Here is a 115343-nt window from a genome sequence, read left to right on the forward strand (position 1 = left end):
CGAAGTCATCGCACGCACCGCCGCTATCATTTGCGGCGACGGGCACGCGAACTGCTGACCATGCCGAGTTAGCGGGTGCTCGTCTCTTTCTTTTTGGTTACAGCGAGTGGTTTCGCATTCGATCGATGAAGTTACGTTTGCCCGCTACTATCTCGCACGCGATAAGAGCGAATCGGCGATGGCGGCACACCCCAACGCCCAAGAACGCTTCTCGCATGCCCCACTACCCAGCCTCAACTCGGCCGAGGCATTCGTGGTATCCCCAATAAAGTGCTATGTCCCTGTTGTGGGATTATAAAGTGCTATGTCCCTGTTGTGGGATTGGTATCCGCTTTGCGACGCTGGCAAGGGTGAATGTCACATGGGCAATAAAAAACCCGCCTGTCGAGAGCAGAGTGCATCTCAACAGACGGGCATGTCTCGCAATACCATCGAAGATGATCGCGAGTGGGGTGGCTGCGCCGAAGCATCAGCCCGCCGACTCAAAACTACGGGTTACCACCCCGTTGGCAAGTACAGCAATAATCCACTTGATCACCTCCTTTCACAATCTTGTTTGACGATTTCAATCCGGGTGCCAACCAGAGAGGATTGAAGATCGTACGGAAAGTTTCGTTGCGACGCGTTATCGCAACACGGCAATCCCCATTATCACTACCTTCATAAGTGAAGGCAAGTAATTCGGAGGACATTTTTTCAGACGATCCGTACCGCAAAATGGTTCGCAAGATTTGGCCGATTTTTAAAAAATCCGAGCCCCCTGCGGACTGGCAGCTTGTCCCAACTCGTCCCAAAACGGGGCAAGCGGTTTTCTATGGTTCGCAGCCCCGCTGGATCAGACGAAAGTCTTGACGACGTTCGTTACAAATGCTTCACACTCGCGTAAGAGGCGATCGCTTCACTGGGACGACACGTGAGCAGAAGCTCGAGCAACTCTGCTGGCGCCTGTAGCGACTTCGAGTCGGCGGCCGCAGCTGCGATACTGCGATAAATCGCGTCACTCCCCATCCGATCAAAGCTCTCGCACCACCCGCCGCGCGGGCGATACCCAAGCCCACCCGCCATCGCAATCTCGACCTCCTCAAGCGTGTGAGCGACACCTTGCCGAAGCAACAGCGCCGACTCGATCCACATCGCCAAGCTCAGTCGGCTCTGCACCTCGTCGTCCAAGAACGCCTTCGTAGTGCGCGAGTATTTCTTTTGGATTTCAACCGCAGCGGGCGACAGCCTCTGGCTACGATGACCGTCCGGATAATCGTAAAACCCGCCGCCACTGTACCGTCCTCCACGCCCCCGTTTGATCATTGCCGGCAACATCGGCGAAGGATCGATCCGTGTCGGAAATGATTGCCAATAAACACGTCCGGCATCAAACATCGTGCGTGAACCGATCAAGTCGATCAATTCCAGCGGCGACATCGGCATCCCATATCGCAACGCCGCTTGCTCAATCTGCTCCGTCGTCGCCCCTTGACTAAGCAGCAACATCGCCTCGTTCAGGTAAGGTGAAAGCATACGATTGACGATAAACCCAGGTGCGTCGGCGACCACCAGCGGCGAACGATCGAGTCGACGAACATGTTCGGTGACCGCCGCTAAATTAGCCGTCACAGTATCAACCGTGGGGATCACCTCCACCGCATCCCGCGATTCCACCGGCATGAAAAAGTGCATGCCGATTAAACGCGAGGGATCCGTAAGCGAGGCAGCAATATCGCCGATACGAAGCGTCGAAGTATTGCTGCAAAAAATCCAATCTTCGCAAAGCTCGCGCTCAACGCGCCGGAAAAAGTCTTGCTTGATCTGCAGACGCTCGACAATGGATTCGATCAGGATCGGATGCGTCTGCACTGCGACGTCATCGCGACGCGTCAAATCAATCATCGCCATATCGGCAACATCAGATCGTGGCTCGGACACATCCCATTCGCTGGGATTCAAGTCCATTTCATCGATGCATCTTTCCAACGCCGCGATAGCCTGGTCAGCAATCGTCACCGACACACCGGCCGTCAAATGAGCACGGACAATCGCGCGTCCTACCACCCCCAATCCGACTAGCAGTGTTTGAGGTCGCGGCATCATCAAAATCCAAAAAGAGGACGAGCGTGTAGACGAGCAGAGAATCCTTCGCCAAACGCTCATTCTGCTGCAAATTCATCTGTTTTGGTAGATGCTGCATTCCTGGTCCAAATCGTTGCCGCCTACGCAAATCTCAAAATTCCGTTTAGATTTATACGTTCAATGAAAACAGTTGGCATCCAAGTTCCCTCCCGCTAAATTTGTGTTTGATGCGATTTACCAAAATGCACGGCGCTGGCAACGACTACGTTTACGTCGATTGCTTTGCCGAAAATCTTGATCACTGCGACATTACCGAATTGGCAAAATCCATTTCGCATCGCCATTTTGGCGTCGGCGGCGACGGGTTAATCCTGATTCGCCCCAGCGAGGTTGCGGACGCGCGAATGCAGATGCTGAATGCCGACGGCAGCGAAAGCGAGATGTGCGGCAACGGCATTCGCTGTGTCGCAAAATATGTGTACGACCATGCGATTGCCCAAAAAGAGAACCTGAAAATCGAATCGGGCGGAAACGTGCTCGATCTATCACTCGCCATCGGCGGTGATGGCAAAGTCGAGGCCGTGACGGTCGACATGGGCGAACCGATCCTCGAAGCGTCCGAAGTCCCCACGTCCATCCTCCAAAGCGGCAAGGTGGTGGAGCATGAAATCGAAATCGATGGCCACAAACTTGCCGTGACCTGTGTTTCAATGGGCAACCCCCACTGCGTGATCTTTGTCCCCGAAGCGACCGACGAACTGGTAGTCGGACTGGGCCCCAAGATCGAAACGGACCCGCGGTTTCCTAAGCGAATCAATGTCGAGTTCGTCGAGGTCGTCTCGAAAGACGAAGTGCGGCAGCGTACATGGGAACGCGGCAGCGGCGAAACCTGGGCTTGCGGGACCGGTGCGTCCGCCGTCTGTGTCGCTGGCGTGTTGACCGGAAAAACGAATCGCAAGGTTTTAAATCATCTGCTCGGCGGTGACCTCACGCTGCAGTGGTCCGAGTCAAGCGGACGCGTGATGATGACCGGCGGTGCCGTCGAAGTCTTTTCCGGAGAGTGGAACGCGTGAATGATGCTGCATTAGCCGGCGAGTCGGTACACGCGATTTCAGTTTCGGAATTAAACGGACACATCAAAGCGGTGATGGAAGGAACTTTTCCATCGCTGTGGGTCGCCGGTGAAATTTCAGACTTGGTTCGCGCACGCAGCGGTCATATCTACTTTACGCTCAAAGATGATGACGCACAGATCCGAGGCGTGCTTTGGCGAAATACCGCGATGCGGATCAAGCATGACCTCGAGGATGGCCAAGCCGTGCTCTGTTTTGGCAACATCGATGTCTATGCAGCACGAGGAACGTACCAGCTAGTCGTTCGCAAGGTCGAACCGCAAGGGTTGGGCTCGCTGCAATTGGCGTTTCAACAATTGCAGAGCAAACTCGAACGCGAAGGCTTGTTTGCTGCCGAGCGAAAACGGCCGCTGCCCTCGCTGCCGCGGCGGATTGGCATCGTGACCAGCCCTTCTGGTGCGGCGGTTCGCGATTTCTTGCAGGCGGCGTCGAACCGTTACCATGGCGCCGATGTGCTCGTGATCCCTGCTTTGGTACAAGGCGAAGGAGCAGCCAAATCAATCGTCGCGGCGATCCGATCCGCGCAACGCATCACGCCGAAACTGGATGTGTTGGTCGTCTCACGCGGCGGCGGTAGCCTCGAAGACCTATGGTGCTTTAACGAAGAACCGGTGGTCCGAGCGGTCGCAGAATCCAGCATCCCAACCGTCTCGGCCGTGGGCCACGAAATCGATGTGACGCTCTGCGATCTCGCTGCGGATCTACGAGCCCTGACGCCAACCGATGCCGCCACTCGGGTGCTGCCCGACGGCATTTCGCTAAAAACAACCGCAGGCAATCTGCGTCAACGTCTCGACCGTTCGATGCGGCAGGTAATTCACGAACGCAAAACAGAGGTTGCATCGCTGATGCAGCGGCCAATCCTACGAAAGCCGATGGAGATCATCCATTTGCGGTCGCGAATGCTTGATGAACTGGACGCACGAGCACGACGCGCGATTACCGCAAATTTGAAAGCGGGGCGCAGCCAGGTGAGTGAACTCGCAGCATCGCTATCGGCACTCTCACCGGTTGCCGTACTCTCACGCGGATACAGCGTTACGCTGGATGCCGACGGTAAAGCGATCACGGATGCGAATTCGCTCCGCCCCGGTGACACACTGCAAACACGGCTTCATAAAGGTCGCGTGGTTTCCAAAGTCGAGTCGGTCCAGGACGCTCAAGACGAGTAGCGAGCGATGCGGGATAGGCTGTCAGCCCAGTCAACGCGGCGAAGACAGACTGGAAGCCTATCCCACAACAGTTACGGCAACCGCTCGAGCACGTTGATCACTCGCATAATATCCGTGGGCAACGGCGCCTCGAACGTCATCGACTTGCCACTTTGCGGATGCTGGAAAGTCAACTTTCGAGCATGCAGCGCTTGGCGGTCCAACAGCACCGTATCTTTGGTGGCATCGTGCGTGCCGGTCAACATGCCCATCGTGACCTCAGCATGTCCGGCGTACAGACGGTCGCAAAGGATCGCAGCGCCGAGGTGGGATAAGTGCACTCGGATTTGATGCGTCCGACCGGTTTTTGGCTTCACACGCACTTGCGTAAATCGACCGTGGCGGCTGATCACTTCGTAGAACGTCGATGCGGGCTTACTCGTCTCGTGATGCTCGCGGATCGCCATTTTGTCCCGTTGATAGGGATGCCGACCAATCGGCATGTCGATGATGTCGCGATCACGATCAATCCGAGCCGCCGTGATCGCAAAATACTCTTTCTCGACTTCGCGATTGGCGAATTGCTCTGACAAGTGAATATGAACGGCATTGGTCTTGGCAACGACAATCACGCCGCTGGTGTCACGATCAAGCCGATGCACGATCCCCGGCCGCGTTGGACCACCGACATCCGACAGCGACTGAAAGCGAAACGCCAACGCGCTGGTCAGAGTGCCAGTCCAGTTTCCACGTGCAGGGTGAACGACCATCCCAGGCGGCTTGTTGACGACCACAAGCCCGTCATCTTCATAGAGCACGTCAAGCGGAATGTTCTCGGGAACCGTGTCGTCGGTTGGCGGCTCAGGCATGCGAAAACGAATTCGCTGGCTCGCTTGGATACGAACACTCGGCCGGACCGTCCGTCCGTCTAACGTCGCCCCTTCGGCCTGAATCGCTTGCGTAATCTGCGTGCGGCTATAACCGTCACAGGCCTGCGTCAAAAAATAGTCGATCCGTTGGCCGTTGGCCGATTCGGGAACGACAATGTCACGAAAGACCTCTTCGCCGATCCGGATCTCAGTTCCAGCGTCGTCGCCATCAAGGTCGTCGCTCGGCACATCCGATTCAGTATCATCAGTGCCGAGAACAATGTCGTCATCAGAAGAGTCTTTGCTCACGAGGCGTCTGACTCAGTCTTTGCTTCGTCCGCAGCAGGAACTTCGTCCGCTTCGCTCACCTCGGGTGCATCGGCAGCTTCCTTCACCTCAGTAACCGGTTCCGGCTTCGCTTCCTCAGCATCCTTGGCCGGAGGATTCAACTCGGTCTGGCCTTCCTCGACAGCCGGTTTCTCGTCAGCCTTTTCTTTCTCGTCAGCAGCCGGCTTTTCTTCGACTGCTGGCTTCTCTTCCGCTGGCGTTTCTTCGACTGCTGGTGTTTCCGTGCCAGCAGACTCGTCGGCAGTGTCCTCTTTAGCGGTGTCCTCTGTGGCTTCTTCCTTCATCTCGGAGTCCGCACTATCGACATCGGCGTCTTCAGGAAGATTCAGCCCGTCGCCGGGCTCTTTATCGCTGGCGCCACCGAGGTCGGGCAGATCCAGATCGGGCATTTCAGGCAACATCGCTCCGCTTGGCAGCGAAGGTGGAGCCGACGGATCGCTTGGCGAAAAATCTTGGTCTTTGAACCAAGTCAAAAAATCTTTGGTGCTTTCTTTCGAGAGAGCGGTAATTCGCTCCTCACACGCTTTGACCATTTCTTCGGATTCGCCGATACGGGCACATTCTTTGTAGGCCGCAATTGCTTTATCCAGATTGCCCAACGCTTCCTCGCTACGAGCAATCCCGAAATTAGCACGCGAGAGCAGCAATTCGTTTTTGCCTTCGGCAATCGCGTTGCGGAACGCCTTGCTCGCGCCTTTCAATTCATCTTCGGCATCCATACGGTTGACGTACAGCGTCCGCGTGCCTTGAGCCAACAGGGCACTACCTTGGTAAAGGTGGGCCCATGCGGCGGCTGGGGTGTTCGGGTACTTTACGCTCACCGAGGCAAGCCCCTCAGGATCTTGCGATCCCGTTTGCTGCATCAACAACTCAAATGTGGCTTGGCTGCGGTCTTCGCTGACTTTACTGCTGTAAATGGCATAGCCGATGCCGCCAATCAGCAACACCGCGACCGCGATTCCAATAGGACGCGAATAGGGTTCGATCGATTGGTTGATTCGCGCGAGATAGTTGGCGAGGATGTTTTCTTGCAATTCGTGTCGGCGTTCGCTTTTCATCACTTCGTCTTATTTGGATTAAATTGACACGTTGAAGGAGGTGTCATTGATTCACTCGGTGCGATGGGCAGAGAGACGCCGTGCGACCGAAGCGCTGAAGTATAGAAATCATAATGAGTTAGCGTCAATAGAGTCACTTCGGCGTAACACCGCCGCTGGATTGCCGATTTGTGGTGCCGCAATGCAATTTTCGGCGTGCCAAACTCGAGTTTGGCGGCATTTTGATGCCAGGTTTCCAAGTTTGCAGCAGAGACGTTCGAATAATGGCGTCTGGAGCCTTGCAGCGTCCACGCGTCAAAATGCACGCTGGTTTTGCCGAACGTTTTGGGTGAATTTCGCTACGAAAAACAAATCCAAGCGGACCAGGAAACAGTCAATCTAGGCCGCATCGGCTGACTGAAAATCGAGCACTTGATCAAGCGATCGGCAGATTCCTTCGATCGCTTGGTCACGCAAACCGACGCGGCGGCCTGCCCAAGCTCGGTTTAACAGCAGTTCCACACCAACATAATGCTCGGCACTAAAATGACTCCTCATTGCCGTGACCAAACTCTCGGTCGTACCGCGGCGAGGATAATTACGACGGACGCGAATCATCGGCGCCGATTCGTACATCTCGTCAATCCAGTCAAGACAAAACGCCATCTCGTCCTCACGCGATGGATCGTACAACAAACCGATGTCGGTGCGACGCTGCCGACCTTCACTCGACGAAGCAAACGAACGAACCGAGACATGGAGGGTGAATCCATGTCGCCGCGAATGTTGCTCAATCGCATTGCGAACTCGATTTCGATATCCTGCGTGCACTTCTTGGATCAGTCGATTGCGATCTTCTGTCGGCCACCGACGAACCTCCGGCGGCATCACACTGCGGTGGCGAGAGGACCGAGTGACGTCAATCAGCGCCGCAGCATATTTGTTCTCGATCAGCGGCGATTGCAACAGCGCCGCCATTCGCCGGGCAACGTAACGCGCCGACGCGTCACCCGGCAATCTGCCTGGTAGTTGCCCCGGTACGAACTTGCTGCTGCACAACTCGGGCCTGCTTTCACAATCCGATGCTCCCTCAATGAGCGGAATCTCGAGGACTGCCGAGCTGGCCACAGAAGCTTCGGCGACAACAGACGCCTCGGTGACAACGGGGGCCTCCGTGACAGCGGCGGCTTCGGTGGCGTCAGCGGTTTCGGCAATGCCGCTGTCTTCGGCGAACCCCGGACCCAATATTCGTTCGGTTGATATCGGTTGACGAACCAGCCAAGGGGGCACTCGATCGCCTCCCGTTTCACAGCTAATCAGTATCGTCATCACGAGAGCCCTAGCAAAAGCATTGGCAGATAAGCCACAACGGCCAGCATCGCTGCATGTTTTCTAAACGTGGGGTGCTTCCTTCCCACCAGCACAATCTTGACTACACAATTCTAGGGGGTGCTGCCAAGAGTGGTAAACGGCCAAGCGGAGCGAGTCGATAAAGTTTGCCCTTTTCCGTAATCCGATCCCTAGTGGCGTTGTCCGATTCAGAAACGCCGAAAAGCGAACCTCTGAAAAAGATTCCTCTTGTCCCCATCGCTGCGAAATCGCTAACAACGACTCAATTGATTCCTGAAATTTTGATTCGTGTACAGAGAAATCGTTCTCATGGGTTCGCCAATAAATGCTAGCTGGCTAAGCGTTGTCGCACTGAGTGCAGTGGCTTGCGTTGCGGATTGGACATCGCTGACGGCGGATGACGGAAGCTTGGCATCGGATCCGTATGTGGTCTTTGTTGCCCAGGACGAAGCGTACGCACGATGCGGCCCCTCGGACGAATTCTACCGAACCGATGCTCTACGTTACGGACAAGAACTGGAAGTCTACGTCGAAACGGCCGACGGTTGGCTCGGAGTCCGTCCCCCAGACGACAGCTTTTGTTGGGTCCCTGCCGATGCAGTCGAAATCGCCGGAGATGGCGATACCGCCGTGGTCACCGAAGACCGCACGGTCGCTTGGATCGGAACGCACCTGGGACGCGCTCGCCAATTCCGCTGGCAAGTCCAACTCGCCGTCGGCGAGCCCGTAACAGTCATCGGAAAAGGCGAACGCGAAGGAGCAGACGGACCGCGATTGTGGTACCGCATCGTTCCTCCCTCAGGCGAATTTCGCTGGGTGCACCAAAGCCAAATTGCCGAAAGCGCCGAACAATTGGTCCAGGCGATCCGAAAAGAAAAAAACACAAACATCGAATTTTTGCCGGGTGGACGATCCGCCCCTCAAGAAACCGTCGCCACCAATGACAACTCGCCCCGATATGCTGATGCCGACGACGAAGACTCGTTCGCGGGACGCGGCACCCTGAGTTCCGAGTCATCGAGCCGGCGTCGCGCACAGAGTGAGTCCGTTGCAATGCAAACGACATCCTCAGATACGCAACCGAGCGATCCCGACGCCTCGCAACCGGTGGCGTTATCGCCGGTTGCAGGCGACTCGCATCCCCAATTGCGCGAAGCCCCACTCGCACGCGACACCCACTTGCCGAGCGAAGCGATTGGCAGCGGCGTTAGCGAACAATGGCGATCGAATCCCGCAGAGCGTCCTTCACGTGAAGCGGCCAACACAGAAACGGTCAGCGAAGCGATGTCCAAACGTGGATTGTTAGCATCGGTCGAATTTATCGGCCGCCCGAGGCTGTCGGATATTGATGCCGGAATACGCCAAATCGGCGGCGGATTGCTCGAACGATCTTCCTCCGGCGGCGATGCACCGAACGCAGCCGCATCCTCCGTCGAAGCAAACTGGGTAGCCGGATCGACACGTGACCGCGCCGAATCGGTACAACAAGTCGCCGACATCCAACCGATGACGTCGACCACCGCCACCCAAACCCCGCGAATGGCTTCGCCGATCCCCGCCTCTCCCGCTCCGTCGACACGTTATGTGTCCGCGGCTGCGATCGCTGCGATCGAAACCGAAGTCCGCACCGCCGACACTGAGCGTTTAAGCCTAATCTTTTCACGACTGATGGCTGCCAGTGCGTCGGCGGCCGAAATGGGCCCCGTTGCCAAAGCGGCGAATCAGATTGCGATTTCGGATCCTGATCCTGTGGTCGCAGGCCGCGCTCGCTTGTTGGCAGAACGAATCCAGAAATATCAAAATGTCGCCCAACGTCGTGATGGCAACGCAGTGATTCAAACCTCGCACGCCCCATCGCTCCCCGCGGCTCCAGCGTCACTTTCGGTCGCATCGACCAGCACACTCCAACCGCAAACTGCGATGCAACCACAAACCGTGCCACCGTTACCCACGATGTCACCGTCGATACAAACACCACCCGGCATCGCAGCAGCCGAAAACGCCTCGCCTGAAACGGACGAATTGACGGCGACGGGCTTCTTGGTTCAAGTCTATTCGGCGCGAAAGGACAGCCCTCCGTTTGCGATCACCGACAGCACCGGTCGCACACTTGCGTATGCAACTCCTACGCCCGGCTTGAACCTGCGAATGCATCTTAATAGCGAAGTTCGCGTGCAAGGCACCCGCAGCTACTTGCAGGGATTGAACACGCCTCACATTCGCGTCGCTCAAGCCATCCGCACGTCAGAATACTAGACCAGTTACCTTACCGTGCGGCGAAACTCGCCAAGTCCTTCGGGCCTTGTGCCAAAGAAAATTGCGACGGTTTTCGGGCACCACGGTGGCGATTCAGAGCACGTCGATCCCGGCGCGCCTTTTAAAGGCTGACAGACAGTGCATCCTGGCGTTTGCCTGGACCGCTAAAACATAGGGTTTGTTGTCGGATATTGGGGTGAGTTTTTCTTCCGGCATATGACGCAGTCACCTCTCCACCGACGAAGTCGGGGGAGAGGTCGAGCACGCCCTTTAGGCGTTGCTCGGGTGAGGGGGCGACCGCGCTATCGGCGAGCAATTCCGGTGCAAACGGCGATCTCGTCGCCATCGACTTGCTCGGTCAGCCCCCCTCACCCGAACGTCGCTGAAGGCTCCGGTCGACCTCTCCCCCAACGAAGTTGGTGGAGAGGTGGCAGAAAGCCAGCGCAACCGAAAATCACGTCAATACCAGAGGTTTAGCAGCCTGGCGTTAGCCCAATGACATCGACTTTGGTGACGACACGGCGCGGGGCCTCACTCGAGGGCCGCGGGTGCTGGACATCCATCTGACGCGGCTAGCGACAACGTCCCGCAGCAACGGATGTTGACGGACGAAACGCTTGGCAAGTTTCGCTACCGACGTCATTCGCTACTGGCTGTTTTGCTGCCGATAGTTTTAATTCTTTTGCAGGCTGAAGCCTCCGCTCGTTTTGCGGCTTGACCGTCCGTGTGCGGATTGCGTATTCGAAGAGCCTGTGCAGCGGTCTGCCTCTTGGAACCTGTCACGAGCCTCTAAAACTATTTGTATGAATCGATCGAAGTGCATTTCGCGACTTATTGCAGCGTATCTGGTCATGGGAGCCCTGATCTTCAAGGCGACTCCATCCCATGCCGAACAAGGCTTTGCGCTTCCAGAAAACGTGCCATTGCCCACTGCAGTTCAAATCCATCTTGATGACGTGGTGGTTCCCGCTAGCTTTACGGAACCGAGTGCTGCACCAGAGGCGAAAGTTGCAACGATCATCAAAAAAGAGACGATCGCGACCGAATTGGCATCGATCGAAGCGGCGACCAATTTGTCGGACGAGGATCGCAAAACCTACACCGAGCGACTGCGCAAAGCGAACGAATGGCTCGACAATCAAGAAGTTGCCAAGAAACGCTTAGCCGAAATCGAAGCGTTTCTGCTGACGCTTCCCCAAGTTCTCGCTGATGCACAGGCCGGCGTGGCGGCCCCCACAGACCCCGAGCCTCCCGTGGTACCAGCCGGAGGCACGATTGCTCAGCTAGAACAACAATTGATCAGCCTGCGGACGCAGATCGAGGCCGAAGAGAAGGAACTGCAACAGAAAGAACGCCAAATCGAGAACCGTACGGTGCGGCTTGGCGAGCTCGCTAAAGAGACCGTGGACCTCGAGAAGCGAATGGGGGATGCGAAAAAGCAAGTCGCATCGCTTGGCACCGAAGAGCTTTCGACTCGCGTGCAATCAATCGAACAACAAGCTCGCGTGCTTTGTCTTGAGCAGCAATTGGTAACGATAAAGGCGGAACGCCGACGACTCGAAGAAGTTGCGCCGCTGTTGCCACTGCAACGAGACCTGATTAACCGCACGCTGAACACCCGAAAAAAGCAGCTCGTTAGCTGGCAGACCGCCGTTGACAAATGGCGAAAAGACGAATCGTTACGACAAGCCGCCGAAGCGCGTCGCGTTGCCGATGAATCGCACCCTGCGCTGAAATCCGCGGCCGAGGTGAATGCCGAGATCGCCGAGTCCCGCATCAAAACGGCGGCTGACATCGAGCGAATTGGCAAGATGATCGAGCAACTGCAAGCCAAAAGCAAACATTACGACGAAGCATTTGAAACGCTGCGGTCCAAGGTAGAACATGCCGGCGCCACCTCGTCGACCGGTTTATTGTTGCAGAAGCAACGAGGTGAATTGCCCAAGCCCGAAGAGTTTGCCAAACGCGTTGCGATCGTGGAAACCGAAATGCCAGCCACGCATTTGCAATTGACGGAATGGAAACAGATGCGGCGCGACGTGTCCGACCCCGATGAAGCCGCCAACTTGATGGTCGAGTCGCTAGCCGCCTCGGTCCGGCAATACGACCATGACAATGTTGTCAGCGTGGTCGCTCGGTTGCTGCGTGATCGCCGTGACTTGCTTGACAATGCCATCGCGGATGAGGAATCGTTGTTACGAAACCTCAACGAACTCGAATTGATCAACCAATCCGTCGAAACTCAAGTCGACGAGTTTCGCCAATTCCTCGACCAACGTGTCCTTTGGATACGCAGCTCCGATGCGATCGCCGCCAAAGATCTCCGGGAAGCCTACAAAGGATTCGCGTCATTGATGGCTCCGTCGAAGTGGATCGAAGTCGCTCAGGTGTTTGCAGGCGACATGCTTCGCCGCCCTGTCATTATGGTGTTCCTAGCGTCATCGTTTCTCTTGTTGTTACTCTTTCATGCTCAAATGCTGGCCGCGGTTCGACGTTTATCACAACCGCCAGAGCCAGGCACCGAAGCAAGTTTTTTGCGGTATGCCGCCGCCTTTGGAATCACCGTCTTTTTATCGGTCCGCTGGCCCCTTCTGCTGCTGGCCGCCGGATGTCGTTTGAGAATGGCGAGCGGGTCCACCGAATGGACCCAGGCCGTAGGTGATGCGTGCGTGACCACGGTGCTATTCCTGTGGGCCTGTTCTATGGTCCGTGAATTGTCACGCCGCGAAGGCGTGGGCGAACGCGTGTTCAAATGGTCGCCAACGGCACTGGCAAAAGTACGCAACGTGGTCGATTTGACCGTGTTTGTCGGCACCCCCGTATTCGCGCTGCTGCAACTAACGCAGTTCAGCGAAGTCGCGGAGATGCGTAGTCTACAGCGTTTACTTTTCATTTCGATCTTGGCCTTTGTAGGACTCCAGATCGGCTGGCTGGTCCGACCGTGGGGCCCGTTCATGCTGTGCCTGCAACGCGAAGATTCCACATCGATGACGTATCGACTGCGGCATCCGATTTGGTTGGCCGTGACGGGAGCCCCGATTGCGTTTGCGATCTTGTCGTTGGTCGGCTACCACTTTTCGGCCTACCATTTGTCAGGCCGATTGGCCGAGACCGGGATCGCCTTGGTTGCGATCATCGTAATGTATTCGCTTGCGATTTGTTGGCTAGAAGTCAATGGTTTCAACCGCGCATTGGCGAAGCAAATCGCCGCAGAAGAGGAACAGGCCAAATCGCTCGAGGTTTTAGCAACCTCCCCCAATTCCGACGACGACGATAGCGAATCCGACACGCTTGCTCCGATCGATTTGCAAGAAACCGTCAACTCCGAATTTTGTGATTTGCTGCGTTGGGGCAGCGTGATGCTGTTGATTTGTGGCGGATGGATCATTTGGTCCGATGTTCTGCCCGCCTTGCGTGTGCTCGACCGCGTCGTGCTGTGGACCAACATCGAAACGATCGCAGAAACCGTTGTCGATCGACAAGGATACCAGTCGGTCGTGATGACCGATCGATCGGTCCCCACCACGCTGACCGATGCGATCGCAGCGATCTTGGTGATCATGGCGACCATGATGATTGGACGCCGACTTCCTAGCGTCTTAGCACTGACCGTGCTGGATCGCTTGCCACTGGAATCGGGGACGCATCAAGCCGTTTCAATCTTAGTCCGTTATGCAGCCACCATTGCCGGCATCCTGTTTGCCTGCCAAGTGATCCGGCTGTCATGGAGCAGCGTTCAGTGGTTAGCCGCCGCGATGACGGTGGGTTTAGGATTCGGTTTACAAGAAATTTTTGCCAACCTAGTCAGCGGCTTGATCATCTTGTTCGAACGACCGATCCGCGTTGGCGATATGGTTACGGTCGGCGATCTGACGGGCAATGTCAGTCGAATGCAAATGCGTGCCACCACGATTACCGATTTCGATCGTCGCGAGATGATTGTGCCGAACAAGAAATTCATTACCGACAATGTGATTAACTGGACGTTGTCGGACCCCATCAGCCGCATCGTATTGCCCGTTGGCGTCGCATTTGGAACCGACGTCGCTCACGTGCAACGAATCCTACTGAAGATCGCCGAGCGGAACCCTTCGGTGATGAAAGAACCCGCACCGAGTACGCTATTTAAAGGGTTTGCCGAAAGCACACTCGATATTCGGCTTCACGTTTTCATTCCCAAACGGGACGTCTATACGGTCGTCCTCAATGAACTGAATTCGGCGATCGTGAGCGAACTACGACGCGCGGGGATCGAAATTGCATTTCCACAGCGTGATCTGCATATCAAATCGGTGCAATCGCTTGCGGCGTTGATGCCTCGCGAACATGAACGAGAGCGAGTGCGTGATCAAAACGCAGCCTAACAATCCAGAATTGACCTGCAGTCTGTTAAATCGGCGAGCAACGCCGAGCGAAAAGAGTTGACGTCGAGTTTTTTTGCTGGCGAATCGCACGGCAAGGAATCCGCATAGAAACGACTGATGGATAGGCAGGTAGGTAGCCTGCATCACGGATGGGAAACGCAGACTGGCAGCCTGCACTACGGATAGGACTTGCAGGCTGGCAGCCTGCGTTACGAGTGAGATTTACAACGTGGTTGGATCATGGATGAAATCGAAGTGGCGACGCACGTTGGCGTCTGTGCTCGCTGCTGCGTTCATCGTGGTGCTGTGCCGAAACCATATCGCTCGCGTCGCTGCGGTCAAAATCGGCAGCTACTGCTTGTCGACATCACTGGAAATTGATTCGATTCAAATCGACTGGGGCTCGCTCTGTGTCACAGGGATCGTGCTGCGTGAACCGCGAATCTCCGCCCCCCCTGAAACTGAAATCACGAACACGGATCCTCAGGTTACGGTCAGCCGCATCGTAGCGGATTGGTCCATTTTCAGCGGACTTCGCAGCGGCGTTTGGGCAAGCCGGGTGGTGGTCGAAGATCCCTGTCTGTATGTGCGGTTTGATCGCGACGGCACCCTGATATCGCAGTTTCCGCAAAGCCAAGGCTCGTCAAGCGAATCGAGCGGCAAAATCCCACTTGGACAACTTTCGGTTCGGGGGGCGAAATTGGTCGTCCACCAAATCGGACGTGAATCCCTCACCGTGGCCGATGTCCAGTTGCAAGCCGCGTTTGCTGATTCGATTCAACTGCGCACCCTAATCCCCGATCTGTTCGGGGGCAGCATTGATGTCCGAACTCGGATCCATTCCACGTCGTTTGCCGGATCAACAAGCATCGTGGTCGACGACGTTCAGTTTGACACTGCCAAACTGCTACACCTGCCCCTGGTTCCCGAAACGATTAATCAGCACCGAATCGCCTCCAGCGGATCGTTGCAGATCTCCTGCGATCATCCGGCTGGTCTCGGTCTTAACGCGTTTTCGTTGTCGATAAAAGGAACCCTATCCAACCTCCATTCGCAACCGCTTGGCAAGATCGCAGAACGGTTTGAATTGCAGGGTGCACTGCGTGATGGCAACCTCCGGATCAAAGCCAGCGGTGATCCGCTCGACGGACTGGCCCAAATCGAACTGCACGCCAAAATTCATCCGAATTTCGCGACGGCGACCCTTCGTAGCAACCTGATTGATTGCGATTGGAAACGTCTCTCCACCGTCTTTCCCCATCTCCCTCCCTTCATGTTGGCCTGCCAATCGACCAGTGACGTTTCGCTGCAGTGGCGAAGCGATCACTTCGCTTTCCAAGGCAAAATTTCCGGCACGGCGTCCGATTTAGAGCTCGATGGTATTCCAGTTGCGGATTTCCACGCGGATGCCGAAACCCGCGGCTCGATCGATCCCAACCATCTCGAATCGCTGGCCGGAACCGTCACCGCATCCATCTCGTGCGACGGAGTCGATCTGAATCAAATTGGCGAACGATTTGGGGTGCCGGAGATGAACGGAAACGTGCAACTCTCCGGTTCGTTGAATTCCGATCTACAACAACTTGCATCACGAAGTGGGTTCGCGGCTGATGTCATCGTCAACACACGCGGTGTAACCGCACACGGCGTCACCATGGATGACGCTGAATTCAGGTTAGACATCGCCGACGGAACCGCAATGTTACACACTTCCGACGTGGTCCTCCGCGATCAACCGGGACGTCCGTTGTTACACTCGGTCGCCTCCGTTAAGGTACCGCTAGACAGCCACGCTGAAATTCAGTCGCGTGTGACAGTTTCGGTCACTCCATCAGACTCGGTTCCCACGCTGTTGGGAATGCCGATGACGCCACTGCAAGGCAATCTGTTGTCCGAGATCAACGCAACGTGTCGCGTCCAGGACGCTGCCGAGCCCGCAGCTTGGACGGCGAGCGGACATTTGCGTGGACGAGATTTAATGATCGCGAGTGAATCGATCGACGATTTCGACATCAATCCAACATTGCGTGCAGGCGAGATTTCGGTTCCACAATTTGCATTACGCTGGCGAGACAACCTTTGCAAGTTATCGGCCCACGGCAGTGTTGGCGATTCGATCTCAGTGACCGGAGCGATCCAGTCGAACACGGTCCGTGTCGAGGATTTAGCCGAACTCGTTTCACGATTTTCGGGTAGTCCGTTGCGCGCATCGGGCAACGCAACGGTGGGAGGTCATTTTCAGCTCTGCAGCTCACCGCTACAGTTTGTCGCCAGCGGCGATGCGAACATTCAAAATGCCCGTTACGCCGGAAAAAGGGTGGGGACGGCTCAACTGCGATGGAACGCCGACCCCACCTCGTTTGTTTTAACCAGTTCGTCCAACGATCTTTTAGGCGGACAGTACCAAGTGACCGCGACGGCGCGTGATTTGGACTGGACGAACACCATCGTCGAAGGCCAATTCCAGAATATTCAGGCGTCACGATTGGTCGCGTGCAGCGGCATTTCTCTGCCCTCGAGCGGCACGCTCAGTGGTGGGCTGCGAGTCACCTCGATCGCCAACCTTGAATCGTTACGCGGCGATGCTTGGCTGCAAAGCAAGAATCTATCGCTGAAACGATTGCCGCTGGACATTCGCCAAGCCGCCATCAAGGTCGACGCTGGCGTTGTCTCGGTGCACAGTGAAGGGGTTTTAGCTTCCGGTCGCTATGCAGCCGTTGGCAATACCGAACTGGCTCGGCTTGTTCGCTTTTTTGAACCGGAAGCAGCTCGTCCGTTGGCACAGATCCCACTCACCTTCGAAGCCAAACTTTCGGAACTGGCGGTGCATCGTGTGATCGCCGCCTTGGACCTGCCTCGCGAAACACGTCGACTCCGAGCCACGATCTCGGGTGACTGCGTTCGCACGCCTGCGATGTTCGACGGCAGCCGATTTTGCAGCCTGAATGGCTCGCTAGAAAAGGTGCGATGGGACCGCAGTCTCGTGTCGGATCGCGTTGCGGTAACCATGGCGGTTCATCCAAGCCGAATCGAGCTTGAAAATCTCAGCGGTCACTTCGCCGATGGACGTTTGTCGGGCAAAGCGAGCGTTGATTTTTCCTCCACGCCGGTGGGACGGTTTGATTTGTCGGCCAACCGAGTCAATCTGCGACGCGCCACGGCGCCGTTTCTATCCGCTGACATGTCGGGCATCGCGAATGTGCAAGTCAGCGGTCGCATCGGTCCCGTCATTTCCGGACGCGCCGATGTATCGGTCGACCACGCGGTGATGTCAGGACTCGTCGTTCGCGAAGCCCGATTCCCGGTTGACTGGTCTTACTCTCAAGCATCGCAAATCGCGCGTTGGCAATGTCGTGCGGGCGTCGTGGGTGTCGGAGGTGGACGCGTCCACATTGCGTCGGAAGGCAATTTTGACCGCAGCCTTTCGATGGCGACATCGATGCGGATCGAACGTGTCGACACCTCGAAATTGTTACAGGGATCCTCGTCCGGCGCAGGCGTGATCGACGGAAATGTGACCCTGAACGCCAAACGGGCTCGCGATCCGAAAAACGTGGTGGGTCGGTTCGACTTGGAAATGTCGAACATCAATGCATTGGAATTGCCGGTGATGGACGAATTGTCGTCGCTGGTGCGATTGGCTCCCTCGCGTCCCGGAAACGGGCAAGACGGTGGCTATGTCTACGGCCGAATTGCCGGCGGATTGGTCCATGTCGAGGAACTTGCAATCTCGCAAAGCACGGTGCAGGTATTGATGTCCGGCAGCGCGACGATGGACGGGCGTTTGGATTTTGACGTGACCGCCAGCACGGAATCAAACGGCCCCGCCGACCAGCTTTTAGAGATGGCCGATTCGCCGATCATGATGGCCACCGCGGCTCCCATCGCAATGGTTGCCAAAGCCAATGAATTACTCAAAGACCGTGTGGTTCATGTGCATGTCGGAGGAACATCGGCGCGTCCCACGCTGCGTCTGCAACCGGGAAAACAATTGAGTCAAGACGCGGTGCGATTCTTTCTCTCTAGCAGTCTAGGGGCGAACGTTGCTCAAGCTGTCGGTCCGCAAAATCGTCCCTCACGAAGATAACACAACGTCCGCCGAACTCGCCGAGACGACATCACCGCACACGTTTTAACTGACAAGGATTAATCAATGAAAATAGAACACTTCTCGGTAAACGCCAGCAAAACACGCTCGTTCCCAGGCTCTCGCCTAGCAACGCACTGCGTTCCGGACTCGCGTTCTGTCTTTTCCCGCTCTGTCCTTTCTCGCTTGGCAGGCAGGGGGCTACATTTCCGTGGCTTCGCAGGCGGCAACCGAAGAACCAGTGGTGGCGATTACCGAGCAGTGTCGAAATCCAAACCGCTTGTTTTTCATTCGGTGGGAAGTGCTGCTGCGATCGTGTTGCTTGCGTTGCCGCTGCTGTGCTGTCAATCGGGTTGCCGTACGGCGGCATCGATGGGGTTGCCGGTGTCCGCGGGTTCGCACACGTTGATGTCCGACGTAGCGGAGATTCGCGAAGCGGTCGGCCACCAAGGCAACGTGGCAACCGAATTAGCCAAGTTAACACTGCCGGCTCACCGTGTCGAAGCAGGCGATGTGTTGGTGATCGAACCCAACGACTTTGATTCACCGGTCCGCTTATCGAGCGATCAAACGGTCCAGCAAGATGGTACGATCGAACTTGGCTCGTATGGACGAATGCAAGTCGCCGGCATGTCGGTCGAAGAGATCCAACGCCAAGTCCAAGGGTTGGTGGCACACCACGAAACACAAAAACGTCAAACTCGGATCGCTCTGGCATCGCATCGTGGCGACGCCGACGAGAATGAACTCGACACGATCGACTATGGCGTCACGGTGCGATTGGTCAACAAAGAGAGTGGGCTGTTTTATGTGATGGGTGAAGTCAATGCGCCTGGATCCTACCCGCTTGTTGGTCACGAAACGGTACTTGATGCGATCATCGCCGCTGGAGGACTTTCGGATCGCTGCAACGATCACAAAATCATCCTCACGCGGCCTCAACTGCCAGGTCAACCGCGGCTGATCTTGCCTGTCTGCTACCAACAAATCTTGCAGCTCGGCGATGTCGCAACCAATTACCAATTGATGCCCGGTGACCGCATTTACGTCCCCAGCATGACGCTTTGGGAAGACGTTAAACAGAGCGTCCGCTGGAACGGTGACAAAAGCTGTCCGCAGTGCCGTGAATATTCGCTGGAACAATAAAAGAAAGCACCAGCAATATCTTCCGTTGTGCGGACGACTTCGCGGAGCCCCAATACGCAATTCCCAAGGTGGATTGCGGTTTAGTTTTCATCCGTAATGACCGCCAACCGTTTTACGATTCGTCGACGGGCGGATCACTGGCTTCGGTGACTTGAATGTTCGTGGCGAGATGTTCGTGCGCGGTTCGCTGCACGTCATCGCCTGCGATCTGTTTTTCGTGCCGTCGGGCCGATTTTGGGTTGGCCAACCTGCCGATATGCACCACCGGTTCACCGGGCTGCACCGCGGGTAGCGTCGTCATCCCAATCACCACTCCCGAAAACGGAGCTTCCAAGCGGTTTTGATCTTCCGCTAATAAGTTGCTGTTGGTTGCAATTGCTTGCCCCTTGACCACGGTATCCCCGGGAGCGACATGCATCGACATGAAACCACCTCGTTCGGCCCGCAACCAGCGAGTCTCGCGAATGATCGCCTGAGTGTCCGGAATATCCGGTTTGCCCGGCATCATGTCGAGTTCTTTCAGACAATTAAAGATGCCGCGGGTCATACAATCGGCGACGGACGATTCCACCTTCCACACCTCGCCTCCTTCGATGATGATCGTGGGACATCCCGCCTTGGTCGCTTCGCGTCGCAGCGAGCCTTTGGGGCCTTTGCCTTGCAAAATAATTCCCGCGCCAAAAGCTTCTGCCAGTCGAAGACAATCAGGATTCGACAGATCGGCACGGACGTTGGGGAAATTCGTGCGACGCACCGCAGCGGTGTGCAAGTCGATACCGTAGTCACACTTCTTGATCAACGAATCGAAAATTACTTTCGCCAATCGTGACGCCATGCTCCCGCCACTGGTGCCTGGGAAACAGCGATTCAGATCACGACGATCGGGCAAATAACGCGAATGCCGCTCGAATCCAAGCACGTTCAAAACGGGAATCAACAGCAACGTGCCGGACTGTAGCACCCAAGTGGGATCGGCCAGCAACGTTCGAATCGCTCCGGTGCCGTTGAGTTCGTCTCCGTGCAGCGCCGCGGTCACGAACACCGTCGGCCCCGGCGAAATCCCACGCCGAATTTGAATCGGAATCACGACGCTGCGACTGCTGTAGCTTTCAGTCACCTCAAATTCAGTGTTGGCGGATTTGCCGGGCGCAATGTCGCAACCAAACCAGTGATGGTCAGAAGTAGTCATGAATGAAACGTCACTAAAGCCGGGTCGACTTGGGTGAAAGGTAGAAAATGAATATTCACATCGGCGGCAACGGCCCGCCGATGCGATTGGGCCCGATGCATAGCCTCAATGCGATTGGGCCCGATGCGATTACCGCACTCGAAAATCGGGTGCCCTTTATTTTACACCATGGTTAGTGCTGTGGTGAATGCGTCGACGCTTCATCAATCCTCGACTGTTCGAGCGTTTTGATCTTTGGCGCCCGTTTCTTGCGAGTCTTAGTCGGCACCATTTCTTTCATCGCTTCTTGTTTACCAAAGCACAGCAATCGGTCTCCCGCTTCCATCTTGCGAGAATATTTGGGGTTCGGGATCACGGTATTGCCGCGGTACAACGTCAACACGTTGATGTCGCGATCGGTAAAGGCGGCGTCGGTGATCGTCATCCCGACAAACTGCGAGCCTTCGGGAACCACCAATTCACACACGCCATAGCCCCGGCTAACCGTCAAACGTTGACGAATATCCATTTCGGGAAAATCGACGTGGGCGGCACAGTATTCGATGATCGCGCCGGCGATGTCCTTTTGCGTTGCCCGCTCGATGCCTTCGAGCCCCGGCGAACTGTTGACCTCCATGACCTGCGGGCCATGTTGGCCTTCGAGCATATCGACACCTGCGATCCGCAGTCCCATGATCTGTGCCGCACGGATCGCCGTTTCACGAAACTCGTCATCCAATTCGACGGTTTCGACCACACCGCCACGGTGCACATTACTACGAAATTCGTCACCTTGGGCGACGCGCCGCATTGCTCCGATGACACGATCCCCGACGACAAACGCACGCACGTCGCGTCCTTTGCTTTCGGAGACAAAACTTTGCACCAGCACGTTTTGCTTGGCGGTTTGCAGTGTTTCAATGATCGCTTCGGCAATCTTGATCGTGTCAGCCAAAATCACGCCGACGCCTTGGGTGCCTTCGAGTAATTTGATGATCACCGGCGCTCCGCCAATCCGCTCGATTGCCGGTATCACGTCGCCGCGATCGCGAACAAAAGTTGTCTTTGGCATCCCAATGTGATGCCGACTTAGAATCTGAAGACTTCGCAGTTTGTCGCGACTGTTTGCAATCCCGGCAGAGCTATTGGCAACAAAGACATTCATTTGTTCCAGCTGACGAACCACGGCGGTGCCGAAATAGGTGATGCTGGCACCGATACGCGGGATCATCGCGTCAAAGTCCGCCAGCGGTTTGCCTCGGTAATAGAGATCGGGTTTCCCGCGTTGCAGATCGATCGCACACTTTAATGTGTTGATGACCGAAACCTTATATCCCCGCTCCTTTGCCGCGGCGACCAATCGTCGAGTGCTGTAACATCGCGGCGCGCAAGAAATGATGCCAAGTTTCATAACGGCAAAGACCTTCAACAAGAAAAGAGGGAATCCAGCGTGAAACAATGTCGCGCTGTCGCAGTACTCTCTAAGTTACGCGACATTGGCGGCGAGAGCCAATGAAAGATCCAAGAAAACGCGTAATCGAAGCAATCGTTCAGGCCAAACGTTCAGGCGAAATGCAATTTCCTTATCTCTTCTCCTTCGCATGACGACTTTGCATTGTCCGTGCCAGGGGAGAATGCGATTGGCGGTTTCGCCGGATCACGGCTAGCTCCGCTAGTCGTTCTTTTCCACGTCGCTTCCCAGTCCGAGATGTTTCAATCGACTTCGCAACGTCGGACGACTCATTCCCAAACGACTGCTTGCGGCGCTGACGTTTCCTTGGGTCGCACGCAGAATCTCGGGCAAGATTTCACGATCAACGGCATCATGGATTTCGGCGGCAATGTTATGCGATCCGTCTTCGAGTAACGTCGTCGCCCAATTCCGAAGGTTTTCCTGCCACGTCCCCATGGTTGCCAATTTTGTCAAACCATCGTCACTTTGCGGAATAAATCCTTTGGGCAGAAACGCCGGAACAATTACCGGTCCACTGGCCTTAAGCAACGTTTGCTTGATGACGCCTTGTAACTCACGCACATTTCCAGGCCATGAATGAAGTTTAAGTGATGCCATCGTTTCCGGCGCAATCGAGACGAACTCTTTGCCAAGCGTTTTCGCGAACCTTGCGAAAAAGAATTCCGCCATAATCTTGACATCTTCGCCTCGTTCACGCAGCGGCGGTAACGAGATCGTGAATTCGTTCAGCCGGTAATACAAATCACTTCGAAAACTGTTGTCCACGATCGCAGCTTCGACATCGCGATTGGTGGCCGCGATGATGCGAACATCGGATTTGATTGTTTTGGTGCCCCCAACCCGCTCGAACTCTTTCTCTTGCAGCACCCGCAGCAGCTTGGTCTGCATCATCGGACTCATATCACCGATTTCGTCCAAGAACAGCGTGCCGCCGTTACACACTTCGAATTTGCCGACATGCCGTTGATCAGCGCCTGTGAACGCCCCTTTCTCGTGACCGAACAGTTCACTTTCCAGCAAATTCTCGGGAATCGCGGCACAGTTGATCGCATGAAACAATTGGTCACGCCGATTGCTGTGCTGATAGATCGCTCGGGCAACCACTTCTTTTCCCGTGCCGGTTTCGCCAAGAATCAATACGGCAACATCACGTGCAGCCACGCGTCCGATCGAACGAAACACTTCGACCATCGCTTGGCAATCGCCCAGCACGCGATCTGTGCTCGTGTCATCGGCGTCGCCTTGTGTTTCCGATGGCAAAACCGCTGGCTTTCTCGCCATCCGGCTGGTTTCTAACGCCGAATCGATCACTGGCAAAATATCGTCTGGCTCGAACGGTTTGGTCACATACTCAAACGCCCCCCCGCTCATCGCACCGATCGCGGTTTCGGCGGTTCCGTGACCTGTCATCATGATCACTGGCACTCGGCGATCGAGTTCGCGGAATTCATGAAGCGCCGCTAATCCCGATTGATCGGGCAACTGGATATCCAACAGCACCGCGTCGGGTTTGTGTTGTGCAAAAAGCTGCAACCCTTTGCTCGCCGAATCCGCGGTGATGACGTGATAATCAGGTGCTGGCAAGCACAGTTTCATGACCTGCAGGATCAACGAATCGTCATCCACCACCAACAAGGTGCTCGGATCATTTGAATTCATTGGGTGGCTCACTTTCATTTAACGAACAGGACAGAGCAGGCAAGATCACCGAGATTCGCGTTCCTTCGCCGACCGTCGAACGCACGTCCACCGCACCTTCGTGGCTTCGCACGATGCCGATCGATGTGCTCAACCCTAGCCCCGTCCCCTGGCCTCGTTCTTTGGTCGTGAAGAAGGGATCAAACATTCGTTCACGGATCTCTTTGGGAATTCCGGTTCCCGTATCGGACACGGTGATCGACAGATATTGGCCCGGCTGCAGCGTAGCGTACGAATACGATCGCTCGCTTGCCAGCGTCATCGGGGCGGCCGAAATCGTCAATGCGCCATGCTGGTTCATCGCATCGCGTGCATTGATGGCAAGATTCATAATCACTTGGCTGATCTCGGTTTCGTCACCGAGGATGTCGGGCAGTTGCTGAGCCACATCGGTCTTCAGTTCAATGCCTTTGGGCAGTGTGGCTTGCAAAATCGCCGCGATTTCGGGGATGATCGCTCCCACGTGGATCGGTTCATGTTCGCCATCACCACCTCGCGCGAACGTTAATAATTGAGCAATCAGATCGGCGCCGCGGCTGGCACCACTGCCGATCGTTTCGAGCAACGCATCGCGATCGATGTTGGCGTTCTTTCGCTGCAGCATGCGACAGCTCATCAAGATCGGCGTCAGCAAGTTGTTCAAGTCATGAGCGATACCACTGGCCAACGTCCCCAGGCTTTCCAGGCGTTGGCGTCGCCGCTCGACTTGTTGCAGTCGTTTGCGTTCGCCTAAGTCCAAATCCAAAACGACTTCGCCAATCGTCTCGTTGGCTTCGCGGATCCGCGTGCGTCGACGTTCAATGCGAATCGAGCGACAAGTCTTGGTGGTCGCGATCAGTTCGCCCGACCAACGCTCGGATTCAGCGTATTTCATCGCGTGAATGTTATTGTCACTGCCTTTGGGCGGGACAATTTTCAGCAGGTCGTTGGCGGTTTGCCCAATCACCTCGCCCGCTTCGAAACCAAACAATCGCTGGGCACCCCGGTTCCAATAAACCACGCGGCCGACCGCGTCCAAGATATGCAGTGGTTCGGGAATCTCGCTCAGCAATGCCTCGTGTTGCTTCAACCTTAATCGGGATGCTTCGCGTTCAGAAACGTCCCGCACCGAGATCGCTAAGAACTCTTGATCACGAATCGTTTGGGGCGTGACAGTCAATTCGGTATGCAGACGTGTTCCGTTAGGCCGAGTCGCTTTGACTCGTCGTGACAACGTGCTCTCGCGATCGTTTTCGACCAAACGATTGGCCAACCATTCGTCGATCACGGTGGTGGCGAACAACGATCCCACCGTCATCCCCTTGAGCGTCGCTTCGTCCGATTGGAACATTTCGTCCAGCGCCGGATTGGTCATCTGGATGCGACCGTTTTCATCGGTCAGCAAAATGCCGTCGGACGAACCACGTACGATTAGCGCAAACCGCTCGTCCGCTTCGAGCGTTCTCAGATCCGCAAGTCGTCGCAACTGTTGCTCGCTTCGTCGCGCCACGTACAGCAGCCCGACCAACCCCAGCATCATCGCATGACCTCCGATCAATACCCATGCAGCGCTGCGTCGCTCTCGCTCGGCCGCTCTTTTCATCTTCGTCAAATGCTGATGATTTTCCGCCAGACTGGATTCCAGCCGGGCACGCAAATTCGTGGCATCGCTTCGCAATCGCGTTCGCTGTGGGAGATCCAACGAAGTGGCGATGGGGGTGAGCGGCCGAATCTCATTTAGATAACGCCGGGAATCGAGCAACAAAGGATCAACCCCTTGCAGCATGACGGCCTCACTCGATAACGCAACTTTTTGCAGCTCTTCGACAAGTTGTTCGCAGCGGCCAATCGCCTCCACCAATTCGCGGCGATCTTGTTCATCGCCGCCCAGCGTCAATGCTCTCAGTCGTGACGCGGCGGTACCAAGGGTAAAGCGAAGGTTGGTCAGTCGTCCCAGCTGTTCTTCGGTGTTGACAATTCGTCGATGCGAGCGTGGCAATCCATCGAGCGCCTGATAGGTAACCAAACACGACGACGCGATCGCCAAAATGGCAATCGTTACGGCAATCGCAAACGCGTTATTTCGCAACCAACGCATTGACGGTCACTTTGGCGATACAGTGAGAGGTTTAACAAGCTTCACAGTAAAATTATCTCAGCCAATAGGCACATGGTTTGCGTCTGAGGGCGTGATTGACGTCTCGTGCACCGCATGAGTCGTCTCCACACCACCGCGCAATCAGCAAGAGTCTATGCTCGCCAACGGTTTTACATCAGCAGGCGAGTGATTGATTTTCAACAAAATTTATGAACGAACCACAAACTTTCCAAGATGCACTCCGCCAAGCAAAATCGATTTGGATCGGTTGCCAGTGGCCGACGCAATTTGGAAGTTCGCGATTAAATTTAGAGGGATTGCGGAGCCGCCAGGCCGGCATTGCGGAAAAGGCGACTCGCGGCGAAGAATCTCGTTGCTGGGGAGGTGCCGCGATCTGGTTGGCGGCGGTCGAGCACGATGCCGCCCTCGCCGGGGAATTGGCCGAACAAGCGGTACGGGCGGCCCAGGCGGGCGAAAACGGCGAAGCTCAACGGCTGCTAGGCGAGGCGGTGGCGCTGGAACAAAAGTATCGCGAGCCGATTGTGTACCAGCCGCTGCTAAAACGCTTTGAACAATCGATCGCTCTGCAAAGCTGCTGCTCTTAGCGGCAATTAATTTTCCATTGGAAATCTTCTTGCCACCTCATTGGCAAGCCGTGCTATCGGTTTTCGGCATTTTCCGTCAAGCTAATCGCTGGCCCGGCGTGGTGGCTTGAATGTCAGCGACGCGGCCGCTATCAAAACCTGTCCGTTGAAGAATCGACGCCCCATTTCGCCGAAACTTCGAAAACAACGCTTTCAAAGCTATCAAAACGTTTCTCCATCCACGAAAGAGTCGTCGATGACTAGCCCCCAGGATCCCTCATCCGGTGCAACCCAATTGGACGAACGTCCATGGGAAGAAATGCTGCGTTTGGCCCAAGAGGGGACTCACGTTCAGCTCGAAGAATACGTCTCGCACCTCTCGTCGGCCGACCAGGCACTTGCCCTCAGCCGTCTGGACGAAGACGAAGAGACACAGGTGCTCGAGGCGATGAATGCCGCCGATGCGGCGGAATTGATCAGCCATTTGCCGGAGATCGAAGCCGCTCGGATGTTGGCGCTGCTGGACACGTCCACCGCAGCGGCGATCGTCCAAGAATTACCGAGCGACGAGCAAGCCGACTTGCTCGGTGATTTGAGCGACGAGCAGGCTGAAGCCATTTTGGAGGAGTTGCCCCAGGAAGAGGCGGCGGCCGCGCGTGAATTATCATCGTATGAAGATGATGAAGCGGGCGGGATGATGGTTCGCGAGATGCTTCGCTTCAACGATTCAATGTCGGTTCGCGACGTGATCCAAGATCTCAGCGAGCATGGCGAAGATTACAGCGATATCGATGTTCGTTACGCCTACGTCTGTGATGCCCAAGACCGGCTTGTCGGTGTTTTGCCGATGCAAAATCTGTTGTTTGTCAAACGGGCCGAACGGCTATCGGATCTGATGATCCGAGATCCACTTTCTGTGCAAGCCACCGCATCGCTGGACGATTTAATCGAACTGTTTGACGCGCACAACTATCTTGCCGTGCCCGTGGTCGACGAACAGGGTAAACTACAAGGAATCGTTCATCGCGAGGCGGTGCAATACGAAGAAACGCGTGCTGCTGAAAGCGATTATTTAAAGAGTCAAGGGATCGTTGGCGGCGAAGAACTTCGCACGATGCCGCTATGGCTGAGAGCCCGACGACGATTGAGTTGGTTGAGCATTAATGTGTTCTTGAACATCGGTGCTGCTGCGGTCATTGCCTATTTCCAAGATACCCTTCAAGCCGTGATTGCACTGGCAGTGTTTTTACCGATCATCAGTGATATGAGTGGTTGTAGTGGCAACCAAGCCGTTGCGGTTAGCATGCGAGAGCTTTCACTCGGGTTGGTCCGGCCTACCGAAATGTTGCGTGTTTGGTGGCAAGAGGTCTCGGTGGGGCTGATCAATGGATCGGCACTCGGGGTGCTCGTTGCAATCGTGGCGGTGATGTTTAATGGGAATCCTTATTTAGGAATTGTGGTCGGGATCGCCCTTTTTGCGAATACAATTGTGGCAGTTTCGATCGGCGGCGTGGTGCCATTGCTGCTGAAGCGATTTGGCTTTGATCCTGCCGTCGCCAGCGGGCCGCTGCTGACCACGGTCACGGACATGTGTGGCTTTTTCTTTGTGCTCGGGCTCGCCACGATGATGCTTTCTAAACTGATCTAAACACTGCATTGCTCGGCAGCGTATTCCTCGGCACCCTGCCGGCGATACGCTGAAAAATCTACGGCCGACTGCTACATACAAGGGACGTCAAAAATGGAACCGCTTGATCTTGCTGAATTCGAATGGAAGATCGTAGTGCGTCAGCTGACAATCGACGACTACGATGCGTTGGTCGCCATTGCCCAACGTTGTTTTCCGGGGATGGAACCGTGGGGCCGCGACCAGATCGAAAGCCAGTTGGCAATCTTTCCCGAAGGACAAATCTGTGTAGAAATCGACGGCAAATTGGCCGCATCGTCCTCCAGTTTGATCCTTGAATACGATTCGTCGCTGGAATGGCATAATTGGAAAGCGATCGCCGACGGCGGCTATATTCGCAACCACAAACCTAAGGGCGACACGCTGTACGGGATCGAAATCATGGTCGATCCTGAATTCCGCGGCATGAAACTGTCGCGGCGACTTTACGATGCCCGCAAAGAATTGTGTCGCCAAAAGAATCTGTCTCAAATCATTATCGGAGGACGGATTCCCGGTTACCACAAACACGCCGATAAAATGACGGCACGCCAGTACATCGATTCGGTTGTCGAAAAAGAGAACTACGATCCGGTGTTGACCGCCCAGCTGTCCAACGGATTTATCGTTCGTGGGCTGACGCCAAACTACTTGCCGTCGGATACCGAATCGTGCGGCTACGCAACGCATGCGATCTGGAGCAACATCGAGTACGTGCCTGGCGCGAAACGACGTTTCCACCACGTGGTCGAACCGATTCGAGTCTGTGTCGTGCAGTACCAGCTGCGAACGATTAGCGGCTTCGACGAATTTGCCCAGCAGTGCGAGTTCTTTCTCGATACCGCGTCGGATTACAAGTGTGACTTCATCTTGTTCCCCGAGCTGTTTACGACCCAGTTGCTCTCGTGTGTCGAGTCGAGTCGACCTGGACAAGCGGCCCGCCAACTGGCTGACTTTACTCCGCAGTATCTCGATTTGTTCACCGCGTTATCGGTCAAATACGACATCAATGTGATTGGCGGTTCGCAGTTTGTGATTGAAAACGGCACGCTCTACAACATCGCCTACTTGTTCCGCCGTGACGGTTCGATCGGCAAACAGTACAAGATTCACATCACTCCGAGTGAACGCAAATGGTGGGGCGTAAATCCAGGCAAATCGGTTGAGGTGTTTGATACCGATTGTGGGCCGATCGCCATCCAAATCTGTTACGACATCGAGTTTCCCGAGTTGACGAGAATCGCGACACAGAAAGGTGCTCAAATCATCTTTGTGCCGTTCAACACCGACACCCGCCACGGCTATTTACGCGTGCGTTATTGTGCCCAGGCTCGTTGTATCGAAAACCATCTGTACGTCGCGATCTCGGGTTGCACCGGCAACCTGCCGTTCGTCGAAAACTCGGACATCCATTACGCCCAGTCGGGGATATACACCCCAGCCGATGTTGAGTTTGCTCGCGACGGAATTGCAGCGGAGTGCAATCCGAATGTGGAAACGGTGATCATTCACGATCTCGATTTTGAACAACTTCGTCGGCACCGCGAAACCGGTTCAGTGCAAAATTGGAACGACCGTCAACGCGGTCTCTACAAAGTGGTTTATGAACAAGACGGCAAGGCACACGAGGTGTGATGAAGCCGGCAATGGTTTTGCCGCGTTCCCTTTCTGTAGTGGATCTTCTGAAAGATCTCGACCGCAGGATCTCGAGCAAGATCCACTCTGCCCCAGCAATTCGCTTCGCAGCTGCGAGCGAAAATCGGGTTGGACGCGGCTCATGGCGACAGATTCAAAACCTGGGTTTCGGCATCCGCCAACTCGGCGGGCAATGCCACGATCTGTAGCGAAGTCGATTCCGCCGCAGCGGGCGGCAGCTCACCGCGACGAATCGCGACTTCTCGAGGCGCCACGATCCCAATTTGAACTCGGCCACCAGCGACGCGGTTGATTGTCAACAACACGTCCGATCCGATTTGAATTGTTTCACCCACTTTGCGGCTGAGCACTAGCATGATTCGATCCTTGAATAAGTTGATTTTCGAAGTCAGATTTCGACTTGATACGGCGAACAAAGCAAGCGCCGGACCAATCGCCCTGTGAAACTGAGAAAAACTTCTTATTTGGATACTTTGTCTCATCACCCCACTCCATTGCACCGCATCATCCTCACGAATGAGCAAAAAAATGGAGTTTTGATTGCTGCGGTTGACCAGATTCTTTCCAAACCCCAAAAGTGGGTGGAAAGAATGTTTCCACAAAATGACGACACAACCTTGCTAGCACGTCCATTGCCGCACGGCAATGATCCAGCGCATCATTGGTAACGGCTCTAAAACACCCGCATTCGCTAGCCGAGTAACTGCAGCGTATCGTCGAGCTCTGCCATCGCGGCATCAACTTGCGATGCCGTCGCTTGGACCATGTCCTGATCGGCCGTGTCGCTAGTCGTCGGCAACTGTGCGAACGTGGTCACCTTACTCGATCCGACATCCGCTGCCGATTGCGGTGACTCCGCAACCGGTTCGTTTGATGGTTCGGCGTCGTTAGGCTGGGACGTTAACGCAGTCGCCAACGATTCACCTGCACCACTGGTTGCGGCATTTCGTGACAACTCGTTGATCACTCGCAACGCATCCATTGCCGTGATTCGTCCGTCCGAATTGACGTCGTAATAGCGACCGGGAACCACAATTCTCTCTCCCTCGGCGTTCCCTTGCCGGCCAAGTTGGTTGACGACTAACAAGGCATCCAAGGTGGTGGTTTCGCCGCTGCCGTCAACATCGGTCGACTGAATCAGATTGGTGGGACTGACGCCGGTCAACGCATCATTGCCCGCCGATGAACGCACGATCAAGATTTGGTCTTCGTTAGACGCGTTGATGATCAACGCGTACAGATTTCCGGCGGTCAAAGACGCCGTCAACACGCCACCGGCGTCATCAGCCAGCGGGTTCAGATCTTCGTCATACAGGACCACTTGTGCAGTGACCGATGTCGAACCAACGTGACCAAGAGTCAACGTCGTATCCTTGACCGCTCCGAACAAGATCGCCGTCGATTGACCACTCGCGGGGATCACTTGCGGACGAGCCAGATTGCCGGGGATAACCAAACCGCCACCGCCACTGCGGTCGTTGTCTAAGATCGAACCGGTAAACACGGTGCTCTCGCCAAGATTCGCGCCGGTTGGTTGGTTCAGCGAAACAACCACTGTTTCCAAGCTTTCGACAATCGCATCATCGACCAAATTAATCGTGATGTTGCCCGAGGTTTGACCTGCCGCGATCGTGATCGGGTTCACCGCCACGGTAAAGTCGCTTCCCGAGGTCGCCGAACCCGAGACCGTGAAGGGGATCGTGATCGTGGAATCGCTCGGTTTCGAAAGCAGGACGGTGACATTGATCGCCGAGTCTCCTTCGCTCACCGTCTGGGTCACATTAGCGAGCGTAACGATCGGTAAGCTGGGGCTTGACGGGTCGGAATTCTGCAGCGTGATGGTGTGCGTCGTTGCCGTCCCCAACGTGGCGCCGGTCGGACTCTGCAAGGTGACCGCGATGGATTCATCCGCCTCGCTCTCGGTGTCACTAATCGCGTTGACCACAATGGTCCCCGAGGTCGCCCCGGCTGGGATCCGCAGTGGGCTGCTGCTAATGGTGTAATCAGTTCCCGCCGTTGCAGTCCCGCTCACCAAAAACGGGATGACAATTTCCGAATCCGACACCGATGACAACGTGACCGAGATCGAGACGGAGCCGCCATCTTCGCTGACCGTTTGCGCAATCGTCGAAAAATCAACCACGGGGTCGACCGGTGAGGCCCCGTCGTTATCCGTGATCGAAATCGTCAGCGTGGGGTTTGCCCCAAGATCAAATCCCGTAGGGGGCGTCAAGCTTAATGAGATCGTCTCGGTTGCTTCGACCAGATCATCGTCGATGATTTCAATCGGCAGATTCGCCGTGCTGGTTCCCGCTTCGAACCTCAGCGATTGCTGGCCAATCATATAATCGCTTCCATTGGTTGCGGTGCCAATAATTGTGACTGGCACCACGACGACTTCGGTCGCCAAAATACTCAGTCGTGCCGTAGCGGTCACCGCCGTCGACGACTCGGACACCACGATTTGGTCGGTGGTGAAGTCAATTTGCGGATTGCTGCCCTCGACGTCATTATCCGTGATGGTGATCGTCGTTGAGCTGACATTGCCCAACTCACCAAAACTAGGCACGCCAAGGGTAAAGATCATCGTTTCATCACCTTCGACCAAGCTGTCTTCGAAAACGTTGATTTTGATGGTCCGGGTTCTCTCGCCCGCCGCAAATCCAACGACGTTGGTCAAACTTGCGTAATCTTGACCATTGGTGGCGGTTCCGGTCAGAAAGTAGGGGACTTCGACAAACGTGTCGGTGACTTCGGACAAACTGACCGTCACAAAGACTGCGGTGTCCCCTTCGACCACACTAAGTGTGGATTGTTCGATATTGATTGTCGGCGGAGGCGACTGATCATCGTCGCTAATCGTAATTCGCTCGGTCGGCGTGTCGCCGAGTATTGCACCGATCGGCGTTCCCAAAGTAACGAACAGAACCTCGTCCCCTTCGACAATCGTGTCGTCATTCACATTCACCGTGATCGAGGCGGACGTTTGCCCGGCGGCGAAGACGAGCGGACTTGACGAAATTGAAAAATCCGTGTTCGGGCTGGCCGAACCATCGAATGTAAACGGAACGGTAATCGGCGCATCGCTGGGCTTCGACAAGATCACGTTCAGTGAGATCGTGCCCACGTTTTCACCGACCGTTAATGTGGACGCGCGAAAATTGACCGTGGGAGGAGCCGTTGCGTCATTGTCGATGATCGTCAACACTTGACGGTTCGGAGTACCAAGTTTTGCATTGGTCGGCGGGTCAAGTTTAACGATCACCGTTTCGTTGTTCTCTAACGCAAAATCATCCGTGACCGCGATGACAATCGTCCCACTTGTTTCCCCCGAAGGGATCAGGATCGAGTCGCCGCTGATCACAAAATCGGTATCACGCGTTGCACTTCCTGAAACGGTATAAGGAATAATCACATCAGATTCAGTCGCTCCGGAAAGCGTGACGGTCATCACAGCTGACCCCGCGTTTTCTTGAATCGTCGTTTGGGCCAATTCAAGCGTGGCGATCGGAGTGCTGTCATCGTTGTCGACAATGTTGACCGTGTGCGTCTTTTGAGATCCCAGCGTTGCGCCCGTCGGGTTGCCCAGGGTCACGATGATCGTCTCGGCGGATTCAGCCGACAAATCATCATTGATCGTGAACGTGATGTCCGCAGACATGTTGCCTGCCGGAATGGTCAACGGCGAAGCGTCCACAGTAAAGTCAACATCCTCGGTTGCCGTTCCTGACAACGTAAACGGAACAACCACGTCTTCGCTGGCAATTTGCGAGAGCGAGACATTGACCGTGACGGTGCCAACATCCTCGAGCTGCGACTGCGTGGTGAGCGTGGTGCTTACCACCGTTTCACTCGCATCACTGACTCGCAAAATGACGTCGCCATAGTCAGTGATCGGTAACGAATTGGATTCCGCGTCCACGACCAAAGTGCGCCGCGCGGCGTTGCCGCCGATGGCATTGAGAGTCAAGCGATAATCGCCGGCTACATCAGGAACGGTCACATCAAACGTCCCCAGGCTGCGAGTCGGGGGAACGCTGATCGCGGTCGATGCCGAGCTTGAGACCACCGAATCGCCAGCGTCCCGATTGATAATTGTGTCGATGAAGACAGGAAAATCTTCGGACTCGAAAAACTCGTCAATTTCCAGCGACAGATCACTATTAGCAAAGTTCAACTGGTAACCGCGAACCGCTTGCTCGGCCGCCGTCAACGTCGCTTCGAAGCGGATCGTCGAACCGCCACTGGCGCTCACCACCGTGGTTCCATTGGATTCGGTCGTGGTTCCCACCACGGGCAACAAGTCAATGACCGCGAGTAACCGACGGTCCTCGAGCATTTCGGGAAAAAGGCGTCGGCGTTTTACGTTTCTACGCGTGGTTCGACGGCTCATAGGGGCACATCCTCGTTGCAGCAAGAAAAATCGGGGAACGCAAGTCTGTGGACTACGCTGGATAGGCATGTTGTCGGGGCTAATCTTAATCCACCCGATGGGCTGTTGCCACTACGATCCCCAACGAAGCGAATTCTTCTTTCCACCGGCGATTTCCTAGAAATTCGCCAAATTTGAGCAACCAACCAGCACGCAGCACAAAAAAAGCCTCACCCTGCTGCAGTTTGTCGCAACCAGAGTGAGGCATCGATGTCCCCGTTTTTTTGAGCTCGATCGCTAGCGGCGTGTTACCGAAGCGAAATAGCATCTTGCAGCGGCTTCAGCACGCTTGCCACTAAATATTCGTCGATCAAATCTCGCCCCAGTGCAACCAGCCGATCGTATTCTTGCACATACGTTTCATCCGGTCCCAAGCTATCGTAACGGCGAACCGTCAAATAAACACTGATCGGATCCTCGCTGTAATCGCCCGTGCGAACTTGGTAGGCGTTGGTCCGCGATTCAAAACTGATCCGGCACTGCGTTCGACACTCTTCGTCCAACGCAAATTGGATTGCCGGTTCATGCGATAACACTTTCCCGAAGGGCAGATTCATGAACCCTTGCAATCCCGGCGCCACACCCACGACTTCCGATAAAATATCGTTGTGGTTGCCGCGGTAAGCGAAATCGAAACCGAACATCACACTCAGCGATTCGCAATCTAGCGGACTGGCCGATAATTCGTAGGGAATCAACTCCAGCACGCTGCGATGCAGATCGTCGATCGCCTCGGCGGATTCGGGATTCACGACTCCCGAATTCACTCGTTTTAACTCAGTCGAAACCCAGCGATAGGCTCCCGCCTCTTTCTCTTCCTCTAAGACAAACTCGTGTTTTTCGCGGCCGTAGAAGTTTTGCATCTTCGGGTAACGGCGGCGGATTTGTTCAAAGAAATGGAGGATTGATTCACGACCTTTGGGCAAATCCATCTCGGTCGTTAGAACCATGTTCAAGTAAAAGTCGTCGCTAAACGCACCATATCCGTTCATTCGTCACCTTTCGTGTCGCGTAGATGCTTTTTGGAGTGGTTGCCAGCACGGTGAATAGACGGGCAACCATGAAATGGGTTCACAAGCAAGGATGTAAGATCACAAGCGAACCACGACGACCTAGTGGCTAATTCAATAAGATGATGTGCTCCTCGCTCGCATACAGGGACGTTCTTAATAGAGAGACAGTCGACATCATGTAGTTTAAGCGCAAGCCGCCGAGGATTGAACCTCCGAAAGAACGGTTTTTCACGCTTCGACCTCGTCCGAATCATGGTAAAGACGCATTTTCCCAGCCGCAAAGCTGCAAAATTGGAATTCATTGGGCTAGAATGACGCGTCAAGTTCGCTTTCGAAACGCCCTACCCGACTGCTTTGGGGGGTCTGTTTCCACTTTAACAGGGCTCATGCCCTGATTTCTTTAGGTTCGAATAACATTCCCAAAATGAGACCTCACCCCATGTTGCCCCGTCCACTCGCAGGTTTCGTGCTTGCCCTCGCTGCTGCAACGGCCCTGACAGCAACGGCTTCGGCGGCAGAAAAACCCAATATTGTTTTTATCTTCGCGGACGACATGTGTTTTGACACGATCGCCGGATTAGGCAATTCCGAGATCCAAACTCCTAATCTCGACGCCTTGGCTCGACGCGGGACAACATTCACGCACGCCTACAACATGGGGTCGTGGAGTGGAGCGGTTTGTGTCGCCAGCCGCACGATGCTGAACTCGGGACGCTACGTTTGGAATGCAAACGCGATCTATAAAACGAGCGATAACGAACGCAAAGAGGGACGATGGTGGAGCGAGCTGATGAAGTCCGCTGGCTATCGCACCTACATGACCGGCAAATGGCACTGTACCGCGAGCGCTGAAAAGTCGTTTGACGTTGCGCGAGACATCCGCCCAGGCATGCCCAAAGATACACCGGCCGGCTACAACCGACCCGCCGCCGACGGCAGCGATCCATGGTCCCCGTCGGATCCGAAGTTTGGCGGATTTTGGCAAGGCGGCACCCACTGGAGCGAAGTGGTCGCTAACCATGCCGAAGATTTCCTCAGCGATGCAGCATCGCAAGACGATCCGTTCTTTATGTACCTCGCCTTCAACGCGCCGCACGACCCTCGACAATCGCCCCAAGAATACGTCGATCGTTACCCCAGTGATTCCGTGGCCGTGCCTAAAAACTTTCAACCGATCTATCCGTACGCGGAATCCATCGGTTGCGGCAAGGGATTGCGTGACGAGCGTTTGGGTCCGTTCCCTCGCACCGAGCACGCGGTGCAAGTCCATCGCGGCGAATACTTCGCGCTGATCACTCACATGGATGACCAAATTGGACGAATTCTGAAAGCGGTCGAGGCGTCCGGCAAAGCCGACAATACTTGGATCTTCTTTACCGCCGACCACGGACTCGCCGTTGGCCAACACGGATTGTTCGGCAAACAAAACATGTACGACCACAGCGTCCGCGTGCCCTTTATCGCCGTCGGCCCTGGAGTCAAACCGAACGCGAAAATCGAGCAGCCGATTTACTTGCAAGACGTCATGCCAACAACACTCGAATTGGCAGGCGCCTCGAAACCTGAGTATGTCGAGTTCCATTCGGTATTGCCGATGCTCGCAGGCGAGACGGGTTCGCTCGATGAGATCTACGGTTGCTACTTGAATCTGCAGCGGAGCATTCGCACCGACAAATACAAGTTGATCGTCTATCCCAAAGCCAAGACCGTGCGATTGTACGACATCGAAAAGGACCCGCTGGAAATGCATGATCTCGCTGGCGATGCGACAATGCAGCCAACCGTAAAGGAGCTATTTGCACGACTGCAAGCGTTACAAAAGTCGATGAACGACGAACTCGTTCTGGAACTCTAGGCTCCTCACTCCTCACTCCTCACTCCTCACTCCTCACTCCTCACTCCTCTGCACTTCCCTTGACTGTTGAATCAACAGATAGCTGGTCAGTGCGATCGCAGCGATAGCACTTTGCGGGGTCCAACTGAGGAAGATGCCCATCAGAACTTTGTCAAATTCCATGCTCAGTCCCCGCCCCACGGCGATGGCGACGGCGATTAACGAGAATGCCGCGGGTGTGATAATGACGACACGTTGCTGCCACGATAAACGCCGCGGCAACATCGCCAGAGCGACCAGGGTGATGGGACCAAGTGTATAGATGGCGATTAACGTTTCTGGCCGCACTGCCAACTTGCTCGCCACCGTGGCAAACACGGCCGCAATGGTGGTCGCGATCATCAGTCCAAACAGACTGAACTGGATCGGCTGAGTGGGGGCGGTGGCACTGTCGCCCTCGTCGAAATCGCCCACCAACTGATTTAGATAATCGCGATAACGCGCAGCGACCATTCCAATTAGCGAACCGACTGCCGCGGCCACCAATATGTTGACGCCCATGTTGGGATAGTCCGCAAACAGACCCGCGTACGTGTTCCCGGCCTCCCAAACCGTCAACGGAAAACCGATCGATTCATTCTGCGATTGGGGTTTACCGACCAGACTGCTCCAGTCGCTCGAACGCACGAAATACGACAACGCGTTGACGGCGGCCATCAAGAGCATGCCGATGGCGGTGCCGCGAAGAAACCAACGCGTCGAAGATCCGGCCAGCGATAGAGTGTTCATGCGAAGTGCCAGACGAGAAGTGCCAGACGAGAAGTGCCAGACGAGTGAAGTGCCAGACGAGTGAAGATGCCGATCGTGAGGAAGCCACTCTTACTATCATACCGTCCCACCCCGTCAGTGAAACGCATCCTCGTCGAAGCCGCCGTCGCCACCGTCCCCATCACCGACCTAGCCAGAGCGACACCCTAGCCAGAAGCTTTGGAGACTGCTGATTTAGTTATCCGTTTTGGCGGCAGCCACGGTTTCGTCACCACTGAACCGGGGCTAGCGTTGGACTGTTAAAACTCTGGTATTGACGTCGGATATTGGGGTGAGTTTTTCTTCCAGCATGTAACGCAGTCACCTCTCCACCGACGCAGTCGGGGGAGAGGTCGAGCACGCCCTTTAGGCGTTGCTCGGGTGAGGGGGCGACCGCGCTATCGGCGAGCAATTCCGGTGCAGACGTCGTTATCGCTGGCGAGTGGATTGCTCGGTCAGCCCCCTCACCCGAACGTCGCTGAAGGCTCCGTTCGACCTCTCCCCCAACGAAGTTGGTGGAGAGGTGGCAGAAAGCCAGCGCAACCAAAAAAGCACAACCAGCCCAATGTTTTAACGGTCCGGGGCTAGCGTCCAAGCGGCTAACAGTGATCTCGCACTAAATCAGCAGTCTGCTTTGCTGGACGGAGAGTTCGGACGCAGTCTTTAGCGATATCGGGGTGCGTTTTGTCTCGATCTCACCCCCACGTCGCCACTAGATCCGCAATTCACTCCTTGCCGCAGCGGAGAATTTCCCCAGACAATTTAGTTGCAAACCTGATTCCGTTCCTCAATAATCCGAGCACCCAATTGCGGCGGGATTCAGCGGAGTCCCAGTCCCAGTTCTTTCTTTCACAATGCTCTACTCAACTTTTTCAATCTCCCCACGCGTTTCTACAGCTGAACGATGCAAGCGGATCAGCGATGGTCATCGTTGTCGCTATCGAATTCCTCGCGCCGCCGTCGTCTCCCCCTGCGATTCACCATCGCCATTGGGACCGACAAAAAACGTTTGCTGCTACTCACAACCGGAGATCGATCAGGAAATCCCTCAATACAACTTGGAATTCAACGTCCCTCTCTGAAACGACAGCGAATCGCGACCTCTTAGCTCCCTCATACCTTCACAGGTTCTCAATATGCGTGCCATTTGCTTCTGCTCACTTGCTTGCTTGATACTCGCTTTCTCGGGCTGTACCGAAATGCGAATCGAAGGCGACGCCAAGGTCTTTCAAAGTTCGGCCGTTGGTTCAATGATCCGCACCGTCATCGGTCTCGGATTGATGGGATTGGCAGCGGTGGCTCTCGCGGGCAGCGTATTGCCTGACCGCAAGCCAAAAAATCGCGTCGCCATGCCAAACGAGAAACTTTCCTCGAGTCATCGCGCGGGGTTAGCACTTTTTGGCGCCGCGATGGGATTCGTTGGACTCATCCTTGCCTGCATTTCGTTAGTTTTCCCTAGCAAACTGCATGTCTCTGTTTACCCCGACCGGGTCGCGATGGCGTCCACCTATTCGCAAACCGGTGGCAAAGAAGTGGTGGTCCCCTTTGCTGGTTTGTCAGCAGTTGAATTACGCAACGAACGCAACGTCGTCGGGAAACGGAAAACGTACTTGGTCTTCACGCAAAAAAATGGCAGTGTCATCAAGCAAGACGCAGGTAACAACGAGAGGCAAGCGGTAGCCACAATCCAGCAGTCGCTTGCCGATTTCCAGTCGCACACGCCAATCGTCGCCGAGGCGGCAACAGCGTCAGTTAGTGCACCGCCAGTTAGTGCACCGCCAGTTAGTGCACCGCCAGCGAAGCCTGATAGCGGCCTCGTGCGTCGCAGCAACTCTCGACCAGTGCCAACCCCCAAACCCGCTGACGACAAGGCCGCCTCGTCCACGCAAAAGTATTCATTGAAACGATACAAAGTTACCATTCCCGTTCCCGACGGTCACGCCATCGTTGATGCTGCTACTGATGTAAAGGTCGGCATGAAGCTCGGAGCTTGTTACGCAGGGCGGTGGGAATCCGTTACGGTTGTCGCGGTCAACGACGATGGGACAATCACATGCAATTGGGATAAATGGACCGGCTTTACCTACCGAATGGTGCGAGAAGACCTGACAATCGCAGAAGAAGACGTGTGACCGACTCGATGCTCCGATCTGCGATCAACCGCCAATGGTCCAATGGCATTGCTGCACTCCCCATTCGCATTCATGCAGCTGTCGGCACTGGCGTACGCAGTGGGAATTGACGCGTTCATTGCTTTTTACATCATCGGCAAACCTCCGCCCGCCAAAATTTTACCGCTATTCATCCTGGGCTTTCACATGGTGCTCGATAACAAGATTTTTGGCGAATTTATCGACGCAGCGGTTCGTGACCAAACTGCCGCCTCCGGACTGCTGCGGCGACACCCTGAACTTCGGAGCGCGAACTTCCGATCGGAAACGGCACTCCACTTCCTCGTCACAGAGGGCTTCGTCGACGCCGCAGTGTTTTGTATCGAAAATGGCTTCGACGTGAACCGCTGCAACGACTATGGTGACACGCCGCTCATGATTGCCTGCCAACTTGGTAACTCCGCGATGGTTGTTGCATTGCTCGCCCGTGGTGCTGACCCGAACCTATCATCTGACGCGAACGATTGCCCGCTTCATTGCTGTTTACAGCATGGCCGGACTGATCTGATGGCCGAACTGCTCGACGCCGGAGCTGATCCGTACTACACCACTGCACTCGAAGAGACTATCTTCGACCTCGCAACCAACGACTACACCAAACGTCAACGCGTATCTGCGTTTCTCGCCGAACGAGGTATCGATATCACCAAAGCTTTTCCAGACGGCGAGTAGATAAGCGATTTTACTAGACGGCGGACGGGGTCGGGTCGACCTTTTACTTGAACGCGTCCCCGGCTTTCGCACTTCGTTGCTTGAATCCACCACTCGATGACGCAATGCTGGAAACCTGAATCGCAAGCTGAGAATCGGGTGTAGAGGAAGTGGCCCGAAGTTCGCGGCGACACCCTGAACTTCGTATTGTCCAGGCCCACGTCCTCGAAAAATGCAGTAGATGAAATTGCGGGGCGACAAGATCGTCCAACGATGCAACCCCCACGCGTTTTCGCATCGGACCCGGTGCAACCGCCACGGCAGCGACAAACAGATTCAATCGCTTGCATCCGACTCTTCGGCTCGGCTAGAATCGATTCCGACAATCCATCGACGTGCGATTAGAAACTTCGCGGCCCAACGCGGGCACGCTGGGCCGCGTGAGCTTTCGCCTGCAAGAAGCCAGATCGATGGCAATTCCTGATCCAACCGAATCCAACCGAAAGTCACACTGCACGACTTGCACTTTGAAAACGAAGAGTCGCATGAAACTCTCTCTCCGAACATTACTTGGAATTGTCGCCGGGACCGCCTTAGTAATGGCGTTCTGGACACGCTTCGGAGAATACATGCTCGCGTTAGCGATCCTCATTCTACTCGTGGTTGTCTCAGCCTCATTCCTTTGCCCCAAGCACAATTACCTAAGAACGTCTCGCCGAAGAGCGACATTCGCGATCGCCGCAATTGTCTTGTTTATCGCGTCGCTAGGACCTGCCGCTCTGGTTTACACCACATACGACCCCGATCTTTACGAAGCGCCTAAGGCGAAGCGTGCACTGCTGTTAGTTTACTCGCCTGTTGGCCGCTGCATGGCGTTCCCCGGCGGTCCGCTACGAGACGGCTATCTGATGTATCTGCGTTGGTGGATGCCTCAGCGAATCGCAGTCAAGGACATTGGCTGGGGAGTTAAGATCGAGACGAAACACCAACATGTGTACATCGGCATCAACTGAGGTTCAAAAACGACGTAATCGCCATACAACTGCTGTCGTCGTACGAGAACGAGTTCAAAAAACTGCAAGCGGCCGACATTCGCGTTTCCCAGTTGGCGGATGAAGGAACCGATGGACGATTTTTGCCATGCACCAGACGGACTCGAATTTGATCGTACTCGGTCCCGTGTTTCTCAGCGTGAATTACTTGACACACGCAGATGCAACTGAGACATTATGTCTTTGGCAATTCAATACTCCTGCACGGTGACTTAGTGTGAGAATCGCACGCTGTTTTTACATCGCTTCGATGTGCTTGTCTCTGGCAACCTCGATCTCGGTGGCAGAATCTCCGAACGAGAACGCAAGTGCGAGTCAACGAGATGCTTGGAGCGCGTACTACGCGGCTCAGTTACCGCAATACAAATTTTTCCTGGCCGATCATCCTGACCAGCCACTCGAGTTGCCCGACGCAACGCTCCGGTGGAGCAATCCACTTCGACCGGGAACCCACGGAGACATGTTTGTTTGGTCCCACCAAGGCCGTGGCGTGTTGGTCGGCTCGCTGTTCTCATATTATCACGCCAAAAACGTACGACGTGTTGCCCATCAGTTCCAATCGTTGACGACGGACACGATTGTGTGCCAACACACCGGCGGCAGCGACTTTCGCATCGAAGGTCCAGGACTCAAATTTACGCCGATTCAGGATGCCCCCGCGCCCGCGGATAACCGTGTGGTCCGGCTGACTCAGATGCGTATGCTATCGCGGTCCTTCAAGGCTTCGTGCATGAACAAAGGTGTTTATCAACCGCTTCGCGGTCTCCCCCAACCGGTCTATCGCTTCGAGGGCGAAGCGATCGAGGATGATGGCGCGATCTTTGCCTACGTGATGGGAACGGACCCCGAGTTGCTGCTGGTCATTTCGGTGCATCAAACGCCCGACGGTCCGCAATGGCAATACGCCGCTGCCCGGTTCGCATCCGAACCGCTACAGCTGACTCGCAATGGAGAAACCGTTTGGGACTTCGATGACACCTCCAAGCAACTCGGCTACCTCAGCAAACATGGAATCGATTTGCAGCCTGACATGCCCATGGTGAACATGCCCTCCGAATAGGTCTGCCGTAGTGTCGCTAGCGACATTTCCAGGCGTTCGCGGTATTTCCAGGCGTTCGCGGTATTTCCAGGCGTTCGCGGTGCCGCATTCGCGTGTTTCCGCTTGTCACGTTCGATTTTGAGATAAAAATCAAAAATTCAAACCAACTCGTCCGTTTCGTTGCTGCCCTGATCCTCGCGAGTGTCGTCGCGTCGGCATCTCTAATCGTCCGCAGCTACACGTACAGCGATCACTTGACCTACAGTGACGTGGAATTGTCTACCGACGAGGGACTCTTCTCGATCATGATTCCGTTAGCGCGTCTTGCTCCAGGCCACAAAGCTTACAATGACTGGCGGACTTACACGCGGCATCGAATCGATGAATGGACGACCGACAGATGGGTGACCGCTGCCGGCGGTACCAAGTTTAGAGCGCGAGAGTACTTCGCGATGCTCGGCCAAGCGGGCAACGACGATACGATCAGTACTGGCATCTTCATGGGGTTCGGGTACGTGTTTGTTGATTCCACCTTGACATCGGCCTCCCGACCCGGCCCTTTATTGTGGATCGTTGTACCAATATGGGCGGTCGCTGCGATCAGTACAGCAGCCATCGGTGCCTTACTATGCATGCGTGCACGATTTGGGATTCGCTCACTATTGCTCCTCACCGCGATCGCCGCCGTCATCCTGTTGTTGCCAACCTTGCAGGCATCGCCGTAACACAGAACATCCGAATCAGATCGGCGACTTTGAACGAAGACCAGGACACAGCACATTGCGTGGTAACGATCGGCAGCCAGAGTGGTGTTGCCGTTACCGTGACTTTGCCATTTCGAGCGGCCCAAGAAAAAATCGTTGCCTATCTTGGTCTGCGGGGAGGCCGAATTAACACTGTCAGCTTGCAGAGCTGAGCCACATTGCGGCAGCGGCCGCAGGAGAAAAAAAACAGGGTGAGTGAGGGGATTCGAACCCCCGACATTTGGAACCACAATCCAACGCTCTAACCAACTGAGCTACACCCACCGTCTGTCGTTGAACGGGAATTTACTTTCCCGTCGCTTTACCGTCAACGGCTGATACTAAAGGGAATCGTGTTTCCTAAAGATGGTTCGCTCCAAAAACCCAAAACAAGCGGTTTATGCGGATTAGGTGATCTTTCTGGCAGTGCGATTTGATTTGGCAATTGGCGGAAAACCAAATCATTCATCGCGATCGAAGTGACAAAAAACGGCTGACGAAAAAAAATCGCAATTCCCGTCACGCAATGATGAGGATCAAGTCATTTAAATGCTAACCCGACGCGTCAGTTTTGAAGTCGCGCTTTTGTATTTAGGGGCAAAGCCCCGGACGTTTACCTAACCCAGCCCAAAGGGCTGGGACTAAGAAAACCAATGAATGGAAGGGCCAACGGAACGGCCGTTGGCTGGGACTTAATGAGGGCGGCTAGCAAATGGCCGGGCCTTTGGCCCTTAGGTTTCTTTGCATCGAAAACCTGGCCCGTTGGGCCAGGCTAGGTAAATTGCTGGGCCTTTGGCCCGAAGAACGTCTAAAAGCGCAACTTCTAAACGAACGCGTCGGGCGACGGCTTCGTTGAACACGGCATGCGGGCACTGCTTATTTGATGCCTCCAAATTGGACGCCCTCGAAATCGGCTCGCAGGGTTGTGATTTTGCAAAGCCGGGTGGGAGCATGGGCATGCAGGGGCTGCCATTCTGGAACTGGCCTCTTCTTTGAACGCCGACGCTTTGCGTTTAAGTTGTTCGCCGCCAACGACTTGCGACAAAATTAACGCGATCGGCACGCGGGTTGCTCTCAAAGCGTTCCAAGTCGTGGCTCCCTGCCATTTGTGCATCGATTCGTTTTGACGCATGGCAAGGGTCTGCCTAAATAACAACTCAAATTTCTGTCCTGATAGACGAAAGGTGTCACGGAGATGGCGACTGCCACCAAGAAGAACTCGAAGATTCGCTTGCAACCCCTCGGCGAACGTATCGTGATCCAACGTGAAGAGAGCGAGCAGATGACGGCTGGCGGCATCGTGCTGCCTGATTCCGCTCAAGAAAAACCAGCTCGCGGCACCGTCGTGGCTGTCGGCAACGGCAAATTGCTCGACGATGGAACCCGCGCCGCTTGCCAACTGAAGCCCAACGAAAAGGTTCTGTTCAGCAGCTACGCTGGCGAGAACATCGAAGTCGACGGCGTCGAATATCTGCTGATGCGTGAAGACGACGTCTTGGCTGTTATCGAGTAATCTCCCGGTCGAAACCGAAACCGGCAAAACAAAACAATCCCTCGAAAAACTGGAACAACATCTCCCATGCCAAAGATTATTGCCTACGACCAGGAAGCTCGCGAAGCGATCCGCCGCGGTGTTTCCAAATTGGCTCGCACCGTCAAGGTCACTCTCGGTCCTAAGGGCCGCAACGTTATCTTGCAAAAGAGCTTCGGCAGCCCGACGGTCACCAAAGACGGTGTCACCGTAGCGAAGGAAATCGAACTCGAAGACGTCTATGAAAACATGGGCGCTCAAATGGTTCGCGAAGTCGCAAGCCGCACCAGCGACGTTGCTGGCGACGGTACCACCACGGCAACCGTGATGGCCGAAGCGATCTTCAACGAAGGCCTCAAAGCTGTCGTGGCGGGCGTGAACCCCGTGCAGTTGAAGTCGGGTATCGAGCGAGCGGTTTCGGATTTGACCGAAAAATTGCACTCGATGGCGACCAAGGTCAAAGACAAAGAAGCAATGGCAAACGTTGCCACGATCGCCAGCAACAACGACCGAGAAATCGGAAACTTGCTTGCCGACGCGATGAGCAAGGTGGGCAAAGACGGTGTGATCACCGTCGACGAAGGCAAGAGCCTGCACACCGAGCAAGAGTGGGTCGAAGGGATGCAGTTTGATCGCGGCTACTTGTCGCCTTACTTCGTCACCGATTCGGCAACAATGGAAGCCGTACTCGAAGACGCTTACATCTTGGTTTTCGAAAAGAAAATCAGCAACATCAAGGACATGGTTCCGATGTTGGAAAAGGTTGTTCAACAAGGCAAGCCTTTGTTGATCATCGCTGAAGACGTCGACGGCGAAGCATTGGCCACTTTGGTCATCAACCGTCTGCGTGGCACGTTCGCAGTGGCCGCCGTGAAGGCTCCTGGCTACGGCGATCGTCGCAAAGCGATGATGGAAGACATCGCGATCCTGACCGGGGGTCAAGCGATCTTCGAAGCGTTGGGCGTCAAGCTCGAAAGCGTTGACCTGCCACAACTTGGTCGCGCCAAGAAGGTCATCATCGACAAAGACAACACCACGATCATCGAAGGTGCTGGTAAGAGCTCGGACATCAAGGCTCGTATCGACCAGATCCGCCGCGAGATCGAATTGAGCACCAGCGACTACGACAAAGAAAAGCTCGAAGAGCGTTTGGCGAAGTTGGCTGGCGGTGTTGCAAAGGTCAACGTCGGTGCCGCAACCGAAAGCGAAATGAAAGAGAAGAAGGCTCGCGTCGAAGACGCCCTTCACGCTACCCGTGCTGCGGTTGAAGAAGGCATTCTGCCTGGCGGTGGCGTGGCTCTGCTTCGTGCATCGAGCAAGGTCAAACCTGGCGACGATCTGAACGAAGATCAAATCGTGGGCTACAACATCGTCCTTCGCGCTTGTCGTGCACCGATCACCATGATCTCGGAAAACGCCGGCCAAGACGGCGGGATCGTTTGCGAGAAGGTTGTCGGCATGAAGAACAACGAAGGCTACAACGCCCTCACCGACACCTACGAAGACCTCGTTAAAGCGGGCGTCATCGACCCAACCAAGGTAACGCGAACTGCACTTGGCAATGCCGCCAGTGTTGCAACGTTGCTTTTGACAAGCGACGCGTTGGTAGCCGAGAAGCCGACTGCGAAAAAAGCAGGCGGTCACGGCGGCGATCACGACATGTACTAGTGTCACCTGATCGCAAGATCAACGCTTCATCATAGAGCGACCGGCGGAGCAATCCGCCGGTCGTTTTTTTTGCGTCAACCCAAAAGGGGGGACACCATTACACTGCCCACGGTCGCGGATTCGCTGCCCTTGCCCCGGTTGCAGATAAATTTCTCTTGCTCTGGCCAGCTAACTATACTAGATGTTGAAACAGGCCGCGAAACCCTCGCGTCCCCTTCCGATGCTCTAAATATCGCGGAGGCTAAGATGAAGCCAGGTCCGAACGAGAATCCGTCCCCGGAACACTCGACTATCGAGCGTTTCTTTGCGGGTCTAAGTGAGTGCATCTTTTTGTCGAAGTTAGGCGTCGCCGACGTCCAACTGGTCGACTATCTCAGCGAGTTGCTGTTGCGATTCGTCCGTGTCGAATCGTTGCACCGTGTGCGACGTCCTAATGGAAAACCGGCAACCGAGGTTTTTCAGATGGTTGTCGAAGCCGATCGTCGCGTCGGAATTGCTCGCCGCGAGGTGCATCGCCACATCGGGGATTTCACGCTGTTCTGGTCGGGGATGTACCCGGAAAGTCTGCGAAAAATACAACCCGAAACCTCTCCTGATGGCTTTGTCGACTACTGCCGTCAAGGCAAACGTGCCTACGCAATCGCCGCGGAAATCGAAGGGGGCGAAGACCGTCCGTCCTGCGATTTGCTGTATCGATTGAGCGAGCAGTTTGAACTGTGCGCCTATGGGCTCCGCGAGGTTCGCCGCGAAATCGAAGAAGGGGATCAGGGCGGAAATCTCCTGATCACTTGATCTCTCGCGAGTGCGAAGCCAGATGAACCGGGGTTAATCGCCCGCTCGGCTTGCACAAACCGGCTGCACAAACCGGCCGGAAGCGGAATCGCGAGTGCGATTTCAATGTAATTCGGATTAAATCCACGCTGGTCGGGCGCCCCACCACTCTTTCAAACGGGGCATCGTCAAACCCCACACACTTCGAAGGTTGTTTATAATCGGGAACGATCGTTCCTCTTTTGAAACAACATCGTGTCAGACGACAATCCAACGGCCCCTGCCAACGATAACGCAAGCGGTGATCCCCTTGCCAATACGGCTTGGAATTTGCCAGCGGTACTACTGAAATGCGCTGCGATCGCTGTGGTGATCGGAGTGCCTTGGCTGTATCCCAACTGGTTTTTACTGGGCAGCCTGGGCTGGGTCGCGCTGATTATGTTCGCAGCACGCCGCCGGAGACTGACGGCGACAGCGGGTTCCTTTTTGATCGGAATGATCTCGCTGGGGATCGCATTCCATTGGGCCCCCAAGTCGATCTCGAGCACGACAAATCTATCCGAAACGATGTCACATGTCGTGTTCCTTGGACTGGTTGCCTGGGAATCGTTGGCCTTTGCAATGTTGGGGTATTCGGCGAGCGCGCTGTCGCAGCCACCGACGACCGCGGAAGCCGATTCATCACGTGGGCGAAGTTGGTTGTGGTTGTTGGTCCCTATCTGGGTTGCAATCGAGTTTTTTCATCCTCAGATTTTCGGTTGGTCACTCGCCCACACCGTATTGGCGTACTTACCCCTCATCCAGATCGCGGAGGTGACGGGAACATCGGGAGTCGCGTTTTTAGTGATGCTGGCGACCGTGTCACTCGCACGCCTGGGACTGCACCATGAGTGTCGGCGTGATTGGATCGAATTTGGTATGGGCGCATCGCTGATTGCGAGCGCCTGCATCGCAGGGCAATGGCGCGCGTCGCAGTGGCAAGACCTTGCAGGGCAAGCCGATTCGATTCGCGTGGCCGCAGTGCAAGTGGACCCCAGCAAGATGGGCAGCGTCAGCGAAATGCAACGGATGTCTCGCTCGGCACAAACGCCAATTGATTTGTACATTTGGCCTGAATCATCGCTGGGGCACTACCATATTTCACTTGAAAATTTTCGCGATGAAGTCCAAACCGCGATGAATTCCGAAGCCCCTAATCCGGCAATCGATCCTTTTCCAGGCGTTCCAAGCGAATTGTTAGCGGGCGGAAAAACCTACGATGACGGCGGACGCGACCAAGGACCTTATAAGAACACGGCGTTCCTGATTGACTCGACCAAATCCATTCGCTCGCGGTATGTCAAACGCAGTTTGCTGCCGATTGGCGAGTATGTGCCAGGGGAGACCTGGTTTCCCTTTTTGCGTGACTGGGCCGCACTGGACTCCACCTTGTTGCGGGGCGCCGACGATGCTCCGCTGACACTAGCTGGAAACCAGAAGGTGGGAGTGCTGGTCTGTTACGAAGACATGGTTGCCGAAAATTCTGCAGCGACAACTCGCGAGGGAGCCGAGTGCTTGATCGCCTTGATCAACGGATCTCGATTCACCGACGTCGATACGCTGCAACAACATTTGTGGCTGGCCCAGCTACGCGCGGTCGAGAACCGCAGGTCGCTGGTGCGTTGTGCGGCGACCGGCGTTTCGTGTTTGGTCCAACCCGACGGAGCGATCACCGATCGTTTAACGCCACAGCAGAGCGGTATGATCGTCGCTTCGGTTCCGCTGCTACGCACTCAAACCATCTACACACGCTATGGCGATTGGTTCGTATATCTTGCAACCGCGATCGCGATGATCGGTGTGATTGTGATGAAAGCTAATCGACGTCGTCGCGCAGACCGCCAACCTGCAAACTCAAACTAGCAGCCGCTGCATCACCGTGTTCATCCTAACGGACCATGGGCAAACGCTGCGGGCTGCGAGCCTCTGGTTTTGTCTCTGCGGGCACGTCGCTTGCGGCTTCGGCAAACCGATTGATTTGCACGTTGCTCGGCAACGGATCAGAAATCGCAATTCGCAGTTTCGAAGCAAGCGCTGGGCTTGAAGTGGTCGCTGGGCTCGAAGCAGGCGCTGGTTTCGAAGCAGTCGCTGGGCTCGCAACCGATGTTGGGCTCGAAGCGGTCGATGGGGCCGATCTCGGCTTGACCTTACCTTGAGCGATCCGGACGGGACGACGAACTTCGACCACCGGCTCGGGGCTGGGCTGGGGAGCGGCCAGCACCGAAACAGCCACTCGTTTCTCGGATTTGACCACGGGTGGGGCGAGCTCTTCGACAAGCAATTTGGGAGCCAAGTGCGGATGGGGCTGGTTCATCGCCGAGTCCGCGGGAATTTCGATGAAGGGAGAATCGGTGACAGGATGCGGCAGAGTGTGCTCAATCGAGCCGCCCGATCCGTCGTGGTTCACTGGAAACTCGCGGGTCGTTCCATCATTCACATCACATGCGGTATCGCAAACAGGTGGGCGGACAACCGGAGCATGAAACAGGTGGCGACGCGGAGGCAGATCGCAGGAAGAGTTACTGCATCGAGGCCCTCCCGCCGCTTTAATAGCGAGTCCAGTTTCGTTGACATTGCCTTTCAGTTTCAGCTTGCATCCAGGGGACTTGCAATGCAAATCATTGCACGGGACGTTACGACAGGCGGGTTGAGATCCCGCTTTGAGCGCCAATCCGGTCTCGTTCACATTACCCAAGATGCCGTGTCCGAAGAGTCCAGGCATCTTTAGCGATCCACGCCGCGAGTCGCACGGCACGGAATCGCACGGAATGATGTCACCGCATCCATTGCAACCGTTTTGTCCGCACTGCCCGTCGCAATTCCCCTGGCAATAGGGGCGAGGCGGAAAATCGGCACACAGACCACCCTCTGAACATTTGCAAGCGTGATAGCCGTCGCCCCAACCCGCACCCACGATGCGGCCAAGCTGTTGCAGTGTGCTGGGCATCTCTGCCAGTGCACTGCCGCCGCCAACCAGGATCGCGGAAACCCAAATCGCTGCAAGAATCGATTTCGGTTTTCTTCGCAGGCTGTTGGGGACATGGCTGTTGGGGACATTGCCCCACACGAAACCCACCGGTCGAAAGTCGGGATCAAGTTTGTTCATCGGATGGACGCTCGGTTCGGAGTGTTTGGCGGCAAAAAGTTCAGCGGGCACAAAGCTTCTGGCTCAATCAATCTTCACGTGTAGATTCGGTACTCTTGCCCGCCAAAGGTCGAGTCCCATCTGCGAAACACAGGGGCTTAGTTTGACAGGACGGGTAGGAGAGCCAAAGCTACGTTCGGATTGATTGCAAGATTGCGGACGATTGCTGCTACTGGGGTAATCGGTTCATTCGTCATCAGCGTTTGGCATTGCCCATCGGTGTGATCGCGATTCCCCACTTCTGGCGAGGGTCTTAACGATCAGGATGACCTTGCGGGATCCAACCGGCACCAAAAGGGGTTTGCCTGAGCGAAAGGAGGTAAATCGCCGGATGAGCCATGATTGCGTGCTAGATTGAAAAGGTTCCAAAAAACAGATGGGGGGAGTGTTTCGTCCTGCTGAGGGACCTGGGGAGGATTCCGACACCCATTCTCTCAAAATTCCATCCGTGTTCCCAATTAGCGACACCATTATGTCCAAGCGAACTCGATTCCTTGTTGATCCCAAGGTCCAATGGTCTATTGCCGCCCGCGTTGCTGGCCACTGGGCGATTTTCCTGATGTGTTTGGTCTCGATCAACGTCTGCGTCCGCGTTTTTGCCGCCGTGATTCACCAACCGCTCTGGGACGCGCTGCAATCTGCGCTGGTCGCCCAAGCTCCGATTGTGGTCGTGATGTTTGTGCTTTTGCCGGTATTTTTGCGTGACACACTTGTCATGAGCAACCGATTCGCCGGACCGATGTATCGGCTACGCACCGCTTTGGCAGCCTTGGCGGGTGGCGAGTCGATCAAGGCCATCAAATTCCGCACGGGCGATTTTTGGCTATCCGCGGCCGACGATTTCAACCTGGTTTTGGTGCAACTGAACTCGCTCAAAGACGAGAACGAGCAATTGAGAAACGAAATCGACGCACTTCGCAACGAACGCGTTGGGGTCTAAGCCAGAATCGGTCCCCGCCCCACGTAGTCCGCCTCATGGGAGCCGCCGCTGCTATTACAAAGCGGTGCGGAACCTTCCGACCGGCCGCAAACTGGCGAGGCGTCGAAGCTGCAATTCTAAAGATTTCTTTAGCTGCAGGCGGAGTCTGTCTTCGCGGGACGAGCAAATCACGTCATAATGGCCGCAGGTGAAGAGCTTTTCTTCACCATCGATCAGCCTCGGATAATGGATTTGCGATAGATGGTTTTTCAGCAACGAGTTGGGATTGCGATCCTTGTAGCTCTCGTCAGCTTGACGCTAACACTGGGGGATGCCAGCCAACCGGTGATGGCTCAAGAAGTGGCGGTGGTGGATGATATTACAGCCGCCCAGGGCAAAAGCGGCAGCGGCGGGAAATCCGAAGCGGCCAAAACCGAATCAGCCTTCGGAGCGGGCCAAGCGGAATTCGACGATGCAGTGATCAAACGTATCGATGCCGACACGCCTGAAGAGCTCGCTGCGGTAACGACATTGCTCGAATCCGCACTAGCGAAAGGGCTGAACGAAGAAAACAAATCGTTTGCCGAAAAAATGCTGGCCAGCGTACTGGTTCAGCGAAGCCAACACTTGGTGGCACTGATGCAGCGAGTACGGGGTCGCCGTATGCTGCAGATTCGCGACGAAGCACTCGAGTTTCTTCGCAAGGCAACCAAGAGCGATGAATCGATCGTCGAAGCGTATTTAATGATCGCTCAACTGAATTTGCTGCCCGAAGGCAACCGCGACGAAATGACCGAAGCGACGTCCAAGGCCATCGAACTGCTAACGGATGAACCGGTCCAACAGAGTCGAGCCTACGTTTTGCGTGCGGTCGCTCAAGAAGATGACGACAAAAAGATGGCGGATTTAAATTCGGCCATCGAAGCCGATTCCACCAATATCGAAGCGTTGCAAGCACGCGCCGGTTTGCGGATGCAAAACGATGATGTCGATGGTGCGATGGCCGATTTAGAGAAGATTTTGGCAATCGATCCAGGCAATCAGGTGGTCGCCCAAGCCGCAGTGCAACAATTGCTCGATGCCGAGCGTGTTGACGATGCAGTCGATCTGATCTCCAAAACTCTCGAAGCCAAACCAAGCGAAGGCATGTATCGCATGCGAGCGATCTTGTATCGCATGCAGGGCAAAGAAGACGAGGCGTTTGCTGATTTGAACAAGGCACTCGCGATGCAGCCGAAAGATCCGATTTCGCTGTTGCAACGAGCGGAAATTGCACTTTCGCGTGGCGACATTCGTGCCGCCAAACGCGATCTGAAATCGGCCATGGGAATCGCCCCGCAAATCGCGGATGCCGAACAAACCATTGTCGTACGTGTTTTGATTGCGGTCGAAGAAGATCGTATGGCCGATGCGATCAACGATATGAAAACGTTGGTCGACCGCGATCCCACCAGCACCGTGCGTCAATTGCAATTGGCGAATCTGTACCTACGAGACGACCGACCTCGACAAGCGATCGAAACGCTTTCGGCCGTCTTGGACCGAGATCCCAAAAATGCTTCCGTTCTGCGGTCCCGCGCCGATGCACTGCTCAGTGTCGGAGAACACGCCGACGCCGTGGCTGACTACGAGCGGGCAGCCAAAGTGGCCGACGAAGACAGCCTGGAATTGCCTGGCATCCTCAATAACCTAGCATGGGTTCTCGCCACCTCGCCCAACGACGAATTACGAGACGGTGAGCGGGCTGTCAAATACGGAAAACGCGCCGCCGAACTGACCGAGTTCAAAGAGGCCCATATCCTCAGTACGCTTGCTGCCGGGTACGCCGAAAAGGGTGAATTCGAAAAAGCAATCGAGTGGAGCAGCAAGGCTGTCGAACTCGGTGAAAAGGATGTTGAACTCGGTGAAGAAGCAGAGAGTGTTCAGATCCAACAGCTCAAAGAAGAACTCGAAAGCTATCGCAACAACAAGCCTTGGCGTGAAAAGCAAGAAGTCGAGGAAAACAAAGTGCCGATCTTGTCGCCCGAAGATTTGATCGATACTTGAGCCTCGATCGCCCGAGTCGATGCTCGGTTGGCGGTCGAAGTCATCAAAAGGCCGCCAGCTCCTTCTTATGATCACGAGCCGCAATCTTTAAATTGCGGCTTTTTTCGTTGGAGGGCCGGCCATACCGAGTGCGATTCGGTAAGGACGCTTTGATCTGCGGCGTCCCCCCATAATTTCCGTTTTGGTAGCGACTGCGGCGCAAGCCGCCCGGTTGCAGCGAGTAAAACGTTCGATTTTGACCGGGCGGCTTGCGCCGCACCGCTACAACAGCCACTCGTGTCGTGCCGAAACAGATGACACTGGGCGGTGCTCTGCGGTCAACTTGCCAACACAACGGTGCACCCCGCCTCGTCAAATTTGCAAGAAGTGTCTATTCTATGGCTATCGGAATTTTGTTCCCTTAACCAAAAACACTCAGCTTCTGATATGCCCAAACCAGCGAAACTTGCGCTCGAAGATGGTACCGTTTACGAAGGACACGCGTTTGGTGCCGAAGGGGAGGTGACTGGGGAAGTCGTCTTCAATACGGCGATGACGGGCTACCAAGAAATTTTGACCGATCCAAGTTATCGCGGTCAAATCGTCACGATGACGTATCCTGAGATCGGAAATTACGGTGTCAACTCGATCGACATCGAGCACGAATCGCCATCGCTGTCGGGTTTCATCGTTCGCTCGGACAGTCGAATCTTCAGTAACTATCGGGCCGAAGGCGATCTACAGTCGTATCTGCAAAAGAACAACATCCTTGGGTTGACCGGTATCGATACGCGAGCACTCGTTCGCCGCATTCGAACCACCGGGGCGATGCGAGGCATTTTGTCGACCAGCGATCTGAATGACGAAAGCTTGGTCAACAAGGCCAAAGCGTCGCAGGGATTGGTCGGCCGCGATATCGTTCGCGAAGTGATGCCCACCAAAGCAGTCGCGTGGGATCAAAAACTGGACGATTGGACCGAAACGGAAGTCGGCAAACACGAACGAACCAACAGCGGGGCGCATGTCGTTTGCATGGACTTCGGCATGAAGTGGAACATCCCACGTCACTTCGCATCGCGTGGAAACCAAGTCACGATTGTCCCTGGTGACACGTCGGCCGACGAGATCATGAAAAAAAATCCCGACGGCGTGTTCCTCTCCAACGGCCCCGGCGACCCGGAACCGCTTGAGTACGCACATCACACGATTCGAGAATTGTTGGGTCAAGTTCCCGTGTTCGGCATCTGTCTCGGCCATCAACTTCTGTCGTTGGCCTGCGGCGCGAAGACGTTCAAATTGAAATTTGGACACCGTGGTGTCAATCAGCCAGTGTTTGACATCCAAACCAACAAAGTCGAGATCACGACTCAGAATCACGGTTTTGCGGTCGACGAAAAATCGCTGCCCGATTGCTTGGAAGTCACCCATCGCAATTTGAACGACGACACCGTCGCTGGCGTGCGACACCGCGAACATGCCGCCTTCGGAGTGCAGTATCACCCCGAAGCTGCTTCGGGACCTCACGACAGCCACTATCTATTCGAGCGATTCGAAAAGCAAATCGCCAAATAAGCGATGTAGTGCCCTAACCCGTAGCGAAAGTCGCGAAAACTTTCGGCAGTTGCGAGTGTGATGGCCAATCCAGTTCGGCCTACCATTGTCGCTCGGCTTTCCAAGCCGTTGGCGGGCAGCACGTTTGAACCGTGATGCGAGATTGATGGCCAATTCATCACCACCTGCCGTGCTGATTCTTCACCTCCCCGAAACTTGTATTGGGGGAAGGTCAGAACGAGCGAAGCAAGTTCACCGGTGCGGCCTCGAAGTGTCAGAGCTTGACGGTGCAAGTTCCAAGTCACCATCCCTCCACGGCCGCTATCGCGGCCGAACCTCCCAGTGGGAGGGTGAATTCCGCTGTTCCGGAGTGTCACTCCGCTGCAGCCGGACGATTAGCGGATCTCGGTCATCCACTTTTCGATCTTTTCGTTGCGATGGTCTGATGCAACCGGCCGCTCCATTGCCACCACTGGTTCTCCGTTAGGCCCCGTAGCCCGCTCATAATCGACACTCCACAGGTACGCGACTTTACCACCCTTACCCACTTCGTATCCAAACGACTCTTGCGAGTTGACCATCCAGTCCGATTCCGTTAGCCCGACGTCGCTTAGTTCGCTAAGTTCATTCGGAAAACGCTCGTACCGCTTCTGAAATTGCTTAATCGCGATCGCCGTCAGCGTCCAGCGACGGTTCAATTCGAAGCGATAAAATCCCGCTGCCGCCGAGCTTGGATTGCCGAAAAATTTGTCAAGGAATATCCCGGCGTTGGAGACCGGAATTGCAAGAATGTTAAACATCCAAATGTCCTCGCCGTCTTCATGGCGGAACGCCCCTGCCTGCGGCGGCCAAGGTTCAAATGCCTTGATCGTCTCTGCATCTTCCCACCGCTGATAGCGTTCCATCAGCAACTCACCCGCCATGTCGGTCAATCCAAATGGGAAAAAGTCGATTTCCGATTCTTGCAGGAAATAGTTCGGTCCATCCGACGTAATACCAAACTCAGCTAGCAGGAACGCTCGTTCTGCAGCCGCAGCGGTGTCCCAGCGTTCATGCAGATCCTGCTCGCGATTGACCTGGTCACGCAGTTGCGACAACGATTCCTCTGTCTTCCAAAATCCAACCGCGAGCGAATCACGAATTTGAGCTCGATGTTCCTCGACCACGGCAAAATAGATGAGGTCCGATAAAATCCCGATTTGCCAATCGTACGCGTCCGCTACTTTGAGCATTAACTGCAACGCACGGATTGCACGAGCAGGATCCTGTTGATCGACCGCCACCCGGAATTCCCGCATCAGGAGCCGGTTAATCGATCTCATCCCATCCAGACCGGGGTACGTTGTCTGGAAACCTTCAAATACGACCGGTTGCCAAACCGGCTTAGGGTGTGTCGGCACACGTTCGATGGCTTCGATAATGGGACGTGCCTGCTCGGCATAACGCTGCATTATCTCCGCGTCCGCCCATGCTTGGTTTGGCTCGAGCCTCGGTTCCTCGCCGAGTGGCAGCACGTCACTGAACCGAATATGGAGTCCATCGGTAGCAACCAAAATATCGTCCCACGGCGAGGATGTTTGCTGCGTGGTGTGGCTGTCAAACCACTCCGTAAGCGAGTGATTGCCAACCGGGTGACCATCCTTTGTCAAAGTTGTCAGCGATGCGTTGACTGCCTCAGCAGCATCCCGCTCCCGTTTTACACCCAGTGCAAACACACACAAGAGTGCGACTAAGGGAGCCGCAAGCAACAAGTACAAACTCCACTCGCGGGAAGGTTTGATATTCATCATTCGATTCTCAATTAACATCATTCATCACCAATAAACGGTTGCCATCGAGTAGCAAGCCAACATCTCACTCCACTTCCCACGCCGCGTACCATTGGCTGGCTGGATAAATCTGCTGGTTGATGGGATGGTTGCGAATTCGATCCGAATACGGTCCATCTTCGAATCGCACGTTTTTACCAATCAGCAATCCGTGTAATTCTCGCCTCATCGGTTCGGTGGACTCACCGCCCTCTCCCGCCTCGAGCATTCGCAGCGTGACATCGGCGACTGCATCAACGAAATGTTTATAGACCGCCGCTCGTTTTACCGGCGGCATATCTTCGGCCCAAAACGAGACCGAGTAGCCGCCTAGTCCATTGAACGCCGACGCCGATTCCCTTGTCGCCCATGATCGCAACACCGCCCTGCGACGCGACTCGTAGCGAGCTTTGCGATCCGACAACAGACTGCGTGTTGTTTCGATAAAATCTCGCTCGCCGATTTGCTGGATCGAATCCGAATGAATCGCATCCCGTAGCCAGATCTCGATTCGGTCGGCAAAGTCTTGGTCCTGCAATCGTTCGCTGTTTCGCAAACGCTCGACGATCGTTGTTAATACGCGAAACCAGTCACCAATTTGTTCAATCGCCTCAGTGGATTTTTCGCTCGAATCGAACTCTAGTTTGGCGTAGGTTGCCAAAGCCAGCGTCTTATACAGCGTGTGTTGGTCAATGCTCGCTGCACCGTCGTGCCCCGGCAGCACTTCTGGGATCCTAAAAACGTCGCTTGGTGAGAACGATCGTTGTTCGAAAATCCGAAGCCGATCTGTCTCTTTCTGCGAAAAGTCACTCTGGAACGATTCGCCTGGGAACGGATGCAACACGATGGGATCCGAGTAACCATACACACGACCAACCGCTTTGGCTTGAGCCAGCAAATTCGCTCGACGTTCCGCCGACATTTTCGGAAAACGAGCAATTTCGATTTGCATGGGAACCATCGGTAGCCACACAAACAACACGACCGCCAACACGACAGTGGTCCACATCAATGGGCCGCGAATCTCGTCCATGAAACGTCGCATCTGTAGCCAACTCGCAAAATACGGAAACGATCCGCACAACAGAATCATCCACAACGGCGCGTCGTACAAAATGGCACAGTAGATCAACCAATAAGCAGCGGCGATCGATACGACCGGAGACAGAACGGCGGACACCGCTAACAGCCGAGTCAACTGGCTGATCCACTGCGAGACGCCGTAAATAACAAACGTCAAAAGGAAGATCATCGCGGTCGAGGGCAACGGCCCTACGTGCTGGTGCCAACGATTGATAACGCTATAAGATAAAACCGTATAAAACAGCAGGATGAGCGACACTATCCACACACCGATCGAGTGTCGGCCCAACCATGCCACGGTCGGCGACACCCCGCGGTCCGATAGAAATCGCATCCGCGCAGCACTGCCGTCACCCGTGAATGCAAATACCCCAAGCCAAGAAACGCCGACAAGCCCGGCGAAGGCAACAAGTCCTAGAAACGGTTGTATCCAAGAAATATCCGACCAAGCGACGATGGCAAACACTCCCGCAACCGTTCCTGCCATCATCAGCAAAACAATCGCAAGCAGCGCGATCCGGTTGTGATACACCGATTGCCACACCAGCGAACTGAACACAAGTCGATACGGAGTCCGAACCGCGTTGGTCTTCGCTTTGGGAGATGACGTCACACGCGAGATGGTCTTCGGAAACGATTCAACTAAGATCGGTTCTCGCGGTGACAGTGCCCGCTGAGCGGCTCGATACGCCATCCAGGTTATGATCAAGATCGCAACCGAGGTTGTCCCAATCGTTACCGCATTGGCACTTTGCGGATCGATCATCCGTTGGCCAACCCATTTGCTTCGAAAGCCATAACCGAGCGATTGCAACACAAAAGGGACACTAGCCAGCGGCACGATCGCAAGCAAACTTGCAAACGTGCTTTTCATACGCCATGCGGTATAAAAGCCGCATGCCAACAAGAACAACGAATGCAGATGCAAGAAAACGTAATCTGCGACTGTGGGAAAGGTCAGATACGGAATCAGCGAGCGACTTGGGCCACCGTCGATAGATTGCACGATCCAAAACAAGATCCAGCAAATCACCCACATCACCGCCAACCCGATCAATCCTACCGTGAATTTGATCCCAATCAGTTGTTTCGGCACGACGGGCATCGAGACCAACCACCACAACGTGCGTTGCTCTTTCTCTTGTCCCACCAACAATGCCCCCGCTCCTGCAGCGAACAAGGCGGGTAGAACTAGCGGTAGCGATCGCGCATAGTCGGCCATCGGATTTCGAGCGTCTTGCGTCGTTCCCCAAACCATCATCAAAAACACGCCCACTGCTACCAAGATAAATACAAGCGGCAACAGCTGCCGCGTTTCCTTCCAGTACAATCCTCGGATCATGTCGCGGTTCAAGTTCATCAAGTTCGCATTCATCATGGCTGGTAGAGATAAGGGGTGCATACCGCAGAAGCATTGATTGATTAAGAACTAGACCATCGACTTCGCCGGATGCTCTTGATTGCGACTCGGGCTCGAGCCGTCGGTGTAGGCAATGAAAATTTCTTCGAGCGATAAATCTCGTGCAGAGACGCCCGCTACCCCTGGGGCTGATGTGAGCACGGTGTGCATGTCGGATTGATAATTTCGCACCACAACACGACGCTGACGCCCGTACGTTTCTTCGCGTAAAACTTCGGCGGGATCGGGTAATGTTGGCACCGTAACCAATGGATCGTCCAGGCTGATTGTCAATTCGACAACCGAGTCCTTCAGTTCGCTCAGCGGGCAACAAATCCGTAGCCGGCCCTCATGCAAAATCGCGATTGTATCAGCGACACGTTCGACTTCGCTGATCTGATGACTCGACAAGAAAACCGTTCGCCCTGATGCAGCTCGATCAATCATGCTCTCTAAGAAATCACGACGAACCATCGGATCCAATCCCGAGGTGGGCTCGTCCAAAATCAGCAATTCAGGATCATGCGCGATCGCAAGTGAAAGCGAGACTTTCGCACGCTGGCCTTTACTGAGATGACGAATCTTGCGGTCCGCAGGCAGCTCGTATCGGCGAATCGAATCCAAATACGTTGAATGAAAGTCGCCTCCGTAAATCGACGCGGCGAACCAACCAATCTCCGCAACGCTCATCCAGTCGTACAGGGCGGGAGCATCGGAGACATAGCCAATTTTGCAGCGTACTTCCAGTGGCTGCGACGTGGGATCGATGTCACAAACGCGGCATGAACCCGAGGTCGGCTTCTGAAATCCAGTCAAGATGCGAATCAACGTTGTCTTGCCCGCGCCGTTTTCCCCGAGCAGCGCAAATACCGTCCCCGGTTTGATCGTCAAGTCAACGCCGCGGAGTGCATCGCAAGATCGAAAGTGCATCGTCAGTTGTTTGGTAGTGATGATGTCATTCATAATGGAGGGCGTTTCCAAGGATAGGCAGTTCGGCAAAGATATCTTTCAGCAGAGATCACGCTGGTTAATCGGGTGCCTCATTTGAAACAGTGTTCACGGTACGCTCGAGCGTGACCAGTTTCTTGTCGACAATCGCCCGAATCTCGTCGGCCGACAAGCCGCCGTGCAGCGCTTCGGTCAACACGCCGACGATACGATCGGCAATGATCGTTTTGCGTTGTTTCCGGCACTGATCGACGGCGCCGTTACAAACGATCACGCCACGCCCTCTCAGCGGCTCGATGATGCCTTCGGATTGAAGCTCGCCAAAGGCGCGCGAAACGGTATTGGGATTCACCGTCAATTGCTGGCTCAAGACGCGGACGCTTGGCAACAACTGGCCCGGCCGCAGCGTCTGCTCGGCGATGGCGAATTTGATTTGACGAACGATCTGCAGATAGATCGCCACGCCGCTGGACGGATCAACCGTGAAAAACATAGCGACTGCCACATAACTAGCGTTGTAGTGTACTAGCGTGATAGTAAGGCCGAAGCTGTCGTGAGTCAAGCAATTTTTTCAGACTTTTTTGGCCGGCCGGATCAAGCCGCGCTGTAGTGACACAGATCCGCGCGGCCGCGTGGCCGCCCGACCGCGCGGCCGTAGCGAAAGTCGCGAAGACTTTCGGCAGTTGTGAGCGTGATGGTGAGTTCATGCCAGCCGCCATGCCAGAACATCACCTCCCCGAAACTTGTTTCGGAAAGTTCAGAGCGAGCAGAGCAGGCTCACCGGTGGAGCCTCGGGGTGCTAGAGGTAGATGGCGAAATCTAGCTGCGACGACGCCCTCCCCGGAAAGCTCGCTGAAGGCTCGCTTTCCGACCCTCCCGGCGGCGCCGGGAGGGCAAATCCCTTGGGTGCCGGAACTTCGCTTCGCTGCGGACCGGCCTACGTGCCTACAAAACACTCGCTTTACGCCAGCAGGTCTTTGACGACGTGGGCGGGGTCGACGCCGGTGAGCCGGAAATCGAGGCCTTGGAATCGCACCGAAAGCCGCTGGTGGTCCAGACCGAGTTGGTGAAGCAGCGTGGCGTGCAAATCATGAACATGCACCGGATTTTCAATCGGGCCAAAACCAAATTCATCGGTTTGCCCATATACTTGCCCGGGCTTGAATCCGCCACCGGCAAACCACATCGTGAACGCATCGATATGATGATTGCGGCCGGTGTTCTCGCGAACTTCGCCCATCGGAGTACGGCCAAACTCGCCGCCCCAAATCACGATCGTATCTTCCAGCAAACCACGACGCTTCAAATCCATCACCAGAGCGGCAGAGGCTTGATCGACTTCCTGGCAAATTTCCGGCAAGTGCTTTTGCAAATTCTCGGTGGGGCCGCCATGGTGGTCCCAGTTTGTATGGTACAGCTGGATGAACCGCACTCCACGTTCGACCAAACGACGAGCCAATAGACAGTTTCTCGCATAGCTCGATTCATTGGGATCCTTGATTCCGTACATCGCGAGCGTCTCGGCGCTTTCGCCCGCGGTATCCATCAATTCGGGGGCAGAACTTTGCATCCGATATGCCAGCTCATACGCATTGATCCGAGTGGCAATCTCTTGGTCGCCGGTCTCGACTAACCGCTTTAGATTTAGCTCTCGCACCGCATCCACCAACTCTCGCTGCTTCGCTTGACGCACCGATGGCGGTGTGGACAGATTCAAAATCGGATCACCTTGGCTGCGCAGCGGCACTCCTTGATAGGTGGTCGGCAACACGCCGCTGCCCCACAGCACGGCGCCACCACGTGGTCCTCGCGGGCCACTTTGCAAGACCATGAATCCGGGCAGATCATCACATTCGCTGCCCAGCCCGTACGTCACCCAGGATCCCATACTCGGTCGACCGAATTGGCCACTTCCCGTGTTCATGAAAAACTTGGCCGGAGCATGGTTAAACAGATCTGTTTTGCAAGTTTTTACGATGCTCAGCTCATCGACAATCTTTGCCGTATGCGGAAGCAGATCGCTCACCCAAGCCCCGCTTTTTCCATAACGTTTAAACGTCCGAGTCGTGCCCAGCAGATTGCTGCGGTGGCTGCTGTCCATAAACGCGAATCGTTTCCCTTCGACAAAGCTTTGAGGGATCGGTTTTCCATTCCACTCGGTCAGTTTGGGTTTGTATTCAAACGTCTCTAATTGCGAAGGACCTCCTGCCATAAACAAAAAGATGACGTTCTTCGCTTTGGCTGGAAAATGGGGCGGCTTGGGCTGCATCGGATTGGATGCAGGGGCCGGCACCGCTGACGCTCGTTCGGCCATCAACGACGCCAATGCCATCGAGCCGACGCCCATTGTGCAGCGGCTAAAGAAATGGCGGCGAGTTGTCTCGTTGAGGGCCGCGGCGTTCATGCCTCGGGGATCCATCGTCTTGCCTCTATTCACGGGTGATTGATTCGTCGAGGTTCAACAGCGCTCGCGCCGCAGTGAATGAATCGAGTTTGTCTAGGATCGCCATTTCGTCCTCCGTTGGCATCCGCGAGGTGCAGAGGCGAAAGGCGGTTTCGAGTCCGTCACGAACAATGATTTTTTCTAACGCCACTGCAAACTCAACATGTGCCGGGTCATTCAACAACGTCAACGCTTGCAGCGGTGTATTGCTGCGAAGCCGACGAGTACAGCTGCTCAAACCTTCGGGTGCATCAAACACGTTTAGCGATGGCGGCGGAGTGGCGCGAAAACGAAACGTGTAGATTCCTCTTCGATAACGATCTCCGCCGCTGCTGGTGTTCCACGATCGCCGCACTTGGCCTTGGTTCATCACGCCGTCGGGGATCGGAGGATGCACGGGCGGACCGCCGAGCTTTGGTGACAACAGTCCGCTGGCCCTCAGCGATACATCGCGGATGATCTCGGCATCCAATCTTAAACGTCGTTGCCGCCCTAACAGGTAGTTCTCAGGGTCTTTCGCTTGCAAATCCGGATTTATTCGCGACGTCTGTTGATAGGCATGGGAGTTGACGATTTGGCGATGCATTTCTTTCAAACTCCATCCTTGCTCGACAAATTCAACCGCCAACCAATCCAACAACTCAGGATGCGAAGGCAGCGATCCTTGCAGTCCAAAGTCATTTTCGATCTCACATAAACCTCGACCAAAGTAGTGTTGCCAAACGCGGTTGATGATCACGCGAGCTGTCAGCGGATTTTGAGGACTCGTGATCCAACGTGCCAAATCAAGCCGATTCGGTCGTTCCGATGCACTTTCGAGCGGATGCAGGATCGCGGGAGTTCCCGGCGTCACCTCGGCGGCAGGCCGCGTAAAATCCCCTTTCACAAAAACGTGAGTCGTGCGTGGAGTCCGCCGTTCCTGCATCACCAACGTCGTGGGGACTCGCTTCATCGCTTCGTCGGCCGATGTGTATTTCGCTGTCAATTGTTCAAAACGATCGTCGCTAGTTTCGGTACCCCGTGCCTTTCGTGCCGCAGCCAACAAGATCCGATTTTGGTCGAGATTTCGCTTGCCCGGTTTCGTATCCAATGCCTTTCGAACTTCAGCGGCGAGGTCCTTTTTCGACGCTTCGGAAACACTGGCCGTCCAGCGGTCGATTTCCTCAGCATGATCGGCCACGTAGTCGGACAAGTCTTTTTTCGCGGCATCCCACTGGGCGGTGAGGTTTGCAGCGTCGCTGCCGTAGACCTTCATCGACGGTTCGTCCTGATCATTCAGGAACGCGAACATGCGATAGTATTCGACTTGGGTGATCGGGTCGAACTTATGATCGTGGCACTGCGCACAGCCAATCGTCAGCCCTAACCACACTGTGCCCGTGGTTGCCACGCGGTCGAACACGCTGTCGATGCGGAATTGCTCTTTGTCGATTCCGCCTTCCTGGTTGATTTGAGTATTGCGGTGAAAACCCGTTGCTACTTTCTGACTTTCGGTTGCCTCGGGTAAAAGGTCGCCCGCCAATTGTTCGATCGTGAAAGTGTCAAAGGGCATATCGTCGTTCATCGCATCGACGACCCAATCACGATACTTCCAAATCGACCTTGGTCCATCGATCGAGTAACCGTTGCTGTCGGCGTAACGGGCTTGGTCGAGCCACCACAGTCCCCATCGTTCGCCATAGTGCGGACTGGCCAGCAGTCGCTCGACCAAATCACGATACGCTGCCGCTGCATCCGCCGCTGCGGCGGACTGGAATGCATCGATTTCCTCGGGCATAGGAGGCAAACCAATCAGATCCAAACTAAGTCGCCGGATCAGGGTGGCGTTGTCGGCACGTGGCGAAGGCAGCAACCCATCGCGTGCCAACCGTGCTTGGATAAACCGATCGATGGGATGAGTCGCCCCGTTCACATCAGCCCCGGTCACATCAGCCCCGGTCACATCAGGGGGACTCGTGCGCTGCGGCGGTACAAACGCCCAGTGGGCATCATACTTTGCACCTTGCTCGACCCACCGCCGTAGTGTTTCTTTTTGAGCAGACGTGAGTTGCTTCCCCGAATCCTCGGGCGGCATGATGTCGGCTGCATCGTCAGAGAGAACGCGAGGAACGAGCTCGCTTTCATCCGGTTGTCCTGGCACGATTGCCGAGATGCCACCATCGTCTCCGATCGCACCCGCAAACGTATCGAGTCGCAAGTCCGCCTCACGCGCGGCCTCATCAAAACCATGGCAAGCGTAGCAGTTCTCCGCCAGGATCGGTCTGACATCTCGATTGAAATCGACTGCTTCGGGCGTCACGTCAGCGGCCCATGTCGACGGGCAGGTCAACATGCAGACAACGGCGAGCAACAAACAGGCGAAATCACATCGACTTTTGAGGTCGATCATACGAGTTTCTCGGCGGGGGAGCTAAGGTGGGGAATCGTTCAGCATGAACGCTGTATCGCACCTCATTATAAAGCAATTGGCCAACGCAAGGTGAAATGATAGGCAGCCAAGTTCAAACGGACGATTTTTGGCTGCCACCGTCAACGCTTCGCTTCGGCCACCTATTGTCGCACGGCTTTCCAAGCCGTTGGCGGGTATCACGTTTAAACGTGGACAAGAGATTGATGTAGGCCCGGTCAAGTCGCGGTAGCGACGCAGACCCGGCAGGATGCGAGAGTGATGGTGAATTCACTCCAGTCGCCATGTTGATTCTTCACCTCCCCGAAACTTGTTTTGGGGAGGTCAGAGCGAGCGGAGCAAGCTCTCGGGGGGGCCTCGGGGTGTTAGAGGTAGGACGTGCAATATAGCTGCAACAAAGCCCTCCCCGGAAAACGCTCTGAAAGCTTGTTTTCCGACCCTCCCCGCTTCGCCGGGAGGGTGAATTCCTTGGTGCCGAAACTCCGCTATCGCTGCGTTCCGAACTACCTTCGTCCCAAACTTAACTATCCATTTCGGGGCGTTGGGGTCGTTTGGGGCGATTGTCTTCGCGTTGGCCGCGACCGAAACCACCACCACCGCCGGGACGTCGGTCGCCGCCTCCGAAACCGCCAGGTCGATCACCACCTCCGCCACGGAATCCGCCAGGCCGACCACCTTCGCCGCCACCAGGACGTCCGCCACCAAATCGGCCGCGTCCACCGGCATCGTCATCCGCTTCCGACTTGGCAACCATATTGTCTGCAGGATTAACGCTCTCCCCTTCGTCTATCACACAGTACAGATGTTTGTCACTGCGCAAAATCATGCGTCCGCCGCTAATCGCTGGAGTACCGCCAAACGATTCCGCATCCGCTGTAACGCGATTGACACCAATTTGCTTCGGTTCCTCACCGAGCTCGAACACAAACATTTGCCCCGAACCGTTGAGGTAATACATCGTGTCGCCTGAGATTACGGGCGAAGGATAGTCGAGCGAGCCAAACCCGCCCCCGCCACGAACCGCCCCTTCGAGTCGCACTTGATCAATCTTGTCACCCGACTTCGCGTCCATGATCGTGACGACTCCGTTGGAAATCAAATACAACCGCGACTTGTATTGAATGGGTGACGCAAATCGCGATGACTCACTACCGCTCCATAGAATCGCATCATCGGTTGTCTCGCCTGATCCGCCGACTTTCACTGCCACGCTGCCGCCTCCGCGGCCGGTGAATGCGAACGCCACTTGACCATCGGTGATGATACTGGATTGAGCCTGATCGGCTCCCGTCGCGGCACTGTACCAACGTAATTTCCCGTTGTTTGGATCGAGGCCCCAAACCTCTTTTGCCACGCTCATGACAAGGTCCGTTCGTGAATCGTCTAGCTTCACCAACGCGGGGGTTCCCCACATGCCATCGAGCCCCGATGCTTCTTGGCGCCACACTTCTTTGCCCGTCGACTTGTCCAGCCCCACAATCGCTTGGCTTTCCGCCGACGCGGTCACGATCAAAGTTTCTTCGTAAACGATCGGACTCGACGCCGAACCCCAAGCCCACGGATCGGACTCTTTGCCGACGTTCACATTCCACAGCTCGTTGCCATCAAGGTCGTAGGCGTGCACCCCGCTCTTACCAAAGTAGGCAAACACACTTTTGCCATCCGACACGGGAGTGTGCGAGGCATAACCATGCGCGGGCACGCCGACGCCGGTGTAAGGGTCCTCGGGCAGTGTGGCGGCGACATCTTTTTTCCAACGCTGGGCACCGGTTTTTAAGTCATAGCAAACCAGATGCCGCACCAAGTCTTTGATTTCCCCTGGATTCTCGCGGCTCAATCCGTACCCCGAGTAGCATGTCACAAAAACTCGGTCGCCAACGATGATTGGGCTCGAAACCCCCGCGCCGGGAAGCTCGGCCTTCCACGCCACATTGGCTTTGGGGGACCACTGGGTCGGCAGCGGCTCGGTGTCCCGGCTGACGCCCGAGCCGTCGGGGCCGCGAAAACGAAGCCAATCATCAGCCGATAACGTCGAACTGCAGGCAAGAAGAACAAGAGACGCGAGAAGTTTTCGTTTCATAACTGAACTTGATTAGGTGTAGAACGGCACTGCGTGACCCTGGTGGCTAGGGTTTTAAACCTCAGCCGACCTGCAGGGTTTCGCCGCGATTTCAAGTTCAAGCGATAAAAAACCGCGGATACAGATGCGATGGGTACCGGTTGGGACGGCGCCGCCATTCAAATGGATACCGAGGCCGCGCCGCAAACGAATTGCTCGGTCGCCCTCACCCGAGCATCGCTAACGGCTTGCTCGACCTCTCCCAAACTTCGTTTGGGACAGGTGCCAGAAAAGCCTCTGCAAACCTAGAAATAAAAGGCACTGCGTTTGCTGACCTACTCGGCGTCCCACCATGCGTTGATCGCATCGGTCATCGATTTGACCTTTTGGGGATGCTCGGCGGCAAGATCGTTGTTCTCGTGCGGATCTTGTTTCAGATTATACAGCTCTGGCTTTTCGCCCTGCATTCGACTCGAAGGCAAAATCAGCTTCCAATCACCTTGGATCATCCAGCGGTAACGCAAACTTGCGGCCGGATCGTCCATCGATTGAATGTCGTGCTCAAAGATTTCACCAAAGAGTGCATCGCGTGACTCGCGTTTGCTCTTGTCCAACAAGTTGATGCCCGGCAAATTCCGGTCGGTTTCAACGCCGACTGCCGCTAACACGGTGGGCACGAGGTCGATCGACGACGCCAATGTTTCTTTGTCCATTTGTGACGTGACGTGGCCTGGCCATTTGATCATGATCGGAGTTCGCGTGCCGCCTTCGTTAGGACTTCGTTTGCTGCGAGGTGCATAGCGGCTCGCACTCAGTTCGTTGATCCATCCGTTGTCGGTCACGTAGATCACGATGGTATTTTCAGCGAGTCCTCGCTCGTCGAGCGATGTCAGCAATTGACCACATGTTTCGTCGAACCATTCACACATCGCCCAATACTTGGCCATCGGCAACGAGTCGGTTTTGGAGGTGTACTTGTCCAAAATCCGCTGCGGTGGGTTGTGGGGTGTATGCGGCAAGAACGGAGCGTACCAAACAAAGAACGGGTCGTCGTTTTCTTTGCAGCTGTCAAGAAACGAATCGATTGGTTCCATGCCGGTGCGTCCGATTTGCAATCCCTTGTCGCCATGTCGTCCATCTTTGTTGAAATCGCCCTGCGTCATCCCTTCGCTGAATCCACCACGCTTGTAGTTGCCTTCCCACCATTTGCCGGTCTGCAGCGATCGATACCCCAGCGGTGCCAAGTAATCGGGAAGCGTTTTCATGTTGTCGATATGCGACAGATAGGCTTCGCGGTTCTTAACGTATTCAGGTTGCGTATGGTTAGGACGTTTTTTGCCCTCTTTCATTCCTTCCCACGGTGGGTCATTGCCAACGACGCCATGTTGATGCGGATACAACCCCGTGATGATCGTCGAAAGCGACGGACGACACAGACTGTTGGGCACATAGCCACGAGTGAACGTCAAACTTTCGCGAGCGAGTTGATCCAGATGAGGCGTCTCAATAGCGTCGTGCCCCATAAACGAATAGTCGCCCCATGCTTGGTCGTCCGACAGAATCATCACGACATTAGGCCGAGTCTGCTGGGCAAATGACAGCGTGCATACGAGCGAGAAGAAAAGCAAAGATGCAAAACGAGAGAGCATGAACGATCCTAGTTATTGGAGAGTGGAAAGTGGGAGAGGGGGGAGAGGATAAGGCCAGACGTGGCCGGTATTTTACGGTAAAACTTCGACGATGATCGGGTGGGTGGTCACGCCGCCATTGGCATTGGCGTTCAAGAAGAACGTGCGGCGTCCGGGCACCGAGGTGGGATCGGCGGTCAGAAAGAACTCTCGTTCGTTACTGCCCGCCAAAATCAGCAAACCATTCAGCCCGATGTTGTCAACGTAAACGCCCTGAGTCGCGTTTCGTCCCGAGTCTTCTTTGCCAAAAGAGACTTCGTTATCAAAACCGGCTTTGCGTCTCAGTCGCACGCGAGCTGAAACGGTTTCGCCACGGCGAACCTGCAAAACCCAAGTTTCATCTTCCGCCACATCATGATCCAGAGGATGCAAACTGGGAATCACACTGGGGCCGTCGGAAAGCTTGATTTTGCTCAATTGTCCCGCCGAGCGTTCGACATGTCGCCCCAATACTTCTGCGGTCGCGACCACATTGACGTTAATCTCGCCTTGCCACGGGGCCAAATCTTCGTCAGACATCGTTTCGGGAACCCACAAGGTTCCCACTGCTGATCGTTGCCCGGATTCAATCACGATGGGTGAGTTCGAAACCACGGATTTTGGTAAACCATCGAGGGTAAACGTAACAGGGCCATCAAAGCCGTCGATGCGGTCGACGCGAACGATAAATTCGCGCCCCGTGCCTTTAAAAATGGGGCCTTTCAGTTGAGTGATCGAGGGGCGGAAACTCGGCGTCGCGGCACGCACACCAAGCCGATATTGAAATGCTTCGCCCCCCTCGCCTCGAGTGTCGGTGATGCGAACCTTGAACGTCCCATCACGAGGCGCGGTGAACAACAATCGACTGGCGTTGCCCGCGATTCGCATTGGGTCGTCGTCGTTTTCATAATACACATCGAAAACCGGCAACCCATTCGCAATTGGAGATTCGTCTCCGGCAAGCGGACGGACGACGTAGCCCGGTTCTCCTAATGCGTGCGTGGTTCCGCTCGTTCCAAAATAAGTCCAACGCTGGCCTTCGCCCGGATACGTGTCAAAGCCAGAGTCGGGACCACGAGGATGTTTCCATAACCGCGAGACTTCGCCGGAGGAATAGAAGTAATCGCCCAAATTCATATCCTGCCAATTGAAGACACGAAAATCGTTCGACTGCATACTGTCTTTACCGCGAAAGGTGAAATACGAATCGCGGACGGCTTGTAACCGCGTTCGCAAGACTGGATGGTCGTCGGAATCCAAGATCGAGACAATCGGATCAATCGGACTGTTTCCAATCTTGTCCGCGTCAATCGCCCAGACTTCGCCTGCATTGGCATGCCAAGCGTAAACGTCAACTTCGCCCGCCGCAGAGATAACACCGCTAACTTGGGCACCACGTGGAAGCGTATTGCCATCGGATTCACTGCGTACCGAAAGTGCATCAAGGTCCATGTAGATCGGCGTGACCGGTTTCGCCGCAAGGACTTGTTTGTCGGACGACCGGGGCAACGTCCGGCTGACCACTTGTCCGTTCATCAGCGAGATCAACACGGAATCGGATGCTGCATCGAACGCGATATCGGTCCCGGTATCTGGCACCGACTCGAGTGACGCGACTTGTTTCCATGACACGGTGTCAAGCAGTTTTACGTTTCCCGATTGGCTAAGCACTGCCAAATGATTCGAATCGGCTGCGAACGCGAAACCGACCAACGGCGACTCGTCGACAAATCGCGTGACGGCGAGCGGATTGATTGCGGGCGCGTTGACACTCTTGAGTCGCCAAACACGCAATCGATTATCCGCACCGCAGCCCACGATGAATTTGCCGTCGGCGGTAAAGTCGATTGCCAACATCTCGCCCTCGCCCTGGCTGAGTGTATCGAGGCGTTTACCCGTTTCGACATTCCAAACCTTGATCGTGGCATCAGCACTAGCACTGGCCAAGACCTTTGAATCGTGCGAGAACGCCAAGTCATATACCGCGCCGTTGTGCCCGGTCAATTCATGCACGACCTTCGCTGTATCACGGTCCCACAACTTGATCACGCGGTCGTAGCCTGCAGTTGCCACCCACTTTCCATCGGCAGAGAAGACAGCCGAATACAACACGTCGCGATGACCGAGCATCTCGGATTCCACGCCCGCATCGTCGACACGATAGATGGCGGCGCGGCCATAGGCTCCGGTTAACCCCGATGCAACCAGAATGTGTTTTGCATCGTGACTAAACGCGAGCGAATTGACTTTGCCTGGCAACCCTTGAACCTCGGAGATTGTCGTGCCGTCCGCACGCATGATCTGCACCGCTGAAAAGCGAGCGATCGCACGCACACTGCCGTCCGCAGAAACCGCGATCGAGGTGACGGGACGTGGTGAGTCTTTATCGGGTTCAACCCTTGGCGTTCGCAGCGACGTTTTGATCGGCATGTCGCCATCGGGACCGACAGCCCCCTGATCAATCCAAGCTGCAATCGTCTCGATTTCATCGACACTCGGCCCCGGCTCGTCATTGGGCGGCATTTTGGGTTCGATTTTGCCCATCGTCATCAATAACATTCGGCTGCTACCCGCCGCACCGGCGGTGACCGCCAAACCGGTATCGCCCCCTGCCAACAGCGACGCGTGATCATCAAGTCGCAAACCGCCTTCGTTGTCGTCCGCGTTGTGACAACCGACGCAGTATTTGTTCAGAATGGGTGACACATCGGTCACAAAGTCCACCGCATCGGCGGCATTGACCGCGATGTTGGTGGCGACTAGCAACAATGGGATTAACAGGAAACGCATAATGAATATTTAAGATGCGAGAAGTTTTTCAGGTGGGGATGCGGCGTCTAGCAGCGATCAATGATTGAAGGTGAATTCGGTGCTCGTCAACATGCTCCAGGCGACGTCCTGCATTGCCGTGCTGAGATCGTCGCCGTATTCGCCAACGACCTTCAGCAACCGTTCGCTTTCCTCGAGTGATGGAGGCCGCGAAAGTGCAGCGAGGAACAGTGTTTCAATCATTTCGGACGGAGTTTTGCCCTCGGCGATCAGCTTTGCAATCCGATTGTTCGCTTGTTGCAATTTTGGGTTCAGCGTTTCACCGTTGGATAGATGCAGGACTTGAACCATGCTCTGTTCGGAACTGCGTTCGCATTCGCAAGTGATCTCGCGGGGATTGCGACCAAACGTGTCGAGGAAATACGACGCGACTGCAGAGTCATAGAGCTCAATCGCCTTGGTCCCCGCGGGATAAAAGTCGGTCTTTTGCTTGTCCGCACCAGGAAACGCGACTTGGTCAAACTTAGACGAGGTTTCCAAAGTTTGATCAATCGCGTCCAGCATCACTTCGGCCATCAGGCGACGGGGGTAATAGCGACTCAGATATTTCTGTTCCAGTTCATTTTCGGCCAATGGGACGCTGCTGCGTTGATAGCTTTCACTTTGCAAAATCACCCGCATCAACTTCTTTAAATCAAATTCGGCGTCCACCACGTGTTGGGCCGTCGCGGCTAATAGTGGTTCGTTGCTGGCGGGATTGCTCAATCGCAGATCATCCACTTGTTCGACCAACCCGCGACCGAAAAAGTTTGCCCACACGCGGTTGGTGATCGAGCGAGCGAAGTAGGGATTCGACGGATCGGTCAACCAATCGGCGAGCACGGCACGGCGATCCGATGGGTCGTCAAAATCAAGCGGCGGAGCATCCAGCGGTGCGGGCGGTTGAGGTTTGCCGCGATTGGGCTGGATCAGATCCCCGGACGTCGCAACGTACAACGTGCGGATACCATCCCCATTGCGACTGTCACCGCCCCAGCCCTTGGCACGCACACGAGCGAACAGATTCGCCATGCCGTAGTACTGGTCGTTACTCCATTTTTCAAGCGGATGGTTATGACACTTCGCACATCCGATTGATAACCCCAAAAAGGCTTGGCAGGCGTTTTCCGTCATCTCCTCGGGCGTTTGATGCAACGCGTAAAAGTTAGTCGCACCATTTTCGTTGCTCAATCCGGATGCCGTCAGTATCTCGCGTACGATTTGATCCCACGGCTTGTTTTGTTGGACTTGGTTACGGATCCACTGGTAATAGGTCTTCACCGCGACCGGACGCAACCGCGTTCCGTTGACGAGCAAAATGTCGCACCAGCGATAGGTCCAATAGTCAACATAGTCGTCGCTGGAAAGCAAACGTTCGATCAAGCGATCACGACGATCGATGGCAGAGTCTGCTAGATAGATTTGCCGTTCGTTTAGACTCGGCAAACGTCCGATCGTGTCGAGTGTAGCGCGACGAAGAAACGTCTCGTCATCACATCGAGGTGAAGGCCGAAGGTTCAACGTTTTCAGCTGGGCAAGGGTCAGTTCGTCAATGAAATTGCGACGTGGCGCAGCGACATAAACTTCGCTAGCGATTTCATGCGGATAGGGAACGGTCATCCTCGCCAGTGCGACTTTGCTGCCAAACCAAACCAACACGGCTCCTTCACCACTGCCGACGACATCGACGATGCCGTCTTCGTCGACCATGACGATCGCTTCATCGGTCGCCGAGAAGACCGCCCAATGAGTCACGTCGACCACACGACCATCGTTGTAATGTGCATTGACGAGCACCCGCGTTCGATCACCAGGCCGAAGCATGCTCGCAGCGGGCGTCACCGTGATCCGTTCAAGCCGTACATCGTCGTCGCTGGGCCCGCGAGCCCCCGCAGCAATCCAAGTCGACAGCACTCGATAATCACGCGACTCGGTGTCGAGCCTTAGCCCCCCTTTGTGTGGCAACGCCCCACTTGGTTTGGCGACCAACAAACTGCGTCCCGGATCGGACAACTCAACGCGTCTTCCCTTGGCTTCTCGTGTGATGCTGAGGAAGTCGGATTGGCTGTCATAACCTCGAAGCGAAAGCCGGAATCCGCCCTTGCCTGCTAACGCGCCGTGGCAAGCACCGGTATTGCAGCCCAGACGCGATAGGACCGATTGCACGTCGTTGCGAAAACTCCATTGGTGAGGTTCATCGACCCCGTTGACCGTGACTTCGGTTGTCGATACCGCATTGCCAACGCGTGCGGTGATCGTTGTCGTACCGTTACCAGTCGCGATCGCCACGCTGTCGTCAATCGTAACGACAGCGGGATCGCTAGATGTCCATCGAACATTGTCGTCGATGATCGCCGCTGGCACGTTTTCAACATTTGACACATGGACGACCATCAATTGTTGGCGTCCTTCGCGTCCAGAGAGCGAGAACGATTTCGGGAGCACTGCGATGTCATTGGCCGCGACCGCACTCTGCGAGATCACGGCAGCGAGCAACAAGAGGTGCAAGCGATTCGGGATGATCATGGTTGTGATAGGTCTTTTCGTGAACTTGGCTGGTTGCCCGTCGGGCCTGCTTGGAACCGGAGTGTGGGGATTATCTGCGGCTAAATCGTTGCGTTTATGCAAACAGTTCTTTGATTTCGCGAACGCCAAAATCGACCAGCGGGAATGGACGTCCGGCGGGCCCCGGTAGCTCGGCATGCAGTTCGAGTCCCAAGCTTTTGAAGATCGTTGCGATGATTTCGCCCGGGTTCGCTGGACGATCCGCCGGCACCGCTCCCATCGGGTCGCTCGCCCCGATCGCGCGGCCTCCCTTTACGCCACCGCCGGCGAACGTGCATGAAAAACACTGGGGCCAATGATCACGTCCGCCCGCGGGATTCACTTTTGGGGTCCGGCCGAACTCAGCCAACCCGCATACCATCGTGTCCTCGAGCATTCCACGCTGGGCCAAATCAGCGATCAATGCCGAGTAGGCTTGGTCGTACATCGGAGCGACGATGTTCTTCATTCCCTCGATCGTCGTGAACGGCTTACTGCCGTGAATGTCCCAAGTGACTTCGTTAAAAACGGTTAAGAAGGTGTTGATCGTCACGAAACGAACTCCGGCTTCGATCAACCGTCGCGACAGCAAGCAGCATTGTCCAAAGCGATTCATTCCATAGCGTTCACGGACGGCCGTCGTTTCTTGAGTCAAATCGAATGCCTCACGAGCTTGCGGGCTGCTCATCAGCCGATAAGCCGACTCAAAGTTCTTGTCCATCATCTTGGCCGACTCGGACGCTTCGAGCTGCTTCATGCGTCCTTCGATGGCATCTCGCATTCTGCGGCGTCGATCAATTCGCACATCACCCAGAGTCGAAGGGGGCAACAAATCGGGGACTTTGAAATTCGCTTGACTGGGGTCGGCCATCAGTGCAAACGGATCAAACGACTTCCCCAGAAATCCACCGGCTTGTCCGTTGGGCAAATTGCCGCCGCCCCGCCCCATCGTTTCGGGCAGCACGACATGTGCGGGCAAATCCGTACGGCGGCCTTGCATGTACTGGACCACCGCCCCGGCGTGCGGATAGTTCACTCCGCCGCTGAATTGACGCCCGGTTTGCATCATCTGCCAACCTGCGTCATGCACCGCAGCGGAGGTGTGGTAACACGACCGTACGATCGAGAACTTGTCCGCGACCTCGGCGTGCATGGGCAGAATCTCGGAAAGTTGAAAGTCACCCCTGGTGGAAATCGGTTTGAACGGACCTCGCACTTCGGCGGGGGCCTCCGGTTTCATGTCGAAGGTGTCAAGTTGGCTAGGAGCACCAAGATTGAAAATCATGATGCAGCTGCGTTTGTCTTTGCCGGGGTCTACCGCCCCCATTTCTTCGGCAGCCAATAGTTGGGGCAAACCTAATCCGATCGCCCCAAGCGTGCCGACTTGCAGAAAATCGCGGCGCGAAGTGCCGTCACAGGTATGAGCGATACCACGCGAGGTTAGGTTTAACATGAGGCCGGGATGTGGGGAGGGGATGTCGGGGTAGGGAATGCTCGTTGCCGCACCGCCCTAAAATCCCTGATTAGGTCCACGATGAGTAGCATTAGGGATGGGGGAGCGGACGTGTAGCGTCCCTTATTGTAGCTTCAATGGTCGCGTGACTGCAAAGTGCTTTTAGGAGCATCGGCAGAATAACTGGCGGCGTCTTCCGTGGTGGACGAGGCAACGAGTGTTTTTTGGCTCAGTGAAGCGGCAGGACCTCGTAGCTTCGCCCACTACCGCCCGCCATTTATTGTTCCGAACGCCCTTAACGCCAGCGGTGCCAAAGAGTGCAAATCGCCAGCTTCTTCACCTTCGTTTTTAAACGATGTCCCAAAAAAAAACGTCACCCGGGGGGTGACGTTCATGGAATCAGCTCCATACGGGCTGATTCGACAATTTGGTTGAGGTCGGAGTCGCAGGGAAACTACGCGACTTCCCAGCCCTTGCGATACTCTTTCTTGATGTACTGGTCCGCTTCGGGGCAATTGGTGGCCTTGAGTGCTTTGGCGTCCCAATCGAGTTGCTTGCCAGTGCGATAGGCAACGTTGCCCAGCAGAACCGATTCGGTCAGCGCGCCTGAGTAGTCAAAGTTACAGAGCGTTGGCGAACCGTCTTTACAGGCCTTGATCCACTCGGCATGGTGGCCGATCGAGTCAGGAATCGTTTTCGGTGGCGGAGTGAAGTCCGAGAACTTGTCTTGTGGGAACAACTTGTAGTTCGAGTAGTTAGCGTACATGTGGCCATTACTGCCCACGAACATCACGCCACTGCCAGGAACGCGTTCGCCCGCAACTTCCTTCGGAGTCAGGTTGCCGTCGTACCAAGTCAAGTCGACGCCGGGCATATTGCCTCGGGCAGGGAACTTGTACTTGACCTTCAAACCGAGTGGGCAGGTTTCCGGATGAACCTCAGGCCCTTCGGCTTCACACGAAGTTGGGTGACGCAGATTGAGTGCCCAGAATGGCAAATCCATGTAGTGACATCCCATGTCACCGAGAGTGCCTTGCCCAAAATCCCACCAACGACGCCACTGGGCGGGGTGGTAACGACCGGCTGCGTAAGGACGCTCGGGAGCTCCCCCAAGCCAAAGATCCCAGTCTAGATTTTCAGGAGGCGTCTGTCCGGCTTCGGGACGTTCACCGCCGCCCCATCCTTTTCCAACCCAAACGTGGACTTCTTTGATGTCGCCCAGCACGCCGGCTTGAACGATTTCTACGACGCGGCGGTAGTTGGGTTCCGCATGGATTTGAGTTCCCATCTGAGTGGCCACGCCTTTAGCCTTGGCCGCTTCGGCGATCACACGAGCTTCGTGAATGGTGTGCGTCAAAGGTTTTTCGCAATAGCAATGAAGCCCAGCGTTGATTGCACGTAGTGACGCTGGTGCGTGATGATGGTCGGTCGTTCCGATCACGATCCCGTCTGCCTTGTCCGCTTCGTTTGCGATCATCTCGCGATAATCGGCATACAGTTTGGCATCTTTAAAACTCGATGCGGCACGGTCCAGATAGTTCTTGTCGACATCACACAAACCGACAATGTCTTGACTTTTAACGCCATCAATGTCCGCAGCAGCGCGGTTCGCGGTTCCAACGCACAACAGTTTCAGTTTGCTGTTGGCCGAGGTTGATTCCGCAGCAGGCAATTCGCTGAAGACGCCCGCTGCCAGGATGCCAGCACTGGTCGTCTGCAGAAAGCGACGCCGGTTTGCGGATGCGGTAGGCGACGATTTTCGAGGCGCAGGGGGGTTAGCCGGTTTCTTCATTTCAAAAAATCCTAAGTGGTGGTGGGCTGAAATGGTGGGATGATGAAGCTGGACATTCAAGCAAGATACTTGATGCGGATCTCCAATTCCACACTATTGTATCGCCAATCTCGATCGCAATGTTGGTTCACAAAAGAAGGGAAATTCGTCGGAAAGTGCCAATTCGATTCAGCACGTCTTCTCCACACACCCCCGATCTCGATGATCCGACAGTCAACAAGTCAATAGACTTACCGATGCCGTCCCCTTTCGAGAAAGGTTAAGGGAGTGAAACTTGCTTTCCGCTGACGAGCGAGGGCGGACGATCGCATCTTAGCAGCAGCAAGCCCCAAATCACTTCTGCACGTGTGCTTCGGTGACTAGAACCGAACGCCCCACTGGCAGATTCATCTGCTTGGAATCGGGCCCGATTCCGCTTGTTCTACCGTCGATAACCGCTGCCCCCCTCGGTTTGTAGATTGGCGGTCCTCATTCGGGTACGATTTGGAGGTAAGACCTCAATTCTCTGCTCTCAGAAATGGTGTGATCATTGGCTATGAAACATCCACTACCTCGTCTTCGAATCGCATTCGCCGTCATCGCCGCAGTTTCCTTCTCGCTGTCTGGATTCGCCCAAGACAGCCCTGGGAAAGCGGCGACAGAAGTCTCGTCGGATTCTCAGGAAAAGGAGACGCCGCTTGAATACACCGCATCGGAATCGCCGCTGTTCTACAAAATCCATATCAAAGCAGATTATGGTGCCCAGTCGGCGAAGACAAACTTGGAAGGATTATTGGTCTACGAACTTAAAGAGGGCGATGGCGGGGCGGTGTCCATCAGCTGCGAATGCCAATGGAAACGCAATTCCGCCTACCGTGGGTCACACAGTGAACGCGTCTTCCGACTCTCATCGGTGTTGCCTGCCGGCCGAATTGCCGCCTGCGAAATCGACAACCGGGGAAAGCCGATCAAAGTCTCGCGGCCTGCATGGATCCTCGGGTTGCCGATTGATCTCGGACGAATTGCATTTCCGCAACTAAGCGAAAACGAAGCGTGGGAGGTGACCGAACCTGTCTCGCTGGTCCAAAGCGCCCACATCTACAACCATCTTCAGTTGATAGCGGTGTCTCCGGAGATTAAGGATCCATTTCGAAGCAATCGTAATCGACCGCAACGGGAGGAATCGCCCGAGAAGGTTGCACTCGCCCAAATGAAACGGCAATGGGTCGACAAGGACGCTCTGCTACCGAGGTTCCGAGAATCTTATTCGATCGACGGCAGTGGGCTGAGTCCTGAAATCCAAGTCACGGGAGACCGCGAAGTTGTGTTCGCGCGTGAGCGTGGATCGGTCGACGAGGCCAAGTTTTCACTTCGGATTGTTTGGAAGGAACCCAACCACGAGATTACTGTGCCCTGTTCGCTCGAGTTGCAACGATTGCCCGAAGACGAAATCACCGCGTACAAGGAAGCGAAAGAGAAAGCGGCGTTGGAACAGCAGAAACGACTCGCGGAACACGCCGCGATGCAGAAGACGGTGCCCGACGTCACCGAACGAGACCGCGTGATCGCAACACTAAAAACGGCGAAGAAAGAGGTCTTTGATCTGATGGTCAGCAAATTGTATGGCGAGAAGGTTGCAGACGATCCCGAGATGGCCCGTGTGTTGTACGACCAGTTCTTTGAGCGAGAACGCTTGCCATACCACACGGTCAGCGTCATCACGAACCTCGACCCCACGTTGGAAAAGGCGGCGACGATCGCGGCGAAATATGCGACCTCGTACAGTTCGTTTGATATCAGTTTGACGGGCGATTTGATCGACGAAGAGACGCCACTACAGAAAAAGCAGATCGTTTGTTTTCCCGACAACAGCCGCTTCAAACCAGCGCACTTTTACGGCGCCGTCGAAGATGTGTTGGTGCTGGAAACACGTGATCGCGAACCCAAACTGATCGCGGTCAAACGGGCGGTGTGTCGACTGCCCGCTCCAACAATGATCGACCCCAACGCGGCGTCAAACGAGTGAACATGAGACTGGTTTAGCCTGGGAACATTTTTTTTGCTGGCGATTGGCGACAAGTGTCCAATGGTTCTTTATTTCAGCACTGCAATCTCATCTACATTTCTCTAGGACGACGGTTATGCTTGCTCTTCTCCGACTGAGTGTGTTCGTCACAGTAGCCTGGTGCTTGTCCATGTCTGCACTTGTTGCTGCAGATGCCGCGTGGCCAAACATTCTGATCGTGACGGTGGATGATATGAGCGCCGATTCGCTCGGCGTGTTCGGCTGCAAACTTCCTGACACGTCGCCCAGCATTGATGCGTTCGCCAAAACGGCGCTGCGGTTCGAACATGCTCATGTGTTGGTAGGCAATTGCATGCCCGGCCGAAACATCATGTGGTCGGGTCTGTATTCACACGTCAATGGCGTCGAAGGATTCCGGCAAAACAAGTCGCCGAGTTATCCAGTATTGTGCGATTTGGCCAAGGCAGCCGGTTACTTTGCCGGCATTCGGGGCAAAGTTAATCACTCGACTCCGTACACCCCTTACGCCTGGGACGCGGTGCTGGACACCGACTCCAACGGTCAAAAATATCACATCAAAGATGTGGCAAGCTACGGCCAATCGACTGCCGATGGAATCCGCATGGCAGAACAAGCGAATAAACCGTTTTGCTTGATGGTCAACATTTCGGATCCGCACAAACCTTTTTACTCGGGTCCACGTGATTCACATCAACCCTCGCGAACGTTCTCTGCGGACGAGGTTCCGATCCCTGGATTTCTGTTTGAGGATCCGGCGGTGCGAGAAGAACTCGCCAGCTATTACGCGTCCGTCCGTCGTGCCGATGATTGTTTTCGCGAGATCATGTCGGCGCTAGACGACTCAGGCAAAGCCGAGACAACGGTAGTGATGTTCTTGTCGGACCACGGCATGCCGCTGCCGTTTGCAAAAACGCAGCTCTATCACCACAGCACGCACACGCCGCTGATGGTTCGCTGGCCCAATGTCACTTCTGCCAATTCGATCGATGCGAATCACATGGTTTCGGCGATCGATTTCCTGCCGACGCTTTTGGAGGTGATGCAGCACGAACATCCCACGCCTGACATTTTGCATGGCCGTTCGTTTGCGCCGCTGCTGCGTGGCGAGACACAAAAGGATCGCGACTTTGTCATTTTGCAGTACAACGAAAACGCGGGCGGCAACCGTCACCCGATGCGAGGAATCCAGACTCGCGAGCACCTGTACTTGTTCAATCCTTGGAGCGACGGCAAGCGAAAATTTGCCACTGCGACCACGGGCACGGCGACCTATCGCCAAATGGCCAAACGAGCTGAAAAGGAATCTGTCATCTCTGCCCGCCTGGACTTGTTTGACCATCGAGTGCTCGAAGAGCTTTACGACGTGCAAAATGATCCTGATTGCTTGGTCAATTTGATCGACAGTCCCGCAATGCAAGAAACCGTGCAGTCATTGCGAAACCAATTGACTTCGGCGCTCCAGCAGATGGATGATCCGGTTGCGGTGGTGTTGCAATCTCATGCCGACGTTTCGATCCGCGATGCTTTTATGGCGAAGGAAGACAAGCTGACAAATCAATCGCGAAACAAGCGAAAAACGCCAAGAGCCAAACCTGCGAAACAGAAATAAGTGAACCGAATTTTGTTGCAATGATTCACTTTCGGCTCAAGTCCTTCATGGATGATCGGTTGGCTCCAGTGCCGCTCCGCAGTGAGGACAAAACGCACCTGGAGCTTGGATGGCGAGATCGCAACTCGGACAATTCAGCGACGGTTGTGAATACGTCGGTAGCGCATTTTCGTTAATCTTTTTGATGTAGAACACGATCCCAATGACAAGCACGAGCGGCAGCACCAGCACGCCAAAGATCAGCATAATGATGACGATTTCTGCAACACCGGGCATTCCAAACGAAAACATAAAAAAGTTCCTCGCAGCACAAGTGGGGCCAGTTTGATGACGTCGGTTTTACCATGGTTGATCGGAACTTGCGCGGTAAAACAATCGCTGCATCGACCTGACTTGGTAGGCAGGAATCATTGGGTGACCCCCCGTTAACCGTTTGGGCGCTAGCCCCAGTTCAGCGACGGAACCGGGGCTAGCGTCGAAACGGCCAATTTACTGAAAGACTCCTGCCGAACTGCGTTTCGGCAATTCAGCGAATGGCCGCCTGTGCAAGGCGAACGCTATTCCGCAGTCTCATATTCGAGGTTCCTTGGCAAAGCGATTGAGTTGAACCAATCAAACTGCACAGCGGATGCCCCTTGGTGATCGGCGCGCCGTGGTCAGGAAGATCATAACAGGTAATGCCGTTCGTTTCCGCTTGCGAGAGTGCATCCCGATCCAACGTTCCAGTTTCCCGTGCGAAGACAACTTTCTTTACAAATGGGTTTATGACCTGGTTGTTATGCGAAAGCCGCCTTTTGAGCTCGGCAAGCGAAGGTGATCTCCATTCGCCACAGATCTTAGGGACTTGGCATTTGCATGCCGATCCAATCAGCGATTCATGCTGCTGAAGTATGCTGCGGCGGATCAAGTCTCGTTCGATCAGTTCGCTCGACGCGGTCCAGCGCGGGTTAATTTCGAGTAACCAAAGATTTTCTTGGGCGTCGACGATCACGTCGATGCCGAACAATCCCGTCAGTGCTGTCATCGCAACAAGCGTGTCACCAAGTCGGCCGAGCGTTTCGGTTTGCTGCCTCGTCAGCGATACAGGCCCCAAGGACCCGCCGTACACGAACGGAAACGGATGCTTTCTAGTATGCAGTGAACGGCAAACTCCGAGCATCACTGATTCGTTTCCGTCACTCAGGTAAGACGCACCGAACCGCTTGCCCGCGATCCATTGCTGATAACAAATCGAGTTGGAATGTTGTCGCAGCGGTGTGGACTGTTGATCAGAGACCCAGCGGACGTGGATGCCACCGCTGCTCGAAACGTCTTTGCACAGCCAGCGTTCGCCGGTGGACGTGATTCGCTCGCTAACATGCCGTCGAGACGCGTCGTCCGATGGCAGCGTGCGAGGAAATTTCATACCCACCGCCGAGGCCAAACGTTCCAAGAAGTGGGGATCCTGTTGCTTCGATCCTGCTGCCGATTGAGGGACAGTCGAATGAAGGACAGTCGATTGAAAGACAGGGGAGAGGGTTGAGGACAGTGAACAAACGTCTCTGGAAAAACCACCAACGAATAGCAGCAACGAATTCGCGACGGAGAGCACCGCATCATGACGAGGCAGCGGGTCACAAAAGCCGGGCTGTTCCTGCGGCGTAATCAGCACAAATTGATCACAGGCGGCTCGGCAATCGCTATCCCCGAACAAATCAAACCCGACGACTTTCAAATTGGCACGCTTTGCCGATTGTGCAGCCGCTCGCACGCTTGCCCCGACAAGCGTTACGGTCGGTCGCGAGCTGCAATTTTTCAAGGGTGTCGTTCCACGCGAATGAATGGGGGAGTGGCCCGAAATGAAGGAATCTGGTACCGTTCCCGTTGCTTCGGATGCCCGTGCCGAATTGACGCTGGTCCCCGAAACCATCAAATACAACACATTGTGTCCTTCCTCAACCCTACAACTTCCCAGCGGAGTCCCCATCCATGCAGTTTAACATTGGTGAAGCTTTAGTCGGCGATGGCAACGAAATCGCACACATCGACTTGATGATCGGCAGCAAAAACGGTCCTGTGGGAGCCGCGTTTGCCAACGCATTGTCCAACCAGAGCGAAGGTCACACGAACCTGCTTGCCGTTCTCGAGCCCAACGTCGCCGTCAAACCCTCGACCGTGATGATCACCAAAGTAACGATCAAGGGGATGAAACAAGCAGTACAAATGTTCGGTCCGGCTCAAGCCGCAGTCGCCAAAGCGGTTGCCGACTCGGTTAGCGAAGGCATTATTCCGAAGGATCAAGCCGAAGACCTCGTTTGCGTTTGTGGCGTATTCATTCACCCGCACGCCGAAGACGACGAAAAGATCTACAACTACAACTACGAAGCGACCAAGCAATCGCTCGTCGCCGCGATGGGTGGAAAACCGACCGTCGATGAAATGCTTGCGAAAAAAGACTCCGCAGCCCATCCTTTCAAGGGCTTCTAGTCGTTGCTCAAGAAAACAGGGACGCAACGAGGCCTTTCCTGCCTTTGAAAGCCCTTTCGCGAACACCAAGGCTCCTCGGTTCCCCATGAATCGAGGAGTTTTTTTTGGTTTGCTCCTTTTGTCGCAACCCGTTTTTGGCGCTTGGGAACGCCATTGCAGTTTGGTATGATCGTTTAAGGGCGTCGTAACCAAAGGCAGGATCACGCAGTCCCCCCTCAGCCCTCTTTTTCAACTTGTGCAGCGACAAGTCCAATATTCGAGAATAGTGTAATGCTTAAACAGCAAAAAAAATTGATCCTGGACGAGGCCCAGCGAGAATCAATGCGACGCGCCGGTCGAGTTAACGCCCGCCTGATGGACTTCATCCGTCCTCACGTCGTCGCAGGGGTAACAACGCAAAGCATCGATGATCTTGTTGCCCAGTGGACGCGAGATCATGGGCATGTTCCCGCGACGCTCGGGTATCAAAACTATCCCAAGAGTTGCTGTGTCAGTGTCAACGAGGTGATCTGCCACGGCATCCCGGGCCCCTACGAATTGCAACCCGGCGATATCGTGAATGTCGATATCACCACGATCGTCGACGGATGGCACGGCGACCAAAGCGAAACGTTCTTGATTGATGAAGTCAGTGAAGAACGTCGCGCCGTGACCCAGTGTGCGTTTGATTGCCTGTACCTAGCGATCGAAGCGCTGACCCCAGGTTGCCGTGTTAGCGAGATTGGCGAGACGATTGTGCCCGAGGCACATCAGCGTGGATTCACTGTCGTGCGAGAATATGTGGGGCACGGACTCGGTCGCCAATTCCACCTCGATCCCTCGATCCCTCATTACCCAAATCGCGAAAGCCGTAGCGACCGCCTGTTTCCGGGAATGTGCTTTACCGTCGAGCCGATGATCAACGCCGGAACTCGCTACACCCGCTGCGACAAACAAGACGGCTGGACCGTGCGAACCAAAGACGGACTGCCGTCCGCCCAGTTTGAACACACGCTGCTGATGACCGAAGAAGGTCCCGAGATCCTGACGTTGACCGAAAATGGCCCCCGTCGCGGTCATCAGTTCTAGTCAAGCACTTGCGGCGGCTACCGTGTCCGCCGCCATCATGCCTGGGTCTAGCCTGAACTGCTGAGACTTTGATGTTGCCGTGTTATTTGGTTGCACTCGTTTCCTGCCACCTCTGCACCAACTTCGTCGGCGGCTGATTTAGTAGCAAGCAAATAGGCCAGAGGCCGAAACATGACCTGCCGTTGGCGTGAGCCCACAGTTTAGGGGCGACCTGTCGCCGTAAGGCCGGAAGCCGACACACTGACGGCCCGACACACTGACGGCAGAGTGTGCCGCCCGCTGGGCTTTGTTTTCTCACCTCCACTAGCCGGTAGCTCACGCCACCGACAGAGGGTGTGTCGGCCTCCGGCCTGTGATCAAAGCTACGAAATCAGCAGTCTTTTTTTGCAGGTGCGGAAAGCATCTGGCAAAGCCCTCCAACTCCGCTGCATTCTAGCGCCGCCTGCCAACCATCGGCACAGAATCGCCACCCTATGCGAGGGACGCGAAACAGCGCCAAAGCACTGCACCGGCTCTTGCTTCGCTGCCATTTTTGACGCCCGGTGCTGCATAAAACGCCAGCGGTGCTGCCGTTTTTGTCGGCAACAATGACGTCTCTTTTCGAGTGCTTTTGACGCGTGCAACCTTAACTTGCCGCGAAGGCGACTTCTGACACCCAAACGAAAACAACATTCAGGTTGGTGTATCAGTTGCTACAAGTCTTGCACGGTCGCTCGAGTGTTATCCGTTTTCGTTTTCGATAACAACATTCGATTGCCGACATCATCATCGACACCTGCAAACACGATCCGTCGACGCCAACGACCTCGAACGAGTGTCGATGCACCTCGTCGGTTGATAAGCGAATTTAGACAAGGAAGACCAACATGGTCATGAATGCAACCCCAGGGAATGAATCCTCGTCTCAGATGGACGACGTCGAAGAACTCAGCTGGAAGATGCTCGACAATAACATCTCCGAAGCCGATCTTCGCCGGCTTGAGCTGCTACTGCAAAACGATGCCGAATGTCGACAACGGTATCTCGATTGTGCGAAGCTGCATTGCGAACTGAACGCTTTCTTCAACCCCGCTTCACAAGAGCGAGAACCAGGAATGCGTACCCCAATGGGAATGCTATCCCAAGGCTTGACGGCGTCGAACCCAAGTAGTCTCCAGCGATAACCATGGCTTGCGGCAGCATGGTCTTCTCTTCGCTCCTGGCATCGCAGGGAATCCGTCAATGAGGATTCGCTTGCCTTGATGAGCGCATGCCGACATTGCGGATCGACCTCGCCCACGATTCGGGCATTGCCTCTGTTCAGGAGCTTGCCGGAACGGCAGACGAAAGGATCCTCATCCACTCGGCTGGCAAATCCGCTCTACACAATTAACGGATCCCCAATTAATCGAGCCTCGATCAACAAAATTTTGCTACGACTTTTCGGTTCATCAGCGATGCATTGCGCATCGAGCGAGTTCGTTACTTATACTGCGATTGTTATAAAAATTTCTCGCCGGCCTCGTTGCCATTGCGTCCACGCCATCGCAAAAAAAATCTTATGAATCGATCATTTCGTCTGTGTTCTTCGTTTCGGTCGTCGCAACATCAATCCATCCACACCGCTGCGGCGGGGCGATCCCCCTCACCCCGATTTGCCAGCTCGTTGCTTCGGATCGTCTTTTCCATCGCGCTGCCGCTTGCGGCGTCCGGCGTCGTGTGGGCGGACTCGACCGATCAACCAAACATCGTCTTCATCCTGGCGGATGACTTGGGGTATGGGGAACTTGGCTGTTACGGCCAGGAAAAAATTAAAACTCCCAACATCGACCGGCTTGCCAGTCAAGGGATGCGTTTTACTCAGCACTACACGGGTGCCCCCGTATGTGCGCCGGCACGTTGCGTGCTGATGACGGGACAGAATTTGTCACATGCCCAAATCCGTGGAAATCGCGATTCCGGTAACGGACGCATCTACCCAGGCCAATGGCCGATCACGGATGACGCCGTCACCATTGCCGAAGTCCTAAAAGACGCAGGCTATGTCACCGGAGCATTTGGAAAGTGGGGGCTCGGGCCTTCGAACACCTCCGGCTCGCCGATCAAGCAAGGGTTTGATCGTTACTTTGGATACAATTGCCAACGCAACGCTCATAGCTATTACCCTCCGTTTCTTGACAGCGACGAACGCGAAGTCCAAATCAATCTCTACCCGATTCCTGGACACGACCGCAAACCCGAGGGCGAGGTCATTGCGGACGACTACCGGGCAAAGAATTATGCTCCGGATTTAATTCTTGCCGAGGCGACCAAGTTTATCGACAAGAACAAAAACAAACCGTTCTTTCTGTACTTGCCGTTTGTGGAACCTCACGTTTCGATGCAGCCTCCGCAGCAATGGCTGGACCAGTACCCGGAATCTTGGGACGAAGAGAACGGGCCCTATCGAGGCGAAAACGGATACTTGCCACACCCTCGGCCACGCGCGGCTTATGCATCGATGATTTCGGATCTCGATGAACACGTTGGCACGATCCTTGAGCGTTTAGAGAATCATGGCCTGAGTGAAAACACCCTGATCGTTTTCACCTCGGACAACGGACCGACGCACGGAGGCCGCGATCCTCGCTTTCATATTGGCGGTGCCGCTTGCACTTTCTTCAATTCGACTGGCGGGCTGCGGGGTTTCAAAGGCAGTTGCTACGAAGGCGGAATCCGCGTTCCCTGTATCGTGAAATGGCCAGGACACGTCAAAGAAAACAGCGTCTCGGAATTGCCGTCCTATTTCCCCGATTGGTTCGTAACACTTAGCGAGGTCGCTAAGATTGATTTGCAAAATACAGAATCGATGAAAAGCACATCGCTGGACGGGATCAGTCTACTGCCGGAATTAACATCCTCGTCAACGCCAACACGCGACAGTCCGATGATCTGGGATTTCCATAATTACGGCGGCATCGTGGCTATTCGCGATGGCAAATGGAAAGCGGTTCGACGAGATCTGCTGAAAAAGAATCCTGGCGACTGGGAACTCTACAACTTGGACACCGATCGCGACGAACAAAATGACGTCGCTGCGGATCATCCCGAGATCGTCAAGCGACTCGAAGCTACCTATCTGGATATACGATCCATCGAGCCCGATTTCGCGCTTCCGATCTATGACAAGCTAACTCGTCAAAATGCGAACTGATCTTAGATCACGAGATTTAATCCGCATTTCATTGTTCACTGCCCCTTACTCTTCCTACTGAATTCGCAAGACAAAGAGCACCATGACAACGCGTTTATCGAGATCGCTAGCGATCGTTGCCGTTTTTAATGTAGTCACCGCCGTGACGATCTATGCAAAAGAGACAAAGCATGCCGTCCCGGTATTTAAGGACGGTGAAGCCCAAATTGTCGAGGAGTTTAAGGATTCCGATTTTTGGATTCGACACGATCTGTGGGTGGAAACCGAATTTGATTCCGATGGCGATGGTAAACTCGATCGCATGCATGTGGATGTCACGCGGCCTCGACAAACCGATACAGAAGGCTTAAAATTGCCGGTGGTCTATGGATCAAGTCCTTACTACTGTGGCGTCGGGGATTCTGACGAAAAATATTTCTGGAACACGCGGCATGAACTGGGTGAGGTGCCGCCGCCACGGAAACATATGCCCGAGATCGAACTAAAGATCCAGAGACCGATCATCTCAAAGCGACATGTTGAAGATTGGGTACCTCGTGGCTACATCGTTGTCCATTCTTCGTCGCCGGGAACGGGACTCTCCGAAGGGTGTCCGACGATCGGAGGTGACAACGAGTCGCTCGCGCCCAAGGCAGTGATCGATTGGTTGTGTGGTCGCGGGAAGGGGTACACGTCGATTGATGGCGACGAACCCGTAACGGCGTATTGGAGCACAGGCAAAGTGGGAATGACGGGAACATCGTACAACGGCACAATCCCGTTAGCAGCGGCGACCACCGGCGTTGAAGGACTCGAAGCGATCATTCCGGTTGCCCCCAACACCTCGTACTATCACTACTACCGATCCAATGGCTTGGTGCGTCATCCGGGCGGTTACCTCGGCGAGGACGTCGACTATTTGTACGACTTTATTCACAGTGGGAATGCGGCACGACGCGAGTACTGCGACTGTGAGATTCGTGACAAAGAAATGGCAGAAGGCATGGATCGCGTCAGCGGTGATTACAACGACTTCTGGGCAAAACGTGACTACATCCATGACCTCGGTCCGATGAAAGCGGCGCTGTTGATGTCGCACGGATTCAATGACTGGAACGTCGTGCCGGAACACAGCAATCGAATCTACCAAGCTGTCAAAGCGAAAGGGGTTCCGGTTCAGACCTACTATCACCAAGACGGACACGGTGGGCCTCCGCCAATGAAATTGATGAATCGATGGTTCACTCGGTATCTCCACGGAGTCGAGAACGATGTCGAAAAGGATCCGCGAGCTTGGATCGTGCGAGAGGATGCCAAACAAGATAATCCAACTTCGTACGAGGACTATCCCAATCCCGCAGCGTCACCGGTAACGTTGCGGCTGACCGCGGGAGCCCCCGAGCGCGGTACGCTCGCCCTTGATTCAAAATCGGGTCAAGGAACCGAGACGCTGGTGGATAACTTTTCATTCAGCGGCGAATCACTTGCCCAAGCCGAGTGGACCGAGCATCGACTGATCTATGTCTCCGAAACGCTTACTGAGCCACTGCATATCTCAGGGACACCAAAGATCGAATTGAAATTGGCCAGCAGCAAGCCGTTTGCGAATCTGTCAGTTTGGCTTGTCTCGCTGCCATGGAACAATGACAAGAAGGCAAAGATCACTGACAACATCATCACCCGTGGCTGGGCGGATCCTCAAAATCAGCATTCGATTCGCGAGAGTGAGCCGCTTGAACCAGGCAAGTTTTACGATGTGAAATTTGACCTTCAGCCAGACGATCAAATCATTGCGAAGGGCCAGCAGATAGGGCTGATGATTTTTTCGAGTGATCGCAATGTGACACTATGGCCAACCCCCGGTACCGAATTGACGGTCGATCTCGATGCGACGCAGTTGAGTTTACCTGTGGTGGGCGGAGTCGACGCATTTAAGAAGTCGACTCAGAAGCCATCCGGGAGCAAACCGACCGAAGCGGTGACACCATCGGCGAAGTCATAGTCACGATCTTGATAACGTTTTCGGAAATGGTCGCTCGGCATGAATCCCACAGTAAAAGAAGTCATGGCAGAACTCGAGTCCCTCGGTTCTGCTCAAACGCGAAAAACTTATTTACGCCACGGAGCTTCCGAACCGCTGTATGGGGTTAAGTTCGGCGATTTACGTCCACTGCAGAAGCGGCATCGTGGAGATCAAGAGCTAGCCGAATTGTTGATGGACACGGGCAATAGCGACGCCATGACACTGGCGTTGCTAATCGCGGATCCGACGCAAGTTAGCTCACGGCAGATCGACGATTGGCTGAAGCGGATGACGTATTCGTTGCTTGTTGGCATGGTTGCGGATTTAGCCTCACGTACGTATTACGCAGCAGCGAAGTGGAAGAAATGGTCCAAGAGTCGTCAGGAGCGGAGTTTATCCGCCGCATACACACTGCTTGCGAGCTGGCTGGTTCACGACACCGCGAATGTGCCGGACGAAATTGCCGAGGCGGCGTTGGACCGAATTGAGTCGACGATTCACGACGCACCGAATCAAGCGAGACACGCGATGAACCAAGCTTTAATTTCGATCGGGATTTATTTGCCATCGTATCGTGACCGAGCGTTTGGTGTCGCAAAAGCAATTGGCAAAGTTAGCGTGGATCACGGCGATACGAGTTGCAAGACGCCGGATGCCGCAGCGTACATCGAGCGAGCACTGAAGCACGGGCGGCGAAAACGTCGCCCCAGCTGACACCCTCTTAATTGGGGCCACCCAACTATTAAATCAGAGGTCCCCGAATTTTTCGCCAAGGACTAAGACATTTATCAGTTCACAACAGTTTGCCATACGAAGCGAGCACGGCATTGACGCAAGCGGCGAGCAATAACGGCGTGAATCCACACCATTTAAGTCGCGATTCCCACTATCAGCGCAGCAGTTAACGCAAGTGATGTCTCGTTCTAAAAATCAAAGTTCTCGCGATCGGCATCAGCCGCTTGCAAGAGGGTTGCCCGGAGCACACATCCACTTGTTGCCGCGACGGGTGGCCTCTTCAGCCAAATGCTCTGGCGTGCCAGCAGCCCGATGGTAAAGGCGTCCGAAACGCTTGACGAGATCACACCATGCGGGTGGATCCAAGCCAATGCGACTGAGAATCGAAGCGAGATGAGTTGGAATCGAACCTGCTTTGCCAGCTCGAATTTCACGTCCGGTCCAATCGAGTAGCTGTAAGTAATCGAGCATTGAAATACTCAAATACCCCTTACGACTCGCTCGACGGCCGTTGGTTTCAGGATCGGGTCCGACCGCGTCGTGACGCTCATCAATTTCGATCGGGCTCATCCAACCACTCTTTCTGCGGCTGCGACTTCGTTCCCAATCATGCGTCGATGGACGACTGCGATCTCCACGACAACTTAAGTCATCAATGCGATCCTTTACGCCAGTGAAATCACTTTCTTCCGGAGTTTCTGCGATCGCAGCACGCACCGGGTTGAGGTCAACATAAGCAGAACACGCCAACAGCGACGCTTCATCCAACAACAATTGGCATTTGAAACGCCCTTCCCAGAATCGCCCCGTGCAGTCATCTTCGCGATTGGATCGGCGAGCGATGTTCTCTGAAACGCATCGCATCCACCAACTAACATCACTCAAGCGTTTTCTCCGCTCCGCCAATACTTCGGGCTGATTGACGATCATGTCGATTTCAGGTCTGGTCGGCTCTGCGGCGGTACCATCTTGATTCTTTCGCTTGGGGAATAGACGCAGCCAACGCCTTGCAACCTCATCGTCCGACCAGGTTTTGACAATGTCCGGGCGACTTCTCAAAACCATGTGTACATGATTGCTCAAGACGGTATACGTGAGACAATCAATTGCTAGCACAGACGCAAGAAACTCCAGGCGATTACGAATCCACTCGCGCCGGTGCTCGAACGATTTCCCCGTGAAGACGTCCTCGCCACATAAGTATGCCCGGCGTACACAACGCTGGACTGTATGGAGGACCTGTATTTCAGCCGGATCGATCACCTTACTGCGAGCTAAGCGGGACATCGCCAGTCCTCCTCGGGGTAGGAACGAAACTACCCCGATTCTATCGTGTCTGCCGGGTCGTAGCGAGAAAAAAGTGGGTGGCCCCAATTGAGGAATGCTTGCAATCGCGGACAGAATTCGACCGTTTGTGAGCTCCGGACTTTACGCGGACGTCCTGGGTCGCTTAAATCGTAGCTGTACCTTCAATATCGACTCAAATTACGCGAATAAGGATTGGAAACGAATGGTTTCTCGACTGGCTTTGATGATGGCGTTGCCCGCTTTGGTTCTTGGCACCTGCACGGCAGTTCGTGCCCAAGCTCCCGCCAAAGCGACCTACGTGAAGGTCGATACGACCGAAGGCGCCTTTGTCATTGAATTGGATGCGGCCAAAGCCCCCAAAACCGTGGATAACTTCTTAAAGTATGTCAAAGAAGACCACTACACCAACACAATCTTTCACCGGGTCATCGATGGCTTCATGATCCAAGGGGGTGGATTCACCGCGGATATGCAAGAAAAAGATGCACCGCGTCTGGTGCGAAACGAAGGCGGAAACGGTCTGAAAAACCTGACCTACACTGTCGCCATGGCACGCACGAGCGCCCCCCATAGCGCGTCGAGCCAATTCTTTGTAAACACCGCAAACAATGACTTCTTAAACCGCGAAAACTCGCAGGACGGCTTTGGATATGCCGTCTTCGGGCGTGTCGTCGAAGGAAAAGAGGTGGTTGACCGCATCGGAAAAGCACCAACGCAGTCGAAGCCCCACCCAAAGGTTCCCGGCGTGCTGATGCAAGATGTTCCGACTACCCCGATTGTTATCAAAAGCATCGAAGTGGTTGAAAAGAAATAACACCGGGTTTTCCACATCCCCAAAAAATCAAATGCACTCCTGCCTCCGGCCTTCTTCCAAAGTCCGGAGGCTCTTTTTTTGCGCCGCAAGTGCCCTGGCGCCCTGACGCCACGCGTCTTCCACAGTTTGAAAGTGTCACCGGCGCGACACGTCGCACCGATTCGCTGCGAAAATTCCGCAAGATCGTCAAAATTCGCTCGCGTGACCACGGCAAATGCAAATTCTGCGTTAACACATCGAGCGAGTTGCCGCGTTTAAGAACTAGGTTTCAGAGGACGGTGGACTCCGCGCCGAGATGGCTCTCCTGCACTGCTCTTCATCCCCACGAGCTTTATCCCGAATGAAATTGCCCCTCTTCATTCTTCGTGTCGCCTACACCCTTGCTCGTCGGTTCAAAATCGCCGATGCAACAAGATTGCTACATCTTGAAGCAGCCGATTTCCTCGCTCCGACTTTACCCGACGGCTACACATTGCGTTCGCCTGGCGCGGGAGAACTCTTCGAACTGATCCAAGCCGGCAAGGCTCCTGCAGAGATCGGCAGCCCGCGAAACGTTTCGAGCCAGCGTAGGGTGGTCGTGGTCACAACACCTGAAAATGATGTCGTCTCGTATCTGTGGATCGCGATCGAATCAGTCGACGCCAACGAGAATTTCTCACGTGCCCGCCACCTGGGCACCTCGGTTCATCTGCCGCCACGTGCCGGATTTCTGTTCAACGCGTGGACGCATCCCGATCAGCGCGGAAAGCGATTTATCGGCTGCATGATGTCCTACATTATCGAGAATCAATTGGTGGATACGGACACACTCGTCACCACAATGGATTGGACCAACGAGAAATCTTCCCGAGCATTCGCCCATGTGGGAATGAAACCGATCGGTACCGTGATCCGCCTCGGACGCGGCCCTCTGCAATTAAGTTTGCTACCCCGAGCAGCAAGCCAATTTGGCTTGAAACTAGCATGCCAAGCTCCGGGCTACAAGTTCGCCTTCTAACACCTAACGCCTGCGTTGCAGCCACGAGTTACGCCGCAGCTTGCTCTGGCATCCGCACAAACGTGTTTTCTTGAGCGATCACTTCGTCGGCAAGAGCCCGGTAGTCAACCGCACCATTGCTTTCGGCGGAATACTCAAAAATCGACTTACCAAAACTAGGAGCCTCGGCCAAACGAATGTTGCGGCGAATCCGAGTATCAAAGAACTTGGCACTGCGGTAAAACTCGCGAGCTCCCTTGCTTGCTTCAAAGAACTCGTCAATATCGGTGCTGACTTCGGCAGCCAGTCGAGTATTGGAGTCATACATGCAAAGCATCACGCCCGAGAGACGCAGGTCGCTGTTCAGTCGCCGCGAAACCACCTCGATCGTGCGAAGTAGTTTGCTCAACCCGTGCAGCGCCAAAAAGTGTGGTTGCAGAGGCAAAAAGACCTCATTCACCGCGACCAATGCATTCACGGTCAAAACGCCGAGGCTTGGAGGACAATCGAGGATAAAATAATCAAACGGCTCGTCATCGGCATCGAGCTTATCGCGAAGAATCATTTCGCGGCCCACCTCGCTGGCAAGTTCCAGTTCGGCAGCGGCAAGATCCAAGTTCGATGGAATCACGCACAGATTTTCATTGACCCAGCAACGTGCTTGCGCGATCGTCGCTTCGCCGCACAGCACCTCGTACATACTGGCTTCGCCATCAACGGCGGTAATACCAAGGTGCAGCGAAGCGTGAGCTTGGGGGTCGAGGTCGAGCAAGCAAACTCGACGACCTTGAGCCGCGAGTGCTGACGAAAGATTGACGGAGCTGGTCGTTTTGCCAACACCACCTTTTTGGTTAATCACAGCGATAGATCGCATGGTTCATCATCCTTGATGGGGCGAGTTAGCGTTTGTAGGTAGCGGTTACAGGTAATTCGCAGGCTGATTCTCGATCACGCTCGACCACGTCCTGCGACAACGCGATCGGATGTTTCCCATTTCCGCCTCAAAACCGACCGCCTCTTTACGACCTCAAACGGCCAATTCAGCGGGACAGCCCTTCGTTTGCCAGGCTAGGCGGCTTCGCTCTGACGGTACTGTTGGTATGCCAATAACACATCGTAAAGGTCCGCGTCGATACGAACTGTGTCGTCCGCAAAGTCAGAAAGCCAAGTTCGGTTCGATTTCTCGGCGTCAATCAAAAGTGGCACAATCTGCTTGAGCGAAACGTCCACCGTTTTGGGGGCGGCAACGCCGCTGATGCGGTCTAATTCGCGTTCTTTGCGTTCTTCGGAATGGTGAAGTGTCAACTTTCGTTTTGCGGGTCTTGCCATGGAAGAACCATTCTCAGAAACAACGCGAAATTTCGATTCAGGCATCAGCTACATCTCGGAACGTGGATCGAAAGGACCAGTTTTCCTCTCGTGGACAACCTCCGTTTCACGCACAGCGGCGCATCACCAGAGGCTCAACATTTTGGGGGCGGCGACAGCGTCAACCACGGGGCAAGCCGCCGTCGCCGTTTGTCTCCTAGTCGAATCATCGACTTTGATGGTTAGGGGACTTAAGTCAAATTTAACGATTTTTTCAGCTGACTCATTTATCCCGTGTTTCACTGACGCAGCCGCATTGCGGGGCGTCGATCAGGGGGTCCAAATTTGAAAAAGTACAACAACGCTTCGAACGGCAAAACTTCCTTCGCCGGACTTATGACATAACAGGCCGGAGGTCGCCACCACAACCTCGCAGCAATCTTCTCCGCTGCCGCCTCCCCACTGCTCACTCTCTCGCGATTGATATGGATCTGGCAAACGGAGCATTGCTATGCTTCGGCTCGCTGGCAGACTCTACAAAAAGCGAGGCATTTCCTCGCCAATCGCGTGACCGTATCGCAAGTTTCTCGCCCGCCCCTCTCACGTTTGTCCCGCCCCAGATCCCCCATAGATTGATGAAGATCGCACTCGCATTTTCAGGAGGTGGCGTCCGAGCGACGGTGTTTCACCTAGGTGTACTCGCTCGGCTGGCGCGGCACGATCTGCTCTGCAACGTAAAGATCATCTCCAGTGTTTCAGGCGGCTCGCTGGCGGCAGGACTTGTCTTTGCCTCGGCCGGATACCGCTGGCCCAATAGCGAAGAATATTTGCACGACATCGTGCCAAAATGCTTGTCAGTGCTGACAACGCGAAACGTTCAGCAGACGTACGTACTGAAATCGCTGCTTCGGCCTTGGCGACTCGCCTCGGGCCGAGCCTCGGTGCTAGGCGATGCTCTGGAGAACAAGTGGGGCATTACCGGATCGCTGGCCGATTTGCCAATCGCGCCGAACTGGATCATCAACGCGACCTGCTACCAGACCGGAAAGAACTGGCGATTTCAACGTGACTTGATGGGCGATTACCAAACCAAATACATCACCGATCCCGATTTCCGATTGTCACATGCACTGGCAGCATCCGCGGCAGTCCCCGGTTTGATCGGTCCGCTAATGATCCGATCACGACAACATCAATGGAGTGAATTTCGCGAAGACGATTGGCACACGATCGCTCCTAAATACAAACGTCTGCATCTTTGGGACGGTGGAGTGTATGACAATTTAGGGGTCGAATCACTGTTCAAGCCCGGCGACGGGCTACGCGAAGGGACCGATTTCTTAATCGTTTGCGATGCATCACGCCCACTTTCAACCGAAACAAGGCAATCCCGTTGGCGGCCCGGATATTTAAAGGCATCGATGCGGTTGGTGGATGTTGCGACCGACCAAGTGCGTAGTCTACGGGCGCGGATGCTGATGGAATACTTTAAGCAGAATCCTGGAACCGGAGCCTATCTGCGACTCGGACTGAGGACACAGAAGGTGTATTCGCGAAGCCCCGTTGGCGGCAAACCCGCATTAACCGATAGCGAAGTTCGTTTGGTCTCGCAGCTAGAAACCACGCTGCGACGGCTGACCGATCACGAGTTCAGTTTGCTATTTCGCCACGGCTTCGAAGTCGCCGATGCAACGCTTTCCACCTACGGCCATCAAACGATTGGCCGTGTGCCACGCAAACAAGTGCTCTTCAAAGCAGCCTGAGCAACCGTGATCTTCTCCGATTCGCTTGTAAATGCGAATGTTGTAAATGCTGCTCTCGTCATCACCGATGATGCTATTTTCAACAGCCCAGCAAACGTTAAAGCGACTGAACGCTTCGTGCTTGGACGATCAATCTTTCAGTACCGGTGCTAAATAGATGTTTTTGTATTTGACGGAGGTATGGTCACCCTGCAAATAGATTGGCCCCGGTGCGGCGGCGTTCGTGTAGATGGCTCCCGCGGTCGGGGCGTCGATGGGTTGGTTGTCGATAACTTTGACGCCATTCAGTACGACGGTAACGTGCCGATCGACGAGGGTCAGATCGTACGTTTGCCATTGGCCTCCCGGTTTTCCGGCGTTGCTCGAAGGCGCGATCGCACCGAAGATGGCGCCCACCCCCTGAATGCCTTGCATCCGACTGTCCCGATCGACCACCTGAGCCTCATACATTCCTCGCAGATAAATACCGCTGTTGCGTGCTTCTTCCACCAGGAATTCGATGTGCAACCAAAAGTCTTCAAATTCAGCTTCGGTTCGTAAATTTGCGTACGAACCGGTGGGACTGAAGTCGGTCTTGGTGGTGGTGTTCACCAGCATACCATCGATCACGCTCCAACCATTCGTCTTGTCAGATTCGTGAGTTCGCCAACCGCTCATGTCTTTTCCATTGAAGATCATGTGCGGATACCCAAACCGGACCTTCGATAAGTCGGGTGCCGATGCGGGCATCGGCGGGACTCTGGTTCCTGTAAACGCTTCTCGCTGAGAAGTCCCATCAGCGAGTTGACGCTCAAGGAAACCGTCAAGCTTGCCCTGCTTCAAACCAACGTCCACCTTGATGACCGAAGCTTGCCCATTCTTCTTTTTTGGATTTCTACGAATCTCAAACTTCAATCGCCCCTCTACCTGCTCGGCAGCATAGGGGCCGGTGGGACCAATATACAAACGCATATAGACTTGCGGCTGACCGTCCTGCGGAACCACACGCATCCAGGCCGGCATGCCCGACTCGAGGTCAAGAGACCAATCACCGGTGATCTCTTCAGCCTGCAACGTTGACACAACCAGGCTTGCGCCGACGATCAATGCGGCAAGCCTGCCAAGAATCCAAATGTTAATGCGTGAGAATCGATCAGGCTTCGTCATGATTCGTTGCTCGTGTCGTAAAGAAGATGAATATCGGTTGGACTGGCGGAAAGCGAATCTTGACCGCTAACGCCGGGTCTAAAAGCCGCCACGCTCGCCCACGCAACGAGTGCTAACGCCTTTGAAAGACAGAGTTGCCATTTGCGGTAGTCCACGCGTCCAAGTTTTTGGGATGAAATGAAACGACTTAAAACGCAAGTCTTGTTCGTTTCACTCGTATCAGTCCCGTTCAATTGTTTTGGCCCGTTCAATTGTTTTGGGACGACGCGGTACAGCTAGAGCCATCTTAACAGACCGCGATCTTGAACGTTCCTCTGAAATCCCGAATCGACTTTTTTGGCACTTGCCGCGTGTCACCTATATTTCTTGCACGCTCTCACTCACGGCTTGCTACCGCGATTTCTTTGCTGCCAACGGCGAAAGGCGTACGGTCAGCATGGGATCATCCATTACCCAATCTTTGATGATGAGACGCTGCGAATCAGCGTCCCATCGTAGTGCACTGGCTTGTTCACGAAGCGTCGCATCGGAGACGCTTGGCGTCAATAAATGCGATTCGCCTGGACGCATCTCCAACACCACCTCCGAACCGATTTCGACGCGGAATCCATCCTCATAGAAACGGTCCCGAGGAACAAAAATCACACTGCTGCCCAACGTCGCGTCCGGCTTGAGTCTTATTTCCAAAACGCGATTGGCAAAATCATATCGACAGTCTTTTAAATCGCCCGCAATCGCCAACGGGCGAGGGCGTGCGAGAACGTCTGTGATGAATTTTCGTTCGACGATCCCAACCGGGGTCTTGTCCGAGAAGATAGCCCATGTGAACAGCTCGCGCCGCAGCTTGGACCTCAGTTCCACTCGAGAGCCACAGAACCAAGCCTTGATCGCCCCGATACCGCGGCGGTCCAGTTCCCTAGCCGTCACCTGATAGACGTCCCTGTACCGAGACTGCAGCGTTTCGTCGGTATCCGCTGCGATGTCCGTCGCCGGCCCCCATTCGCCTAGCAGCAGCGGTGCCTGAGAAATTGCGGCTTCGCGTTCATAACGCCGCAGTGTCTTACGCATCCGTTCCAAATTCATTTGATACAGATGGGGTGCATAGATGACGCGGCTCCGTCCGAACGGAACGTTCATCGGCAGAAAAGGCCCCTCACCTGCTCCCGTCTCTCGATACAACGGTTGATAGAGAGCCCATTTATTGGGGCTGATCGCCTGCATCGCGTCAACCATTCGCCGCTGAGTCGGGAGCAACTGTTCGCGAAAGCAACGTTGCAAATTGGGATCCAAGCCGTGTTGAGGTTCATTCAGAATGTCGTAACCGAACACCGACGGGTCGTCTTTGTAGCGAGTCCAAATTTTGCTCCAAGCATGAATCAGTTGGTCCTGAGCGCCGTTCGTGTTTTCGTAGATGGCATCCCACTGCGGATGCCCAAAAGGCCGGATATCATAGACCACCAACTTGAAGATGGACTGCATTCCTGCGGCGCGAGCCAACCGGACCATCTCGTCGAGTTGCTGCAAGTAGGCAGGATCCTCGTCCTTACCTGGCCAGCCGCCCAAACGCCCAAGCGCCGTGCGGATGACTTGAAAGTTGGCCCCCATTTGCACCATCCGCCGATAATCGTCCGCGGTGTAACGAACCGTCCCCTGCAAGTCTTCGGTAATCGTGACAAAGCCCGTCGCAACAATTTGGCGGCCTTGATCATCGCGAATTGCCATCGGCATCGCGACGTCGTCTGCACTGGAGATGCCGAGCGATCGAGTGAACAAAACGAGCAGGATGAGTGTGATTCGAAGTTGCATTCTTATGATTTCGCGATTGCTTGGCCAAAATTTATCCGTAGCCAATGTCCAATGACAGGAGGAAGGGCCGGCGGGTGACCGCGTTTAGCTTATGCAGGTTTCCGATGTCCTGACCCGCTGGTTTTCCGAGACGATTCTTGAGGATTCGTCGGCGATCCGCCAGTGATGGGCTAATACCGTCTTGATTGACATTGTTATGATCGACGGTCAAAAACGCTGCATTTCCAATGAAAAAGCCGAGTTGCGATTTCTCACAACTCGGCTTTAGTGGAGGCGGCGGGAATTGAACCCGCGTCCCGCGATTCCTAACTGCCTTTGCGGTAAGGAACTTACGGAAACGCCAAATTCATTGGCAGGGTATTGGCAGGGATGCAGCGACAGGAATTGTCCACAATTCGCTGCGAATGACAGTGATCTAAACGCGGTGATGGAGGCGTGGCCAATGCTACCCACTGCGACCCGAGAGGGGATCGCTCAATTGTGTCGCTCATTGCTTCAATCCAATGTCCCCTCTGGACGAACGTAACGAGGCTCAGCAAAAGACATCGATTGGCAGAAGAGGACGATGACGTCCAGAGCTTTAGTCGCTTGATCACCACTGACCGACTCTCGCTGTTCATGTTGGTTCGACAATATTTCAAATTGCGAATGTGCTGTTGGCATTACCTATAGCTTAGCTGATCACCACAACCACACACCTAAGTGTCCTATCCAAACCTGAAAACCCCAAAAGCAAAAAATGGCTGCACAAGCAGAACTCAGCGACATCATCGAAAAGCTGACCGCTCACGAAGTGTCCCTCACTATGGAGCTTGACAATCTGTCTGCTCAATCGAAGCGAGTGGGGAAACAGTTGGATCAGATCCAGTCAGCCCTGTCCGCCCTGCGAGATGGGAAGACAAAGGTGAAGTCCTCCCGCGGTGTGGACGCCACAAAGAAGCGAACGGCGACGCCAATCGTTATTCAAGAGATCGCCACAATCGTCCTCGGCAAGCATGATTCCTTGCCCTTCGATCAACTGCTGGGCCATGCCAAATCGGAACTTCTCGCCCGCGGACTTTCACGAGTCGGTGCCAAATCGATGCTGAGCGATGCAATCAAGAATCCCGCCTTCAAAATCAATCCGGACGAGACTGTTTCTACCGCGTAGCCTCAAGGCTCAAGAAACTCCCATAGCAGTCACCTGAGCGTCTTCAACCATCGACGCGGCTACAGCACATTTTGGCGTCGTATGCACGGTCGAGCGAAATTTTTTGATCCAAAGGAAACGGTGCGTCCGACGTAGCGGCACAGGCTGTGGTCTCAACGCAAACCGGACCTTAGATTTATCAAGTTCGCTGGCATTAGCGGTGGAGCAACAGATGTAGTTATCCGGTTATTTTACCCATGTCACATTCAAGATTGACGCGGAAATCACCTACGATGTATGCTCTGCTTGTATTGGAGTCCCCTGCAGGAGAGGTAAATGAGCAAAGCTAGGAAGGAATCCCCGCCACCCCCCCCACAAACCGAGCTAGAGCGGAAGCAGCGTTTGCTGACAGAGAAACTGGCCCGTTGGTGGAATCACAACGGTGAGCAATCCGCACCATCCAAACCTTCAAGTGAAGCAGAACCAAAGCTCCCACCCAAAAGGGCCGCCTAGATCGCGTTCATCACAAATCCCGGCGGCTTTCATAGAGTTCAGCGATTCCGGCCTGGTTTACGATAAGCTGCATCAAGATCGCAAACCTACGAACGAGGGAGTTCATCACAGCGACTTGCTCGGAGTTAGGTTCCGACTGAAGCAAGAGAAAAACGGTAAACACTTCAATTAAGTTATTTCCGTCTGAACCCATGACAGGTGTAGCCAAGACGGCCCCCAACTCAGATTGTTGTGCCCACGCTTTTGCTTGATCATCGAAGTCGATTCTTGGAAACACGATCAACTTCTTGAAATCGCCCAACTGCTCCAACAGAATCCCAAACAAATTTGGTGGCGGATCATCAAACCCCTGGAAGAATTGCACCTCCTCCATTCCAAGGCCAGCAGCGCAAATTAGCGGCGCCTCGTAGGGATCCATTTGCAGGATGACTTCACGGAAACTCTGCACCAACTCCGTGGTCGTTTGACGTGCCCAATGGGCATCCCGCTTTGACGTATTGCATGCAGCAAGCAGTGTCTGTTCCAGTTCTGTGACCTGCTCGTGAAACAAGAGCGATTTTTCGGCAAGTGATGGTTCTGCATCTTTCTTCACAGAGCCAAACCAGCGATGGCAAAAGCCGTCAATGTAATCAGTCCACCTAGTGCGCTTTTTGTCGAACTCCCAGACTTGATCAGTGTGACCATCAACCTGAAATGTGCGTCGCTTGACGGATCCGTTGTCCCAGTAAACGTAGACCTCTGAAAACGCCTTGATCCAGTACTCGCCCGTCGTGTCCGTCTGACGAAGGTGCTTAATAAACTTAACAAGTCGTCCAGCCGTATTGAAAACGGCTTCGTAGTAGGTTGCGAGTCTCTTTGCGTCGCGAAGCGAAACCTCATCCTGTGGTACGACTGGGTGCTTGTAGCCAGCGAAGCTGCGGAAATACTTGGTTCGTGAGTGCTCTTGATCAATCATAGTTTTACTCGCTGAACACTCTTGGAGACAATTAGTTCGCAGTGCTGCAGTGCAGCACGTTGAAAGTTGTGGCAATTTTGTCCCCAGCCAATAAACCACTGCCACGAACCATGGTAGTTCAGGGCGAAGTACCGCAGGCAGTCTGCAATTTGCTTGTCTGTCCGGACATCGTCAACCTTCACCAACGGAAAGAACTCCTCGTCCGCAGACTCAGCGTGGTGCGGGTCCCGGTAGGGATTGTTTTTCGAACGTCCACCATTCAAACAACCTTCAACACCAAGAAAGACTTTAGGGTAAGACAGAACTTCGGCGGGCCACCAGCCGAAACTTTCCGACATCGGAGTTGTGGGATCTCCAATTTCAAACCACCAGTGCCCCGCCTTGTCATCGGTTCCAGGACGAATGTGAATCCGCTTGAATCGGATGCATTTGACTTCTCGAAAGCTCAATTGCTCAGTTCCTGGCCTTGAAAGCCCCAAAATTAGTATTTAGATGACAAATGATAGCGTGTCCTTAGAATGGAGGGGAACAGACGTATTTTTTCGATACACGGAAGCAGATAAGTCACGGATATGACCGCAAAACAGACCGAAAAAGATTTACATTTACCCGCTGTCTGGGCAAAAACAGTAAGCACATCTATTGGAGTCATCCTACATCTATTGCGTCCCGCATTATCAGCGGAAGTGACTGAAATCGATGAGGTTCAGGTCTCGCCCAAGAAGGCGGAACACCTAAGTGTCCTGTCCACAGGCGAACGAGTAGTTATCACTGACCGGCCAAACTGCCCGATTCCATTGAATGCCGAGGCCGTTCTGCTGCGAAAGCCTAATGGTTCCGAAAAATGGCTCTATCATACCGCGATAGATGATCACAATGACGCATTAAAAACGAGTGGACTCGGCGGCCTGAAGCGACAGTTCACCCGGCATTGGCGAGATTCGGTGCGTTTCCGCGCTGAGTGCACAGACTCGACTGGAAATCTGTCTGCGTCAGGTCTCCGTCCGCCCCAAATTGGTGCCCTACATGCCATCGGCTCTCATTGGAGCCTGCACCATCATGCTGCCACCATTGTCATGCCAACTGGAACCGGCAAGACTGAAACGATGCTCGCTGCATTAGCGGCATTCGTAGACGGAACCATGCTGGTGGTCGTTCCCAATGGTCCGCTCAAAGCCCAAACGATTCGGAAATTCACGACCTTCGGGTTGCTGCGTGAACTGGGGGTTTTGCCTGCGGATGCCCCCAATCCCATCGTTGGCGTCATCAACAAACGACCTCGTACGGTTGCCGATCTGGAGCCCTACAAAGGTTGCCATGTCATCGTGACAACCATGTCTGCGGTGGCTCAAGGCACAGCGACTGCCGTGATCGATGCGCTTGCTACGATCACCGACACACTCGTCGTCGACGAAGCTCATCACATTGCGGCTGGCTCATGGTCCGCATTTCGCGAGTCATTTCGCGACAAGAAGATTCTGCAGTTCACAGCAACTCCATTTAGACGTGACGGTGAACTGGTAGACGGGGAAGTCATCTACTCCTATCCCTTGCGACGGGCACAAACCGATGGTTACTTCAAGCCAATCACATTCAATGCCGTCCACGAGATCGATCCTGAAGAGGCGGATGAAGCCGTTGCGAAGCAGGCGATCTCGCAACTCAAGGATGACCTGACTGCAGGCTGGAACCACTTGTTGATGGCGCGGTGCAAGGAAATCGAACGCGCGATCGAGATTCACAATCTCTACTGCAAGCTTGCACCCGAATACAATCCGGTTCTGGTTCACTCCAAGGAACATGAATCCAATACCAACCTCGCGAGATTGCGGTCCGGCGAAAGTCGTATCGTAGTTTGCGTCGACATGTTAGGCGAGGGATTCGACCTGCCCGAACTGAAAATTGCAGCCGTTCACGACACCCACAAGAGCCTTGCCGTCTTGCTTCAATTCACCGGACGATTCACACGCTCCAATGGTGGATACATTGGTGATGCAACTGTCGTCGCGAATGTTGCGGATAATCGAGTCTCTGACGCATTGGAGCGGCTCTATATCGAAGACGCCGATTGGAACCAACTGCTCAGCGAGTTCAGCTCTCAGGCGGTCAAGGAACATTCGCTATTAATCGACTTTTTGAGCAAGTCGGTGCGATTGGACGATCGTGACAACGATAGCATTCAAATATCTCACCAGCTGTTGCGACCAAAGTTCAGTGCTGTTGTCTACAAATGCGCTTCCTTTAGGCCTATGAAATTTCACGAAGCGTTAATTAAGGACACGGCGGTTCACTCCGTTTGGCTTAACAACGACACAAACACACTCTACTTCGTCACCCGGCGCGAGCCACCGGTCGGTTGGACACGGTCCAAAGAAATCTTCGATCGACAGTGGGACTTGTTTGTCATTCACTACGACCCTAGCCGCAAACTGCTATTCGTCAATTCGACTGACAAGAGTTCAGTTCACGTCACCATTGCCGAAGCCATTGGCGGCGATTCTACACAGTTGATCAAAGGAGACGCCGTATTTAGGACGCTTGGAAACGTCAGCCGTTTGCGATTCCAGAATGTTGGTGTCCGAAAATTCGGTCGCCGCAACCTACGATACGCCAAGTACAACGGCGGCGATGTCAAAGAAGCATTGACGTTGGCACAGACGTCTGGTTCCCTGAAGTCTGACTTGTCAGGAACAGGATTCGAAAACGGTTGCCCCGTCACCATCGGATGCTCGATCAAAGGCCGAGTATGGTCAATGGCAAAGGGCAGTGTACGCGGACTGCTCGATTGGTGCGAAATCATCGGCGCGAAAATCTCGGACGAGACGATAGACACCACAAAGATCATCGAAAACGTCTTGATCCCAGACGAGGTTGACAAGTTTCCAAATGCTATCGTGCTATCCATCGATTGGCCACTCGAATTGCTCAAGCAATCCGAAGACAAAGTGATGCTTAATTGGGACAAGGACGAAGCTCCCATTACCTTGTTTGAACTGAAAGTAAATTGCCAAACCGCCAGCGGCAACAAATTGCCGTTCCAAGTCACGAGCGAGGACCAGACTTGCGAATTGGAGCTATCGTTGGGCGGGACCAGAGGCTTTGAAGTCAAGCAGATCGCTGGTCCGCAATTCACCATCAAAGCGGGTCGAATTGAAACGAGCCTTGCAATCTACTTGTCCGACTGTCCGCCGTTGATCAAATTTGCCGACATGTCTGAGCTAGACGGAAACTTGCTCGTCCATCCACAAGACATTCGCGACTTGGTGATCCCGCCAGAGCGGTTCGAGCCCTGGGACTGGACCGGAGTCGACATCACCGCCGAATCGATCTGGAAAGGAAAGCACAAACGCACCAACTCGATACAAAGTCACGTAGCCATACAATACGAACAAGCTGGTTTCTCAGTCATCTTCGATGACGACTGCAAGGGCGAGGCCGCTGATCTCGTTTGCCTGAAAGATGAAACCGATCACATTCGGCTATCTCTCGTTCACTGCAAGTTCACATCCAGCGATGAAGCCGGTAAGCGATTAAGCGACATTGTCGAAGTCTGCTCGCAGGCGGTCCGTTCAGCTAAGTGGAAGTGGCGATTCCGCGAACTCTGTCGTCATTTACTATCGCGTGAGAAACGACTGAAGAAACCGTATCGCCCAACGCGGTTTATCAAAGGAGACACAAAGGAATTAAATCGCTTCCTTCAGCTCAGCCGTTTCAAGGATTTGACGGTTGAGTTCGTGATCGCTCAGCCAGGGCTCTCGCAAGCAAATTGCTCAACTGAGCAGTCAGCCGTGCTTGCAGCCGCCGATAGTTTCCTGCTGGAGACCGTAGGGGCGAAAATTGAGATCATTTGTAGCCAATAACGGTTGGTGGCAGTTCTGGTGATGATGTCTTGTGGGATTCATCAAGGAAAAATATGAAGTAGATGCGTCGGGTTGACCATCATCTGATGCGTTTCAGTATCCAGCAAGCCAGACGCTTGCTACGTGCTTTGATTGGGAGAAGAAAAAGTACGCGGACAGTTTTCGGTTTCCAATATTGGGGGACTGAAACGCTCCGTTGTCATCGACGTCACCCAATTACCGGTTCGGCCAACACGCTCCGGTTTCATCGACCGGAGCAGCTAACGATGAAGTAAAATCCGCTGACGATGAACAATCCGTTATCCCCGAGACTTTCGATTTCGGCGCGGAGGTGTGTTACGCCCGCGCGAACAACATACATTGTGGAATTGCCGGTAGTTCTAACAATGGATGGGTCCCTCTGAGCATTCCGGAAAGGATCGGTTCAGGTCTCTTTTAGCAAGCCAATGCAGACTTTGACGATCGTCCCATGTGCAAGATCACTCTGAGCCCGTCAGGGAATCTTGCCTCGGCGGCAGGTGATCGTGCAGGTGAGGGGAGAGCATCGTAACGCGGCGGTTTCATTCGCCTTCGTCGGCTGTCATCCATCGTGGCCAAGGGCCTGCCGGCCTCCGCGGGGCGAGCCCCGATGGATGACAGCCGACGAAGGCAGGTGAATCAATTCTTATTTGCAACATCTTGCAATCAAGCAGACATAACGCTTTTAAACTGGGACTCACATGCGGTGAATCGCTGACGTTAGGACTCAACGTGAACCTCGACTGCTCTTTCTCTCTTTCTTTTGTGTAGACGTCTAACTTCCGATTCTCGTTGGCATGCGTTGCTTGCCCAGCTCACACGCAAGGCAACGAGGATTGGTGGTGCATCCTTAAAAGGTTTTCTTATGTTTTAACACTTTCGAAAGAGAATGAAAAAATGACGAATTTAAAGAGAGCATCCTATCAACTGTTCTCGCGACCCGAGGATGAGCGATTTCCAAACTTTGAGTCCCTATACGATCATTGCGCGTCCGCCCAAAAGGATTCGCAGGTCCACTGGAAATCACCTGCGCAGGTGATTCCGGTTGAAATGCAGGGCAACCTTGGGTTAAAGCTTACAGGCGACTACGGTTACACGCTCAATGATTGGTCGTTCGGTCAAGCCTGTTCCATCGCTTCCATTAACAAAGAAACGGTCAACCGGCTCAGCACCGAAACCGCTGTCCAAGTGTTGCTTGAAACGATGCCAGCAGGGGAAAAGCCCATGCAAGTCCTGACGAAGGATGGAAAAGTACGTTCGATTCACGGCGCTTCGTACACTCGACTTTATGATTGCGATGTCTTGGACATCGTGATGGACGAGGCTTCCGATTTCACGCCTCCACCGGTCGGCTTCAACGGTGCTACGGGCCTGTATGCGGGTGAACAAGACATGTTCGCCTTTATGGTCGACAATGGGTCGTGGGTTGACATCGACGGTGAACAGTTCGCTCCCGGATTCTTCATTTGGAATAGTGAAGTGGGCCGACGAACCGTTGGAATTGAAACGTTTTGGTTCCAACGAATCTGTGGAAACCACATCGTGTGGGAAGCAACGGAGGTCGTCTCCTATAAGCGGAAGCATACGGCGAACGTCGCCGACGCGCTCGGCGAAATGAGATTGATCTTGCGTCAGCTCGTTGACAAGCGAGATCAACGCAAAGATGCCTTCGCCCACGCGATTAAGCAATCGATGAACACGTCACTGGGATCGACACCCGAGGACGCGGCCAAAGCACTTACGGGTTTCGGAATCGGCGTCGGTCATATCAAGACCGCCATTGAAACGATGTCCACGCAAAGTGGGGGTTTCACCGTATTTGGAGCAGTCGATGCGCTCACTCGCATCTCTCGGCAAATCGCAAACGCCGGAGAGCGTGCAGCCTACGACTCGAAAATCGGCACAATTCTCTCGCTTGCTTCGTGATTAACCATGGATCCGCAAGCAACCTGGGAATCGATGATCGCTGCCATTGTGGACAACGATCTTGAAGCGGCAGCCGACTTAGCAAGCTGCCTAATGGAGTGGCTGGACCGTGGCGGATTTTCTCCCACGGCTTTGCCGCAATTCGGTCATGTCGAAAACGACAGAACCAAGGCGGTGTATTTGATTAACCGCAGCATCGTACTTCACGTATGTGCGGCCGTTCGCACATAACATCCCGTTTCTATCTCATTCGGAGAAAATGCAATCATGGCACAACAAACTGCCAAATCGCCCGTCAAAGGTCCCGTTCATGAAGTCCGCTTGGGACGCATCAAGGCGACAATCTGGGAAAACGAGACTCGCGAAGGCATTCGCCACAATGTCTCTCTAACTCGGATCTACAAAGACGGGGATACGTGGAAAGACTCGTCTAGCTTCGGCCGTGACGACCTCCCGCTCGTTGCCAAAGTCGCTGACCTCGCTCATACCTGGGTCTACGAGCACGGCAAAACAACGGCGTCTGTCACACCGAGCGAGAGTACTCAGTTCTAACGAACTCAGAAATTCGTTGAGAGACTGCCAACTGGGAAACAAGGCCGGCAACAGCCTGTTCCAACCGTAGGTTCGATGCACCACCGAACCTACACAAAATCGAATCAAGAACTTTTGGGCGTCACTAGTTGCTTTGAAGGTGCGATGTGTAGCGCGAGTGAATCTTCAACGCCGGGACTCTCGTTGTCGCTCGCCAAGACTCGACCGCGAGTTTCGCCTTCCAGCGTGAACAGACCTAGGGCAGTATCCAACAGGAAACCATAATTTAAGAGCTCAATCTCGTTCAGGGCTCGGCAGCCAGCCGATACATTTCACCCTCACTACCTTTCTATTTACGCTTCAATCAACCATTTCAGCTCATGATGCCTATAGATTGACTGCAAAACTCGATACTGAGCCTGTGGCTAGCAGTTACTCAGACGGGATTCACCCGCTAGTCTTCAATACCTTGTCAGTCCGCACATGCACGCATTTGGTCGCCGGAACTGCACTGGTGTCCTGGCTCGAATCAGAGTCTGTTGCAATTCCGTGCACCATTGATTGAACTAGTGTTTCAGATCTGCTTTCTTCGCTAGTGAGAGCAACGATTTCGCAGCCAAAACCTGATACTCAGAACTCAACAACCGCTTGAGACGAACCAGGTCGTCAGCTTCCGCGTGAGTAATCATTAGCAAAATGGCCAGTTCCTTGTCGGAATCTTCCGACATCTCCGTATCCGTGGCGTCGGTTAACCTTGTGAGTTTCGGAATGCCAAGAGCGTACAACCACAGGTCACCGTTGGCATCGGAAAACACGATCGTCTCACCATTCGGAGATACGTCGAAGGAAACGTTTCCATGCTCGATGGTGCTTGATGCCGGGCAACCGGCAAGCTGCACTGAGTATAGAGCTAAGGAGACCAGAATGAAGTGTCGCATTGGCAAATTTCGGATCCTGTATCCGAACAACAGAACGCCTGCCGTAACCGGGCACGAACGGAAGACATTGATTTAAGTTGCCGCGTGATTGAGTGCTCCGGTGCAGTACGCCCAGCATGGGCGTGATCTTGTGGGGTGCAAGTCCCCTGTACTTAGTTCCGGTTTCTTTTATGGAGTCAGTATACCAAATGAAATTCTAACGAAAGAACAGTACGAGGCGAGGGCAACCGCGGGGAGGTGACGATCCGTGGGAAGGCAGCCTGCGAATGTGACCGTAAATCTGGCTAGCCGCCGAGAACAGCTTCGATCGGGCAATAACCGAATCGGACGAGCTTCAAAGCTAAAACCGTCGTCAGACACATTCACGCCAAGACCCGCCAGGCTACGAACAGAAACCCGATAGGAGGCCGACGTCTATAGGTGAGCAGGCTGCTGACTGCGAAACCGAACCGGAAGAACTAGCGTAGGTAGATCGGGAGCTTGGGCGGGGACAGATCACGATCCCTTATCTGGGGAGAACTCCAGGCGTACCCGTGAGTAGGGCTTGCCCGAAAGGCGGGGCGGAATGCGGTAACGCATGACGTGCCTGGAGAATGCAGCAGAAGTTGTAGTACCGATCCGCCAAAATCCAATGGCGGCGGGAAGAACCGAACGTCAACAGTCAAGGAACGAACCACCGATGACCTCAGAGAATCCGAACGCAGAGCAACTCGTCTTCGACTTTGTCGAACCGGATCACGCTGCGCCAAACATCCAGACGGATGATTCGGATCTGGCGGTCATCGAGAAGTCAGCCTTGGGCGATGATGCTCACAATCTGATGGAAGCGATTGTCGATGAAGTCAACATGGAAATGGCTTGGGCAAGAGTGAAGGCCAACCGTGGAGCCCCTGGGCCCGACGGACTTACGGTCGACGACTTTCCCGAGTGGTTTGCACCGCGTTGGCAAAACATTCGTCGACAACTACTCGATGGAACCTATCGTCCGGAACCTGTCCGGCGGGTGGCCATCCTCAAGCCCGATGGCGGCACGAGAGAGCTCGGAATTCCAAACTTGCTCGAACGCGTCATCCAAACCGCCATTGTGTTAGTCCTCACGCCGATCTTCGATCCGGGATTCTCTGAATCAAGTTTCGGTTATCGACCTTATCGCTCGGCGCAAGATGCAGCCAAGCAGGTACAGAAGATCATTCGCAGCGGTCGACGTCGATGCGTCGATATGGATCTGTCAAAGTTCTTTGATCGAGTCCAGCATGACGTGTTAATGGCACGCGTGAGCCGCAAGGTTCACGACAAGCGACTGCTCAAACTGATCGGACGCTACCTGCGAGCCGGAGTGATGATCGATGGGTTATGTCAACCTAGCGAAGCAGGAACGATGCAAGGAGGTCCGTTGTCACCACTCCTTTCCAACATCTATTTGGATGATCTGGACAAGGAACTGGAGCGGCGTGGATTGCCTTTCGTGCGGTATGCGGACGACTTCGTGATCTTCACCAAGTCGGATGTTGCTGCGCATCGTGTTTACGCGAGCGTTGAGCGATTTCTGACGCTGACGTTGAAACTGCAAGTCAATCACGACAAGAGCAGCGTCTGTAAGACGCAAGAGCTTGAGTACGTGGGCTACGAATTCCGTGGCTTTGGCGGACAGTTTCGCGTGAGTCGAAAGAAGCTCGACGCATTCAAACGGCGCGTCTCGGAGATCTTTCGTAGAAACCGAGGTGTGTCGATGAAGAAGCGTTTCGCGGAGTTCCGTTCTTACGCAATTGGTTGGCTTGGGTATTTCCAGTTAGATCAAGTCAAGACAACATTCAGTACGCTCGACAAGTGGCTTCGGCGACGGGTTCGAGCTTGTTACTGGAAGCAGTGGAAGAAGTCGAAAACTCGGCTTCGCAACCTGATGTCCTTGGGCTTGTCGTACCGGGAAGCTCGTCCGTTCGCGTTTAGCGGCAAAGGCCCATGGCGTCTTTCCAAGACGTCGGGAGTCCAGCGTGCGTTATCGAACGAGTATCTCAAAAGTGAGGGCTTACTGAGTCTACTAGAGCGTTGGCAACAGCTTGCATCCTCGCGGCGAATCGCCTAGTGCGGACCCGCATGCTAGGTGATGTGGGAGGGGCCCCGGAGCAATCCGGGCCCCTATCCCGATCATCCTTGTTCTGTTGCGGTCACTGGTCGACGCTAAACAGCACCGAGCGATTGGCAGTCGCCGCCCGACTGAAGAGATCGCGAAGTGCAGTAAAGTACGACCAAGTATATTTGAAATCCTCGTCGGACAACGGCACGCCATAGTCTTGTTGGTCGATGGCGTTGTAGCGAGTTCGGAATTCTGATTCGCTGAGCGGTGCAATTGCCTCAGAGACTTGTTTGACGTTCGGAGCATCAACGAAGGAGACAATGTAGTCGTCGCCGACGTACACCCGCGATCCGTTGAGGACGCACCAGTGAAATGGCGTTGAATCATCATCTGAGAGCGTCCCGTCGGTGAGACAGCGATGAATTGTGTCCCATGCTTTGTCAGTTTCGCATAGCCATTCAGTGTCCCATTGCTCTTCGATGTCCTCTTGAATGAAGCTGATGACGTCGCCCTGCGATTCAACGATCGCAAGTAGTTGCTCCCGTTGTTCGTCGGTCAGTGCGAAATGGACACCACGGCAGGCCATCAGAATTCCTATAGCAACAGAACGAATTGCGATAACCGAGTCGCGGGAATTGATTGTCCAGTGCCAAGTCGCCCGGCTACCGCGACTTCGGTTGATCGCATGGTTCGCCATCGATGCTCGTAACGACACCGACGATACGTGACCTGAATGTGTTGAAGTCTAGTGCGTAAACGACGGGGAAAACTTTTGTTTCTCCGGACTCGCTGGGGATTGCAATAAAGCGTCCAGTTTCATACGCGGTCATCGTCCACTCCTCGCCATCTAGACTTTCAGGTTTGGATGGCATTGCGTTTGTTCGTATTGGGACCGCTGTGTGATCGCTTGTGGGCCACTTCAGAAACTCTGCTTCGATCTGGTCATGCCCAAACTCAACGCTCTCGGCGAGTTGTTTTCCGTCTACCTCAAAAACGACAAATCGAACAGGGGATCGCATGTAATTTGGCACACGCGACACTTCTTGCACTTTCCAGCGACCACGTAATTGAAGTTTCGTCGCGAGCGGTTTACCCAGCCGTCCTACGAGAGTGACTGATTTCCCAATTTTATTCCCTATGTCATCGACGCGTATCACAACGTGCGGAATCGGCGACGGTTGTGGCGAGACGACGGGCGTGACCGGAACAGGTCTCATTTTGCTCGCTTCCGGTGGGCTCGTCGAAGGCGGTTCCGCACCTGCGATATTGCTCACTACATTTGCAAGCGATGCTAGAAGCAAGCAAACCATAAGTTGTCTCATAAATTGCTCCGACCGGGCGAACGACAGTCATCACCGAGAACCGCCAATGTGTTTTCCATTAGTAAACGCGCCAAGCGGTCCTTCGGTGGATGACATGGTTATCCCTCGTTTTCTGCAGACCCATCGTCGGGATTGAAGGTGTATACGTTCTCGCCCAACTGCATCACGGTGGGAATTCCCATCTCGATCAATTGCATTGCGAAGTTCTCGATCGGAGGAGTTGTTGCTGGATTGTAGCCAACGTAAACATCGATACGACCGTAAAATTGAAGGTGCACCACGAACAGTCCGAACTGATCCGCATCAGTGAACTGATACGTGAATATATCGGGATTTGAGCCGTGCCTTGGCGTTCCTTCCAACTCTTGAGCGACTTTGTCGTGGATAAACCGTTGGAATTCGGCCGCGTTGTGATCGCGTATGCTCGTGTAGCCTAAAATGGTCCGAGTCGATCCGTCAAAGCGCTCTCCGAATTGATCGAAATACAGCTCGCGCGCGATGTGATCGAAGCAGTTGTGCAGCCTCTCGTAATCTGGAGTTGACCAGATCACATCGATGAACTGATTCGGGCCGAATTCGATCCACTCCAAACGTGGGTCAATCATTGTGCGCTCAAGCAACTTGAAAGAGGTGCGATATATCGCACGATTCACCTTGGTGAATTTATGTTTGTAACCAATGGAATTGTTTCCAATGATGCCAGCAAGGCTTACGAGCAAGAATTCGTCTTCAGACGACTTGGCGGTGTTGTGTTGGTCACAAGATGGGACGGTAATGAGTTGGGTCCGGTAGTCTCCATCGACGTCTTTTGACTCGGGGAACAGACATTTCGGTGGGACGTGTTCCTGGGACGTACTGACCTGCTCACACATGTAGCAAGTCTCTTGCGAAGACATCGTGGCACTCCGTTTGTTCAAGCCAGTTTGATATTCAACCAGTGGACGTTCGCACGAAGGAGAAGGTTCGCTGATTGGGGTAACGATGTAATTATTACCGGTTGGCGGGGTGATAATATGATTTCTGGGTTGTTATCGCCGGTTGCACCTTCGGTACGGTCGGTGACACTGCTGGTGTTATCGCCGGGTTGGGAGGACTTATCGCCGGTTGCTTCAGCCCCGATGATTATCGGCGAAGCCGCACCCAAGGTCAAACAATATTGACGTAAACATTCATGCGTTGAACGCTTTGACATCGCTGGAGTAGTGTTATGAAATCAATCCAGGAGAGTTGTGATCGCTCCGTTGGGGCGCGAGGGTATGGCTGGATTGCCGGTGACGAGTGCGGAGAGCGGTCTATTAACGAAATAGTGCACCAAAAAACCGTGAGGTAAGGAATGTCTACTGCTAGGACGATACCACTCGAATGCAACGCGAGCGGTTGGAATGTGTTTGCCTTGCCGTTTTCTTAACAACATTCGCGGATCGATAAAACGTCTCCCGTTCCGTCACCGTGGATAATGTGATCCAGTACTGTGATTCCGAGCAACTTTCCAGCTTCGGTCAGTCTGTTCGTGACTTCGTGATCTTCGCGACTCGGCGTCGTGTTTCCGGAAGGATGATTGTGTGACAACACAACCGCAGATGAACCTTCAATGAATGCGGGTTTGAATACTTCACGTGGATGAACGAGTGACGCGTCCAATGTACCAACGGTAACAATCACGACGCATTGAACTCGGTGTTTTGTATCGAGACACGCGACCACAAACTTCTCTTGATCGTTTGCGGGATTGTCGGCCCAATAGCCCTTGAAGAACGCCATGGCATCTTGTGTACTCGTCAAGCATGGCCTGCTTTGCAGTGATCCTTCGTATATGAGAGACACCCTTTTGACGGATGCATACTGATTACGTATTGCATTTGAAGATGCCACCTGGTTTGCTGGCGAACTCTCGATGACCCGTTGTTCCTTTGGAGCTTCAAAAAGCAACGACAACTGCACTGCTTTC

At 54.5% G+C, this 115343-nt stretch carries 81 protein-coding genes and 1 tRNA gene; 41 read left to right on the plus strand and 41 right to left on the minus strand.

Features of this window, described 5'->3' with window-relative positions:
- Positions 1 to 861: 861 nt before the first annotated feature.
- Positions 862 to 2082 (minus strand): 3-hydroxyacyl-CoA dehydrogenase family protein, encoded by a 1221-nt coding sequence (locus ABD971_RS30290; RefSeq protein ID WP_345327422.1) that lies wholly within the window; start codon positions 2080 to 2082, stop codon positions 862 to 864.
- Between the two features lie 209 nt (positions 2083 to 2291).
- Between ABD971_RS30290 and dapF the strand changes: the two genes are divergently transcribed.
- Positions 2292 to 3137, plus strand: coding sequence for a diaminopimelate epimerase (gene dapF, locus ABD971_RS30295; protein WP_345327423.1), 846 nt, complete (start codon positions 2292 to 2294; stop codon positions 3135 to 3137).
- Positions 3134 to 4369 carry an exodeoxyribonuclease VII large subunit gene (gene xseA, locus ABD971_RS30300; RefSeq protein WP_345327424.1) on the plus strand — a complete coding sequence of 412 codons (1236 nt, stop codon included), beginning with the start codon at positions 3134 to 3136 and terminating at the stop codon, positions 4367 to 4369. The genes dapF and xseA overlap by 4 nt, the downstream gene beginning before the upstream one ends.
- 71 nt (positions 4370 to 4440) lie before the next feature.
- On the opposite strand, the gene ABD971_RS30305 is transcribed toward xseA, so the two are convergent.
- The 3 genes from ABD971_RS30305 to ABD971_RS30315 form a co-directional block, all read right to left on the minus strand.
- Complete coding sequence (locus ABD971_RS30305; protein WP_425571395.1) at positions 4441 to 5526, minus strand: RluA family pseudouridine synthase; 1086 nt, start codon at positions 5524 to 5526, stop codon at positions 4441 to 4443.
- Complete coding sequence (locus tag ABD971_RS30310; RefSeq protein ID WP_345327425.1) at positions 5523 to 6623, minus strand: YfgM family protein; 1101 nt, start codon at positions 6621 to 6623, stop codon at positions 5523 to 5525. The genes ABD971_RS30305 and ABD971_RS30310 overlap by 4 nt, the downstream gene beginning before the upstream one ends.
- A 378-nt stretch (positions 6624 to 7001) precedes the next feature.
- Positions 7002 to 7931, minus strand: coding sequence for an N-formylglutamate amidohydrolase (locus ABD971_RS30315; protein ID WP_345327426.1), 930 nt, complete (start codon positions 7929 to 7931; stop codon positions 7002 to 7004).
- Positions 7932 to 8261: 330 nt separating this feature from the next.
- Here ABD971_RS30315 and ABD971_RS30320 point away from each other — a divergent pair, with 330 nt between their 5' ends.
- From ABD971_RS30320 to ABD971_RS30335, 4 genes are all read left to right on the plus strand, one after another.
- Positions 8262 to 10208, plus strand: coding sequence for an SH3 domain-containing protein (locus tag ABD971_RS30320; RefSeq protein ID WP_345327427.1), 1947 nt, complete (start codon positions 8262 to 8264; stop codon positions 10206 to 10208).
- Between the two features lie 803 nt (positions 10209 to 11011).
- Positions 11012 to 14572, plus strand: coding sequence for a mechanosensitive ion channel domain-containing protein (locus ABD971_RS30325; protein WP_345327428.1), 3561 nt, complete (start codon positions 11012 to 11014; stop codon positions 14570 to 14572).
- A 244-nt stretch (positions 14573 to 14816) separates the two neighbouring features.
- A complete protein-coding gene (locus ABD971_RS30330) occupies positions 14817 to 18659 on the plus strand; it encodes a hypothetical protein (protein ID WP_345327429.1) in 3843 nt (1280 codons plus the stop codon).
- A gap of 261 nt (positions 18660 to 18920) precedes the next feature.
- Entirely contained in the window at positions 18921 to 19805 is an 885-nt protein-coding gene (locus ABD971_RS30335) for a polysaccharide biosynthesis/export family protein (RefSeq protein WP_345327430.1), read from the plus strand.
- A 112-nt stretch (positions 19806 to 19917) separates the two neighbouring features.
- Here the strand turns inward: ABD971_RS30335 and ABD971_RS30340 are convergent, their stop codons facing one another.
- Positions 19918 to 20994 (minus strand): succinylglutamate desuccinylase/aspartoacylase family protein, encoded by a 1077-nt coding sequence (locus ABD971_RS30340; RefSeq protein WP_339945756.1) that lies wholly within the window; start codon positions 20992 to 20994, stop codon positions 19918 to 19920.
- Between the two features lie 47 nt (positions 20995 to 21041).
- Here ABD971_RS30340 and ABD971_RS30345 point away from each other — a divergent pair, with 47 nt between their 5' ends.
- Positions 21042 to 21170 (plus strand): hypothetical protein, encoded by a 129-nt coding sequence (locus tag ABD971_RS30345; RefSeq protein WP_345327431.1) that lies wholly within the window; start codon positions 21042 to 21044, stop codon positions 21168 to 21170.
- Here ABD971_RS30345 and ABD971_RS30350 read toward each other — a convergent pair.
- The 3 genes from ABD971_RS30350 to ABD971_RS30360 form a co-directional block, all read right to left on the minus strand.
- Positions 21167 to 22384 (minus strand): RimK family alpha-L-glutamate ligase, encoded by a 1218-nt coding sequence (locus ABD971_RS30350; RefSeq protein ID WP_345327432.1) that lies wholly within the window; start codon positions 22382 to 22384, stop codon positions 21167 to 21169. The two genes, ABD971_RS30345 and ABD971_RS30350, sit on opposite strands and share 4 nt — an antisense overlap.
- Before the next feature lie 261 nt (positions 22385 to 22645).
- Positions 22646 to 24106, minus strand: coding sequence for a sigma-54-dependent transcriptional regulator (locus ABD971_RS30355; RefSeq protein WP_339945752.1), 1461 nt, complete (start codon positions 24104 to 24106; stop codon positions 22646 to 22648).
- Positions 24093 to 26222, minus strand: a complete 2130-nt coding sequence (locus ABD971_RS30360) for a PAS domain-containing sensor histidine kinase (RefSeq protein WP_345327433.1) — start codon at positions 26220 to 26222, stop codon at positions 24093 to 24095. Before ABD971_RS30360 ends, ABD971_RS30355 begins: the two co-directional genes overlap by 14 nt.
- 209 nt (positions 26223 to 26431) lie before the next feature.
- On the opposite strand from ABD971_RS30360, the gene ABD971_RS30365 reads away from it, so the two are divergent.
- The 3 genes from ABD971_RS30365 to ABD971_RS30375 all read left to right on the plus strand — a co-directional run bounded on the left by ABD971_RS30365 (position 26432) and on the right by ABD971_RS30375 (position 30107).
- The gene (locus ABD971_RS30365) at positions 26432 to 26827 is read left to right on the plus strand and encodes a hypothetical protein (RefSeq protein WP_339945748.1); all 396 of its coding nucleotides are present in this window, start codon (positions 26432 to 26434) and stop codon (positions 26825 to 26827) included.
- Positions 26828 to 27062: 235 nt separating this feature from the next.
- Entirely contained in the window at positions 27063 to 28454 is a 1392-nt protein-coding gene (gene mgtE, locus ABD971_RS30370; protein ID WP_339945746.1) for a magnesium transporter, read from the plus strand.
- 93 nt (positions 28455 to 28547) lie between these two features.
- Positions 28548 to 30107, plus strand: coding sequence for a GNAT family N-acetyltransferase (locus ABD971_RS30375; protein WP_339945744.1), 1560 nt, complete (start codon positions 28548 to 28550; stop codon positions 30105 to 30107).
- 140 nt (positions 30108 to 30247) lie between these two features.
- On the opposite strand, the gene ABD971_RS30380 is transcribed toward ABD971_RS30375, so the two are convergent.
- The 3 genes from ABD971_RS30380 to ABD971_RS30390 form a co-directional block, all read right to left on the minus strand.
- On the minus strand, positions 30248 to 30484 hold the full coding sequence (locus ABD971_RS30380; protein ID WP_339945742.1) for a carbon storage regulator: 237 nt from the start codon (positions 30482 to 30484) through the stop codon (positions 30248 to 30250).
- A gap of 335 nt (positions 30485 to 30819) precedes the next feature.
- Complete coding sequence (locus ABD971_RS30385) at positions 30820 to 34521, minus strand: Calx-beta domain-containing protein (RefSeq protein WP_345327434.1); 3702 nt, start codon at positions 34519 to 34521, stop codon at positions 30820 to 30822.
- Between the two features lie 287 nt (positions 34522 to 34808).
- Positions 34809 to 35552, minus strand: a complete 744-nt coding sequence (locus ABD971_RS30390) for a hypothetical protein (protein ID WP_339945740.1) — start codon at positions 35550 to 35552, stop codon at positions 34809 to 34811.
- A gap of 445 nt (positions 35553 to 35997) precedes the next feature.
- On the opposite strand from ABD971_RS30390, the gene ABD971_RS30395 reads away from it, so the two are divergent.
- Entirely contained in the window at positions 35998 to 37428 is a 1431-nt protein-coding gene (locus ABD971_RS30395; protein ID WP_345327435.1) for a sulfatase family protein, read from the plus strand.
- 33 nt (positions 37429 to 37461) lie between these two features.
- Here the strand turns inward: ABD971_RS30395 and ABD971_RS30400 are convergent, their stop codons facing one another.
- On the minus strand, positions 37462 to 38196 hold the full coding sequence (locus ABD971_RS30400; RefSeq protein ID WP_345327436.1) for a hypothetical protein: 735 nt from the start codon (positions 38194 to 38196) through the stop codon (positions 37462 to 37464).
- 1154 nt (positions 38197 to 39350) lie between these two features.
- Here ABD971_RS30400 and ABD971_RS30405 point away from each other — a divergent pair.
- The 5 genes from ABD971_RS30405 (at position 39351) to ABD971_RS30425 (ending at position 43852) form a co-directional block, all read left to right on the plus strand.
- Positions 39351 to 40346, plus strand: a complete 996-nt coding sequence (locus ABD971_RS30405; RefSeq protein ID WP_345327437.1) for a hypothetical protein — start codon at positions 39351 to 39353, stop codon at positions 40344 to 40346.
- 99 nt (positions 40347 to 40445) lie between these two features.
- Entirely contained in the window at positions 40446 to 41057 is a 612-nt protein-coding gene (locus ABD971_RS30410; protein WP_345327438.1) for an ankyrin repeat domain-containing protein, read from the plus strand.
- 524 nt (positions 41058 to 41581) lie between these two features.
- Complete coding sequence (locus tag ABD971_RS30415) at positions 41582 to 42049, plus strand: hypothetical protein (protein ID WP_345327439.1); 468 nt, start codon at positions 41582 to 41584, stop codon at positions 42047 to 42049.
- Between the two features lie 289 nt (positions 42050 to 42338).
- Positions 42339 to 43148 (plus strand): hypothetical protein, encoded by an 810-nt coding sequence (locus ABD971_RS30420; protein ID WP_345327440.1) that lies wholly within the window; start codon positions 42339 to 42341, stop codon positions 43146 to 43148.
- Positions 43149 to 43240: 92 nt separating this feature from the next.
- Entirely contained in the window at positions 43241 to 43852 is a 612-nt protein-coding gene (locus tag ABD971_RS30425; protein ID WP_345327441.1) for a hypothetical protein, read from the plus strand.
- 229 nt (positions 43853 to 44081) lie between these two features.
- On the opposite strand, the gene ABD971_RS30430 is transcribed toward ABD971_RS30425, so the two are convergent.
- Positions 44082 to 44155: transfer RNA gene (locus tag ABD971_RS30430), tRNA-His, on the minus strand.
- 910 nt (positions 44156 to 45065) lie between these two features.
- Here ABD971_RS30430 and ABD971_RS30435 point away from each other — a divergent pair.
- The 4 genes from ABD971_RS30435 to lnt all read left to right on the plus strand — a co-directional run bounded on the left by ABD971_RS30435 (position 45066) and on the right by lnt (position 49742).
- Positions 45066 to 45383, plus strand: a complete 318-nt coding sequence (locus tag ABD971_RS30435) for a co-chaperone GroES (RefSeq protein WP_008699031.1) — start codon at positions 45066 to 45068, stop codon at positions 45381 to 45383.
- Positions 45384 to 45449: 66 nt separating this feature from the next.
- Complete coding sequence (gene groL / locus ABD971_RS30440; protein ID WP_008699029.1) at positions 45450 to 47069, plus strand: chaperonin GroEL; 1620 nt, start codon at positions 45450 to 45452, stop codon at positions 47067 to 47069.
- Positions 47070 to 47315: 246 nt separating this feature from the next.
- Positions 47316 to 47861 carry a hypothetical protein gene (locus tag ABD971_RS30445; RefSeq protein WP_339945717.1) on the plus strand — a complete coding sequence of 182 codons (546 nt, stop codon included), beginning with the start codon at positions 47316 to 47318 and terminating at the stop codon, positions 47859 to 47861.
- A gap of 234 nt (positions 47862 to 48095) precedes the next feature.
- On the plus strand, positions 48096 to 49742 hold the full coding sequence (gene lnt, locus ABD971_RS30450; RefSeq protein ID WP_345327444.1) for an apolipoprotein N-acyltransferase: 1647 nt from the start codon (positions 48096 to 48098) through the stop codon (positions 49740 to 49742).
- Between the two features lie 25 nt (positions 49743 to 49767).
- Here lnt and ABD971_RS30455 read toward each other — a convergent pair whose 3' ends face one another.
- Positions 49768 to 51036, minus strand: a complete 1269-nt coding sequence (locus tag ABD971_RS30455; protein WP_345327446.1) for a hypothetical protein — start codon at positions 51034 to 51036, stop codon at positions 49768 to 49770.
- A gap of 460 nt (positions 51037 to 51496) precedes the next feature.
- On the opposite strand from ABD971_RS30455, the gene ABD971_RS30460 reads away from it, so the two are divergent.
- The 3 genes from ABD971_RS30460 to carA all read left to right on the plus strand — a co-directional run bounded on the left by ABD971_RS30460 (position 51497) and on the right by carA (position 55540).
- Positions 51497 to 51964: a hypothetical protein gene (locus ABD971_RS30460; protein WP_345327447.1), complete on the plus strand. Its 468-nt coding sequence runs from the start codon at positions 51497 to 51499 to the stop codon at positions 51962 to 51964.
- Between the two features lie 240 nt (positions 51965 to 52204).
- Complete coding sequence (locus ABD971_RS30465; protein WP_345327448.1) at positions 52205 to 53989, plus strand: tetratricopeptide repeat protein; 1785 nt, start codon at positions 52205 to 52207, stop codon at positions 53987 to 53989.
- Between the two features lie 426 nt (positions 53990 to 54415).
- Positions 54416 to 55540, plus strand: coding sequence for a glutamine-hydrolyzing carbamoyl-phosphate synthase small subunit (gene carA / locus ABD971_RS30470; protein WP_339945707.1), 1125 nt, complete (start codon positions 54416 to 54418; stop codon positions 55538 to 55540).
- 374 nt (positions 55541 to 55914) lie between these two features.
- On the opposite strand, the gene ABD971_RS30475 is transcribed toward carA, so the two are convergent.
- The 13 genes from ABD971_RS30475 to ABD971_RS30535 all read right to left on the minus strand — a co-directional run bounded on the left by ABD971_RS30475 (position 55915) and on the right by ABD971_RS30535 (position 77930).
- Positions 55915 to 57306 carry a hypothetical protein gene (locus ABD971_RS30475; protein WP_345327449.1) on the minus strand — a complete coding sequence of 464 codons (1392 nt, stop codon included), beginning with the start codon at positions 57304 to 57306 and terminating at the stop codon, positions 55915 to 55917.
- Between the two features lie 67 nt (positions 57307 to 57373).
- Positions 57374 to 59788, minus strand: coding sequence for a hypothetical protein (locus tag ABD971_RS30480; RefSeq protein ID WP_345327450.1), 2415 nt, complete (start codon positions 59786 to 59788; stop codon positions 57374 to 57376).
- A 51-nt stretch (positions 59789 to 59839) separates the two neighbouring features.
- Positions 59840 to 60772, minus strand: a complete 933-nt coding sequence (locus tag ABD971_RS30485; protein WP_345327451.1) for an ABC transporter ATP-binding protein — start codon at positions 60770 to 60772, stop codon at positions 59840 to 59842.
- Between the two features lie 64 nt (positions 60773 to 60836).
- Positions 60837 to 61250 (minus strand): GntR family transcriptional regulator, encoded by a 414-nt coding sequence (locus tag ABD971_RS30490; RefSeq protein ID WP_339945700.1) that lies wholly within the window; start codon positions 61248 to 61250, stop codon positions 60837 to 60839.
- Positions 61251 to 61718: 468 nt separating this feature from the next.
- Positions 61719 to 63161 (minus strand): DUF1501 domain-containing protein, encoded by a 1443-nt coding sequence (locus ABD971_RS30495; protein WP_345327452.1) that lies wholly within the window; start codon positions 63159 to 63161, stop codon positions 61719 to 61721.
- Positions 63162 to 63186: 25 nt separating this feature from the next.
- Positions 63187 to 65589 carry a PSD1 and planctomycete cytochrome C domain-containing protein gene (locus ABD971_RS30500; protein WP_345327453.1) on the minus strand — a complete coding sequence of 801 codons (2403 nt, stop codon included), beginning with the start codon at positions 65587 to 65589 and terminating at the stop codon, positions 63187 to 63189.
- A 538-nt stretch (positions 65590 to 66127) separates the two neighbouring features.
- Complete coding sequence (locus tag ABD971_RS30505; RefSeq protein ID WP_345327454.1) at positions 66128 to 67687, minus strand: outer membrane protein assembly factor BamB family protein; 1560 nt, start codon at positions 67685 to 67687, stop codon at positions 66128 to 66130.
- A gap of 314 nt (positions 67688 to 68001) precedes the next feature.
- On the minus strand, positions 68002 to 69315 hold the full coding sequence (locus ABD971_RS30510) for a sulfatase family protein (RefSeq protein ID WP_345327455.1): 1314 nt from the start codon (positions 69313 to 69315) through the stop codon (positions 68002 to 68004).
- Positions 69316 to 69387: 72 nt separating this feature from the next.
- Positions 69388 to 72123, minus strand: a complete 2736-nt coding sequence (locus tag ABD971_RS30515) for a c-type cytochrome domain-containing protein (protein WP_345327456.1) — start codon at positions 72121 to 72123, stop codon at positions 69388 to 69390.
- 57 nt (positions 72124 to 72180) lie between these two features.
- Complete coding sequence (locus ABD971_RS30520; RefSeq protein ID WP_345327457.1) at positions 72181 to 74667, minus strand: DUF1549 domain-containing protein; 2487 nt, start codon at positions 74665 to 74667, stop codon at positions 72181 to 72183.
- A 94-nt stretch (positions 74668 to 74761) separates the two neighbouring features.
- Complete coding sequence (locus tag ABD971_RS30525; RefSeq protein WP_345327458.1) at positions 74762 to 76138, minus strand: DUF1501 domain-containing protein; 1377 nt, start codon at positions 76136 to 76138, stop codon at positions 74762 to 74764.
- 263 nt (positions 76139 to 76401) lie between these two features.
- Positions 76402 to 76533 (minus strand): hypothetical protein, encoded by a 132-nt coding sequence (locus ABD971_RS30530; RefSeq protein ID WP_345327460.1) that lies wholly within the window; start codon positions 76531 to 76533, stop codon positions 76402 to 76404.
- 59 nt (positions 76534 to 76592) lie between these two features.
- Positions 76593 to 77930, minus strand: a complete 1338-nt coding sequence (locus tag ABD971_RS30535; RefSeq protein ID WP_345327462.1) for a Gfo/Idh/MocA family protein — start codon at positions 77928 to 77930, stop codon at positions 76593 to 76595.
- Positions 77931 to 78465: 535 nt separating this feature from the next.
- On the opposite strand from ABD971_RS30535, the gene ABD971_RS30540 reads away from it, so the two are divergent.
- Positions 78466 to 79935: a hypothetical protein gene (locus ABD971_RS30540; RefSeq protein WP_345327463.1), complete on the plus strand. Its 1470-nt coding sequence runs from the start codon at positions 78466 to 78468 to the stop codon at positions 79933 to 79935.
- 169 nt (positions 79936 to 80104) lie between these two features.
- Positions 80105 to 81565, plus strand: coding sequence for a sulfatase family protein (locus tag ABD971_RS30545; RefSeq protein ID WP_345327464.1), 1461 nt, complete (start codon positions 80105 to 80107; stop codon positions 81563 to 81565).
- 45 nt (positions 81566 to 81610) lie between these two features.
- Here the strand turns inward: ABD971_RS30545 and ABD971_RS30550 are convergent, their stop codons facing one another.
- Both ABD971_RS30550 and ABD971_RS30555 read right to left on the minus strand, forming a co-directional pair.
- Positions 81611 to 81856: a hypothetical protein gene (locus tag ABD971_RS30550; RefSeq protein ID WP_345327465.1), complete on the minus strand. Its 246-nt coding sequence runs from the start codon at positions 81854 to 81856 to the stop codon at positions 81611 to 81613.
- Positions 81857 to 82091: 235 nt separating this feature from the next.
- Complete coding sequence (locus ABD971_RS30555; RefSeq protein ID WP_345327466.1) at positions 82092 to 83363, minus strand: ATP-grasp domain-containing protein; 1272 nt, start codon at positions 83361 to 83363, stop codon at positions 82092 to 82094.
- A 40-nt stretch (positions 83364 to 83403) separates the two neighbouring features.
- On the opposite strand from ABD971_RS30555, the gene ABD971_RS30560 reads away from it, so the two are divergent.
- The 7 genes from ABD971_RS30560 (at position 83404) to ABD971_RS30590 (ending at position 90987) form a co-directional block, all read left to right on the plus strand.
- Positions 83404 to 83544 (plus strand): hypothetical protein, encoded by a 141-nt coding sequence (locus tag ABD971_RS30560; protein WP_339946252.1) that lies wholly within the window; start codon positions 83404 to 83406, stop codon positions 83542 to 83544.
- The gene (fae, locus tag ABD971_RS30565; protein ID WP_339946253.1) at positions 83534 to 84031 is read left to right on the plus strand and encodes a formaldehyde-activating enzyme; all 498 of its coding nucleotides are present in this window, start codon (positions 83534 to 83536) and stop codon (positions 84029 to 84031) included. Before ABD971_RS30560 ends, fae begins: the two co-directional genes overlap by 11 nt.
- 270 nt (positions 84032 to 84301) lie before the next feature.
- A complete protein-coding gene (map, locus tag ABD971_RS30570) occupies positions 84302 to 85099 on the plus strand; it encodes a type I methionyl aminopeptidase (protein WP_339946254.1) in 798 nt (265 codons plus the stop codon).
- Positions 85100 to 85965: 866 nt separating this feature from the next.
- Positions 85966 to 86262, plus strand: a complete 297-nt coding sequence (locus ABD971_RS30575) for a hypothetical protein (protein ID WP_345327467.1) — start codon at positions 85966 to 85968, stop codon at positions 86260 to 86262.
- 377 nt (positions 86263 to 86639) lie between these two features.
- Positions 86640 to 88271, plus strand: coding sequence for an arylsulfatase (locus ABD971_RS30580; RefSeq protein WP_345327468.1), 1632 nt, complete (start codon positions 86640 to 86642; stop codon positions 88269 to 88271).
- 82 nt (positions 88272 to 88353) lie between these two features.
- Positions 88354 to 90252, plus strand: a complete 1899-nt coding sequence (locus ABD971_RS30585; protein ID WP_345327469.1) for a Xaa-Pro dipeptidyl-peptidase — start codon at positions 88354 to 88356, stop codon at positions 90250 to 90252.
- 39 nt (positions 90253 to 90291) lie between these two features.
- Positions 90292 to 90987 (plus strand): DNA alkylation repair protein, encoded by a 696-nt coding sequence (locus ABD971_RS30590; protein ID WP_345327470.1) that lies wholly within the window; start codon positions 90292 to 90294, stop codon positions 90985 to 90987.
- Positions 90988 to 91224: 237 nt separating this feature from the next.
- On the opposite strand, the gene ABD971_RS30595 is transcribed toward ABD971_RS30590, so the two are convergent.
- On the minus strand, positions 91225 to 92073 hold the full coding sequence (locus ABD971_RS30595) for a hypothetical protein (RefSeq protein WP_345327471.1): 849 nt from the start codon (positions 92071 to 92073) through the stop codon (positions 91225 to 91227).
- 445 nt (positions 92074 to 92518) lie between these two features.
- On the opposite strand from ABD971_RS30595, the gene ABD971_RS30600 reads away from it, so the two are divergent.
- Positions 92519 to 93130 (plus strand): peptidylprolyl isomerase, encoded by a 612-nt coding sequence (locus ABD971_RS30600; protein WP_339946260.1) that lies wholly within the window; start codon positions 92519 to 92521, stop codon positions 93128 to 93130.
- Positions 93131 to 93470: 340 nt separating this feature from the next.
- Positions 93471 to 94127: a hypothetical protein gene (locus ABD971_RS30605; RefSeq protein ID WP_345327472.1), complete on the plus strand. Its 657-nt coding sequence runs from the start codon at positions 93471 to 93473 to the stop codon at positions 94125 to 94127.
- Between the two features lie 28 nt (positions 94128 to 94155).
- On the opposite strand, the gene ABD971_RS30610 is transcribed toward ABD971_RS30605, so the two are convergent.
- Both ABD971_RS30610 and ABD971_RS30615 read right to left on the minus strand, forming a co-directional pair.
- Positions 94156 to 94980, minus strand: coding sequence for a ParA family protein (locus tag ABD971_RS30610; RefSeq protein WP_339946262.1), 825 nt, complete (start codon positions 94978 to 94980; stop codon positions 94156 to 94158).
- 194 nt (positions 94981 to 95174) lie between these two features.
- Positions 95175 to 95435 (minus strand): hypothetical protein, encoded by a 261-nt coding sequence (locus tag ABD971_RS30615; RefSeq protein WP_339946263.1) that lies wholly within the window; start codon positions 95433 to 95435, stop codon positions 95175 to 95177.
- Positions 95436 to 96049: 614 nt separating this feature from the next.
- Between ABD971_RS30615 and ABD971_RS30620 the strand changes: the two genes are divergently transcribed.
- Positions 96050 to 97177, plus strand: coding sequence for a patatin-like phospholipase family protein (locus tag ABD971_RS30620; RefSeq protein ID WP_345327475.1), 1128 nt, complete (start codon positions 96050 to 96052; stop codon positions 97175 to 97177).
- A 129-nt stretch (positions 97178 to 97306) separates the two neighbouring features.
- Here ABD971_RS30620 and ABD971_RS30625 read toward each other — a convergent pair whose 3' ends face one another.
- Positions 97307 to 98323, minus strand: coding sequence for a 3-keto-disaccharide hydrolase (locus ABD971_RS30625; protein ID WP_345327477.1), 1017 nt, complete (start codon positions 98321 to 98323; stop codon positions 97307 to 97309).
- A gap of 390 nt (positions 98324 to 98713) precedes the next feature.
- Positions 98714 to 100129, minus strand: coding sequence for a glycoside hydrolase family 5 protein (locus tag ABD971_RS30630; protein WP_345327478.1), 1416 nt, complete (start codon positions 100127 to 100129; stop codon positions 98714 to 98716).
- Positions 100130 to 100868: 739 nt separating this feature from the next.
- Here ABD971_RS30630 and ABD971_RS30635 point away from each other — a divergent pair.
- Positions 100869 to 101279: a hypothetical protein gene (locus ABD971_RS30635; protein ID WP_345327479.1), complete on the plus strand. Its 411-nt coding sequence runs from the start codon at positions 100869 to 100871 to the stop codon at positions 101277 to 101279.
- A gap of 502 nt (positions 101280 to 101781) precedes the next feature.
- Here the strand turns inward: ABD971_RS30635 and ABD971_RS30640 are convergent.
- Together ABD971_RS30640 and ABD971_RS30645 are read right to left on the minus strand one after the other, a co-directional pair.
- Positions 101782 to 102726 carry a hypothetical protein gene (locus tag ABD971_RS30640; protein WP_345327480.1) on the minus strand — a complete coding sequence of 315 codons (945 nt, stop codon included), beginning with the start codon at positions 102724 to 102726 and terminating at the stop codon, positions 101782 to 101784.
- Positions 102723 to 103175, minus strand: a complete 453-nt coding sequence (locus ABD971_RS30645) for a hypothetical protein (protein ID WP_345327481.1) — start codon at positions 103173 to 103175, stop codon at positions 102723 to 102725. The genes ABD971_RS30640 and ABD971_RS30645 overlap by 4 nt, the downstream gene beginning before the upstream one ends.
- 123 nt (positions 103176 to 103298) lie before the next feature.
- Here ABD971_RS30645 and ABD971_RS30650 point away from each other — a divergent pair, with 123 nt between their 5' ends.
- From ABD971_RS30650 to ABD971_RS30665, 4 genes are all read left to right on the plus strand, one after another.
- Complete coding sequence (locus ABD971_RS30650) at positions 103299 to 106586, plus strand: DEAD/DEAH box helicase (protein ID WP_345327482.1); 3288 nt, start codon at positions 103299 to 103301, stop codon at positions 106584 to 106586.
- A 915-nt stretch (positions 106587 to 107501) separates the two neighbouring features.
- Positions 107502 to 108530, plus strand: coding sequence for a DUF932 domain-containing protein (locus tag ABD971_RS30655; protein ID WP_345327483.1), 1029 nt, complete (start codon positions 107502 to 107504; stop codon positions 108528 to 108530).
- Positions 108531 to 108536: 6 nt separating this feature from the next.
- Complete coding sequence (locus ABD971_RS30660; protein WP_345327484.1) at positions 108537 to 108761, plus strand: hypothetical protein; 225 nt, start codon at positions 108537 to 108539, stop codon at positions 108759 to 108761.
- Between the two features lie 36 nt (positions 108762 to 108797).
- Positions 108798 to 109082 (plus strand): hypothetical protein, encoded by a 285-nt coding sequence (locus ABD971_RS30665; RefSeq protein ID WP_345327485.1) that lies wholly within the window; start codon positions 108798 to 108800, stop codon positions 109080 to 109082.
- A 545-nt stretch (positions 109083 to 109627) separates the two neighbouring features.
- On the opposite strand, the gene ABD971_RS30670 is transcribed toward ABD971_RS30665, so the two are convergent.
- Positions 109628 to 109999 carry a hypothetical protein gene (locus tag ABD971_RS30670; protein ID WP_345327486.1) on the minus strand — a complete coding sequence of 124 codons (372 nt, stop codon included), beginning with the start codon at positions 109997 to 109999 and terminating at the stop codon, positions 109628 to 109630.
- Positions 110000 to 110678: 679 nt separating this feature from the next.
- Here ABD971_RS30670 and ltrA point away from each other — a divergent pair.
- Positions 110679 to 112082 (plus strand): group II intron reverse transcriptase/maturase, encoded by a 1404-nt coding sequence (ltrA, locus tag ABD971_RS30675; RefSeq protein ID WP_345327487.1) that lies wholly within the window; start codon positions 110679 to 110681, stop codon positions 112080 to 112082.
- A gap of 82 nt (positions 112083 to 112164) precedes the next feature.
- Here ltrA and ABD971_RS30680 read toward each other — a convergent pair whose 3' ends face one another.
- The 4 genes from ABD971_RS30680 to ABD971_RS30695 all read right to left on the minus strand — a co-directional run bounded on the left by ABD971_RS30680 (position 112165) and on the right by ABD971_RS30695 (position 115177).
- Positions 112165 to 112659, minus strand: coding sequence for a YfbM family protein (locus ABD971_RS30680; protein ID WP_345327488.1), 495 nt, complete (start codon positions 112657 to 112659; stop codon positions 112165 to 112167).
- Positions 112660 to 112735: 76 nt separating this feature from the next.
- Entirely contained in the window at positions 112736 to 113290 is a 555-nt protein-coding gene (locus ABD971_RS30685; RefSeq protein WP_345327489.1) for a hypothetical protein, read from the minus strand.
- Positions 113291 to 113493: 203 nt separating this feature from the next.
- Positions 113494 to 114291, minus strand: a complete 798-nt coding sequence (locus ABD971_RS30690; protein ID WP_345327490.1) for a hypothetical protein — start codon at positions 114289 to 114291, stop codon at positions 113494 to 113496.
- 508 nt (positions 114292 to 114799) lie between these two features.
- On the minus strand, positions 114800 to 115177 hold the full coding sequence (locus ABD971_RS30695) for a JAB domain-containing protein (RefSeq protein ID WP_339943602.1): 378 nt from the start codon (positions 115175 to 115177) through the stop codon (positions 114800 to 114802).
- Between the last annotated feature and the right edge of the window lie 166 nt (positions 115178 to 115343).

It is taken from the genome of Novipirellula rosea (assembly GCF_039541335.1).
Taxonomy (GTDB): Bacteria; Planctomycetota; Planctomycetia; order Pirellulales; family Pirellulaceae; genus Novipirellula; species Novipirellula rosea.

What these genes read in the sequence shown, in the direction of transcription:
- ABD971_RS30400 (WP_345327436.1), bottom strand. Translation starts at nt 38,196, where the DNA reads ATGAACACTCTATCGCTGGCCGGATCTTCGACGCGTTGGTTTCTTCGC.
- ABD971_RS30355 (WP_339945752.1), bottom strand. Translation starts at nt 24,106, where the DNA reads ATGAATTCAAATGATCCGAGCACCTTGTTGGTGGTGGATGACGATTCG.
- ABD971_RS30395 (WP_345327435.1), top strand. Translation starts at nt 35,998, where the DNA reads ATGAGACCTCACCCCATGTTGCCCCGTCCACTCGCAGGTTTCGTGCTT.
- ABD971_RS30350 (WP_345327432.1), bottom strand. Translation starts at nt 22,384, where the DNA reads ATGAAACTTGGCATCATTTCTTGCGCGCCGCGATGTTACAGCACTCGA.
- ABD971_RS30460 (WP_345327447.1), top strand. Translation starts at nt 51,497, where the DNA reads ATGTCCAAGCGAACTCGATTCCTTGTTGATCCCAAGGTCCAATGGTCT.
- mgtE (WP_339945746.1), top strand. Translation starts at nt 27,063, where the DNA reads ATGACTAGCCCCCAGGATCCCTCATCCGGTGCAACCCAATTGGACGAA.
- carA (WP_339945707.1), top strand. Translation starts at nt 54,416, where the DNA reads ATGCCCAAACCAGCGAAACTTGCGCTCGAAGATGGTACCGTTTACGAA.
- ABD971_RS30310 (WP_345327425.1), bottom strand. Translation starts at nt 6,623, where the DNA reads ATGAAAAGCGAACGCCGACACGAATTGCAAGAAAACATCCTCGCCAAC.
- ABD971_RS30680 (WP_345327488.1), bottom strand. Translation starts at nt 112,659, where the DNA reads ATGGCCTGCCGTGGTGTCCATTTCGCACTGACCGACGAACAACGGGAG.
- ABD971_RS30605 (WP_345327472.1), top strand. Translation starts at nt 93,471, where the DNA reads ATGAAATTGCCCCTCTTCATTCTTCGTGTCGCCTACACCCTTGCTCGT.
- ABD971_RS30390 (WP_339945740.1), bottom strand. Translation starts at nt 35,552, where the DNA reads ATGAACGGATATGGTGCGTTTAGCGACGACTTTTACTTGAACATGGTT.
- ABD971_RS30560 (WP_339946252.1), top strand. Translation starts at nt 83,404, where the DNA reads ATGAAGGAATCTGGTACCGTTCCCGTTGCTTCGGATGCCCGTGCCGAA.
- ABD971_RS30625 (WP_345327477.1), bottom strand. Translation starts at nt 98,323, where the DNA reads ATGACGAAGCCTGATCGATTCTCACGCATTAACATTTGGATTCTTGGC.
- ABD971_RS30405 (WP_345327437.1), top strand. Translation starts at nt 39,351, where the DNA reads ATGCGTGCCATTTGCTTCTGCTCACTTGCTTGCTTGATACTCGCTTTC.
- ABD971_RS30465 (WP_345327448.1), top strand. Translation starts at nt 52,205, where the DNA reads ATGGTTTTTCAGCAACGAGTTGGGATTGCGATCCTTGTAGCTCTCGTC.
- ABD971_RS30365 (WP_339945748.1), top strand. Translation starts at nt 26,432, where the DNA reads ATGAACGAACCACAAACTTTCCAAGATGCACTCCGCCAAGCAAAATCG.
- ABD971_RS30665 (WP_345327485.1), top strand. Translation starts at nt 108,798, where the DNA reads ATGGCACAACAAACTGCCAAATCGCCCGTCAAAGGTCCCGTTCATGAA.
- ABD971_RS30375 (WP_339945744.1), top strand. Translation starts at nt 28,548, where the DNA reads ATGGAACCGCTTGATCTTGCTGAATTCGAATGGAAGATCGTAGTGCGT.
- ABD971_RS30420 (WP_345327440.1), top strand. Translation starts at nt 42,339, where the DNA reads ATGTGCTTGTCTCTGGCAACCTCGATCTCGGTGGCAGAATCTCCGAAC.
- ABD971_RS30480 (WP_345327450.1), bottom strand. Translation starts at nt 59,788, where the DNA reads ATGATGAATGCGAACTTGATGAACTTGAACCGCGACATGATCCGAGGA.
- ABD971_RS30575 (WP_345327467.1), top strand. Translation starts at nt 85,966, where the DNA reads ATGGTCATGAATGCAACCCCAGGGAATGAATCCTCGTCTCAGATGGAC.
- ABD971_RS30585 (WP_345327469.1), top strand. Translation starts at nt 88,354, where the DNA reads ATGACAACGCGTTTATCGAGATCGCTAGCGATCGTTGCCGTTTTTAAT.
- ABD971_RS30290 (WP_345327422.1), bottom strand. Translation starts at nt 2,082, where the DNA reads ATGCCGCGACCTCAAACACTGCTAGTCGGATTGGGGGTGGTAGGACGC.
- ABD971_RS30515 (WP_345327456.1), bottom strand. Translation starts at nt 72,123, where the DNA reads ATGCGTTTCCTGTTAATCCCATTGTTGCTAGTCGCCACCAACATCGCG.
- ABD971_RS30340 (WP_339945756.1), bottom strand. Translation starts at nt 20,994, where the DNA reads ATGACTACTTCTGACCATCACTGGTTTGGTTGCGACATTGCGCCCGGC.
- fae (WP_339946253.1), top strand. Translation starts at nt 83,534, where the DNA reads ATGCAGTTTAACATTGGTGAAGCTTTAGTCGGCGATGGCAACGAAATC.
- ABD971_RS30615 (WP_339946263.1), bottom strand. Translation starts at nt 95,435, where the DNA reads ATGGCAAGACCCGCAAAACGAAAGTTGACACTTCACCATTCCGAAGAA.
- ABD971_RS30500 (WP_345327453.1), bottom strand. Translation starts at nt 65,589, where the DNA reads ATGATCGACCTCAAAAGTCGATGTGATTTCGCCTGTTTGTTGCTCGCC.
- groL (WP_008699029.1), top strand. Translation starts at nt 45,450, where the DNA reads ATGCCAAAGATTATTGCCTACGACCAGGAAGCTCGCGAAGCGATCCGC.
- ABD971_RS30520 (WP_345327457.1), bottom strand. Translation starts at nt 74,667, where the DNA reads ATGATCATCCCGAATCGCTTGCACCTCTTGTTGCTCGCTGCCGTGATC.
- ABD971_RS30535 (WP_345327462.1), bottom strand. Translation starts at nt 77,930, where the DNA reads ATGAAGAAACCGGCTAACCCCCCTGCGCCTCGAAAATCGTCGCCTACC.
- ABD971_RS30495 (WP_345327452.1), bottom strand. Translation starts at nt 63,161, where the DNA reads ATGAACGCCGCGGCCCTCAACGAGACAACTCGCCGCCATTTCTTTAGC.
- ABD971_RS30540 (WP_345327463.1), top strand. Translation starts at nt 78,466, where the DNA reads ATGAAACATCCACTACCTCGTCTTCGAATCGCATTCGCCGTCATCGCC.
- ABD971_RS30670 (WP_345327486.1), bottom strand. Translation starts at nt 109,999, where the DNA reads ATGCGACACTTCATTCTGGTCTCCTTAGCTCTATACTCAGTGCAGCTT.
- dapF (WP_345327423.1), top strand. Translation starts at nt 2,292, where the DNA reads ATGCGATTTACCAAAATGCACGGCGCTGGCAACGACTACGTTTACGTC.
- ABD971_RS30660 (WP_345327484.1), top strand. Translation starts at nt 108,537, where the DNA reads ATGGATCCGCAAGCAACCTGGGAATCGATGATCGCTGCCATTGTGGAC.
- ltrA (WP_345327487.1), top strand. Translation starts at nt 110,679, where the DNA reads ATGACCTCAGAGAATCCGAACGCAGAGCAACTCGTCTTCGACTTTGTC.
- ABD971_RS30415 (WP_345327439.1), top strand. Translation starts at nt 41,582, where the DNA reads ATGAAACTCTCTCTCCGAACATTACTTGGAATTGTCGCCGGGACCGCC.
- ABD971_RS30525 (WP_345327458.1), bottom strand. Translation starts at nt 76,138, where the DNA reads ATGTTAAACCTAACCTCGCGTGGTATCGCTCATACCTGTGACGGCACT.
- ABD971_RS30600 (WP_339946260.1), top strand. Translation starts at nt 92,519, where the DNA reads ATGGTTTCTCGACTGGCTTTGATGATGGCGTTGCCCGCTTTGGTTCTT.
- ABD971_RS30510 (WP_345327455.1), bottom strand. Translation starts at nt 69,315, where the DNA reads ATGCTCTCTCGTTTTGCATCTTTGCTTTTCTTCTCGCTCGTATGCACG.
- ABD971_RS30635 (WP_345327479.1), top strand. Translation starts at nt 100,869, where the DNA reads ATGGCTGCACAAGCAGAACTCAGCGACATCATCGAAAAGCTGACCGCT.
- ABD971_RS30345 (WP_345327431.1), top strand. Translation starts at nt 21,042, where the DNA reads ATGAATATTCACATCGGCGGCAACGGCCCGCCGATGCGATTGGGCCCG.
- ABD971_RS30320 (WP_345327427.1), top strand. Translation starts at nt 8,262, where the DNA reads ATGGGTTCGCCAATAAATGCTAGCTGGCTAAGCGTTGTCGCACTGAGT.
- map (WP_339946254.1), top strand. Translation starts at nt 84,302, where the DNA reads ATGCTTAAACAGCAAAAAAAATTGATCCTGGACGAGGCCCAGCGAGAA.
- ABD971_RS30360 (WP_345327433.1), bottom strand. Translation starts at nt 26,222, where the DNA reads ATGCGTTGGTTGCGAAATAACGCGTTTGCGATTGCCGTAACGATTGCC.
- ABD971_RS30630 (WP_345327478.1), bottom strand. Translation starts at nt 100,129, where the DNA reads ATGCAACTTCGAATCACACTCATCCTGCTCGTTTTGTTCACTCGATCG.
- ABD971_RS30490 (WP_339945700.1), bottom strand. Translation starts at nt 61,250, where the DNA reads ATGTTTTTCACGGTTGATCCGTCCAGCGGCGTGGCGATCTATCTGCAG.
- ABD971_RS30315 (WP_345327426.1), bottom strand. Translation starts at nt 7,931, where the DNA reads ATGACGATACTGATTAGCTGTGAAACGGGAGGCGATCGAGTGCCCCCT.
- ABD971_RS30435 (WP_008699031.1), top strand. Translation starts at nt 45,066, where the DNA reads ATGGCGACTGCCACCAAGAAGAACTCGAAGATTCGCTTGCAACCCCTC.
- ABD971_RS30475 (WP_345327449.1), bottom strand. Translation starts at nt 57,306, where the DNA reads ATGAATATCAAACCTTCCCGCGAGTGGAGTTTGTACTTGTTGCTTGCG.
- ABD971_RS30550 (WP_345327465.1), bottom strand. Translation starts at nt 81,856, where the DNA reads ATGTTTTCGTTTGGAATGCCCGGTGTTGCAGAAATCGTCATCATTATG.
- ABD971_RS30655 (WP_345327483.1), top strand. Translation starts at nt 107,502, where the DNA reads ATGACGAATTTAAAGAGAGCATCCTATCAACTGTTCTCGCGACCCGAG.
- ABD971_RS30505 (WP_345327454.1), bottom strand. Translation starts at nt 67,687, where the DNA reads ATGAAACGAAAACTTCTCGCGTCTCTTGTTCTTCTTGCCTGCAGTTCG.
- ABD971_RS30445 (WP_339945717.1), top strand. Translation starts at nt 47,316, where the DNA reads ATGAAGCCAGGTCCGAACGAGAATCCGTCCCCGGAACACTCGACTATC.
- ABD971_RS30380 (WP_339945742.1), bottom strand. Translation starts at nt 30,484, where the DNA reads ATGCTAGTGCTCAGCCGCAAAGTGGGTGAAACAATTCAAATCGGATCG.
- ABD971_RS30620 (WP_345327475.1), top strand. Translation starts at nt 96,050, where the DNA reads ATGAAGATCGCACTCGCATTTTCAGGAGGTGGCGTCCGAGCGACGGTG.
- ABD971_RS30330 (WP_345327429.1), top strand. Translation starts at nt 14,817, where the DNA reads ATGAAATCGAAGTGGCGACGCACGTTGGCGTCTGTGCTCGCTGCTGCG.
- ABD971_RS30325 (WP_345327428.1), top strand. Translation starts at nt 11,012, where the DNA reads ATGAATCGATCGAAGTGCATTTCGCGACTTATTGCAGCGTATCTGGTC.
- ABD971_RS30595 (WP_345327471.1), bottom strand. Translation starts at nt 92,073, where the DNA reads ATGGTTTTGAGAAGTCGCCCGGACATTGTCAAAACCTGGTCGGACGAT.
- ABD971_RS30650 (WP_345327482.1), top strand. Translation starts at nt 103,299, where the DNA reads ATGACCGCAAAACAGACCGAAAAAGATTTACATTTACCCGCTGTCTGG.
- ABD971_RS30580 (WP_345327468.1), top strand. Translation starts at nt 86,640, where the DNA reads ATGAATCGATCATTTCGTCTGTGTTCTTCGTTTCGGTCGTCGCAACAT.
- ABD971_RS30690 (WP_345327490.1), bottom strand. Translation starts at nt 114,291, where the DNA reads ATGTCTTCGCAAGAGACTTGCTACATGTGTGAGCAGGTCAGTACGTCC.
- ABD971_RS30545 (WP_345327464.1), top strand. Translation starts at nt 80,105, where the DNA reads ATGTCTGCACTTGTTGCTGCAGATGCCGCGTGGCCAAACATTCTGATC.
- ABD971_RS30485 (WP_345327451.1), bottom strand. Translation starts at nt 60,772, where the DNA reads ATGAATGACATCATCACTACCAAACAACTGACGATGCACTTTCGATCT.
- ABD971_RS30610 (WP_339946262.1), bottom strand. Translation starts at nt 94,980, where the DNA reads ATGCGATCTATCGCTGTGATTAACCAAAAAGGTGGTGTTGGCAAAACG.
- ABD971_RS30640 (WP_345327480.1), bottom strand. Translation starts at nt 102,726, where the DNA reads ATGATTGATCAAGAGCACTCACGAACCAAGTATTTCCGCAGCTTCGCT.
- ABD971_RS30590 (WP_345327470.1), top strand. Translation starts at nt 90,292, where the DNA reads ATGAATCCCACAGTAAAAGAAGTCATGGCAGAACTCGAGTCCCTCGGT.
- ABD971_RS30530 (WP_345327460.1), bottom strand. Translation starts at nt 76,533, where the DNA reads ATGAACGTCACCCCCCGGGTGACGTTTTTTTTTGGGACATCGTTTAAA.
- ABD971_RS30385 (WP_345327434.1), bottom strand. Translation starts at nt 34,521, where the DNA reads ATGAGCCGTCGAACCACGCGTAGAAACGTAAAACGCCGACGCCTTTTT.
- ABD971_RS30685 (WP_345327489.1), bottom strand. Translation starts at nt 113,290, where the DNA reads ATGAGACCTGTTCCGGTCACGCCCGTCGTCTCGCCACAACCGTCGCCG.